The organism is Enterobacter cloacae complex sp. BZL2005, assembly GCF_049238885.1.
Classification (GTDB): Bacteria; Pseudomonadota; Gammaproteobacteria; order Enterobacterales; family Enterobacteriaceae; genus Enterobacter; species Enterobacter roggenkampii.
Genome location: NZ_JBMKGI010000001.1, coordinates 1 through 111,443 on the forward strand (window position 1 = coordinate 1; position 111,443 = coordinate 111,443).

111 protein-coding genes, 1 other RNA gene and 1 other annotated feature are annotated in these 111,443 nt (G+C 56.9%); of the genes, 51 read left to right on the plus strand and 61 right to left on the minus strand.

Annotated features, from left to right (window positions below):
- Positions 1-161 precede the first annotated feature (161 nt).
- On the plus strand, positions 162-302 hold the full coding sequence (locus ACOTXI_RS00005) for a hypothetical protein (protein ID WP_008500607.1): 141 nt from the start codon (positions 162-164) through the stop codon (positions 300-302).
- Between the two features lie 45 nt (positions 303-347).
- Here the strand turns inward: ACOTXI_RS00005 and ACOTXI_RS00010 are convergent, their stop codons facing one another.
- Together ACOTXI_RS00010 and ACOTXI_RS00015 are read right to left on the minus strand one after the other, a co-directional pair.
- Positions 348-1,754: a DUF1996 domain-containing protein gene (locus ACOTXI_RS00010; RefSeq protein ID WP_046091742.1), complete on the minus strand. Its 1,407-nt coding sequence runs from the start codon at positions 1,752-1,754 to the stop codon at positions 348-350.
- 144 nt (positions 1,755-1,898) lie between these two features.
- Positions 1,899-2,066, minus strand: coding sequence for a hypothetical protein (locus ACOTXI_RS00015; protein WP_008500610.1), 168 nt, complete (start codon positions 2,064-2,066; stop codon positions 1,899-1,901).
- A gap of 245 nt (positions 2,067-2,311) precedes the next feature.
- Here ACOTXI_RS00015 and ACOTXI_RS00020 point away from each other — a divergent pair, with 245 nt between their 5' ends.
- The 4 genes from ACOTXI_RS00020 to ACOTXI_RS00035 are packed head-to-tail and all read left to right on the plus strand — an operon-like array spanning position 2,312 to position 5,405.
- Positions 2,312-3,142 carry an ABC transporter substrate-binding protein gene (locus ACOTXI_RS00020; protein WP_021241119.1) on the plus strand — a complete coding sequence of 277 codons (831 nt, stop codon included), beginning with the start codon at positions 2,312-2,314 and terminating at the stop codon, positions 3,140-3,142.
- Position 3,143: 1 nt separating this feature from the next.
- Positions 3,144-3,959, plus strand: coding sequence for an amino acid ABC transporter ATP-binding protein (locus tag ACOTXI_RS00025; RefSeq protein WP_058654083.1), 816 nt, complete (start codon positions 3,144-3,146; stop codon positions 3,957-3,959).
- Positions 3,959-4,735, plus strand: coding sequence for an amino acid ABC transporter permease (locus ACOTXI_RS00030; RefSeq protein WP_058654084.1), 777 nt, complete (start codon positions 3,959-3,961; stop codon positions 4,733-4,735). The genes ACOTXI_RS00025 and ACOTXI_RS00030 overlap by 1 nt, the downstream gene beginning before the upstream one ends.
- Entirely contained in the window at positions 4,719-5,405 is a 687-nt protein-coding gene (locus ACOTXI_RS00035; RefSeq protein WP_058654085.1) for an amino acid ABC transporter permease, read from the plus strand. The genes ACOTXI_RS00030 and ACOTXI_RS00035 overlap by 17 nt, the downstream gene beginning before the upstream one ends.
- Here the strand turns inward: ACOTXI_RS00035 and fumD are convergent.
- From fumD to ACOTXI_RS00055, 4 genes are all read right to left on the minus strand, one after another.
- Entirely contained in the window at positions 5,386-5,595 is a 210-nt protein-coding gene (fumD, locus tag ACOTXI_RS00040) for a fumarate hydratase FumD (RefSeq protein ID WP_008500615.1), read from the minus strand. The two genes, ACOTXI_RS00035 and fumD, sit on opposite strands and share 20 nt — an antisense overlap.
- Positions 5,596-5,705: 110 nt before the next feature.
- Positions 5,706-6,518, minus strand: a complete 813-nt coding sequence (locus ACOTXI_RS00045) for a MetQ/NlpA family ABC transporter substrate-binding protein (RefSeq protein WP_008500616.1) — start codon at positions 6,516-6,518, stop codon at positions 5,706-5,708.
- A 148-nt stretch (positions 6,519-6,666) separates the two neighbouring features.
- Entirely contained in the window at positions 6,667-7,335 is a 669-nt protein-coding gene (locus ACOTXI_RS00050; protein ID WP_028017271.1) for a methionine ABC transporter permease, read from the minus strand.
- Positions 7,328-8,350, minus strand: coding sequence for a methionine ABC transporter ATP-binding protein (locus ACOTXI_RS00055; RefSeq protein WP_049121389.1), 1,023 nt, complete (start codon positions 8,348-8,350; stop codon positions 7,328-7,330). Before ACOTXI_RS00055 ends, ACOTXI_RS00050 begins: the two co-directional genes overlap by 8 nt.
- Before the next feature lie 400 nt (positions 8,351-8,750).
- Between ACOTXI_RS00055 and ACOTXI_RS00060 the strand changes: the two genes are divergently transcribed.
- The 5 genes from ACOTXI_RS00060 (at position 8,751) to lpp (ending at position 13,614) form a co-directional block, all read left to right on the plus strand.
- On the plus strand, positions 8,751-10,121 hold the full coding sequence (locus ACOTXI_RS00060) for a pyridoxal-phosphate dependent enzyme (RefSeq protein ID WP_032651589.1): 1,371 nt from the start codon (positions 8,751-8,753) through the stop codon (positions 10,119-10,121).
- Between the two features lie 11 nt (positions 10,122-10,132).
- Positions 10,133-11,278: a trans-sulfuration enzyme family protein gene (locus tag ACOTXI_RS00065; protein WP_021241113.1), complete on the plus strand. Its 1,146-nt coding sequence runs from the start codon at positions 10,133-10,135 to the stop codon at positions 11,276-11,278.
- Between the two features lie 73 nt (positions 11,279-11,351).
- Complete coding sequence (locus ACOTXI_RS00070) at positions 11,352-11,648, plus strand: hypothetical protein (RefSeq protein ID WP_418251755.1); 297 nt, start codon at positions 11,352-11,354, stop codon at positions 11,646-11,648.
- A 7-nt stretch (positions 11,649-11,655) separates the two neighbouring features.
- On the plus strand, positions 11,656-13,068 hold the full coding sequence (pykF, locus tag ACOTXI_RS00075; RefSeq protein WP_045284943.1) for a pyruvate kinase PykF: 1,413 nt from the start codon (positions 11,656-11,658) through the stop codon (positions 13,066-13,068).
- A 309-nt stretch (positions 13,069-13,377) separates the two neighbouring features.
- On the plus strand, positions 13,378-13,614 hold the full coding sequence (lpp, locus tag ACOTXI_RS00080) for a murein lipoprotein Lpp (RefSeq protein ID WP_001082307.1): 237 nt from the start codon (positions 13,378-13,380) through the stop codon (positions 13,612-13,614).
- Between the two features lie 60 nt (positions 13,615-13,674).
- On the opposite strand, the gene ldtE is transcribed toward lpp, so the two are convergent.
- The 9 genes from ldtE to ACOTXI_RS00125 all read right to left on the minus strand — a co-directional run bounded on the left by ldtE (position 13,675) and on the right by ACOTXI_RS00125 (position 22,754).
- A complete protein-coding gene (gene ldtE / locus ACOTXI_RS00085) occupies positions 13,675-14,688 on the minus strand; it encodes a L,D-transpeptidase LdtE (protein WP_021241112.1) in 1,014 nt (337 codons plus the stop codon).
- A 97-nt stretch (positions 14,689-14,785) separates the two neighbouring features.
- Entirely contained in the window at positions 14,786-15,202 is a 417-nt protein-coding gene (sufE, locus tag ACOTXI_RS00090) for a cysteine desulfuration protein SufE (protein ID WP_008500626.1), read from the minus strand.
- 14 nt (positions 15,203-15,216) lie between these two features.
- Complete coding sequence (gene sufS / locus ACOTXI_RS00095; RefSeq protein WP_058654086.1) at positions 15,217-16,437, minus strand: cysteine desulfurase SufS; 1,221 nt, start codon at positions 16,435-16,437, stop codon at positions 15,217-15,219.
- Complete coding sequence (sufD, locus tag ACOTXI_RS00100) at positions 16,434-17,705, minus strand: Fe-S cluster assembly protein SufD (protein ID WP_058654087.1); 1,272 nt, start codon at positions 17,703-17,705, stop codon at positions 16,434-16,436. The genes sufS and sufD overlap by 4 nt, the downstream gene beginning before the upstream one ends.
- Entirely contained in the window at positions 17,680-18,426 is a 747-nt protein-coding gene (gene sufC / locus ACOTXI_RS00105; RefSeq protein ID WP_008500629.1) for a Fe-S cluster assembly ATPase SufC, read from the minus strand. Before sufC ends, sufD begins: the two co-directional genes overlap by 26 nt.
- 9 nt (positions 18,427-18,435) lie before the next feature.
- A complete protein-coding gene (gene sufB / locus ACOTXI_RS00110; RefSeq protein WP_008500630.1) occupies positions 18,436-19,926 on the minus strand; it encodes a Fe-S cluster assembly protein SufB in 1,491 nt (496 codons plus the stop codon).
- 8 nt (positions 19,927-19,934) lie between these two features.
- Positions 19,935-20,303 carry a Fe-S cluster assembly scaffold SufA gene (gene sufA, locus ACOTXI_RS00115; protein ID WP_008500631.1) on the minus strand — a complete coding sequence of 123 codons (369 nt, stop codon included), beginning with the start codon at positions 20,301-20,303 and terminating at the stop codon, positions 19,935-19,937.
- A gap of 313 nt (positions 20,304-20,616) precedes the next feature.
- Positions 20,617-21,345, minus strand: coding sequence for a MerR family transcriptional regulator (locus ACOTXI_RS00120; protein ID WP_008500632.1), 729 nt, complete (start codon positions 21,343-21,345; stop codon positions 20,617-20,619).
- Between the two features lie 188 nt (positions 21,346-21,533).
- Positions 21,534-22,754, minus strand: coding sequence for a diguanylate phosphodiesterase (locus tag ACOTXI_RS00125; RefSeq protein WP_025911631.1), 1,221 nt, complete (start codon positions 22,752-22,754; stop codon positions 21,534-21,536).
- A gap of 340 nt (positions 22,755-23,094) precedes the next feature.
- Between ACOTXI_RS00125 and ycgZ the strand changes: the two genes are divergently transcribed.
- From ycgZ to ACOTXI_RS00150, 5 genes are all read left to right on the plus strand, one after another.
- Positions 23,095-23,334 carry a regulatory protein YcgZ gene (gene ycgZ, locus ACOTXI_RS00130; RefSeq protein ID WP_008500634.1) on the plus strand — a complete coding sequence of 80 codons (240 nt, stop codon included), beginning with the start codon at positions 23,095-23,097 and terminating at the stop codon, positions 23,332-23,334.
- Between the two features lie 4 nt (positions 23,335-23,338).
- Positions 23,339-23,659, plus strand: a complete 321-nt coding sequence (locus ACOTXI_RS00135) for a hypothetical protein (RefSeq protein WP_049121378.1) — start codon at positions 23,339-23,341, stop codon at positions 23,657-23,659.
- 29 nt (positions 23,660-23,688) lie between these two features.
- Positions 23,689-23,967 carry a biofilm/acid-resistance regulator YmgB/AriR gene (locus ACOTXI_RS00140; protein ID WP_008500635.1) on the plus strand — a complete coding sequence of 93 codons (279 nt, stop codon included), beginning with the start codon at positions 23,689-23,691 and terminating at the stop codon, positions 23,965-23,967.
- Between the two features lie 190 nt (positions 23,968-24,157).
- Positions 24,158-26,308 (plus strand): formate dehydrogenase subunit alpha, encoded by a 2,151-nt coding sequence (gene fdhF, locus ACOTXI_RS00145; protein WP_008500636.1) that lies wholly within the window; start codon positions 24,158-24,160, stop codon positions 26,306-26,308.
- A gap of 131 nt (positions 26,309-26,439) precedes the next feature.
- Complete coding sequence (locus ACOTXI_RS00150) at positions 26,440-27,069, plus strand: helix-turn-helix domain-containing protein (protein ID WP_025911639.1); 630 nt, start codon at positions 26,440-26,442, stop codon at positions 27,067-27,069.
- A 50-nt stretch (positions 27,070-27,119) separates the two neighbouring features.
- On the opposite strand, the gene ACOTXI_RS00155 is transcribed toward ACOTXI_RS00150, so the two are convergent.
- The 3 genes from ACOTXI_RS00155 to ydiJ form a co-directional block, all read right to left on the minus strand.
- Complete coding sequence (locus tag ACOTXI_RS00155; RefSeq protein WP_003857766.1) at positions 27,120-27,314, minus strand: YdiH family protein; 195 nt, start codon at positions 27,312-27,314, stop codon at positions 27,120-27,122.
- Between the two features lie 85 nt (positions 27,315-27,399).
- Positions 27,400-27,810 carry a 1,4-dihydroxy-2-naphthoyl-CoA hydrolase gene (menI, locus tag ACOTXI_RS00160; RefSeq protein ID WP_008500638.1) on the minus strand — a complete coding sequence of 137 codons (411 nt, stop codon included), beginning with the start codon at positions 27,808-27,810 and terminating at the stop codon, positions 27,400-27,402.
- Positions 27,807-30,863, minus strand: a complete 3,057-nt coding sequence (gene ydiJ / locus ACOTXI_RS00165) for a D-2-hydroxyglutarate dehydrogenase YdiJ (RefSeq protein WP_058654089.1) — start codon at positions 30,861-30,863, stop codon at positions 27,807-27,809. Before ydiJ ends, menI begins: the two co-directional genes overlap by 4 nt.
- Before the next feature lie 200 nt (positions 30,864-31,063).
- Between ydiJ and ydiK the strand changes: the two genes are divergently transcribed.
- Together ydiK and rprA are read left to right on the plus strand one after the other, a co-directional pair.
- Complete coding sequence (ydiK, locus tag ACOTXI_RS00170) at positions 31,064-32,179, plus strand: AI-2E family transporter YdiK (protein WP_021241100.1); 1,116 nt, start codon at positions 31,064-31,066, stop codon at positions 32,177-32,179.
- Positions 32,180-32,386: 207 nt separating this feature from the next.
- An RNA gene (gene rprA, locus ACOTXI_RS00175) (antisense sRNA RprA) lies at positions 32,387-32,494 on the plus strand.
- A gap of 5 nt (positions 32,495-32,499) precedes the next feature.
- Here the strand turns inward: rprA and ACOTXI_RS00180 are convergent.
- The 3 genes from ACOTXI_RS00180 to ppsA all read right to left on the minus strand — a co-directional run bounded on the left by ACOTXI_RS00180 (position 32,500) and on the right by ppsA (position 38,892).
- On the minus strand, positions 32,500-34,875 hold the full coding sequence (locus tag ACOTXI_RS00180; protein ID WP_058654090.1) for a glycoside hydrolase family 3 N-terminal domain-containing protein: 2,376 nt from the start codon (positions 34,873-34,875) through the stop codon (positions 32,500-32,502).
- A 3-nt stretch (positions 34,876-34,878) separates the two neighbouring features.
- Positions 34,879-36,279, minus strand: coding sequence for an MFS transporter (locus ACOTXI_RS00185; protein WP_058654091.1), 1,401 nt, complete (start codon positions 36,277-36,279; stop codon positions 34,879-34,881).
- A gap of 234 nt (positions 36,280-36,513) precedes the next feature.
- On the minus strand, positions 36,514-38,892 hold the full coding sequence (gene ppsA, locus ACOTXI_RS00190) for a phosphoenolpyruvate synthase (RefSeq protein ID WP_103786831.1): 2,379 nt from the start codon (positions 38,890-38,892) through the stop codon (positions 36,514-36,516).
- A gap of 336 nt (positions 38,893-39,228) precedes the next feature.
- Here ppsA and ppsR point away from each other — a divergent pair, with 336 nt between their 5' ends.
- The 8 genes from ppsR to ACOTXI_RS00230 all read left to right on the plus strand — a co-directional run bounded on the left by ppsR (position 39,229) and on the right by ACOTXI_RS00230 (position 47,343).
- A complete protein-coding gene (gene ppsR, locus ACOTXI_RS00195) occupies positions 39,229-40,062 on the plus strand; it encodes a posphoenolpyruvate synthetase regulatory kinase/phosphorylase PpsR (RefSeq protein ID WP_008500644.1) in 834 nt (277 codons plus the stop codon).
- Between the two features lie 152 nt (positions 40,063-40,214).
- Positions 40,215-41,261, plus strand: a complete 1,047-nt coding sequence (gene aroH, locus ACOTXI_RS00200; protein WP_008500645.1) for a 3-deoxy-7-phosphoheptulonate synthase AroH — start codon at positions 40,215-40,217, stop codon at positions 41,259-41,261.
- A gap of 198 nt (positions 41,262-41,459) precedes the next feature.
- Complete coding sequence (gene hemP, locus ACOTXI_RS00205; protein WP_023327179.1) at positions 41,460-41,642, plus strand: hemin uptake protein HemP; 183 nt, start codon at positions 41,460-41,462, stop codon at positions 41,640-41,642.
- 72 nt (positions 41,643-41,714) lie between these two features.
- Positions 41,715-43,697, plus strand: coding sequence for a TonB-dependent hemoglobin/transferrin/lactoferrin family receptor (locus ACOTXI_RS00210; RefSeq protein ID WP_058654092.1), 1,983 nt, complete (start codon positions 41,715-41,717; stop codon positions 43,695-43,697).
- Between the two features lie 35 nt (positions 43,698-43,732).
- Positions 43,733-44,761 carry a hemin-degrading factor gene (locus tag ACOTXI_RS00215; protein ID WP_058654093.1) on the plus strand — a complete coding sequence of 343 codons (1,029 nt, stop codon included), beginning with the start codon at positions 43,733-43,735 and terminating at the stop codon, positions 44,759-44,761.
- Complete coding sequence (locus tag ACOTXI_RS00220) at positions 44,758-45,579, plus strand: heme/hemin ABC transporter substrate-binding protein (protein ID WP_058654094.1); 822 nt, start codon at positions 44,758-44,760, stop codon at positions 45,577-45,579. Before ACOTXI_RS00215 ends, ACOTXI_RS00220 begins: the two co-directional genes overlap by 4 nt.
- Positions 45,579-46,571 carry a FecCD family ABC transporter permease gene (locus ACOTXI_RS00225; protein WP_058654095.1) on the plus strand — a complete coding sequence of 331 codons (993 nt, stop codon included), beginning with the start codon at positions 45,579-45,581 and terminating at the stop codon, positions 46,569-46,571. The genes ACOTXI_RS00220 and ACOTXI_RS00225 overlap by 1 nt, the downstream gene beginning before the upstream one ends.
- Positions 46,564-47,343 carry a heme ABC transporter ATP-binding protein gene (locus ACOTXI_RS00230; protein WP_023343942.1) on the plus strand — a complete coding sequence of 260 codons (780 nt, stop codon included), beginning with the start codon at positions 46,564-46,566 and terminating at the stop codon, positions 47,341-47,343. Before ACOTXI_RS00225 ends, ACOTXI_RS00230 begins: the two co-directional genes overlap by 8 nt.
- 38 nt (positions 47,344-47,381) lie before the next feature.
- Here the strand turns inward: ACOTXI_RS00230 and selO are convergent, their stop codons facing one another.
- From selO to thrS, 14 genes are all read right to left on the minus strand, one after another.
- Positions 47,382-48,824, minus strand: a complete 1,443-nt coding sequence (gene selO, locus ACOTXI_RS00235) for a protein adenylyltransferase SelO (protein ID WP_058654096.1) — start codon at positions 48,822-48,824, stop codon at positions 47,382-47,384.
- 61 nt (positions 48,825-48,885) lie between these two features.
- Positions 48,886-49,602 carry an EAL domain-containing protein gene (locus ACOTXI_RS00240; protein ID WP_008500649.1) on the minus strand — a complete coding sequence of 239 codons (717 nt, stop codon included), beginning with the start codon at positions 49,600-49,602 and terminating at the stop codon, positions 48,886-48,888.
- Between the two features lie 293 nt (positions 49,603-49,895).
- The gene (locus ACOTXI_RS00245; RefSeq protein ID WP_008500650.1) at positions 49,896-50,360 is read right to left on the minus strand and encodes an NlpC/P60 family protein; all 465 of its coding nucleotides are present in this window, start codon (positions 50,358-50,360) and stop codon (positions 49,896-49,898) included.
- 74 nt (positions 50,361-50,434) lie between these two features.
- Positions 50,435-51,190, minus strand: coding sequence for a vitamin B12 ABC transporter ATP-binding protein BtuD (btuD, locus tag ACOTXI_RS00250; RefSeq protein ID WP_008500651.1), 756 nt, complete (start codon positions 51,188-51,190; stop codon positions 50,435-50,437).
- Positions 51,190-51,741: a glutathione peroxidase gene (locus ACOTXI_RS00255; protein ID WP_058654097.1), complete on the minus strand. Its 552-nt coding sequence runs from the start codon at positions 51,739-51,741 to the stop codon at positions 51,190-51,192. The genes btuD and ACOTXI_RS00255 overlap by 1 nt, the downstream gene beginning before the upstream one ends.
- Positions 51,742-51,763: 22 nt before the next feature.
- On the minus strand, positions 51,764-52,744 hold the full coding sequence (gene btuC, locus ACOTXI_RS00260; protein ID WP_058654098.1) for a vitamin B12 ABC transporter permease BtuC: 981 nt from the start codon (positions 52,742-52,744) through the stop codon (positions 51,764-51,766).
- A gap of 103 nt (positions 52,745-52,847) precedes the next feature.
- Positions 52,848-53,147, minus strand: coding sequence for an integration host factor subunit alpha (ihfA, locus tag ACOTXI_RS00265; protein ID WP_003857805.1), 300 nt, complete (start codon positions 53,145-53,147; stop codon positions 52,848-52,850).
- A gap of 4 nt (positions 53,148-53,151) precedes the next feature.
- Positions 53,152-55,539: a phenylalanine--tRNA ligase subunit beta gene (gene pheT, locus ACOTXI_RS00270; protein ID WP_008500654.1), complete on the minus strand. Its 2,388-nt coding sequence runs from the start codon at positions 55,537-55,539 to the stop codon at positions 53,152-53,154.
- 15 nt (positions 55,540-55,554) lie between these two features.
- Positions 55,555-56,538, minus strand: a complete 984-nt coding sequence (gene pheS / locus ACOTXI_RS00275; protein WP_021241084.1) for a phenylalanine--tRNA ligase subunit alpha — start codon at positions 56,536-56,538, stop codon at positions 55,555-55,557.
- Between the two features lie 62 nt (positions 56,539-56,600).
- Positions 56,601-56,725 (minus strand) — a sequence feature (Phe leader region).
- Positions 56,676-56,720: a pheST operon leader peptide PheM gene (pheM, locus tag ACOTXI_RS00280; protein WP_001386830.1), complete on the minus strand. Its 45-nt coding sequence runs from the start codon at positions 56,718-56,720 to the stop codon at positions 56,676-56,678. Its footprint overlaps the feature before it by 45 nt.
- A 117-nt stretch (positions 56,726-56,842) precedes the next feature.
- Positions 56,843-57,199 (minus strand): 50S ribosomal protein L20, encoded by a 357-nt coding sequence (gene rplT / locus ACOTXI_RS00285; protein WP_000124850.1) that lies wholly within the window; start codon positions 57,197-57,199, stop codon positions 56,843-56,845.
- Between the two features lie 49 nt (positions 57,200-57,248).
- The gene (gene rpmI / locus ACOTXI_RS00290; RefSeq protein ID WP_001124225.1) at positions 57,249-57,446 is read right to left on the minus strand and encodes a 50S ribosomal protein L35; all 198 of its coding nucleotides are present in this window, start codon (positions 57,444-57,446) and stop codon (positions 57,249-57,251) included.
- 97 nt (positions 57,447-57,543) lie between these two features.
- Positions 57,544-58,086 (minus strand): translation initiation factor IF-3, encoded by a 543-nt coding sequence (infC, locus tag ACOTXI_RS00295; protein ID WP_023616141.1) that lies wholly within the window; start codon positions 58,084-58,086, stop codon positions 57,544-57,546.
- Between the two features lie 3 nt (positions 58,087-58,089).
- Entirely contained in the window at positions 58,090-60,018 is a 1,929-nt protein-coding gene (gene thrS, locus ACOTXI_RS00300; protein WP_008500657.1) for a threonine--tRNA ligase, read from the minus strand.
- Between the two features lie 324 nt (positions 60,019-60,342).
- On the opposite strand from thrS, the gene yncL reads away from it, so the two are divergent.
- Together yncL and yniD are read left to right on the plus strand one after the other, a co-directional pair.
- The gene (yncL, locus tag ACOTXI_RS00305; RefSeq protein ID WP_021241082.1) at positions 60,343-60,435 is read left to right on the plus strand and encodes a stress response membrane protein YncL; all 93 of its coding nucleotides are present in this window, start codon (positions 60,343-60,345) and stop codon (positions 60,433-60,435) included.
- A gap of 98 nt (positions 60,436-60,533) precedes the next feature.
- Positions 60,534-60,641 carry a small membrane protein YniD gene (yniD, locus tag ACOTXI_RS00310; protein ID WP_008500658.1) on the plus strand — a complete coding sequence of 36 codons (108 nt, stop codon included), beginning with the start codon at positions 60,534-60,536 and terminating at the stop codon, positions 60,639-60,641.
- 80 nt (positions 60,642-60,721) lie between these two features.
- On the opposite strand, the gene ACOTXI_RS00315 is transcribed toward yniD, so the two are convergent.
- A complete protein-coding gene (locus ACOTXI_RS00315) occupies positions 60,722-61,480 on the minus strand; it encodes a DUF481 domain-containing protein (protein WP_021241081.1) in 759 nt (252 codons plus the stop codon).
- 295 nt (positions 61,481-61,775) lie between these two features.
- Between ACOTXI_RS00315 and pfkB the strand changes: the two genes are divergently transcribed.
- The 3 genes from pfkB to ACOTXI_RS00330 all read left to right on the plus strand — a co-directional run bounded on the left by pfkB (position 61,776) and on the right by ACOTXI_RS00330 (position 64,071).
- Positions 61,776-62,708 carry a 6-phosphofructokinase II gene (gene pfkB, locus ACOTXI_RS00320; protein WP_058654099.1) on the plus strand — a complete coding sequence of 311 codons (933 nt, stop codon included), beginning with the start codon at positions 61,776-61,778 and terminating at the stop codon, positions 62,706-62,708.
- Positions 62,709-62,814: 106 nt separating this feature from the next.
- On the plus strand, positions 62,815-63,105 hold the full coding sequence (gene ghoS / locus ACOTXI_RS00325) for a type V toxin-antitoxin system endoribonuclease antitoxin GhoS (protein ID WP_008500661.1): 291 nt from the start codon (positions 62,815-62,817) through the stop codon (positions 63,103-63,105).
- A 105-nt stretch (positions 63,106-63,210) separates the two neighbouring features.
- Positions 63,211-64,071: a fructosamine kinase family protein gene (locus ACOTXI_RS00330; RefSeq protein ID WP_008500662.1), complete on the plus strand. Its 861-nt coding sequence runs from the start codon at positions 63,211-63,213 to the stop codon at positions 64,069-64,071.
- 36 nt (positions 64,072-64,107) lie between these two features.
- Here the strand turns inward: ACOTXI_RS00330 and ACOTXI_RS00335 are convergent, their stop codons facing one another.
- Positions 64,108-64,644 carry a YniB family protein gene (locus ACOTXI_RS00335; protein WP_058654100.1) on the minus strand — a complete coding sequence of 179 codons (537 nt, stop codon included), beginning with the start codon at positions 64,642-64,644 and terminating at the stop codon, positions 64,108-64,110.
- A 148-nt stretch (positions 64,645-64,792) separates the two neighbouring features.
- Here ACOTXI_RS00335 and hxpB point away from each other — a divergent pair, with 148 nt between their 5' ends.
- The 3 genes from hxpB to tcyP all read left to right on the plus strand — a co-directional run bounded on the left by hxpB (position 64,793) and on the right by tcyP (position 67,675).
- Positions 64,793-65,464 carry a hexitol phosphatase HxpB gene (gene hxpB, locus ACOTXI_RS00340; protein ID WP_058654101.1) on the plus strand — a complete coding sequence of 224 codons (672 nt, stop codon included), beginning with the start codon at positions 64,793-64,795 and terminating at the stop codon, positions 65,462-65,464.
- A 101-nt stretch (positions 65,465-65,565) separates the two neighbouring features.
- On the plus strand, positions 65,566-66,156 hold the full coding sequence (locus tag ACOTXI_RS00345) for a metal-dependent hydrolase (RefSeq protein WP_058654104.1): 591 nt from the start codon (positions 65,566-65,568) through the stop codon (positions 66,154-66,156).
- 127 nt (positions 66,157-66,283) lie between these two features.
- Positions 66,284-67,675 carry a cystine/sulfocysteine:cation symporter gene (gene tcyP, locus ACOTXI_RS00350; protein ID WP_008500667.1) on the plus strand — a complete coding sequence of 464 codons (1,392 nt, stop codon included), beginning with the start codon at positions 66,284-66,286 and terminating at the stop codon, positions 67,673-67,675.
- 48 nt (positions 67,676-67,723) lie between these two features.
- On the opposite strand, the gene cedA is transcribed toward tcyP, so the two are convergent.
- A complete protein-coding gene (gene cedA / locus ACOTXI_RS00355) occupies positions 67,724-67,999 on the minus strand; it encodes a cell division activator CedA (RefSeq protein WP_227009861.1) in 276 nt (91 codons plus the stop codon).
- Positions 68,000-68,166: 167 nt separating this feature from the next.
- Here cedA and katE point away from each other — a divergent pair, with 167 nt between their 5' ends.
- Positions 68,167-70,416, plus strand: a complete 2,250-nt coding sequence (katE, locus tag ACOTXI_RS00360) for a catalase HPII (protein WP_058654102.1) — start codon at positions 68,167-68,169, stop codon at positions 70,414-70,416.
- Between the two features lie 94 nt (positions 70,417-70,510).
- On the opposite strand, the gene chbG is transcribed toward katE, so the two are convergent.
- The 7 genes from chbG to osmE all read right to left on the minus strand — a co-directional run bounded on the left by chbG (position 70,511) and on the right by osmE (position 76,360).
- On the minus strand, positions 70,511-71,260 hold the full coding sequence (chbG, locus tag ACOTXI_RS00365) for a chitin disaccharide deacetylase (protein ID WP_058654560.1): 750 nt from the start codon (positions 71,258-71,260) through the stop codon (positions 70,511-70,513).
- Between the two features lie 11 nt (positions 71,261-71,271).
- A complete protein-coding gene (locus tag ACOTXI_RS00370; RefSeq protein WP_023292678.1) occupies positions 71,272-72,627 on the minus strand; it encodes a 6-phospho-beta-glucosidase in 1,356 nt (451 codons plus the stop codon).
- Positions 72,628-72,736: 109 nt separating this feature from the next.
- Positions 72,737-73,555 (minus strand): transcriptional regulator ChbR, encoded by an 819-nt coding sequence (chbR, locus tag ACOTXI_RS00375; protein ID WP_058654561.1) that lies wholly within the window; start codon positions 73,553-73,555, stop codon positions 72,737-72,739.
- A gap of 29 nt (positions 73,556-73,584) precedes the next feature.
- Entirely contained in the window at positions 73,585-73,932 is a 348-nt protein-coding gene (gene chbA, locus ACOTXI_RS00380) for a PTS N,N'-diacetylchitobiose transporter subunit IIA (protein ID WP_021241072.1), read from the minus strand.
- Between the two features lie 46 nt (positions 73,933-73,978).
- Positions 73,979-75,337, minus strand: coding sequence for a PTS N,N'-diacetylchitobiose transporter subunit IIC (gene chbC / locus ACOTXI_RS00385; protein ID WP_008500675.1), 1,359 nt, complete (start codon positions 75,335-75,337; stop codon positions 73,979-73,981).
- 79 nt (positions 75,338-75,416) lie between these two features.
- A complete protein-coding gene (chbB, locus tag ACOTXI_RS00390; protein ID WP_008500676.1) occupies positions 75,417-75,734 on the minus strand; it encodes a PTS N,N'-diacetylchitobiose transporter subunit IIB in 318 nt (105 codons plus the stop codon).
- A gap of 284 nt (positions 75,735-76,018) precedes the next feature.
- Positions 76,019-76,360 carry an osmotically-inducible lipoprotein OsmE gene (gene osmE, locus ACOTXI_RS00395; RefSeq protein WP_008500677.1) on the minus strand — a complete coding sequence of 114 codons (342 nt, stop codon included), beginning with the start codon at positions 76,358-76,360 and terminating at the stop codon, positions 76,019-76,021.
- 221 nt (positions 76,361-76,581) lie between these two features.
- Between osmE and nadE the strand changes: the two genes are divergently transcribed.
- On the plus strand, positions 76,582-77,406 hold the full coding sequence (nadE, locus tag ACOTXI_RS00400) for an ammonia-dependent NAD(+) synthetase (RefSeq protein ID WP_008500678.1): 825 nt from the start codon (positions 76,582-76,584) through the stop codon (positions 77,404-77,406).
- A 103-nt stretch (positions 77,407-77,509) separates the two neighbouring features.
- Positions 77,510-78,400: an excinuclease Cho gene (cho, locus tag ACOTXI_RS00405; protein ID WP_227009862.1), complete on the plus strand. Its 891-nt coding sequence runs from the start codon at positions 77,510-77,512 to the stop codon at positions 78,398-78,400.
- Here the strand turns inward: cho and ves are convergent.
- The 7 genes from ves to astC form a co-directional block, all read right to left on the minus strand.
- Positions 78,378-78,935 (minus strand): environmental stress-induced protein Ves, encoded by a 558-nt coding sequence (gene ves / locus ACOTXI_RS00410; protein WP_058654563.1) that lies wholly within the window; start codon positions 78,933-78,935, stop codon positions 78,378-78,380. The two genes, cho and ves, sit on opposite strands and share 23 nt — an antisense overlap.
- 296 nt (positions 78,936-79,231) lie before the next feature.
- Positions 79,232-79,726 carry an ATP-independent periplasmic protein-refolding chaperone Spy gene (gene spy, locus ACOTXI_RS00415; protein ID WP_058654564.1) on the minus strand — a complete coding sequence of 165 codons (495 nt, stop codon included), beginning with the start codon at positions 79,724-79,726 and terminating at the stop codon, positions 79,232-79,234.
- A gap of 338 nt (positions 79,727-80,064) precedes the next feature.
- Entirely contained in the window at positions 80,065-81,030 is a 966-nt protein-coding gene (gene astE, locus ACOTXI_RS00420) for a succinylglutamate desuccinylase (protein ID WP_032674585.1), read from the minus strand.
- A 10-nt stretch (positions 81,031-81,040) separates the two neighbouring features.
- Positions 81,041-82,366: an N-succinylarginine dihydrolase gene (gene astB, locus ACOTXI_RS00425; protein ID WP_058654565.1), complete on the minus strand. Its 1,326-nt coding sequence runs from the start codon at positions 82,364-82,366 to the stop codon at positions 81,041-81,043.
- The gene (gene astD, locus ACOTXI_RS00430; protein WP_023292685.1) at positions 82,353-83,840 is read right to left on the minus strand and encodes a succinylglutamate-semialdehyde dehydrogenase; all 1,488 of its coding nucleotides are present in this window, start codon (positions 83,838-83,840) and stop codon (positions 82,353-82,355) included. The genes astB and astD overlap by 14 nt, the downstream gene beginning before the upstream one ends.
- On the minus strand, positions 83,837-84,871 hold the full coding sequence (gene astA, locus ACOTXI_RS00435) for an arginine N-succinyltransferase (protein ID WP_008500686.1): 1,035 nt from the start codon (positions 84,869-84,871) through the stop codon (positions 83,837-83,839). The genes astD and astA overlap by 4 nt, the downstream gene beginning before the upstream one ends.
- Complete coding sequence (astC, locus tag ACOTXI_RS00440; protein WP_023327160.1) at positions 84,868-86,088, minus strand: succinylornithine/acetylornithine transaminase; 1,221 nt, start codon at positions 86,086-86,088, stop codon at positions 84,868-84,870. Before astC ends, astA begins: the two co-directional genes overlap by 4 nt.
- A gap of 433 nt (positions 86,089-86,521) precedes the next feature.
- Between astC and xthA the strand changes: the two genes are divergently transcribed.
- The 6 genes from xthA to ACOTXI_RS00470 all read left to right on the plus strand — a co-directional run bounded on the left by xthA (position 86,522) and on the right by ACOTXI_RS00470 (position 92,697).
- Positions 86,522-87,328, plus strand: coding sequence for an exodeoxyribonuclease III (gene xthA, locus ACOTXI_RS00445; protein ID WP_008500688.1), 807 nt, complete (start codon positions 86,522-86,524; stop codon positions 87,326-87,328).
- Between the two features lie 69 nt (positions 87,329-87,397).
- Entirely contained in the window at positions 87,398-88,018 is a 621-nt protein-coding gene (locus ACOTXI_RS00450; protein WP_227009863.1) for a TVP38/TMEM64 family protein, read from the plus strand.
- Positions 88,019-88,033: 15 nt separating this feature from the next.
- On the plus strand, positions 88,034-89,194 hold the full coding sequence (locus ACOTXI_RS00455) for an ABC transporter substrate-binding protein (protein ID WP_058654743.1): 1,161 nt from the start codon (positions 88,034-88,036) through the stop codon (positions 89,192-89,194).
- Positions 89,167-90,696 (plus strand): hypothetical protein, encoded by a 1,530-nt coding sequence (locus ACOTXI_RS00460; protein WP_058654567.1) that lies wholly within the window; start codon positions 89,167-89,169, stop codon positions 90,694-90,696. Before ACOTXI_RS00455 ends, ACOTXI_RS00460 begins: the two co-directional genes overlap by 28 nt.
- The gene (locus ACOTXI_RS00465; protein ID WP_021241061.1) at positions 90,696-91,316 is read left to right on the plus strand and encodes an ATP-binding cassette domain-containing protein; all 621 of its coding nucleotides are present in this window, start codon (positions 90,696-90,698) and stop codon (positions 91,314-91,316) included. Before ACOTXI_RS00460 ends, ACOTXI_RS00465 begins: the two co-directional genes overlap by 1 nt.
- Positions 91,317-91,389: 73 nt before the next feature.
- Positions 91,390-92,697, plus strand: a complete 1,308-nt coding sequence (locus ACOTXI_RS00470) for a sulfurtransferase (protein ID WP_058654568.1) — start codon at positions 91,390-91,392, stop codon at positions 92,695-92,697.
- Here ACOTXI_RS00470 and ACOTXI_RS00475 read toward each other — a convergent pair.
- Both ACOTXI_RS00475 and ACOTXI_RS00480 read right to left on the minus strand, forming a co-directional pair.
- Positions 92,694-93,311, minus strand: a complete 618-nt coding sequence (locus tag ACOTXI_RS00475) for a CDP-alcohol phosphatidyltransferase family protein (RefSeq protein WP_046091713.1) — start codon at positions 93,309-93,311, stop codon at positions 92,694-92,696. The two genes, ACOTXI_RS00470 and ACOTXI_RS00475, sit on opposite strands and share 4 nt — an antisense overlap.
- Entirely contained in the window at positions 93,304-93,873 is a 570-nt protein-coding gene (locus tag ACOTXI_RS00480; protein ID WP_058654569.1) for a carboxymuconolactone decarboxylase family protein, read from the minus strand. Before ACOTXI_RS00480 ends, ACOTXI_RS00475 begins: the two co-directional genes overlap by 8 nt.
- A 75-nt stretch (positions 93,874-93,948) precedes the next feature.
- Here ACOTXI_RS00480 and ACOTXI_RS00485 point away from each other — a divergent pair, with 75 nt between their 5' ends.
- Positions 93,949-94,365 (plus strand): pyrimidine (deoxy)nucleoside triphosphate diphosphatase, encoded by a 417-nt coding sequence (locus ACOTXI_RS00485; RefSeq protein ID WP_058654570.1) that lies wholly within the window; start codon positions 93,949-93,951, stop codon positions 94,363-94,365.
- Here the strand turns inward: ACOTXI_RS00485 and ACOTXI_RS00490 are convergent.
- Positions 94,325-94,603, minus strand: a complete 279-nt coding sequence (locus ACOTXI_RS00490) for a DUF1496 domain-containing protein (RefSeq protein ID WP_047071384.1) — start codon at positions 94,601-94,603, stop codon at positions 94,325-94,327. The genes ACOTXI_RS00485 and ACOTXI_RS00490 overlap by 41 nt on opposite strands.
- Before the next feature lie 229 nt (positions 94,604-94,832).
- Here ACOTXI_RS00490 and gdhA point away from each other — a divergent pair, with 229 nt between their 5' ends.
- Positions 94,833-96,176: an NADP-specific glutamate dehydrogenase gene (gene gdhA / locus ACOTXI_RS00495; protein ID WP_008500700.1), complete on the plus strand. Its 1,344-nt coding sequence runs from the start codon at positions 94,833-94,835 to the stop codon at positions 96,174-96,176.
- Between the two features lie 116 nt (positions 96,177-96,292).
- On the opposite strand, the gene ACOTXI_RS00500 is transcribed toward gdhA, so the two are convergent.
- The 3 genes from ACOTXI_RS00500 to ACOTXI_RS00510 all read right to left on the minus strand — a co-directional run bounded on the left by ACOTXI_RS00500 (position 96,293) and on the right by ACOTXI_RS00510 (position 99,922).
- Complete coding sequence (locus tag ACOTXI_RS00500) at positions 96,293-98,206, minus strand: DNA topoisomerase III (protein ID WP_058654571.1); 1,914 nt, start codon at positions 98,204-98,206, stop codon at positions 96,293-96,295.
- Between the two features lie 4 nt (positions 98,207-98,210).
- Positions 98,211-99,254, minus strand: a complete 1,044-nt coding sequence (gene selD, locus ACOTXI_RS00505) for a selenide, water dikinase SelD (RefSeq protein WP_023292697.1) — start codon at positions 99,252-99,254, stop codon at positions 98,211-98,213.
- 116 nt (positions 99,255-99,370) lie between these two features.
- The gene (locus tag ACOTXI_RS00510) at positions 99,371-99,922 is read right to left on the minus strand and encodes an NAD(P)H nitroreductase (RefSeq protein ID WP_045353688.1); all 552 of its coding nucleotides are present in this window, start codon (positions 99,920-99,922) and stop codon (positions 99,371-99,373) included.
- A 167-nt stretch (positions 99,923-100,089) separates the two neighbouring features.
- On the opposite strand from ACOTXI_RS00510, the gene sppA reads away from it, so the two are divergent.
- The 4 genes from sppA to ACOTXI_RS00530 all read left to right on the plus strand — a co-directional run bounded on the left by sppA (position 100,090) and on the right by ACOTXI_RS00530 (position 105,152).
- Positions 100,090-101,946 (plus strand): signal peptide peptidase SppA, encoded by a 1,857-nt coding sequence (gene sppA / locus ACOTXI_RS00515; protein ID WP_058654572.1) that lies wholly within the window; start codon positions 100,090-100,092, stop codon positions 101,944-101,946.
- A gap of 63 nt (positions 101,947-102,009) precedes the next feature.
- Positions 102,010-103,026 (plus strand): asparaginase, encoded by a 1,017-nt coding sequence (ansA, locus tag ACOTXI_RS00520; protein ID WP_008500705.1) that lies wholly within the window; start codon positions 102,010-102,012, stop codon positions 103,024-103,026.
- A 9-nt stretch (positions 103,027-103,035) separates the two neighbouring features.
- Positions 103,036-103,677, plus strand: coding sequence for a bifunctional nicotinamidase/pyrazinamidase (gene pncA / locus ACOTXI_RS00525; RefSeq protein ID WP_058654573.1), 642 nt, complete (start codon positions 103,036-103,038; stop codon positions 103,675-103,677).
- Between the two features lie 221 nt (positions 103,678-103,898).
- Complete coding sequence (locus tag ACOTXI_RS00530; protein ID WP_058654574.1) at positions 103,899-105,152, plus strand: glycoside hydrolase family 18 protein; 1,254 nt, start codon at positions 103,899-103,901, stop codon at positions 105,150-105,152.
- A 50-nt stretch (positions 105,153-105,202) separates the two neighbouring features.
- Here the strand turns inward: ACOTXI_RS00530 and ACOTXI_RS00535 are convergent, their stop codons facing one another.
- Both ACOTXI_RS00535 and msrB read right to left on the minus strand, forming a co-directional pair.
- Entirely contained in the window at positions 105,203-105,475 is a 273-nt protein-coding gene (locus ACOTXI_RS00535; protein WP_021241050.1) for a YeaC family protein, read from the minus strand.
- Positions 105,476-105,516: 41 nt separating this feature from the next.
- Complete coding sequence (msrB, locus tag ACOTXI_RS00540; RefSeq protein WP_008500710.1) at positions 105,517-105,930, minus strand: peptide-methionine (R)-S-oxide reductase MsrB; 414 nt, start codon at positions 105,928-105,930, stop codon at positions 105,517-105,519.
- A 341-nt stretch (positions 105,931-106,271) separates the two neighbouring features.
- Here msrB and gapA point away from each other — a divergent pair, with 341 nt between their 5' ends.
- Together gapA and ACOTXI_RS00550 are read left to right on the plus strand one after the other, a co-directional pair.
- Entirely contained in the window at positions 106,272-107,267 is a 996-nt protein-coding gene (gene gapA / locus ACOTXI_RS00545; RefSeq protein WP_006809136.1) for a glyceraldehyde-3-phosphate dehydrogenase, read from the plus strand.
- A 72-nt stretch (positions 107,268-107,339) separates the two neighbouring features.
- A complete protein-coding gene (locus ACOTXI_RS00550) occupies positions 107,340-108,224 on the plus strand; it encodes a D-hexose-6-phosphate mutarotase (RefSeq protein ID WP_058654575.1) in 885 nt (294 codons plus the stop codon).
- A 78-nt stretch (positions 108,225-108,302) separates the two neighbouring features.
- Here ACOTXI_RS00550 and ACOTXI_RS00555 read toward each other — a convergent pair whose 3' ends face one another.
- A complete protein-coding gene (locus ACOTXI_RS00555) occupies positions 108,303-109,049 on the minus strand; it encodes a MipA/OmpV family protein (protein ID WP_021241048.1) in 747 nt (248 codons plus the stop codon).
- A gap of 430 nt (positions 109,050-109,479) precedes the next feature.
- On the opposite strand from ACOTXI_RS00555, the gene yeaG reads away from it, so the two are divergent.
- Complete coding sequence (gene yeaG / locus ACOTXI_RS00560; RefSeq protein ID WP_008500713.1) at positions 109,480-111,414, plus strand: protein kinase YeaG; 1,935 nt, start codon at positions 109,480-109,482, stop codon at positions 111,412-111,414.
- Positions 111,415-111,443: the final 29 nt, after the last annotated feature.

Genomic DNA, 111,443 nt, shown 5'->3' on the forward strand with positions numbered 1-111,443 from the left:
TCAGACACCGTCTGAATTTGCAGCGGGCTGGAGAAAGGGTCATTCTGAGAATGAAGATTCCGACGTTACTAACTGAGTGTTGTATCTAATCGTGGGGGCAGGTCAGGCGTTTTTTACCCTATACTGTGCCAGTATCAAAAACCGAACAGAGCAGGTGCAACATGGAAATTGATCTCGATAACTTAGTTTTTAACGGTCTGGATGAAGCGGAAGAGCGTAACGCAGAACGTCTGGACGATGCGGATAAAAAAGCGCAGGCGATTATTGCCGACGACGACTGCGGCGACGCCTGCAAGATCTGACAAAAAAGCACCGGAAAACCGGTGCTTTTTTCATTGCGGGGAAGATTACAGCTCAGGCGTCTTTTTAAACCCCGTTAGCATCAGAACCAGGCTTTCTGATGAAGACGCCGGTTCGAACTGGTAATGATTCCCCTGGCGGTCACCGCCGATATACCACGAGATTTCGGTTTTTCCTTCCGCCAGCGCCTTGCGCACGGCTTTGTCCACGTTCACCATCCGGTATTCACGAGAATGGTTCAGATAGAGCACTGCGTCGGAGCGATAGTTACAGGCCGGACGCGAGGCCCATCTTACGGTAGCAGGATCCCAGTCATTGCTGGCCGGATAGAAGAAGATCTGATCGGCACCGTTAGTTTCCACTTTGCCGCCATAAATCCGCACGCGGTATGTAAACTGCGAAGGATCCTGCCCGGCAGGCAGAGGGGGAATGTGGAACTTCACCAGCGACAGCGTTTCGCTGTTTTTCGTGCGCCCCCCGTTCTGCCAGTTATCCTGCACCAGTAAAACCTGCGGTTCGGGCTGGGAGAGGTCTGGCTCCAGGCTGCTGAGCCAGACGTTGGCCTTCGCTCTGGAATAACCATACGGGACGGTGGTGCCACAATCTAACCCGCGGTTCATGCACAGGTCCGTCATAAAGCGCGCGGCGTCTTCCGTCCAGCCGTTCATAAAATCTGCATGCGCCGTATACAGGCTACCCCACCGCTCTTCTCGCTCATCGCCGTGCATGATGGGGTCCATGGAGAGCTGCACTTTGCTGGTATCAAGCGAGCTAATCGTCGGGAGTACGTAAGCAATGTTCATGTTCACGGTGGGAATTTTCACCGGGAAGGTGGACGGGCACTGCCCCTTGACGTCGTAGGTGGCGTTAATCAGACCATGGGCAGGCTTCAGGTTCACTCCATCCCAGCAGTTAGGAAACTGAATGCCGATATTAAACTGCACGGCATCGTTCGCCTTGCGCAAGCCGCAAACCTCACCGGTTTTGGTGGTGTAACCCTTGCCGTTGGCACATAAAAAGGTGATATGTGGATTCGGCGCACTACCGTGATGGTCGCCCGCCAGCAGCGACAGCCCCGCCGGGAAAGGGTGTAGCGGCCAGGCGTCCACGTTCGATGCCTGATAATAGGTTTTTTGATACGCCGGTTTGACGACCGTGCCGTCAGGCAGGCGAAGCGAAGGTGCCCAGTAGGCAGAGCTGTCGGCTTTGTTATCGCAGGTGGTCTTTTCATCCCGGCGCAGGGATTCACGGCTGGAGTCAGCATCCGTTTGCACGTTGCCGAAGAAGTCGTGCAGCATGGCCTCGTTGGGCATGCCGTACATCATAATGGCGTCATCGCCAAGGGTATGGGAATAGCCGCAAACAACATGCGCCTGCGGTGCGGCGTGTGCCGCATGAACTGTGAAAAGTAGCGCAGGGACAGAAAGCGCGCGTGTTAACGTGGTCCGTTTCATCATTTTCTCCATGACTGAAAGGACACATTGGTAACAAAAGCGGGCTAATTAACCGAATGATTCAGAGCGTACTTTTCCGTCTTTTGAGGCTTTACAGACGTCACGCACACCTCATTCCAGTACGTTTCGCGCGTGCGGCGCAGTTCAGCGTGGCGTTTTATCATGGAACCACTCCGGGTCAATGTTGGCAACGTCTACGCCATACAGGCTGGCGACAGGCAGTATCGACTCAAGAACACGTTGCGCGCTGTTCTCCGCATTCGCTGGTCGGGTCGCAAAAAACCTCCGTAACGTGCTGATCCATTTTTTCATCGTCTTACCCTCTCTCGCCGTATCTGCCTTCAGTTAAGCACCCCACTCCCGTGCAGGGGAAATACCAAAATCCACTGTCGATGTGCAGGATCTGCAAATAGCGCCCCGTCCTTTTCACGCTTCATTAACACCTTGTTCACTAATGCTTTTTTGCTCATAGCAAAGAACGATTTCTTATTTGGCGATAGCTTTCCCTTATGGGAGCGTAACGGGGTAAAACAAAAACAACGGGATGGCGTATGACTATGGCAGCAAAAATGAAAGGGTTTAAAAAACGGACGCTGGTTCTGGGCGTAGTGGCAGCCTGGGGCCTGTTTTCAGCGCAGGCGCAGGCCGATCAGCTGGCGGATATCAAGGCAGCAGGGGTGGTGAAAGTCGCCACGTTTGATGCCAACCCGCCGTTTGGCTCGATTGATGCCAAAACGCATGAGATCGTGGGTTACGACGTGGACTTCGCCAAAGCGCTGGCAACATCGCTCGGCGTGAAGCTTGAACTGGTTGCCACCAATCCGGCCAACCGCATTCCGCTGCTGCAGTCCGGCAAAGCCGACCTGATCGTGGCGGATATTACTATCACCCCAGAACGCGCACAGGTCATTGATTTCTCGACGCCTTACTTCGTTACCGGCCAGCAGTTCCTCGTTCCGGCGAAATCTCCGGACAAGCTCGATGACTACAGCCGGGCGCGCATTGGCGCGGTCAAAGGCACGACGGGCGAGCAGGCGCTGCACCAGCGCTTCCCGCAGTCCCGCGTCCTCTCTTATGACGATATTCCGCTGGCGCTGACCGCGCTGCGCAACGGCAACGTACAGGCCATCACTCAGGACAGCACCATTCTGGCCGGTCTGCTGGCGCAGGCGCCGGATAAAGCCAACTTCAAAATCCTGCCCGACCTGCTCAGTAAAGAAGAGATTGGCGTGGGGGTGAAGAAAGGTGAAACGGCGCTGCTGAAAGCCGTCAACGATGAGCTGGTCAATCTCGAGAAGAACGGCCAGGCGGCAAAAATCTACGACGTCTGGTTTGGTCCAGGCACCCCAGCCCCACAGCCTCGCGCCTTTAAAATAGAAGCTAAGTAATATGCTCTCAGGTTTATTTTCACACTCCGCGGCCGGTGCCGCGGATTTTTCACATCTGGAACAGGCCAGCGTCGAGTTTCGCCACGTGGACAAACGCTACGGTGACCATCAGATTTTAAACGACATTAACCTCACCATCACGCCCGGTGAAGTGGTTGCCATCCTCGGCCCGTCGGGTTCCGGTAAATCCACCCTGATTCGTCTTATCAACCAGCTTGAACCCCTGAGCGGCGGGGAGATCCTGGTCGACAACAAGCCTACCGGCAGGCTCTCCGGTAGCGGGCTGCGCCAGCTGCGAAGCCGCGTGGGGTTTGTGTTTCAGCAGTTCAATCTTTATGCCCACCTCACCGCCAGCCAGAACATCACCCTGGCGCTTGAGCACGTCCACGGCTGGAAGCCGCTGCCCGCTCAGGCGCGCGCGCTGGCCCTGCTGGAGAAAGTCGGGATGCTGGAAAAAGCCCACCATTACCCGGCTGAGCTTTCCGGTGGACAGCAGCAGCGGGTGGCGATTGCCCGCGCCCTGGCCTCGTCACCGCAAATCATTCTCTTTGACGAGCCGACGTCGGCACTCGATCCCGAGATGATTGGTGAGGTGCTGTTTGTGATGAAAGCCCTCGCCCACAGCGGGATCACGATGATCGTGGTGACCCATGAGATGCAGTTTGCCCGGGAAATTGCCGACCGGATTGTCTTTATCGACGGCGGGCAAATTCTGGAAACCGCGCCGCCGGCGCAGTTTTTCAGCCAGCCAGCGCATCCGCGCGCGCAGCGGTTCCTGCAAAAGGTGCTGGACCCGCTGCATCAGGAGCATCTGTAATGCCCGCGCTCGACTGGCAGGGAGTACTGACCGGACAGCCTCTGCAGTGGATACTTTCCGGATTTCTCACCACCCTGTGGGTGACGCTGGCGGGGATCGCGCTGGTCAGCCTGCTCGCACTGCTCTTTATGCTCCTGCGCCTGTCCGGTGGACGCGTCGGGAAAGCGATCGTCAGCGGCTGGGTATCGCTGTTTCGCAATACGCCGCTGCTGGTGCAGCTGCTGTTCTGGTATTTTGCCGCCTGGAACGGGCTGCCGCAGGCGTTTCGCGACGCGGTCAACGCCGATCACATCTGGTCCATTCTGCCCGGCGACGTCTGGTGGTTTACGCCCGAATTTTTATGTTCTGCCTGGGGGCTGGGCGTATTTACCTCGGCGTTTTTAATCGAAGAAGTGGAATCAGGCTTGCGGTCTGTGTCAGCCGGGCAACGGGAGGCGGCGCTCGCCCAGGGTTTCTCTACGTGGCGCGTGTTTCGCTACATCCTGCTGCCGCAGGGGCTGGCTAACGCCTGGCAGCCGGTTGTGGGACAGTATCTCAACCTGATGAAGCTCTCCTCGCTCGCCAGCGGGATTGGCTTCGCCGAGCTCACCTATCAGGTCAGGCAGATCGAAAGCTATAACGCGCACGCGCTGGAGGCATTTACCCTCGGTACCGCACTCTATCTCCTGACCGGTCTGGTCATGGGAATGGTGCTGGTTCGCCTTGGGCCGCAGGCGAAACGTAAACGTCCGATCGTCGTCACCGCAGGGAGTGAAAAACATGATTGCCGGACTTAATGTCATCACCGATAACCTCGATTATCTGCTGTGGGGACGCGCGGCAGCCGGTGAACCGGGGGGCGTGTTGCTCTCGCTGATGATGGCGACTGGAGCAGCCGTTATCGCCCTGCCCGCGGGGATTGCGCTCGCGTGCCTGGCCTGGCGCTTTACCGGGCTCGTGCGCAAAGCCCTCTTTTTATGGGCAGAGCTGATTCGCGGGATCCCGCTCATCTTCGTGATTTTCTGGATGTGGTATCTCCTGCCGCTCATCACCGGGGGCGATCTGCCGGGAGCGCTGACCGTCACGCTGGCGCTGGCCTGGTTTACGGCGGCCACCGTGATGCACTCGGTCCTGGCCGGGCTGAGCGCGCTGCCGACCGGGCAGTACGAAGCCGCGCTGTCACAGGGATTCAGCACGCAGCAAACCCTGAGGCGCGTGCTGCTGCCGCAGGCGCTGGGGAATATTTTGCCGTCTCTGGTGGGGATTTTTATCAGCCTGCTGAAGGATACGTCGCTGGCGTTTATCGTGAACGTCCCGGAGCTGACCACGGTGGCGGGACAGGTCAACAACCGGGTGCAAATCTACCCGGCGGCCATTTTTATCTTTACGGGCGTGGTCAATTACCTGCTCTGCTGCTCGCTTGAGCAGCTTGCGAAGCGCTGGCACCTTACCCGGCCAGCGCTTTAACCACCGTTTCCATCGCTTCGGTTGTCAATTCACTGCGTTTCACGCGCTGGTTCGCCAGCGCGGTACGCAGAACACCGGCAATGACAATATGCTTTGGCTCCTGCCCTAAATCACGCATCTCAAGCACCACCTTTCCGACCACCCGGCACATCTCCTGGTACAGCGCTTCATCTTTGGTCACGTTACCCATCGTCATCACTCCATTGCCTGTTAAACGTTGAGCTTAAATGATTCTCCTGCCGGATACAAAAAAGAAGCCCGGCGAGAGACTCGCCGGGCTTCATCTGTAAAATCAGTCAATTAGTTGTTTACTGGAATGACCGCGCCTTTGTACTTGGTGCGGATCCAGTCCTGAATCTCTTTCGAGTGCAGCACGTTCACCAGCGCGACGATGTCTTTCTTCTTCTCGTCACCGCGATGCACGGTAATGATGTTAGCGTACGGGTTGTTTTCACCGCTCTCTACCGCAATCGGGTCATGAACCGGATCCAGACCGGCGTCAATCGCGTAGTTGGCGTTAATCACCACCGCGTCGCCTTCGTTATTGTTGTACATCTGCGGCAGCAGAGACGCTTCCACGTTAGGCGTAAACTTCAGTTTTTTCGGGTTCTCGACGATGTCGCTGATGCGCGCGGTGACTTTATCGATGCCCGGCTTCAGCTTGATCACGCCCTCTTTCTCGAAGATGGAAAGAATACGGCCCTCTTCAGAAACCGCGTCACGCATGATGATCTTGCCACCTTCCGGCAGGTCTTTCAGCGACTTGTATTTTTTGGAGTAGATGCCGATTGGCTCAATGTGAATCGCGCCCGCACTGACAAAATCGTAGTCCTTATCGCCCGCATGATCTTTTAGCACGCTGTTCAGGTAAGGAATGTGCTGGAAATAGTTCGCGTCGATGTCATGACCCGCCAGCGCGGTGTTCGGCAGAATGTAGTCCTGGAACGGTTTAATCTCCAGGTCGATCCCCTGCTTCGCCAGAATCGGCTTTGCCTGCTCCAGAATTTCCGCATGCGGCGTGTTGGACGCGCCCACGGTCAGGGTGTCGGCCCAGGAGGCAAAGCTCAGGGCGCTCAGGGTTGCAGCGGCGATCAGTGTCAGTGTCTTTTTCATGATGTGGTTCCTGTGTGTTGTTGTTACCCTAAATAGTTCGAGTCACAGGAAGGCGGCAAGTGAGTGAATCCCCAGGAGCTTACATACAGTAAGTGACTGGGGTGAACGAATGCAGCCAACGCGCCTGAGGCTCGAAATATGACGGGTATTAGCGTTTATCTAACAGTGAAGTAATGACATCGCCGCAGAACTGGATAATGAAAACGATGATCAGAATGGTCACCGTTGCCACCAGCGTGACGTCACCATGGTTGCGCTGGAATCCTTCCAGATAAGCCAGATTTCCCAAACCACCGGCGCCAATCACCCCCGCCATCGCGCTGTAGCTCACCAGCGCAATCAGCGTCACCGTAATACCCGAGACCAGTGCGGGTGATGATTCCGGCAGCAAAACCCGAAACACGAGCGTGCTCAGTCGTGCGCCCATCGAGCGTGTGGCTTCGATGACGCCTTTATCCACTTCACGCAGGGCGATCTCCACCAGGCGTGCGTAGAACGGTGCGGCACCCACAATCAGGGCCGGCAGCGCCGCGTTGGCGCCAAGAATGGTGCCGACAATGGTCTTGGTGAACGGGATCAGCAGCACAATCAAAATGATGAACGGAATCGAGCGGAACACGTTCACCACAATCGAAATGACGCTATATACCGTGCGGTTGTGGAACAATCCACCGCGCGCGGTTAAAAACAGCGCCAGACCCAGCACGATGCCCAGGACGAAAGTTGCCACGCCGGACAGCGCAGTCATGTACAGCGTCTCCAGCGTCGCCGCCCAGAGCTGATCCCACTTGAGATGCGGAAAGAGATTCTCAGCCATGTTTAATCACCTCGCCTTCAATATCGCTGTGCTGCAGGTCGGCGAGGATATTGTTCAGTTGTTCATCAGATGCCACGACGTGCACCCAGAGCTGACCAAACACGCCGTGAGCGGTTTGGGTCATTTTTCCGTGCAGGATGTTAAACGGCAGGCCGTAGCGCAGCGTCAGTTCGCCCACAATCGGTTTATGCGTGCTGTGCCCGGTAAAGGTCAGCCTGATGACCGTCCCTTCCAGTTCGTTTGCCAGTTCGGTATTGAACGTTTCTTCTTCAGCGTACTGGCTCACCTGACGGACAAACTGCTGCGTAATCGGCTGCTGCGGATGGGTAAAGACGCTCAGCACGTCTCCCTCTTCCACCACTTTACCGTTCTCCATCACCGCCACGCGGTCGCAGATTTTGCGCACCACGTGCATCTCGTGCGTGATCAGCACGATGGTCAGCCTGAAACGACGGTTAATATCCAGCAGCAGATCGAGGATCTGATCGGTGGTCTGCGGGTCAAGCGCGGAGGTAGCTTCATCGCAGAGCAGCACATCCGGGCGATTAGCCAGCGCACGCGCAATGCCCACGCGCTGCTTTTGCCCACCGCTCAGCTGTGACGGATAAGCATGCTCGCGACCTTTCAGGCCAACGAGTTCAATAAGCTCGGCCACGCGGGCCTTAATGTCGGCTTTCGGTACGCCGGCAATTTGCATCGAGAACGCAATATTCTCGCTGACCGTGCGCGACCACAGCAGGTTGAAGTGCTGAAACACCATGCTGATCTTCAGACGCGCCTGGCGCAGGGCTTCACCTTTTGCGGCAGAAATGTTCTGCCCGTTGATGGTTACGCTGCCGCTGCTCGGTTTTTCCAGACCATTCAGCAAGCGAATAAGCGTACTTTTACCTGCGCCGCTGTAACCGATGATCCCGTATATCTGTCCCTGTGCTATCGTCAAATTGACATTATCAACGGCCGTGAGCGCCACCTTTCCGTTGTCAAAAACCTTCGAAATATTGCTGAGAACTATCATTCTTATTCGTTATCCGTGCCGCCCGCGGCGGTTTAGCAGTATGGATGTCCAAACGATAGTAAACAGGCGTTATCAGCTTTTAAATGAACAAAAAAGAATGTGTTATAACTTTGGGGAATAAATAGCGGATTTACCGGGTGGGAAGCATTTAGATGAATTTCAGCAATGATTATCTGCCTGATGTATATCTGCTGGCTGACACCCTGCAAAAACGCTCATTTTTGCAGCATTTTATGCGGGTATAGCCATCCTCACATCCAGACAACTTTACGTCTTGCTGTCCTGACATCCAAAAACATCATTTATATTCCTTTCTGTTCTAAAAAGCAGTGAATGGTTCTTTATTGAGAAAATTTCACCGCCCTATCATCCCGTCATGACATCCAGAAAGGAAAACATCATGACGATTTATCACTCCGTCACCGAACTGATTGGTCGTACCCCGCTGATCCAGCTGCATAAGCTTGATACCGGTCCCTGCTCGCTCTTTCTGAAGCTGGAAAACCAGAATCCGGGCGGGTCCATTAAGGATCGCGTTGCGCTGTCGATGATTAACGAAGCGGAACGTACCGGTAAGCTGCAGCCTGGCGGCACGATAATTGAAGCCACGGCGGGCAATACCGGTCTCGGCCTGGCCCTGATCGCCGCCCAGAAAGGCTACTCGCTGATCCTGGTGGTGCCGGACAAAATGAGCCGCGAGAAGATTTTCCACCTGCGCGCGCTGGGTGCCCAGGTGGTGCTGACCCGCTCCGACGTCAACAAAGGCCATCCTGCCTATTACCAGGATTATGCCCAGCGTCTGGCTAACGAACTGCCGGGCGCGTTTTACATCGACCAGTTCAACAACGAAGCCAACCCGCTGGCGCACCGCACCACCACGGCGCCTGAGCTGTATGAACAGCTTGACGGCAGGATCGACGCCATCGTCGTGGGCGTCGGCTCAGGCGGCACGCTGGGCGGCCTGCAGGCGTGGTTCGCCGAGCACTCTCCGCACACGGAATTTGTCCTTGCTGACCCGGCCGGATCCGTTCTCGCCGACCAGGTGGAAACCGGACGCTACCACGACGCGGGCTCCTGGCTGGTTGAGGGAATTGGCGAAGACTTTATTCCTCCGCTGGCCCACATTGAAGGGGTGAATCGCGCCTGGCGCATCACCGACCGCGAAGCGTTCACCACCGCGCGCGAGCTGCTGAAAACGGAAGGCATTCTGGCGGGCTCCTCCAGCGGCACGCTGCTGGCGGCCGCGCTGAAGTATTGCCAGGCGCAGGCCACGCCGAAGCGCGTGGTGACCTTCGCCTGCGACAGCGGCAATAAATATCTCTCGAAGATGTTCAACGACGACTGGATGCGACAGCAGGGGCTCATCACGCGTCCTCAGGCCGGCGATCTCTCCGACTACATCGCCCTGCGCCACGACGAAGGTGCCACCGTCACCGCGGCCCCGGACGACACGCTTTCCACCGTCCTGGCGCGCATGCGTCTGTATGACATATCCCAGCTGCCGGTGCTGGAGAACGGCAAGGTGGTGGGCATTATCGACGAGTGGGATCTCCTGCGGCATATCGGCGGCGACGGCGATCGCTTCGCGCTGCCGGTGACGGCAGCCATGACGCGTCAGGTCGAGTTCCTTGACAAGCACGCGCCGGAAAGCGCCCTGCACGCCATCTTCGACCGCGGCCTGGTGGCCGTCATTAATGACAACGACCGTTTTCTCGGTCTGATTACGCGCAGCGACGTTCTGACCGCCTGGCGCAACCGTCTACAGCAATAAAGGAATCAATGATGAAAAATTTGGCCACCCTCAGCGTCCACAGCGGCGAATTCAACGACCAGCACGGGGCCGTCATGCCGCCGATTTATGCCACCTCGACGTTTGCGCAACCCGCGCCCGGGGAGCATACCGGCTACGAGTACTCCCGCAGCGGCAACCCCACCCGCCATGCGCTGGAAACGGCGATTGCCGAACTGGAGGGCGGCACGCGCGGCTACGCTTTTGCCTCCGGTCTGGCGGCCATCTCCACAGTGCTCGAACTGCTGGATAAAGACAGCCACATCGTCGCCATTGATGACGTTTACGGTGGGACGTACCGTCTGATTGAAAACGTGCGCAAGCGCAGCACCGGGCTGCAGGTCAGCTGGGTCAAACCGGACGACCTGGCCGGGCTCGAGGCCGCCATTCGCCCGGAAACGCGTATGGTCTGGGTCGAAACGCCAACCAACCCGCTGCTGAAGCTGGCGGATCTGGCGGCGATTGCGGCGATCGCCCGTCGTCATAACGTCATCAGCGTGGCGGATAACACGTTCGCGTCGCCGGTGATCCACCGTCCGCTGGAGTCCGGGTTCGATATCGTGGTGCACTCCGCCACTAAATACCTTAACGGCCACTCTGACGTCGTCGCCGGGCTGGCGGTGGTGGGTGACAACAAGGCGCTGGCGGACAAGCTCGGCTATCTGCAGAACGCGGTGGGCGGTGTTCTGGATCCGTTCAGCAGCTTCCTGACGCTGCGCGGTATTCGCACGCTCGCGCTGAGGGTCGAAAAGCACAGCACCAACGCGCTGGCCATTGCGCAATGGCTGGAGCAGCATCCGCTGGTCGAAAACGTGTACTATCCAGGACTGGAATCGCATCCGCAGTACCAGCTTGCCCGCACGCAGATGGCGCTGCCCGGTGGCATGATTTCCGTCGTGGTTAAAGGCGATGCGCAACGCGCCACCGAGGTGATTCGCAACCTGAAGTTGTTCACCCTTGCGGAAAGCCTGGGCGGCGTGGAAAGTCTGGTGAGCCAGCCTTACAGCATGACCCACGCCTCAATTCCGCTTGAGCAACGCCTCGCAAACGGCATTGTGCCGCAACTGATCCGCCTGTCGGTGGGGATTGAAGATCCTAAAGACCTGATTGCCGACCTCAGCCAGGCGCTGCAAAAATAAGCAAAGTGCGGCAGGTCCCTCACCTGCCGCGATAAGTTGTCATCATGGCTTAACGCCTTGATAACAATATTATGTGAAACAGCACAGATTATTTCTGAAACACCGTTTCCATTTTCCTTTTATCTTAAAATCAGCGTATAATGCGCGCCTAATCCCTGGTGAATGGTTTCAGCGCTTGGAATACAAAAAACAACGTACAACTTCTCCTCTCCTTCGTTGGGCTGTCACTCAGGCACACTTTCTTCTGCACGCTCATTTGATGTCTCCTATCCTTAGTGCGTGTCATATACTCTTTTGCAACACAGGTTTGACTCCGCGGCGGTGCGCCCCCGGAGCGAGATTTCCATATCCTTCCCAACTTAAAGACTAAGACTGTCATGAAAAAGACGAAAATTGTTTGTACTATCGGCCCGAAAACCGAATCTGAAGAGATGCTGAGCAAAATGCTGGACGCCGGCATGAACGTGATGCGTCTGAACTTCTCCCACGGTGACTACGCAGAGCACGGCCAGCGCATCCAGAACTTGCGCAACGTGATGAGCAAGACCGGTAAAAAAGCGGCCATCCTGCTGGATACCAAAGGTCCAGAAATCCGTACCATCAAGCTGGAAGGCGGTAACGACGTCTCTCTGAAAGCGGGCCAGACCTTCACCTTCACCACCGACAAATCCGTCGTCGGCAACAGCGAAATCGTTGCAGTGACCTACGAAGGCTTCACCAGCGATCTGTCCGTCGGTAACACCGTGCTGGTCGACGATGGCCTGATCGGTATGGAAGTCACCGCTATCGAAGGCAACAAAGTTATCTGTAAAGTGCTGAACAACGGCGACCTGGGCGAAAACAAAGGCGTTAACCTGCCGGGCGTCTCCATCGCGCTGCCAGCCCTGGCTGAAAAAGACAAACAGGACCTGATCTTCGGCTGCGAGCAAGGCGTTGACTTCGTCGCGGCCTCCTTCATCCGTAAGCGTTCCGACGTGGTTGAAATCCGTGAGCACCTGAAAGCACACGGCGGCGAGAAGATCCAGATCATCTCCAAAATCGAAAACCAGGAAGGCCTGAACAACTTCGACGAAATCCTCGAAGCGTCTGACGGCATCATGGTTGCACGTGGTGACCTGGGCGTTGAAATCCCGGTTGAAGAAGTGATCTTCGCGCAGAAGATGATGATCGAGAAGTGTGTGCGCGCGCGTAAAGTGGTTATCACCGCCACGCAGATGCTGGACTCCATGATCAAAAACCCACGCCCAACCCGCGCTGAAGCAGGTGACGTGGCGAACGCCATCCTCGACGGTACCGATGCAGTGATGCTGTCCGGTGAATCCGCGAAAGGGAAATACCCTCTGGAAGCGGTCGGCATCATGGCAACCATCTGCGAACGTACTGACCGCGTGATGACAAGCCGTCTGGACTTCAACAACGACAGCCGCAAGCTGCGCATCACCGAAGCAGTATGCCGCGGTGCAGTAGAAACCGCTGAGAAACTGGAAGCGCCACTGATTGTGGTTGCTACTCAGGGCGGTAAATCTGCGCGCGCCGTGCGTAAATACTTCCCGGATGCGACCATCCTGGCCCTGACCACCAACGAAACCACCGCTCGTCAGCTGGTGCTGAGCAAAGGCGTCGTTGCGCACCTGGTTAAAGAGATCGCCTCTACTGACGATTTCTACATTCAGGGTAAAGCACTGGCTCTGGAAAGCGGTCTGGCACAGAAAGGCGACGTTGTGGTCATGGTTTCTGGCGCCCTGGTACCAAGCGGCACCACCAATACCGCATCTGTTCACGTGCTGTAATAATTCCCGAACGAATTAATTTGGATAAAAAGCGCCCATTGGGCGCTTTTTTTATTCCCGGCATTAGCCAAACGCATTCAAAATGCAAATCGGGTTTTTCTATTTAATTGCGAATTATCTAAGATGAATCCGATGATAAATGCCTTTTTTTCCTTAGATTTTTGCCCGAAAAGGGCTGATTCGGTGCTTCTTTGAGCGAACGATCAAAAATAGGTGTATTCCCATCAAAAAAATATTCTCAACCCAAAAAACTTTGTGTAATACTTGTAACGCTACATGGAGATTAACTCAATCTAGAGGGTATTAATAATGAATCGTACTAAACTGGTACTGGGCGCGGTAATCCTGGGTTCTACTCTGCTGGCTGGTTGCTCCAGCAACGCTAAAATCGATCAGCTGTCTTCTGACGTTCAGACTCTGAACGCTAAAGTTGACCAGCTGAGCAACGACGTGAACGCAATGCGTTCCGACGTTCAGGCTGCTAAAGACGACGCAGCTCGCGCTAACCAGCGTCTGGACAACCAGGCTACTAAATACCGTAAGTAATAGTACCTGTTAATAAAATGGCGCACATTGTGCGCCATTTTTTTTGCCTGCGTCAAACGCCTACTGCGTCACCCTCTCCCCTTCATCTTCCGCCACCGCAGCAGACACCCGGCTGTTCTGCACCGACAACACGCTATTGCTGGCTGACGGGCCGCTACCGGACGACACGATAACCGGGATCCCGGCACGACGTGACAGCGCTTTATCAATCAGCGCCTTATCGCTTCCTGCCTGAGAAACAAAGGCCGCAAAGTCGGCAGAATGGGTAATGGGCGAGACCTGCGGATTTTCCCCTTCTACCTGCGCCAGCGGACGGTGGACCTCAATATAGCGTTTACCATCCGGCTCCACGGAAAACTTCACGGGTTCATTAATAATCTGCACCCGCGTGCCCACCCGCACCTGTTCGAACAGCGCCTTAATGTCCGGGGCGTTCATCCGCATACAGCCAGAGCTGACCCGCAGGCCAACGCTGTCCGGCGCGCTGGTACCGTGGATAAGATATTCCCCATTCCCCACGCCTAAACGCAGCGCGAAGCGTCCTAGCGGGTTATTTGGCCCGGCAGGGACCACCGGAGGCAGTTTAATGCCCTGCTCCAGAGAGCGTGCTCTGATGCCCGGCGTGGGCGTCCAGGTAGGATTCGGGATCTTCTGGCTCACCCGCGTGGTCGTCACCGGCGTTTCCAGCCCCAGCTGACCAATGCCCAGAGGATAAACCTGAACAATATTTTGCCCCGGCGGGAAGTAGTAGAGCCGAAGCTCAGCAAGATTCACCACAATCCCCTCGCGGGGCGTATCCGGCAACAGCATTTGCGACGGAATGGTTATCACGGTGCCCGGCGCAGGGTTTACCGGCGCAATGGTATTGTTGGTTTCCAGGATCACCTGCGCCGCCGTATTAAACCGGCGGGCGATGGTCTGCAGCTTATTATCCCCTTCCTGTATCGTGTAGGTTTGATTTTGCCCAATCAGACGACTGCCTGCGGGCGGCAACGGATAGTCCATCGCGCGGGCCGAATGAAGGGCGCCGAGCGAACTGAGGAGTAATAGAGTAATGAGAGACGCGCGCTTCATGCTGAGATTCCTTATTCACTGACAGAACGCCAGAAAGCTGAAAAACCAGCGAGGCGGGAACCACCTCGCGAAACAGAATGAATGCTGTTCTGTAAGTCTAGCTAAGGATTGCAGCTTTGGCGCGGATGGCGCGAATCATCGCTTCCAGTCCCTGAGAGCGGGACGGGGTGAGGTGTTGGGTTAAGGCCATTTTTTCAAACCACGGACGAACATCGAACGCGACAATGTCCTGCGCCGACATCTGCTGGTAAAGGCTAAAGACGACCGCAATAAGCCCTTTTACAATCGCGGCGTCGCTGTCGCCGCGCAATTCGATCGTGCCATCATCCGACTGCGCCATCACAATCCACACCTGGCTCTGGCAGCCCTGAATACTGTTCTCAGGGCTGTGCGCCTCTTCACCGAGCGGCGGCAAACGCTGTCCCAGCTCGATGATATAGAGATACTTCTCTTCCCAGTTTGCGCAACGCGAGAAGTTGCGCAGTAATTTATCTTTGTCCGGCAGCTCTGCCATCTTTCGCCTCTCCGTTAGCCCAGCAGCTGATGAATGCGCTTCAGCCCCGCCACCAGCCTGTCGACCTCTTCCGTCGTGTTGTACATCACCAGCGATGCGCGGCACATTGCCGGTACCTGGTAAAACGCCATCAGCGGCATGGCGCAGTGGTGCCCGGTGCGGACCGCCACGCCGTAGTTATCGAGGAAACTGCCCACGTCATAGGCATGGTGTTTCCCAAGATTAAACGCGATTACCCCTTGCCGATCGGCAGGCCCGTAGAGGGTCAAATCCGGCACGCTGGCAAGCTCTGCAAGCGCGTAGTGCATCAGCAGCTGTTCATACTCCTGAATGGCATCAAGACCGATGGCAGAGACGTAAGAGACCGCCGCCCCCAGCCCGATAATGCCCCCGGTGTTGGGCGTGCCCGCCTCAAAACGCCACGGGGCGCGCGCGTAGGTTGTGCCTTCCGTCAGGCTAACGGTGGCGATCATCGACCCGCCCCCTTCCCACGGCGGCATCGCCTGCAGGATCTCTTCTTTCACATACAGCACGCCAATCCCGGTCGGCCCGTAGAGCTTGTGGCCTGAAAAGACGTAGAAATCACACTCCAGCGCCTGGACGTCAACCGCGTGGTGCATTACCGCCTGAGCGCCGTCAATCAGGACCTTTGCGCCCGCCTGATGGGCCTTCTCGACGATCACTGCCACCGGGTTTTCTGTCCCCAGCACGTTGGAGACCTGGGTAACCGCCACCAGCCGCGTGCGGTCGTCCAGCAAGAGGTCAAGCTGCTCAAGCTGAAGCGTCCCGTCAGCGTTTAGCGGGATCACCCGCAGCTGGGCGCCCACGCGCTCGCAGAGCATCTGCCACGGCACGATATTGGCGTGGTGCTCCATCTGGGTGATGATGATGTTATCCCCCGCGTGGACCTGCGCGTTGCCCCAGCTGTTAGCGACAAGGTTGATCCCTTCGGTGGTCCCGCGAACAAAGACCAGTTCTTCCGGCGAGCGGGCGTTAAGGAAGGCAGCAAGCTGCGTGCGCACGTTTTCCATCCGCTGGGTCGCCTCGGCGCTCAGGGTATGGATACCACGATGCACGGCGGCATAGCCGTGGCGATAGAACTCGGCTTCGGCATCCACCACCTGATTCGGCTTCTGCGCGCTGGCCGCGCTGTCCAGGTAGGCCAGCGGCAGACCGTTTACTTCGCGGGTCAGAACCGGGAAATCTGCCCGTACTTTTTCGACGGGAAAACTCATGCTTCGCCTCCAGGCAGGCGCTGACCGATCCGATCCAGCACCTGCAGTTTTAACTGACCATCGTGCAGCGCTTCCGTCAGTTCGGCGGCAAACGCGAAGATAATCATTTTCTGCGCCGCCTGCTGGTCGATGCCGCGCGAGCGCAGGTAGAACATCTGCTCGTCGTCGATTCGCCCGACCGTCGCACCGTGGCTGCATTTCACGTCGTCGGCGTAGATCTCCAGCTGCGGCTTGGTGTCCACCTCCGCCAGGCGGCCTAACAGCAGATTATTGTTGGTCATCTGCCCGTCGGTTTTGATGGCGTGCTGCGCCACGTTAATCAGGCCGTTAAACACCGCGCGCCCTTTATCACTGACGATGGTTTTGTGCAGCTGGCGGCTGTTGCAGTAGCCTTTGTTGTGCTCCAGCCACGTGCGCGTGTCACACACTTCCGATTTAACCGGCATCGCCAGGCTGTTGATGCGCAGCGTGGTGTTTTCACCGTTAAGCTGCGTGCTGGTGTTGTGGCGCAGCACCGCCCCGCCGAGCAGGAAGCTGTGGCTGTACGCGGCGGCATCCTGTCCCAGGACAATATCGTTATGGGCAAAGTGGTGGCTCTGCGCATTCTCAAACGCCAGCTTGATGTGGTGTAGCTGGGCATTCGCCGCCACGTTCATCGTCAGTCGCGACCCGGTAAAGTGACGTGTCTCATTGAGGCTGACGTAGTGCTCGATTACCGTGGCCTCCGCCCCCTCCGCCAGCTCAAGATGGTGGCGATAGTGCGCGGTATTGATTTCGTCACCGTCCAGACCCTGAGTGATGTGCATCAGCAGCAGCGGTTTGGCCGGACGCTGGTTACGCTTCACGCCGATATGCGTCACGCTGCGGGCCAGGCTTTCGGTCAGGTGCAGAAAGACCTCAGGCTGAACCGGGGCGCTCAGGCGCTGGCGATCGTCGTTTATCTCAATCTCAAAGCCGCTCTCCTGGAGCGTGTCGCTCAGCTCAGGGCGGAACTGACCGTCGACAAACACCAGGCGCACGGCATCCACGCCCACTGCCAGCGCGTCACGCTGTGCAGGCGTGAGATCCGCCAGGCGGGTCACAAACTCGGCGTTCAGCAAGCCATCAAGCGGGGTGTACTTCCAGTTCTCATGCTTACGCGTCGGCAGGCCAAGACGCAGCATCTGCTGCAGATGCTGTTGCGCCTGCTCGGAGCGCGTGCCGCCCTGGGCCTCAAACAGCCGGTGCCACTGCTGGAGCGCATTACTGCTGTTCGGTAAGCCAGCCATAACCCTGCTCCTCCAGTTGTTTAACCAGCGTGAAATCACCGGATTTCACAATGCGTCCCTGGTAAAGCACGTGGACGTAATCCGGCTTGATGTAGTCCAGAATGCGCTGGTAGTGGGTGACGATAATAAACGAGCGCTTGCCGTCGCGCAGGGCGTTCACCCCGTCGGCGACAATCTTCAGGGCGTCGATATCCAGACCGGAGTCGGTCTCATCCAGAATGCACAGCTCGGGCTCCAGCACCGCCATCTGCAAAATGTCGTTACGCTTTTTCTCACCGCCGGAAAAACCGACGTTCACCGAGCGGGTGAGCAAATCTTCCGGCATTTTCAGCAGCTTGATTTTCTCTTCCATTAAATCCTGGAAGTCGAAGCGGTCGAGCGCCTCCAGCCCACGGTATTTCCGCACCGCGTTGAGCGCGGTTTGCAGGAAGAACTGGTTGCTGACGCCGGGGATTTCTACCGGATACTGGAAGGCCATAAAGATGCCCTCGCCCGCGCGGTCTTCCGGCGACATCTCCAGCAGATCTTTGCCGTTAAATTCGACCGAGCCGTGGGTCACCTCATAATCTTCGCGTCCCGCCAGCGTCGCAGAAAGCGTACTTTTCCCGGAACCGTTCGGCCCCATGATGGCGTGGACTTCGCCCGGCTTGACGTCAAAATTGAGGCCACGCAGGATGGCTTTATCTTCTACGCTGACCTGTAAATCTTTAATGCTTAACATGTGCTTTCCTTAACCGACGCTGTGTTCAAGACTGATGGCGAGGAGTTTCTGGGCTTCAACGGCAAATTCCAGCGGCAGTTCAGAGAACACGTCCTTACAGAAGCCGTTTACGATCATCGAGATGGCATCCTCTTCGCTGATCCCGCGCTGCAGGCAGTAGAAGAGCTGATCTTCCCCAATCCGTGACGTGGTCGCCTCGTGCTCCAGCTGGGCCGTGTTATTACGGCATTCGACGTATGGGAAGGTATGCGCCCCGCAGTCTGCGCCAATCAGCATCGAGTCACACTGGGTGAAGTTTCGCGCATTGGTCGCCGTCGGCATGATTTTCACCAGCCCGCGATAGCTGTTCTGGCTGTGTCCGGCGGAGATACCTTTCGAGATAATGGTCGACCTGGTGTTTTTACCAATGTGGATCATCTTGGTGCCGGTGTCCGCCTGCTGATGGCCGCTGGTAAGCGCCACCGAGTAAAACTCGCCGATGGAGTTATCCCCGCGCAGGATGCAGCTCGGGTATTTCCAGGTGATGGCCGAGCCGGTTTCGGACTGGGTCCACGACATCTTGCTGTTTTCGCCTTCGCACAGCGCACGCTTGGTCACGAAGTTCAGGATGCCGCCGGTATTGCCGTCGCCCGGGAACCAGTTTTGCACCGTCGAGTATTTCACCTCGGCGTCTTTATGGATGATGACCTCCACCACCGCCGCGTGCAGCTGATAGCTGTCGCGCACAGGTGCGGAACACCCTTCGATATAGCTGACGTAGCTGCCTTCATCCGCGACCAGAATGGTACGTTCGAACTGGCCGGTTTTTTCGGCATTAATACGGAAATAGGTGGAAAGCTCCATTGGACAGCGCACGCCTTTCGGCACGTAAATAAAGGTACCGTCCGAGGCCACCGCCGCGTTAAGCGCCGCAAAGAAGTTATCGTTAGAGGGAACCACGGTTCCGATGTACTTTTTCACCAGTTCAGGATGATCGTGAATCGCTTCGCCGAAGGAGCAGAAAATGATCCCCTGCTCTGCCAGCTTCTCGCGGTAGGTGGTAGCCACCGAGACCGAGTCAAAGATAGCGTCCACCGCCACCTCTTTCCCTTCGCGCACCGGTACGCCCAGCTGGTTAAACGCCTCTTCTACCTCTTTGCTGAGGAAACTGTTCTCCGCGCCGGTTTGCTGCACCGCGCCGGGCTGCGAGGCGCAGGTATCATCGCAGCTGCCGCAGGAGGGCGCGGAGTAGTAGCTGTAATCCTGATAATTAAGCTTATCGTAGTGGGCTTTCAGCCAGTGCGGCTCTTCCATCTCCAGCCAGGCGCGGTAGGCGCTCAGGCGAAACTCCAGCATCCACTCGGGCTCGTTACGTTTCGCCGAGATCGCCCGCACGACATCTTCATTGATGCCTTTTGCCAGCTCATCGGTCTGCAGCTGGGTGAAGAACCCCTCTTTATAGTTGAGGTGCCCGCCGCTCCAGGTATTTACTTCACTCGTTGCTTCAGTATTACGAGACATAGTTCCGCCTATACCCCAAAGCTTTCGCCGCAGCCGCATTCGTTCTGGGCTTTCGGGTTATGAAATTTGAATAACTGGTTTAAGCCTTCGCGGACGTAGTCCACTTCGGTGCCGTCGATAAAGGGCATGGCCTGCAGCGCGACGTACAGTTTTGCGCCGTCGGTCTCGAACACCAGGTCATCTTTCTCGGGTTCGGTGACGGTATCAAGCACGTAACCGAAACCTGCGCAGCCGGTCTGTTTGACACCTAAACGCACGCCGAGGATCTCGGGCTTTTTCGCCACCAGCTCGTGAATATGTGCCGCCGCCGCTGGCGTGAGCGTTAACCCGCGCCAGGCGAAATCGGCAGGATTAAAGGTTTCTGAATGCAGTTCCATAGGTCCACCTCATCTGATAAGCCATCAGGGCATAACACCATGTTAGTGATAACGATTATCACTTCAACCCTCTGTCAGCAGGGGCATTCGGCTAAACCGCCCTTTTTGCCTACTTTTATTAAGCATAGACCCTATGGCAGGATGCAGGCAGGATGGATTTAATTGTTCAATGCATTGATTAATAATGCATTTCGTTGTGGCATTTGGGCAGGAGAGGAGAAACGTAAAATATGCATTGGAAATGCCTATTTTTGAGATAGCTTTTGCGTGGAAAGTGACAAAAATAAAAAAAGGCCCTCAAGGCCTCTTACACTTAATGATGAAATGAGACAGCAAACCCCTGTTCACGCCAGTGGTCGAGCTGTTCCTGCTGTCGAGGCGTTGGCGATTTCCCCGTCCAGACGAAGATTTTTTGCCCCGGGAACAGTTCAGGACGCGGCGAATCAATCGGTTCTGCCAGGACGTCGATGTGCCAGCCCTTCTGCGCTAAGCGCGCGGCTTCGAGCCACAGATGGGTGCGGTCATCGCACTCCCAGCCGATCAGGAGAGCGTCTTTACCGGCTTTCTTACGGGACTCCGCCAGGCTTGCAATCGCGAATTCAATCAGGACTCCGTCTAACAGGCTCGCCATGTGTCGCACGGTATTTTGGTCCTGGTTCATCCGCTGCCGGACGGGAGAAATGATATTGTCAATCAGGGAATCTATCGGGTGATCGCGGCGGAACTCACCAATTTTGGCGCGCAGCTTTGCCGGGCTGGCGTAGCGCAGAACGGTCATCATCTCTTCCTGGAACGAGACCCAGTTGCCCTGAGTCAACACTTCCTTGTTTTCCAGCAAGGCTTTTACTTTCCCGACCGAAACGCCGCTCTTCATCAGGCGTTTGATCTCTTCTATACGCAGGATATCTTCATCGTCAAACTGACGATGGCCCCCTTCGCTGCGCTGCGGCTTCAACAATCCATAACGGCGCTGCCAGGCACGCAGCGTAACGGGGTTGATACCGCATCGTTCGGCCACTTCGCCGATACTGTAATAGGCCATTAACTCCCTCACGCTCAGAACTTCCATACCTAACTGCACCAACCTTATCAGATTGTACAAACCATTTGTATAACTAAGACCGCATTTTGAACGGGTGAATGGCTTACCACCCCATCCACCTGTTAATACATTGTTGTATAAAATTTACCGTTCGTACAGTAACGTCTGCCAGATTGTGTACAGCTTTATCACAATTCGAACTTTTTCTCCGGCCAGGCAATGGCTGGAATCCCGCCGTGCCGGGGGCTGGCAAAAAGATGCCCCTGGAACTGGGAAATTCCCGCAGATTCCAGCCACATCCACTCTTCTGCCTTCTCTACCCCCACCGCGCAGAACTGGATTTCAAGCGAGGAACAGCATTTGATGATCGCCTGAATGATGGCCTGTCGGGGGCCACTTTTATGCACGTTCGCGACCAGATCGCGATTAATCTTAATTCTGTCAGGCTGGAAGTGGGCCAGCAGCTGCAGCCCGGCAAAACCGGCACCAAAGTGATCGATCGTCACGCTGATACCCGCGCTTTTTAACTGCCTGACCGAATCCGTGAATTCATCAAAACGGGAAATGGCTTCGCTCTCGGTGAACTCCACCACGATTTGCTCAGGTACAAACCCGTTTGCTTCAATCGCGGTGAGCAGAAAATCCACGGCGTTGGGAATGTTAACCAGCGTCATAGGCAGCAGGTTCAGGGATAACGTCTGGTCCTGTAACCCCAGCGCGCTGGCCATAGACAGAGCCACCTGCTTGCTCTGCAAATCAGAGGTGTACACTTCCTCCTGCGGAAGGCTGGCGAAATAGGCCCCCGGCGAGTCGCCGGACGGGGTGCGGAGAAGCGCCTCCCAGGAGACAACCTGCTGCATAAACGGATCGACTATCGGCTGGAACGCGAAGCTGCAATCCGCCCCTTTCGCGACCACCTCAGGCTGTGCGGACAAACGCGTCTCTTCGCGTACGAAATCCCATGTATCCGCAGGCGGCAGTTCAAAATAGTTCGCTTTTTCCGTGGCCTCGACAAAGGTGCGGAAAAACTGCAGAGGGCGATCGTTATAGGCCAGCTGGTAGCGTGTCGTCCCCTTATTAAGTATCTGCTGCAGCACCTCGTCCCGGTCGAAGTGGCGCAAATCAAAAAGCTCCATACCCACGTTGCCAAAACGCCGGACAGGGCCGTGATCGCGCATTAACTCGACCACGTTATGGTGGCGCGGGTCGTTGCAGATCTGCTCATAGATAGCCGAAACGTGCTCAACCGGCCCTTCCAGCAGTTGAAAAAAATGTGTGCCGTTAAACAGCAGGATCCCCGTGACATTGGATTGCCGATTTTTACGATTTGCAGCAGCGACCATTGCTTCCAGCGCTTTCACTGGAACGTCCTCGCAGATATGACTGCGGTAAATGATGGTTGTGAGCATGCTATTCCTGGGGGGTTAGGGTTTTGGCCACAAAAGACGTGGGGAATGTTTATTTATAGCACATTAATTGCCTGACAAATAATTTACATCTCAACCATTTACGGCAGTTAATGAGACCGTTTGACTCGGCTGTACAACTTACCAGCACCTGCGCTTTTTGTACAATATATCCTGCACTCACCCCCCATCACAACGCCAACCCAACGTAATGAAAAATAAATGATTTATAAAATATATCGTAAAAAATCTAAAAATCTGTACATTTTAGATGTACAGATTTGGAAATTGTGTATACCTTAAATGTAACGTTACTGATTACAAAATTTTACAGGAGCGAAACATGCAGCAGAAAGGTTACGTCGCAGATTCCGCAGCAGCAATCGCACAGTACTTCGAAAAAGCCGCGCTTCCGACCCAACAGGAAACGCTGGGCCAGGTGGTTGTTGAAATTCTCAGCGACGGGCGAAACCTTAATCGCAAATCGCTTTGTACAAAATTGCTCAGCCGCCTCGAAAAGGCCGATGGGCCGGAAGAGGAAGAGCATTACCACATGCTGCTTGGTCTGCTCTTCGAACGGTAAGGATATGAATCGCAGTAACGCAGACCGACTGATAGACCAGCTTATCGGTGAAGCCGTTCTCTGTCTTCTGAAAGAGCGGGGGCCGGTGACAACAGAAGGCTTGCTACAGCGTCTGCGGGTCATGAAAGAACATGAAAAGGATCCCCAGCGGCGGGAGACACTTGCGATGGTGATTGCCGAGATCGGCTCAAACAGCATCGCCTTTACACGTCGCAGAACCGCGCAAGGACGATCAAAAAGAGAGGGATCTCTCAACGATAACCGAGACAATGTAGTGCCGTTATTTGGAAGTGGAAAACCGTCCGATCCCAAAAAAATACATTGACTGCAATTTAACAGCTACGGTGAGAACAAATGAGACAAAATATTCAGCTTCAACCCGAATATCACTCTGCTTTTTTAGACAGTGCGCTGGCGGAGTATTTCCGCCATGCAGGCGATCGTTTTGCTGAAGAGTCCGCTATTTTTTCTACTGCAGTACGCTGTGTTCTGGCCTCCGAAGGTCATCTTTCCAATAAAGCGATCATCCTCTGGCTCATTCAGACGCTGGAATCCACCAACGACGTGGTTCAGGCGGATGTGATTCGTAAGACGCTGGAAATCGTGGTGGGTTACACCATGGACGATCTCTGAATTCCTGCTCGCCGCGCCCCCTAACGTGTCATCGTCAAAACTGACGATCGGCCTGACGATGACACGCGCCCTCCCCCATAACACCCTGTAATTCACGCAAAGCCAACCTGGCACGCTTTCTGCTTATCTCCGCATACGGGACTGGTTTTTCCAGTCAACTTTGCTTCATTTCTTAACAGGTCTGTTATTGATGAAAAAGATCGCCAGCGTCTGCCCGTACTGCGGTGCAGGCTGTAAATTGAACCTTGTCGTTGAAAATAACCGTATCATCCGTGCCGAAGCGGCAGAGGGGGTCACAAACCAGGGCACCTTATGTCTGAAAGGGTTTTACGGCTGGGACTTCCTCAACGACACCCGTCTTCTCACCCCCCGCCTTACCCAGCCCATGATCCGCTACCGCAAAGGCGAAGCCTTCACCCCCGTTACCTGGGAAGAGGCGATCCGCTACACCGCCCACAGGCTCAGCAGCATTAAAGCGCAGCACGGGCCGCGGTCGATCATGACCACCGGCTCCTCTCGCGGCACCGGCAATGAAACCAACTACGTGATGCAAAAGTTTGCCCGCGCGGTGCTGAACACCAACAACGTGGACTGCTGTGCGCGCGTCTGTCATGGCCCGTCCGTCGCCGGTTTACAGGAAACGCTCGGTAACGGCGCGATGAGCAACTCCATTAACGATATTGAAAACTCAAAATGCCTGCTGGTCTTTGGCTATAACTGCGCGGACTCCCACCCTATCGTTGCCCGCCGCGTGCTGAAAGCGCGTGAAAACGGCGCAAAAATTATTGTCTGCGATCCGCGCCGTATTGAAACGGCGCGTATTGCCGACCAACATCTTCAGCTGAAAAACGGCAGCAACATGGCGCTGGTGAACGCCTTTGGCTATGTGCTGCTGGAAGAGGAGCTGTACGACAAAAGCTACGTGGCGCGTTTTACGGAGGGGCTTGAGGCCTACCGGCAAACGGTAAAAGACTATGCGCCCGAGAAGGTCGAACATCTTACCGGCATCCCCGCCCGTGATGTTCGCCAGGCGATGCGCACCTTTGCGGCGGCTCCTTCCGCTACCGTGATGTGGGGAATGGGTGTGACCCAGTTTGGTCAGGCCGTTGATGTGGTCAAAGGGCTTTCCAGCCTGGCGCTGCTGACCGGGAATCTCGGTCGCCCCGCCGTCGGCGTCGGGCCGGTGCGCGGTCAGAACAACGTCCAGGGTGCCTGCGATATGGGCGTCCTGCCGAATATGTTCCCCGGCTATCAGGATGTGACCGACCCGGCGGTCCGGCAGAAGTTCGCCGATGCCTGGGGAATTGATGTCAATAAAATGGACGATCGCGTCGGGACGCGCATTACCGAAGTGCCGCATCTTGCGCTGGAAGGCAAGGTCAAAGCCTATTACATCATGGGAGAAGATCCGCTCCAGACGGAAGCCGATCTCGGCCTGGTGCGCAGCGGTTTTGAAGCGCTCGATTTTGTCGTGGTTCAGGACATCTTTATGACCAAAACGGCAGAGGTGGCGGACGTTCTGCTTCCGGCTACCTCATGGGGTGAACATGGCGGCGTCTTTACCTGTGCCGATCGCGGCTTCCAGCGTTTTGGCAAAGCCATTGAAGCCAGCGGCAACGTGAAGCGCGACTGGGAGATCATCAGCCTGCTCGCCACCGAGATGGGCTACCCGATGCATTATGACTCCAACCAGCAGATCTGGGACGAGATGCGCGAGCTGTGCCCGCTCTTCTACGGCGTGACGTATGAAAAAATGGGCGAGATGGGTCACGTTCAATGGCCGTGCCCGACGCTGGATCATCCCGGTACGCCGTACCTGTACAAAGATAATCAGTTCGATACCCCGAGCGGTAAAGGGCAGCTCTTTGCCGCACCGTGGCGCGCGCCGGCGGAAACTCCGGATGCGGATTTCCCGCTGGTGCTCTGTACGGTCCGCGAGGTGGGCCACTACTCCTGCCGCTCCATGACCGGGAACTGTGCCGCGCTGCAAAGCCTGGCCGACGAGCCGGGTCGGGTGCAAATGAACCCTGCCGATGCGGACAAGCTGGGCATTACCGACGGACAGCTGGTCTGGGTGCGCTCCCGCCGGGGGAAAGTAATTTCCCGCGCAAGCATCAGCGAGCGCATCAACGCCGGGGCCGTTTATATGACCTATCAGTGGTGGATTGGCGCCTGCAACGAGCTAACCCAGGATAACCTCGATCCCATCTCCAAAACCCCGGAAACGAAGTACTGCGCGGTGCAGCTGGAGGCGATTGAGGACCAGCGCTGGGCGGAGGACTATGCCGCATCGGCGTATCAGTCCATGAAGTCGCGGCTGATAAGTGCGGCGAACGTCTGAGGAAAATGCCGGGTGCCGTAACCGCCACCCGGCAATCGCGTACGGTATCATGCAATAACAAGCAACTCGCTTACCCGTCCCAATGAGAAGCGCTATAATTAGCCAGGTTTTTTTTAAGGCTGTCGGCAACCATGTCCCTTCCAGAAAAGTCTCAGCGGGGTTCTCCCCACGCGCAAGCGCTTATTTCACACCTGTTACCTGATTGCACAACGCGACATACCGCCCGCGGCGAGCGGCTGGACCTGCAGGTCAATGGTCAGGGCATGTGCTATTTAATTCTTGAAGGAACCATCGCCGTCTACAGAAGAAGCGATAACATGATGCTGTCTACGGCCCGTAGCCCTGCTGTTTTCGGCCTCGCTAACCTCACTGATATCTATTTTAGTGATTATCTTAAGACCGTCAGCCCGTGCCTGATCGGGACGATCACCACAGAAAGGGTGAATGCCATTATTAAAGAGAAGGCGCTTTGGGGACTGCTCTCTCAACAGCTCATGTATGTGTATAGCCGTCTCTATAACAACGTGATGCCGCAGGGCGCGCCAACGGCGTATGAGATGATTCGCCAGCAGTTGATGAAGCTGACGGAGGAAGAGGAGGGTTATCGGCTCAGCGTGACGGCGGAGAAGTATATCAGGGAGAAAACCCACCTCTCCCGCAGCGGCGTGATGCGCATTCTGGCGGATTTGAAAACCGGCGGATTTATCGAAATGGAAGAAGGCAGGCTTATCAAAATCAACAAGCTCCCCGCTAAATACTGAATCTCAGGCACAAAAAAGGCCGCAGTTGCGGCCTTTTCAACATGACTCTCTCAATGGACGTGAACGCCCAACCGCCAGGCAAAGTAGATCTCTTCTTTCAGCTCATTCGAAGAGAGCGCCAGCAAATCTGTAAATTCCAGCTCAAGCTGTTTCAGCTTTTTCAGGTACTGCGCCGGGGACAGATTGCTCTTATCGCGACGTAAATATTCAATTGCCAGCTGTGTTGGGGTTATTTCAGTATCCATGATGTCCTCGCTTATGTACAAAACCTGACCAGTATATCACAACCCTCTGGCTAGTTTTTGACCAAAGGCAAAACATCTGAAAACTTTACACAACCGCTGTCGTCAACCTTGAAGAGCAGCACAGGCGATCCTGCTCGTCGAGAATGTCAATCTGCCACACCTGGTGGCGACTGCCGGCGTGCAGCGCGCGGCACACGCCGCGCACGCGCCCGCTGCGTACCGAGCGGATATGATTAGCATTCACCTCGAGTCCGACCACCTTCTGCTCCCCTTCGGTACAGAGATACCCCGCCACCGAGCCCAGGGTTTCGGCCAGCACGACGGACGCCCCGCCGTGCAATAAACCAAACGGCTGATGGGTGCGATGATCGACAGGCATGGTGGCCTCAATGTCATCGTCGCCAATGCGGGTGAACTGGATATCCAGCAGCCCCACCATATTCCCCTCGCCCATGGCGTTCAGCGCCTGCAGCGTCACGGCACGTTTCCAGATCATCCAATTATCTCCAGTAAAGCCTGCAATGGGTGGCGTACACCGTTACCCTCTACCCGTTTCACCTGGCTGCGGCAGGAGTATCCCGTCGCCAGACAGCGGTTTCGCGGCAAGCGCTGCATCGCCTGATGCCAGGACAGCTCATAAATGCCGAGCGAGTTGGCGTGGTTTTTCACTTCGTGTCCGTACGTGCCGGCCATACCGCAGCAGCCCACGCTAACGCTCTCCAGCTTCGCGCCGAAGCGGGCAAAGACGGACGCCCACTGCGCGGGGGCGCCAGGCAGCGCGGTGACTTCCGTGCAGTGTCCGAACAGATACCACGGCTCACCGCTGACGTCCTGAACCGCTTTGTCTTCCAGGGCCGTCGGCAGCCACTCGTGCACCAGCATGACGTGGAAATCACCGCGCTTATCGCCCAGCGTCTGCCTGTATTCATCGCGGTAGCACAGCACCAGCGCCGGGTCGACGCCGACCATCGGTATCCCGAGTTGCGCCACGCGGTTTAAGAAGTCAGATGTTTTCTGCGCGGTCTTCGCAAAGCGCGTCAGGAAGCCTTTAATGTGCTGCGCCTTGCCGTTGGGCGAGAACGGCAGCACAACTGGCTGATAGCCCAGCTTTTCCGACAGGCGGATGAAGTCCGCAACCACCTGGGCATCGTAGTAGCTGGTAAACGGATCCTGCACCACCAGCACCACCTTCGCTTTTTGCTCGGGCGTGAGCGCCTCCAGCTGCTCCAGGGTCATGTTCGCCGAACGATGCCCGACGAGCTGGCGCTGCAGAGACGGCACCGACAGCAGCGGCAGATCGACCATGCCGATATGCTTTTCGGAAAGCTTGCGCACCAGCGGCTGGTTGATAAAGAAGTTGAAGGTCTTCGGCGCGCGCGCCATCAACGGCGCATAGCTCTCTACCGTCGCCACCAGATGGTCGCGCACCGGACGCAGATAGCGCGTGTGGTAAAGCTGCAGGAAGCGCGAGCGGAATTCCGGGACGTCGATTTTAATCGGGCACTGGGTCGAGCAGGCTTTACAGGCCAGACAGCCGGACATCGCCTCTTTCACCTCATGGGAGAAATCATACTCGCCCTTGTTGGCATGCCAGCTGTTGCGGGTGCGCTCAATCAGCGAGCGCAGGCTGGCCCGTTTATCGGGCAGCTCCTGCTCAAGCCTGAGAGGATCGACGCCACGGTCCGCCAGCAGACGCAGCCACTCGCGCACCAGCGTCGCCCGCCCCTTCGGCGAATGAATACGGTTGCTGGTGATTTTCATCGACGGGCACATCGGGCTTTTCACGTCAAAGTTAAAGCACAGGCCGTTGCCGTTGCACTCCATCGCGCCGCGCCAGGAGGAGCGCACCGCAATCGGGATCTGTCTGTCGTAGGTGCCGCGCTTGACGGCATCCACCTGCAGCATGGGGGCGTCCACGCCTTCTGGCGGGCAGATTTTACCCGGGTTGAGGCGGTTATGCGGGTCGAAAGCCGCTTTCACCTTGCGCAGCTCCGCATAGAGCTGTTCGCCGAAGAACGCCGGGCTGTATTCTGCGCGGAACCCTTTCCCGTGCTCGCCCCACAGCAGACCGCCGTATTTAGCGGTTAAGGCCACCACGTCGTCGGAGATCTGCTTCATCAGGATCTCCTGCTGAGGGTCGCACATATCCAGCGCCGGACGCACGTGCAGCACCCCGGCATCGACGTGGCCAAACATGCCGTAGCTCAGGCCGTGGCTGTCCAGCAGGGCGCGAAACTCGACGATATAATCCGCCAGATGCTCAGGCGGCACGCAGGTATCTTCGGCAAAAGGAATGGGCTTCGCGGCCCCTTTCGCATTGCCGAGCAGACCCACGGCTTTTTTACGCATCGCATAGATACGCTCAATCCCGGCCAGATCGTTACAGAGTTGCCAGCCGATCACGCCGCCTTCGCCCTGCGCAATCCGTTCATCCAGTCGCTGGCAGAGCGTGGTGACCTGACGCTCAATCAGCGCCGCGTCGTCGCCAGCAAATTCCACGATGTTAAGACCGAGCATCTCTTTGTCCGGCACGTCGGTAATGAGATCGCTGACGGAGTGCCAGACAATATCTTCCCGGGCCAGGTTGAGCACTTTGGAGTCGACCGTCTCAACCGACAGCGCTTTCGCCTCCACCATAAACGGCGCATTGCGCAGGGCGGAGTCGAAAGAGTCATATTTGACGTTCACCAGACGACGCACCTTCGGCAGGCGGGTGATATCCAGCCGCGCCTCGGTGATAAACGCCAGCGTCCCTTCGGAACCGGTGAGCACGCGGGTTAAATCGAACTGGGTCAGGTCGTCGTTAAAGACGTGGCGCAGGTCGTAGCCCGTTAAGAAGCGGTTCAGTTTGGGGAATTTGTCGAGAATAAGCTGGCGGTTGTCGCGGCAGCGCTCCAGCACGGTACGGTAGATGCGTCCGCTGGCGGTGTTATCTTTCCCCAGCGTTTCCGCCAGTTCGACCGGCATCGGCTGCGTATCGAGAATATCGCCGCCCAGCAGAACGGCCCGCACGCCCAGCACATGATCGGAGGTTTTGCCGTAGACCAGCGAGCCCTGACCGGAGGCATCCGTGTTGATCATCCCGCCGAGGGTCGCGCGGTTACTGGTGGAAAGTTCCGGGGCAAAAAAGTAGCCGTAAGGCTTGAGGTACTGGTTAAGCTGATCTTTGATAACGCCCGCTTCGACCCGCACCCACCCCTCTTCCGGGTTGATCTCAATGATGCGGTTCATATAGCGCGACATATCAACAATAATGCCCTGGTTCAGCGCCTGACCGTTGGTCCCGGTGCCGCCGCCGCGCGGCGTAAAGACCAGCGAGGCAAAGCGCTCCTGCGTGGCGAGCCGGGCAATCAGCGCCACGTCGGCCGTAGAACGAGGGAAAACGACGGCATCGGGAAGAAGCTGGTAAATACTGTTATCGGTTGCCATCGTCAGCCTGTCGGCATAGTTCGTGGCGGTATCACCTGTAAAACCCTGTTGCTCCAGTGCCTGCAAAAAATTAAGCACCAGCTGAACGACGCCGGGTGCCTGGGAAATCTGTGGGATCATGACTGTCGACCCTAATTAGAGTAATGTGAAATCGTTTGCGTTGTGTCCGGAAAGTTTTATCACATTTTTTTCTTATGTGCTTCGTAGAATTACGGGCAAAATCCGCCTGTCAAAAACCGCTGAGATCATTAATGATTAAAGAGATGCGGTTTTCCGTTCCCGCCAGCCGCGCTGGCGTTCTTTTAAGGAAAGTTTCATTTATGGTCAATCTTCGCCAGCCCAGGGATGTTGCGCAAATTTTGCTGTCGGTGCTGTTCCTGGCCCTCATGATCATTGCGTGTCTGTGGATTGTTCAACCCTTTATTCTTGGCTTCGCCTGGGCCGCGACCGTTGTCGTTGCCACGTGGCCTCTGCTGCTGCGCTTGCAGAAGCTGCTGTTCGGCCGCCGCGGGTTAGCGGTGCTGGTCATGACGCTGCTGCTGTTCCTGCTGTTTATTATTCCCATTGCGCTGCTGGTAAACAGTCTCGTCGACTCCAGCGGCCCGGTGATTCGCGCCGTGACCAGCGGCGATCTCACGCTGCCGGATCTCGCCTGGCTGAACAGCATTCCGGTCGTGGGCGCCAAGCTCTACAGCGGCTGGCACAGCCTGCTGGAGATGGGCGGCAGCGCGCTGATGGCAAAAGTGCGCCCGTATATTGGCACCACCACCACCTGGTTTGTGGGTCAGGCGGCGCATATTGGCCGCTTTATGATGCACTGTACCCTGATGCTGCTCTTCAGCGCCCTGCTTTACTGGCGCGGTGAGCAGGTGGCTTTGGGCGTTCGTCACTTTGCCACCCGCCTGGCGGGCAAACGTGGTGACGCTGCGGTACTGCTGGCGGCGCAGGCCGTACGCGCGGTAGCGCTGGGCGTGGTGGTCACCGCGCTGGTGCAGGCGGTGCTGGGCGGTATTGGTCTGGCGATTTCCGGCGTACCGTATGCCACGATATTCACCGTTGTCATGCTGATGACCTGTCTTGCACAACTGGGGCCGCTGCTGGTGCTGGTGCCCTGCATTATCTGGCTCTACTGGACGGGAGATACCACGTGGGGAACGGTGCTGCTGGTCTGGAGCTGCGTGGTCGGCACCATGGATAACGTCATTCGCCCGATTCTCATCCGCATGGGCGCAGACCTGCCGCTGATCCTGATCCTCTCCGGGGTGATTGGCGGCTTGATTGCCTTCGGCATGATTGGCCTGTTTATCGGCCCGGTGCTGCTCGCCGTTACCTGGCGTCTGTTCTCCGCCTGGGTGCATGAAATTCCGCCGCCGGGAACCGACCCGGACGTGATTTTGAGCGAACTGGAAGAGCTGGAAGAGAAGAACACGCATTAAGTTTTTGCCGGGTGGCGCTAACGCTTACCCGGCCTACATTCCCCCACCCAATACTTTAACGCTGCTAAAGTATTTATTCGTTGCACACTGGTCAGACCCGCAATTTCTGCACTCAATTTGCTCATAACCTCAAGAAATCTTTATATCTCTTTAACTATTGAGACGAATCCGATCGACGCTAAAAGCGTACATGCCTACTATTAGCACACGGTTATAAATCAACACCTTGATTTATAAGCATGGAAATCCCCTGAGTGAAACAACGAATTGCTGTGTGTAGTCTTTGCCCATCTCCCACGATGGGCTTTTTTTTATCCTGACTACGCGCGCGTAACCTCACAGGTACTGAGCATCCGCCACTCGGCAGGCAGCACCCGCGTTTCCCCGGTCACATTGACCGTCACCACCTGGCGGATATCCGCCGACGATGCGCCAACCTGCAGTTCAAACTCGCCCGGCTCAACGATGCGTTTCCCGTCGCGACGGGTGAAGTTGAACATCTCCACCGGCAGCGTAAAGCTGAGCGTGGCGGTTTCGCCCGGCGAGAGCGTGACGCGCTGGAAGGCCTTCAGCTCCTGGAGCGGCCGAACCTGGGTGGCGACCTTATCCCTGACGTAAACCTGCACCACCTCGCTGCCGCTGCGCTCTCCGGTATTGGTGATATCCACGCTCAGCGTCACCTCGCCGTCGACCGGCACGCTGCTTGCAGCGACGCGGGCAGCATTCCAGCGAAACGTCGTCCAGCCGAGGCCGAAGCCAAACGGATAACGTGAACCGAAGTGGAACGCAAACGGCGTGCCCCCGCTCTTGAGCTTGTGATTGTAGTAATACGGCATGGCCCCGGCGCTTTTCGGCACGCTCACCACCAGACGGCCCTGCGGCTCTGCCCGTCCCGTTAACACGTCCGCGATCGCCCAGCCCCCCTCCTGCCCTGGCGCCCACGCCACGATCAGCGCGGCCACCTTGTCCTCCAGGCCCTGAAGAGTGTAAGGACGCCCGCCGGTCATCACGACAATCACCGGCTTGCCCGTCGCCACCATCGCCTCCAGCAGCTGCTGCTGAACACCCGGCAGATTCAGGGAATCGGTGTCGGAACCTTCCCCCACGGTACCGCTCTGGAACAGCCCGGCGAGATCGCCCACGCAGGCCACCACCACGTCACTCTCCTGCGCGGCATTGACCGCCTCGGGGATAAGGGCGGTGCTTTGCGACACGGGAGACTGCTGCATCGGTTTACCGCCGCTGTCGCCCGGGAAGACCGGCGCACCCGCCATACGTTTCTCAATGATGTGACACCCTTTGGCGTAGCGCACGTTCGATGCACCCAGGTACTGCTCCAGCACCGCGCGCGGGGTCGTTACCTGCGAGGTCTCTTCAACCATATCGCTGATGATCAGATGCACCGGGAAGCTGTAGCCGCTGAGCAACGCCAGCGGATCGTCTGCCGTCGGCCCCACCACCGCCACGCGGGGCTTACCGCCGAGCGGTAAAATACCGTTGTTTTCCAGCAGCGTGACCGATTTCGTCGCCACCTCCCGCGCGACCTGGCGGGTCGTCTCATTTTGCAGAACGATACCGTTTTCATCCGCATACGGCTGTTCAAACAGACCGAGACGGAATTTTTCGGTCAGCACACGGCCCACAATCTCATCCACTTTGGCCATAGAGATCAGCCCGCGCTCAACGGCGTCTGCCAGATGCCGCGCGCAGTCATCTTTCGGCAGCTCGACGTCCAGCCCGGCGTTGAACGCCAGCGCGGCGGATTCGGCCGCATCGTGGGAAATGCCGTGATGCTGGTGCAGCAGGCTGACGCCGCCGTAATCCGCGACAATAATGCCGTCGAAGCCCCACTGTTCGCGCAGGACGGTGGTCAGCAGGAAGCTGTCGCTGTGCCCCGGCTGGTTATCGATGTCGTGGTAGGCGGGCATGACCGAACCGGCGTTTGCCAGCTTCACTGCCATTTCAAACGGCAGCAGGAAGGTGTCGTTCAGCTCACTAAAGCCCAGATGTACCGGCGCATGGTTGCGCGCCCCTTCGCTGAACGAGTGGCCCACGTAGTGCTTGAGCGTCGCCAGCAGGTCGCGCTTATCGCCCTGCAAGCCCTTCACGTAGGCGGTCGCCATCACCCCCACCAGCCACGGATCTTCCCCGAAGGTCTCTTCGGTTCGCCCCCAGCGCACGTCGCGGGAAACGTCCAGCACCGGCGCCAGCCCCTGCTGGCAGCCGACGGATCGCGCCTCTTTGCCAATCTGCTGTGCCGCGCGCTGCACCAGCTCCGGATCCCAGGTCGAACCGTAGTTCAGCGACGACGGGAACAGCGTGGCGTCTTTGCACAGCAGCCCCACCAGGCACTCTTCATGGAACAGGGCCGGAATGCCGAGGCGCGTCTCCTCCATCATCATGCGCTGCAGGCGGTTAGCGGCGCGCACGCCAGTTTTCGCGTCAACGATATGGGTACCCAGCGGACGGGTGATCTGCCCGACGCCCAGCTTCAGCCGTTCGCTCAGTGCAGCCTGCTCGCTCACGCCAGCGAATTCGTCGCTCAGATCGCTGCGCTCGCGGTGGTTGCCGTTTTCATCGAGGATCAGCCAGTACGCATGCATCTGGGCGAACTTCTCTTCCGGGGTCATACGCGCCAGTAAATCGGCGACGCGCTCGTGCACGGGACGTCCCGCGTCCTTATAGATAGCTGTCATGTTTTACTCCTGTAGTGCGGAAGGGGTTGCCGGGCTGAGCTGCCCCGCGTCGGGTCTCACCTCACGCTTGCTGGCCAGCTCCCGGGCGATGGAATCCACCAGCCGACTGTTAAGCTTGTAGATTGAAAGCAGCGCGACCATGCAGAGGAACAGCGCGCAAGGGATAAGGGTGAACAGGGCGTTGATCGTAGAGAGCACGTGCGGCGCCTGGGCTGCCTGTCCCGGGGCGTAATCCACCATGCCAAGCACCCAGCCGACGACCGCCCCACCCAGCGCCAGCCCAAATTTGATGGCAAACAGCGCGGTAGAGAAAACCAGCCCGTCCAGGCGGCGGCCGCTGCGATGCTCTTCGTAATCGACCACATCGGAGAACATGGTCCACTGCAGCGGCGTGGTGAGGTTTTGCACAAAGCTAAAGACAATGTTGAGGCCAAAAATCAGCCACACCTGCGAAGGCGGCAGGAAGAAAATCAGCGCCCCGAAAATGACGAAGGAAATAATGGTCCACTGGTAGGCGCGCACGCGGTCAAATTTCCCCAGCAGCCGTTCAGATAATAATGCGCCGCTTAAGGAGGCGACCATTCCGGAAACAATAAAGGCAAAAACCAGCTCCGGGCGCAACAGCACATAGTTCACGTAATACATGGTGGCGGAACCGCGCGTTACCACCGCCGTTAACAGCAAAATATTAAACAGGAAAACAATGCGCCACTGGCTGTTTCCGGCCAGCAGTTTTAAATCGGTGAGCATCGAGCCGGAAGTATCACTGCGCGGAGAATAACGCTCGCGGGTCATCAGGAAGCAGCAGAAAAACAGCACAATGCCCAGCAGCCCCATCAGGCTCATGGCGTAGAAATAGCCTTTCTGCACGTTGCCCTGGCCTAACAGTGAGACCAGCGGCAGGGCAATCACCGTCACAATCAACCCGCCGATAAACGACAGGCCAAAGCGCCACGACTGCAGGGAGTGACGCTCGCGGGGATCCAGCGTCAGCGCACCGGGCATGGCGCAGTAAGGCACGTTAATCGCGGAGTAAATCAGGCTTAAGATCGCGTAGGTCAGGCAGGCATAAACGATTTTCGCCGTCGGCCCTACGTCCGGTACATAGAAAGTAATGAGGCAGCTCACGCCAAACGGAATGGCGAACCACAGCAGCCAGGGACGGAAACGGCCGTGGCGCGTTTGAGTGCGATCCACCAGCGCGCCAATGCACGGGTCGACAAACGCATCGACCACGCGCACCACTAAAAACATGGTGCCCATGATTGCGGCGGGCAGCCCAAAAACGTCCGTATAGAAATAGGCGAGAAATAACGTTGCCGTTTGCCAGACCAGCGCGCTGGCCATATCACCTAAGCCATAACCTATTTTATCTTTGGTACGCAATACAGAGGAGAGTGTCATTGTTATTTGCCTTTTTATCAGGTTAAAACGTATTTCAACCAGTTGCGCATCATCTGAAGGGAAATGCGCATGTAAGGCTCAAGTATTAGCAACGGTTTGCGCGCTAACAATTGTCTAAATTGACAGGCAAATTATGATATTTAGTTTTTTACTTTATTTGTGATGGGGAGCATATTCGGGCGGAAATAAAAAAGGCGAGGAATAATATCCTCGCCTTTTCGGGTCAGCGTGGCGTTACTTGTTCAGTTCCGCCAGGCTCAGCCAGGTTTGCACCACGGTGTCCGGGTTCAGGGACAGGCTATCGATCCCCTCCTCCATGAGCCAGGCGGCAAAGTCTTCATGGTCGGATGGCCCCTGACCACAAATCCCGACGTATTTGCCCTGCTTCTTCGCCGCGCGGATGGACAGGGAGAGCAATGCTTTTACCGCCTCGTTGCGCTCATCGAACAGCTCGGAGACCACGCCGGAGTCGCGGTCAAGACCCAGCGTCAGCTGCGTCATGTCGTTCGAACCGATAGAGAAGCCGTCGAAGTGCTCCAGGAACTGCTCGGCCAGCAGGGCGTTGGACGGGATTTCGCACATCATGATGATCTTCAGCCCGTTCTCGCCGCGCTTCAGACCCTGACGCGCCAGCTCGTCAACAACCGCTTTCGCCTGATCGACGGTACGCACGAACGGGATCATGATTTCGACGTTGGTCAGCCCCATGTCGTTGCGCACGCGCTTCACCGCCTCACACTCCAGCGCGAAGCAGTCGCGGAAGCTGTCGGACACGTAGCGTCCGGCCCCGCGGAAGCCCAGCATCGGGTTCTCTTCTTCCGGCTCGTAGCGCTCGCCGCCGACCAGGTTGGCGTATTCGTTAGACTTAAAATCAGACAGACGCACAATCACGCGTTTCGGATAGAAAGCGGCACCCAGCGTCGCGATCCCTTCGGTCAGACGGCCGACGTAGAACTCTTTCGGCGAGTCGTAGCCTTTCATCATCTCGCGGATTTCGTTCTGCAGCTTCGGCTCCTGGTCGTCAAACTCCAGCAGCGCACGCGGGTGAACGCCGATCATACGGTTGATGATAAATTCCAGACGCGCCAGGCCTACGCCTTCGTTCGGCAGGCAGGCGAAGTCGAACGCACGGTCCGGGTTACCGACGTTCATCATGATCTTCAGCGGCAGATCCGGCATGGTATCCACGCTGGAGCTCTTCACGCTGAAGTCGAGAATATCGGCATACACGTAGCCGGTATCACCTTCGGCACAGGAGACGGTCACGTTCTGCCCGTCCTTCATGCGCTCGGTGGCGTCACCGCAGCCGACAACCGCCGGAATCCCCAGCTCGCGGGCAATGATCGCCGCATGACAGGTACGCCCGCCGCGGTTGGTGACGATAGCCGCCGCTTTCTTCATGATCGGTTCCCAGTCCGGGTCGGTCATGTCGGTCACCAGCACGTCGCCTGGCTCAATGCGGTTCATCTCGCTGATGTCGTGGATCACTTTGACCGGACCGGCACCGATGCGGTGACCGATGGCACGGCCTTCCGCCACGATTTTGCCCTGGGCGTGCAGCGTATAACGCTCCATTACCTGACCGCGTGAGCGGACGGTTTCCGGACGCGCCTGCACGATAAACAGCTTGCCGGTATTCCCGTCTTTCGCCCATTCGATATCCATCGGACGGCCGTAGTGTTTTTCGATCTGCACCGCCTGCTTCGCCAGCTCCTGCACTTCGGCGTTGGTCAGGGAGAAGCGGTCGCGCTGCTCCTGCGGTACATCTTCAATTTTGACCTGCTTGCCATGCTCCTGGGTCGGGGCATAGATCATGCGGATTTTTTTCGAGCCCATGGTGCGGCGCACCACCGCCGGGCGGCCAGCGGCCAGCGTAGGCTTGTGAACGTAGAATTCGTCAGGGTTTACCGCACCCTGCACGACCATCTCACCCAGCCCCCACGCGGAGGTGATGAACACCACCTGGTCGAAGCCGGATTCGGTATCAATGGAGAACATCACGCCGGATGAGCCCACGTCCGAGCGCACCATGCGCTGCACGCCAGCGGAGAGCGCCACGCCGCGATGGTCGTAGCCCTGATGCACGCGATAGGAGATGGCGCGGTCGTTGAACAGGGAAGCAAACACGTGCTTCACCGCCACCAGCACCGCATCGTAACCCTGGACGTTCAGGAAGGTTTCCTGCTGCCCGGCAAACGAGGCGTCCGGCATGTCTTCTGCGGTGGCGGAGGAGCGCACGGCAAACGAGGCCTGCGCATCGTCAGCGGAGAGCTGGTTGTACGCGTCGTGAATGGCTTTTTCCAGTTCCGGCTGGAAAGGTGTGTCGATGATCCACTGGCGGATCTGCGCCCCGGCTTTGGCAAGCTCGGTCACGTCATCAATATCCGTTTTATCCAGCAGGTCGTAAATGCGCTGGTTAACACCGCTCTGGTCTAAAAACAGGTTAAAGGCATCGGCGGTGGTGGCAAACCCGTTCGGTACGGAGACACCCATACCCGACAGGTTTGTAATCATTTCACCCAGGGAGGCATTTTTGCCCCCAACTCTGTCTACATCATTCATGCCGAGTTGGTTATACCAAAGCACCAGCGGTGACGAGCCATTGTTGGACATCGAAACAATCCTTTTGTGATATTTGATCGGAGTAAGAAACACCTGACTACGTATTTATACTGGCATAATTATTTCCGCTAAAAAAACGGTGAATCGTGTAAGCAATTTAAATTTTCAACTTTTCGGATACTTTCCCATCAACGATTAACCCGATGATTCCTCTATATTCAGCCAGAAACCCCAAAAATAAAGTCGCTATTTGAAAAATGAAATCCACTTTTCAGGAAAATCAAAAACAGCGTTTCATTCATAATTAGGATAAGTTCTTTGCTGTGTAAATTACATTTTTTAATTTATGCTTTCAGACAATTACGTCTGATATTCAGGGTGGGTAAAATGGATAGTGCTGTCGATCGTCACGTTTTTTATATTTCTGATGGTACGGCGATCACCGCCGAGGTGCTGGGCCACGCGGTGATGTCGCAGTTTCCCGTATCGATCAACAGCATTACGCTGCCGTTTGTCGAAAATGAGAGCCGCGCCAAAGCGGTGAAGGACCAGATCGACGCCATTTACCAGCAGACCGGCGTCCGCCCGCTGGTGTTCTACTCCATTGTGATCCCCGAGATTCGCGCCATCATTCTGCAGAGTGAAGGCTTCTGCCAGGATATCGTGCAGGCGCTGGTGGCTCCGCTGCAAAGCGAGCTGAAGCTCGACCCAACGCCTATCGCCCACCGTACCCACGGGCTGAACCCCGGCAACCTGACCAAGTATGATGCCCGTATCGCCGCCATTGACTATACCCTCGCGCACGACGACGGCATCTCGCTGCGTAATCTCGACCAGGCGCAGGTGATCCTGCTTGGCGTGTCGCGCTGCGGCAAAACGCCGACCAGCCTCTACCTGGCGATGCAGTTCGGCATTCGCGCCGCCAACTACCCGTTCATCGCTGACGATATGGATAACCTGGTGCTGCCCGCCGCCCTGAAGCCGCTGCAGCACAAGCTGTTCGGGCTGACCATTAATCCGGAGCGCCTTGCCGCCATCCGCGAAGAGCGCCGCGAGAACAGCCGCTACGCCTCCATGCGCCAGTGCCGGATGGAGGTCTCCGAAGTGGAAGCCCTTTACCGCAAAAATCAGATCCCGTGGCTGAACAGCACCAACTACTCTGTGGAAGAAATTGCCACCAAAATTCTCGACATCATGGGGCTTAATCGCCGCATGTACTAATATGCTAGTACATTAGCTCAGATTCAGGTATCATCATCGGCAACCACGGGGCGGTATCGCCCCGAACTTGAAATCAGCAGGGATTGGTTTAAGGTGATGCCCATCACTTCCCGGTAGTCTGCCGATGAAGCAAAAATTTTCTGAGACATTCCATGAATAAAACCGATGAACTCCGCACTGCGCGCATTGACAGCCTGGTCACGCCGGCTGAACTGGCCCAGCGGCATCCTGTTTCCGCTGCCGTTGCGGAACACGTGACGGCCTCCCGCCGCCGCATTGAAAAAATCCTCAATGGTGAAGACAAGCGTCTTCTGGTGGTGATTGGTCCCTGCTCCATCCACGATCTGGATGCCGCGATGGATTATGCAAAACGGCTTCAGGGCCTGCGGGATAAGTACCAGCACCGCCTTGAGATTGTGATGCGAACCTACTTTGAAAAACCGCGTACCGTGGTGGGCTGGAAAGGACTGATTTCCGACCCTGACCTCAACGGCAGCTATCGCGTGAACCACGGCATCGAGCTGGCGCGGAAGCTGCTTTTGCAGGTCAACGAGCTGGGCGTGCCGACCGCCACCGAGTTCCTTGATATGGTGACCGGGCAGTTTATCGCCGATCTGATCAGCTGGGGCGCGATTGGCGCACGCACCACCGAGAGCCAAATCCACCGCGAGATGGCCTCCGCCCTCTCCTGTCCGGTCGGCTTTAAAAACGGGACCGATGGCAATACCCGTATTGCGGTTGATGCCATCCGCGCGGCCCGTGCCAGCCACATGTTCCTGTCGCCGGACAAGAGCGGTCACATGACCATCTACCAGACCAGCGGTAACCCGTACGGGCATATCATTATGCGCGGCGGGAAGAAGCCCAATTATCATGCACAAGATATTGCGGCGGCCTGTGAAACGCTGGCGGAATTCGACCTGCCGGAACATCTGGTGGTGGACTTTAGCCACGGCAACTGCCAGAAGCAGCATCGCCGCCAGCTGGACGTCTGCGATGAGATCTGCCAGCAGATCCGCAGCGGTTCAACCGCCGTTGCAGGGATTATGGCGGAGAGCTTTATCAAAGAAGGCACGCAGAAAATCGTTGCTGGCCAGCAGATGGTGTACGGCCAGTCGATCACCGACCCGTGCCTGAGCTGGGAAGACAGCGAGCTGCTGCTGGAGAAGCTGGCTGCAGCCGTGGACACGCGCTTTTAACTTCCTGCCGGGGGGCGGCTTCGCCTTAGCCGGCCTACGATTCTTGCCGTTGTAGGCCCGGTAAGGCGAAGCCGCCACCGGGCTTTTCATTGCACAATATTGATCCTCTCACCCTTTTTTCACAAAAACGCTTGCCGTAAATTTGCAGTTTATTGATAATGATTATCATTGTTACATTGATTGTTATTTATAAACATTATGTCACGTACGGATAACAGCGCGGCAACGCCAGCAAAAACTGACACAGCACCAACCCCTACCGAGCGTCGGATTGACAGCAAAACCCTGCTCGGCGATGCGGGGAGGGTCATTATCGAGCATGACGGCCAGCGCTATCTGCTGCGCCAGACCCATGCCGGAAAACTGATCCTCACAAAATAAACCAAAAACTTCGCCAGCCACCCAGGTGATCCCCAGGCAGCCAGCGCTTTCGATTCTTTATGGAGAGTTGCTATGCCACACCTGCCTTCCGCGTCTTTACGCCCGTCACTTCTGGCGCTGGCGATTGTCAGCACCCTGCCGGGCGTCGCGTTTGCTGCCGCAGATGAAATGACCGTCACCGCCACGGGCAACGCCCGCAGCGCCTTTGAAGCCCCCATGATGGTGAGCGTGATTGATGCCACCGCCCCGGAGAAACAAACCGCCAGCTCGGCGGCCGACCTGCTGCGTAACGTTCCCGGCCTGATGCTGGACGGCACCGGGCGCACCAACGGGCAGGACGTGAACCTGCGCGGCTACGATCGTCGCGGCGTGCTGGTGCTGGTTGACGGCGTGCGTCAGGGCACCGACACCGGCCACCTGAACAGCACGTTCCTCGATCCGGCGCTGATTAAACGTATCGAAGTGGTTCGCGGCCCGTCGGCCCTGCTGTACGGCAGCGGCGCGCTGGGCGGCGTGATTTCCTATGACACCGTCGATGCAAAAGACCTGCTGGAAACGGGTAAAAACAGCGGTTATCGTGTGTTTGGTACGGGGGAGACAGGCGATCACAGTCTTGGCATGGGGGCCAGCGCCTATGGCCGCACCGACACGCTGGACGGTCTGGTGGCCTGGTCCAGCCGGGATCGCGGTGATATCCGCCAGAGCGACGGAGCAACCGCCCCTAACGACGAGTCCATCAATAACATGATGGCGAAAGGCAGCTGGAAAATCGACCCGGCCCAGACCCTGAGCGGCGCCCTGCGCTACTACAACAACGATGCTCAGGAACCAAAAAACCCGCAAACAACTGGGGCGGACAGCAGTAACCCGATGACCGATCGCTCCACCATCCAGCGTGACGCGCAGGTGGGCTACCGCATCGCCCCGGAAGGTAACGACTGGCTGAACGCCGACGCGAAGGTCTACTGGTCCGAAGCGCGCATTAATGCCCAGAATATCGACAACAGCGGTGAGTTCCGCAAGCAAACCACCAAAGGCGGCAAGGTGGAAAACCGCACCCGCCTGTTCAGCGACACTTTAGCAGCACATCTGCTGACCTACGGTGGGGAATACTACCGTCAGGAGCAGCACCCTGGCGGCGCGACCACCGGCTTCCCGGAGGCGAAAATCGACTTCAGCTCCGGCTGGCTGCAGGATGAGATCACCCTGCGCGATCTGCCGGTCACCCTCCTGGGCGGTACGCGCTATGACAACTACCGCGGCAGCAGCAATGGCTACGACGACGTGGATGCTGATAAATGGTCCTCCCGCGCCGCGTTGACCGTCAGCCCGACCGACTGGCTGATGCTGTTTGGCTCATACGCGCAGGCGTTCCGCGCGCCCACCATGGGCGAGATGTACAACGACGCCAAACACTTCTCTATTGGCCGCTTCTATACCAACTACTGGGTGCCAAACCCGAACCTGCGCCCGGAAACCAACGAAACGCAAGAGTTTGGGTTCGGTCTGCGCTTTGACGATCTGCTGCTTGCCAACGATGCGCTGGAGTTTAAAGCCAGCTATTTCGATACCAAAGCCAAAGACTATATCTCCACCACCGTCAATTTTGCCGCCGCGACCACCATGTCTTATAACGTTCCGAACGCCAAAATCTGGGGCTGGGACATGATGGCAAAATACTCTGCCGACCTCTTCAACCTCGACCTGGCCTATAACCGCACGCGCGGGAAAGACACCGATACGGGCGAGTACATCTCCAGCATCAACCCGGATACCGTCACCAGCAAGCTGGACATTCCGGTGGCGCAGAGCGGTTTTTCCGTCGGCTGGATTGGCACCTTTGTCGATCGCTCAACGCATATCAGCAGCAGCTACAGCAAGCAGCCGGGCTACGCGGTCAATGACTTCTTCGTCAGCTATAAGGGCCAGGAGCAGCTCAAAGGCGTGACCACGACGCTGGTGCTCGGCAACGCCTTTGACAAAGAATACTGGTCACCTCAGGGCATTCCGCAGGACGGCCGTAACGGCAAGATTTTCGTAAGCTATCAGTGGTAATTCCCGTCGGGGCAACTCTTCAGAAGGATAAGAAAATGAATCACTACACGCGCTGGCTTGAGCTGAAAGAAGACAATCCGGGTAAGTACGCGCGCGACATCGCAGGGTTAATGAATATCAGCGAAGCAGAGCTGACCTTTGCCCGCGTGGGTCACGACGCCTGGCGACTGCGCGGTGAGATCCGCGAGATCCTGGGCGCGCTGGAGGCGGTGGGCGAAACCAGGTGCATCTGCCGCAACGACTACGCCGTTCACGAGCAGGTCGGAAGCTTCACCAACCAGCACCTGAACGGCCATGCCGGGCTGGTGCTGAACCCGCGCGCGCTGGATCTGCGCCTGTTTCTCAACCAGTGGGCAAGCGCGTTTCACATCAGTGAAGCCACCGCCCGCGGCGAGCGGCAGAGCATTCAGTTCTTCGACCACCAGGGCGATGCCCTGCTGAAGGTCTACGCCACGGATAACACCGACGTTTCCGCCTGGGGCGACGTGCTGACTCGCTTTATCATTGCCGATAATCCATCGCTGGCGTTGAAGAAGCCCGATATGCCTGCTCACACGGAAAATGCGCAAGCTGCGCTCGTGGACAACGAGTGGCGCGCCATGACCGACGTGCACCAGTTCTTCAGCCTCCTCAAACGCCATAACCTCAGCCGCCAGCAGGCGTTTCGCCTGGTCGGGGACGATCTGGCCTGTCGGGTAGAAAACAGCGCGCTGGCGCAACTGCTGGAGACGGCGCGTCGTGACGGCAATGAAATCATGGTCTTCGTCGGCAACCGCGGCTGCGTACAGATTTTCACCGGCGTGGTGGAAAAGCTGGCGCCGATGAAAGGCTGGCTGAACATCTTCAACTCAACCTTTACCCTGCACCTGCTTGAAGACGCCATTGCGGAGACGTGGGTCACGCGCAAACCAACCGCTGACGGGCACGTCACCAGCCTGGAGCTGTTTGCCGCCGACGGGACGCAAATCGCCCAGCTGTACGGCCAGCGCACCGAAGGCGAGCCGGAGCAAAGCCAGTGGCGCAGCCAGATTGACGCCTTAACGGCGAAAGGGCTGGCCGCATGAAACGGTGGCTTGCCCTGATCAGCGCCCTCCCCCTGCTGGCGTTTGCTGCGCCGCAGGAGAAAATTATCACGCTCGGCGGCGACGTCACCGAGATCGTCTACGCCCTCGGCGCGGCCTCTTCCCTCGTGGCCCGCGACAGCACCAGCCAGTGGCCGCAGGCGGCAACCGCACTGCCGGACGTGGGCTATCTGCGCCAGCTCAACGCGGAAGGGATCTTATCCATGCGCCCTACGCTGGTGCTGGCCAGCGCCCAGGCGCAGCCGTCTCTGGCGCTCACGCAGGTTGAGCAAAGCCACGTCCGGGTTATCGCGGTTCCAGCCGCTAACGATCTGAGCGTCCTTGACGAAAAGGTACGGATCGTCGCTGAAGCGACGCACCGCGAGGCCGAGGGGGAAGCCTTGCGCAAGACGCTGCGTCAGGCGCTGTCGACGCTTCCCGCGTCGCCGCTCAATAAGCGGGTGCTGTTTATTCTCAACCACGGCGGGATGACCGCCATGGCTGCCGGACAACAGACCGGCGCGGACGCGGCCATTCGTGCGGCGGGGCTGCAGAACGCGATGCAGGGGTTCACCCGCTATCAGCCGCTGTCTCAGGAAGGCACGATTGCCAGCCGACCCGATCTGGTGGTGATTTCGCAGGACGGCATCAACGCCCTGGGTGGGGAGGCGAATCTGTGGACGCTTCCCGGCCTGGCGCAAACCCCGGCAGGACGGAACAGGCAGGTGCTGGCGATTGATGACATGGCGCTGCTGGGCTTCAGCGTGCGAACGCCGGAAGCCATCCGGGAGTTGCGTGCCAAAGCGGAGCAACTGCCCTGATGTCCCGGCGAGCCGCCCTGTCATTATGGATGCTGGCCGCGCTGCTGGTCGTCACGACGCTGACGGCCAGTGGCATTGGCGCGCTGCGCCTGCCGGTCAGACTGCTGTGGAACGGCACCGACGAGGCCCTGCGCCAAATATGGCTGACGATCCGCTTGCCTCGCGTGCTGCTGGCGCTGACGATCGGCGGTTCGCTGGCGCTGGCTGGGTGCGTAATGCAGGGGCTGTTTCGCAACCCGCTGGCGGACCCGGGCCTGCTCGGCATCAGCAGCGGCGCGGCGCTTGCCGTCGCCCTGTGGGTGGTGCTTCCGCTCTCGCTGCCAGCGCTGGTGATGCTGTATGCCCCGATGCTGGCGGCGTTTCTCGGCGCGCTGGCCGCCACCGTCGTGATTTTCCTGCTCAGCCGACAGCGTGACGCTTCCCTGTCGCGCCTGCTGCTGGTAGGGATTGCCATCAACGCCCTGTGCGGCGCCGCCGTCGGCGTGCTGTCATGGCTCAGCAATGATGCCCAGCTTCGCCAGCTTTCACTCTGGGGAATGGGCAGCCTTGGCCAGGCGCAGTGGTCGACGCTGCTGGCCGTCGCGTCGCTGATGATCCCCACCGTGCTGATTATCTGGCGCCTGGCAGGGCCCCTCAACCTGCTGCAGCTGGGCGATGAAGAGGCGCACTATCTCGGCGTGGAGGTGGCCGCCGTGCAGCGGATCCTGCTGCTGTGCAGCGCCCTGCTGGTGGCTGCCGCCGTTGCGATCAGCGGCGTGATCGGTTTTGTTGGCCTGGTGGTGCCCCACCTGGTGCGCATGTGGCTGGGAGCCGACCATCGGGCCACGCTCCCCGGCTCGGTGCTGGCCGGTGCGCTGCTCCTGCTGGTGGCCGACACGCTGGCGCGCAGCGTGGTCGCTCCGGCGGAAATGCCGGTTGGCTTATTGACCAGCCTTCTCGGCGCGCCGTGGTTCCTGTGGCTGATCTTTCGTCGTGGAGGTGCGCATGGCTGAACGCTATTGTGCAGAAAACCTTGTTTTTCGCGCCGGGCAACGCACGCTGATTAACGACGTGTCGCTGACCTTATCTCAGGGCGAGCTGGTGGCGTTGATTGGCCCCAACGGCGCCGGGAAATCGACGCTGTTGCGACTGCTTACCGGCTATCTTAAACCTGCTGGGGGACGGTGCAGCCTGGCGGGCACACCGCTTGCGGCCTGGCAACCGGAAAGGCTCTCCCGCTACCGGGCGGTGATGCGCCAGAGCACGCAGCTCGGATTTGACTGGCCGGTTGAGGCGGTGGTCGGTATGGGGCGTGCGCCCTGGACCCGCACGCCAGAAGCGTCGGTGATCGAGGAGGTGATGGCCATCACCGGCTGTTTACCGCTGGCGGGAAGGCAGTTTGCCGCGCTCTCCGGCGGCGAGCAGCAGCGCGTTCAGCTCGCCCGCGCGCTGGCTCAGCTCTGGTGCGACGGTGCGCCGCGCGGCTGGCTGTTTCTTGATGAACCGACGTCCGCGCTGGATCTCTATCACCAGCAGCATCTGCTGCGCCTGCTGAAATCCCTGACCAGCCGGGGACATCTGCACGTGTGCGCGGTGCTGCACGACCTCAACCTGGCAGCGCTGTGGGCGGATCGCATCCTGCTCCTGCACAGCGGCAGGATCGTGTCCCAGGGAGAGCCGGAAACCGTGTTGCAGGCCGATGCGCTGGCGCGCTGGTACGGCGCACAGGTTCACGTCGGCAGGCATCCGGCTCACGCCGTGCCGCAGGTGTTTCTCGCCCCCTGACCGGTCCGGATTCTGATGACGCCGACTCCGGCCAGACACTAGCTTGAGCAACTGACCTCCAGCCGCTTGCCCCACTCAGGCGGGCGGCTGACGTAATCATCATCCCGGTCGGCAAACGGCGTGCGCAACGCCACGTGCAGACGGTGTAACTCGTCGTACTCGCCCTGCTCGGCCTGCTCAATCGCCCGCTGCGCCAGCCAGTTGCGCAACACCATCGCCGGGTTCGTAGCGTTCATCTGCGCCTGGCGGGTCACATCATCCACCTGCTCCTGCTGCAGCCGCGTGCGGTACGATGCAAACCAGTCGTCAAACGCCTGTCTGTCAATAAACTCATCGCGCAGCGGAGAGGCGGCACTGTGCTGCTCCGTCTGGCCCAGCATCCGGAAGGTGCGCGTGTAATCGCTGCCCTCGCGCGCCATCAGGGCAAACAGGCCATTGAGGATGTCGTTATCGCCCTTCTCCTGCGTGACTAGCCCCAGCTTGTTGCGCATCAGCGAGCCATACTCTCGCAGTAAGATCGCCTGATAGCTGTCGAGCGCATCATTCAGGGCATCAACGTCGATGAACGGCGACAGGGTTTGCGCAAGCCGCTGCAGGTTCCACAGGCCCACCGCGGGCTGATTGTCAAAACTGTAGCGCCCCTGATAGTCGGAGTGGTTACAGATGTACCCTGGCTGATAATCATCCAGGAAACCAAACGGGCCGTAGTCAAAGGTCAACCCGAGAAGCGACATGTTGTCCGTATTCATGACGCCATGGGCAAAACCTACCGTTTGCCAGCGGGCAATCAGGGCTGCGGTACGGGCCACCACATCCCTGAACCAGAGAACGTATTTATCCGCGTCGTCCTGCAAATGCGCCCAGTGGTGACGAATGGCAAAGTCAGCCAGCTGGCGCACCTTGTCCGGCTCGCGGCGATAGTAAAAGTGCTCAAAATGACCGAAGCGCAGATGGCTTTGCGCAATGCGCATCAGCATTGCGCCCTTTTCCACGGTTTCGCGCGCAACCGGCGTGTCGCTGGTCACGATCGACAGCGCACGGGTGGTGGGGATACCCAGGGCATGCATCGCTTCGGAGCCCAGGCATTCGCGAATCGTTGAACGCAGAACCGCACGCCCGTCGCCCATCCGCGAATAGGGCGTCAGGCCCGCACCTTTCAGGTGCCAGTCAACCGTCTCCCCGTTGGGAAGCTGTTGTTCACCGAGCAGGATCCCCCTGCCGTCGCCCAGTTGCCCAGCCCAGACGCCAAACTGATGCCCGCTATAGACCTGAGCAAGGGGTTGCATACCGGCGAGAAGCGTTTCGCCTCCCCAGACGCCAGCGCTTCCTGAACGCTGAAGCAGCTCAGGCGGAATGGCCAGCTCTTCTGCCAGCCGATCGTTATGCCAGATAAGGCGTGAATTTTGTAACGGTGTGGGTTTGAGTGCGGTATAAAATCCCGGCAACTCGTCATGCCAGTGAGCAGTAAAAGACAGGGTCATAAGTCCTCCTGCTTTTAGTGTAGAGGGTTTACCCGGACTTAAACACGGGCGAAAGCAAGGGTTATCGCTGCTGAACCAGCGTAGTGACGTGTTCCGCCGAGACGGCAGGCCAGAGTGTTCCCTGCATGGCGCCAAAATTAAAGGACAACACGCGCTGCAACAGACCGTGGTCGTCAATGCCCGAGACAATCACAGACTGGCAGTGCGGCGTGATTTGCCAGAGGATGGCGCGCATAAATGGCTCAAAAGAGAGCTCTGAAGCACGCTGCTGAATGAAGCCTTTATCGAGAATAACCCGTTTAAATAATCCATCATACACCGCTTTGAGCGATGCAGCGCCTGCACCAAAGTTTGCCAGCACCAATGGGAAATGGATTGCCATTCTCGCCAGCTGAAGATCGTCCTTTCCGTTATTTAAACCTGGATAATTCTCATTAACAGTAAACTCAAGAAACGGATAACGCTCAAGAATTGAAACAGCGTTTCCATTACTTAATAAAAATTCAACTATTGCAGGTGTAATATTGATCCATGCAATTAACTGATGCTGAATAAAAAACAGTTTGCAGGTATCAAGCAATTGCAGTTTTTCGTTAAACAGCGCTAACTCTTCAGCCGCTGAAAGTCGTGGGATAACAAGCTCAGTGGGGATCCGCACATCGCTGTCGACGCCAGTAAAGTTAACCAGAATTTCTAAACCTTTAAGCTCCCCTGCGCTATTACGGGCAGGCAAAAGCAGCAGTTCAGACTGGTAAGCATTATCTAGCGTAATTATCATTGCACTCGCCCCGCATTAAAGATGAGAGAGGACATCCTGGAGCAATTGCCGACACAATTCCACTGTCTTGATTTTAATAAGATTAATTTCATTAGTTCCGTATTAATTTTCATATTTTTCCCTGAATCTAAAATAATCTTATCCTGGTTGCAAAATAATAGCCAGTTTTAGATAAAACAGATACATGAGGGATTCGCTAATTTTAGGTAAATTTAACTTTAATCATCTTATTTGAGAAAAAACGGCATGTTTATTCGCTACCATGCCGTCATAAGAGAGGTATACGACGAAGATTATATACGTCGTGCCTGCCAGAAATTTTTACGCCAGTAAACATTATCAAGAGAAGAGCGCATCACGCCGCGGCTCGTCGAGGCGTGAATGAACTGGTTGTCAGTATCATAAATGCCCACATGAAGTCCGCTTTCCCCCGATCCGGTTTTGAAGAAAACCAGGTCCCCGGGCAGGAGGTCGTCTTTATCAATTTCCGTGCCGATTTCTGCCTGTTTACGCGTTTCACGCGGCAGCTGTAAATCAAACTTGTCGCGAAACGTCATCAGAACGAAGCCGGAGCAATCTACACCGCCACGGCTCATGCCGCCGTAGCGATAAGGCGTGCCGCGCCAGTTGCTCAGCTGATCGTTGAGGCTGGCAATGACGGTGATCGAATCTGAAAGCCGTGGGTTAGGCGGCGGTGCACGATGGCTACTGCATCCCGCAAGAAAAAGTGCGGCCATCAGGAGAAACCAGAATCGCATTTTCAGACGAATCCTCTGCTTTTTTTGTTCTTTTCGTAATTTAGCGTGCAATTGCGCTCACAGGCAAGAAACGCTTACTCCTGCCCGGTCGAAATCAGCATCTTATGGCCCTCAATATCCAGCCTGCGGAACGACATGTTGTACGCGCGGGCAAGATTGGGCGGCGTAAGAACCTGATCCCGCGTACCGCTGGCGATCATCTTCCCCTGCGACAGCAGCCACACCCGGTGGGCATGACGCAAGGTGTGGTTGAGGTCATGACTGCTCATCACCACGGCGATGCCTTTTCGGCTGAGCGCACTTAGCAGGGTATCCAGGGCCGCCTGCTGCGCCACATCCAGCCCGCTCATCGGTTCATCGAGAAGCAGCATCCGCCCATGAGGATTACCGGCCGGGTGGATCTGAACAATGACAGCCGCCAGACGCACCCGCTGCCATTCGCCGCCGGATAGCTGGCTGACATGCCGGGAGAGTTTATCCTCCAGCCCCAGCGCCGCGGCCACGTCCGTCAGCAGTGCCGTAGAATGTTTGTCGTGCAAATGCAGCATCAGATAGTGCCAGACCGGCATCGCAAAGGGGGGTACCTGCTGCTGCACGAGATAGCTGCGCCGATGCGCCAGCGAGACCGGCGACCACTCGGCCAGCGTATGCTCCAGCAACATTATCTGCCCTTCTCCGGCAGTCATGCCTGCCATCCGTGCCAGCAGCGTGCTCTTTCCTGCGCCGTTTGGCCCGACAAGATGCAGGATTTCTCCCGCATTGACGGCGCCGGTTATCGGCTCCAGACGTCCCTTCTCGGCAACGTCCGTGAGCTGCATCAGCAGCGACATTATTTCGCCAGCGCCAGCTTGATCGATTCCATAACGATCGGATCTTCAGGTGGCATATCCGGTGAAAAACGCTGTACGACCTGGCCGTCGCGACCTATCAGGAATTTTTCAAAGTTCCACAGAATATCGTCCGGATAAAGCGACGCGCGGCCTTTGCTGGCCATGCGTTCATAAAAACCGCTGCCTTCCGGCGCGACGGCTTTCGGTGCGGCAGCGATCAGCTTCGCATACAGCGGGTGGCGGTCTTCACCGTTGACATCGATTTTGCTGAACAGCGGGAACGTTACGCCGTAGGTAGTGCTGCAGAAGGTTTTAATCTCCTCTTCGCTGCCCGGCTCCTGCCCCAGGAACTGGTTGCAGGGGAAGCCCAGCACGGTAAAACCGTCTTTCTCCCAGGCCTTCTGAATGTTTTCCAGCTGCTCGTACTGCGGCGTCAGGCCGCATTTGGATGCCACGTTGACGATCAGCAACACATTGCCTTTGTAGCCTTCCAGCGTGGTTTTATCGCCATCAATGGTGGTCACTTCAGTATTCAGGATATCTGACTGCATAGCATTTCCTCAGGTTGTCGATTTAACGTCCAGCTTTTAATAGTAGCCAGATAAAGACCGGCGCGCCCAGCGTGGCGGTCACCACGCCAATGGGCAGCTCTGCGGCCGTCAGGGCAAGCCTGGCGATGATGTCGGCCACCAGCAGCGTGACGGCCCCGGCAACCGCCGAGGCCGGAAGCAAGGTTCGATGGTCCGTGATTCCGCACAGTCGGAGCATATGCGGAATCACCAGACCGATAAAGCCAATCGCGCCCGCCAGAGCCACGCTGACGCCGACCAGCCAGCCAATGGCGATGACAAGCACATTACGCCAGAACCCAATCGGCATGCCCAGCTGGCGGGCTGAGGTTTCACCCAGCGCGAGCATATTCAACGGCTGCGCCTGCAGGGCAGCCCACACGATGACCGGCACCAGCAGCGCCATCAGCCAGCCCTGCTGCCAGTCGACGCCGCCAAAGCCGCCCATCATCCAGTACATGAGCTGCCGAAGGTCAAAAGAGGTCGAGAAGTAGACCGCCCAAGTCATCAACGCACTACAGATGATCCCCAGCGCCACGCCGGCAAGCAGCAGACGGCTGGTCGATAAGTGCCGTCTGGCAAAACGAAGAAGGATGAGCGTTATCAGTAATGCGCCAAGGATCGCGCTCAGGCTAATGCTCCAGCCGGAGAGTTCTCCTCCGCCCAGCATCACCGCTGCAATCAGCCCCACGCCCGCACCGTTAGACACGCCGAGCAGCCCGGGCTCCGCCAGAGGATTCTCAAACAACGCCTGCATAATGGTGCCGCACAGCGCCAGCGCGGCCCCCACCAGCATCACCGCGACGGTACGCGGCAGACGAATTTGCCAGACGAAGAGCTGTCCGTCAGGTCCCCACCAGCTTTCGGGCCCTATCCACCGGTCACCGGCGCAGAGGCTAACGCCTGCGGCGACAATGAGCAGCAGCACCAGAATAAACAGGTGACGCCGATCGGAACGGTGCTGGAGATGGACATAATCAAGCATGTTTACGGTTTTCGTAGCGAGAGATGTAATTGATTTTACGGCGGGTTTGCCTGAGAGCGCAAAGAAAAAAGGCCGCGTGGGCGGCCTTTTTAGTTAGTTCATATTACTCTGCTTTGGGCGTTGCGTTTTCGACACGGCTTTTTAACTTCTGGCCGGGTCTGAAGGTCACCACGCGGCGGGCTGTAATGGGAATATCTTCCCCCGTCTTCGGGTTGCGGCCCGGACGTTGGTTTTTATCTCGCAAATCAAAATTGCCAAAGCCGGAGAGTTTTACCTGCTCACCATTTTCCAGAGCACGACGGATCTCTTCGAAAAACAGCTCTACCAGCTCTTTGGCATCCCGTTTGCTAAGCCCAAGCTTATCAAACAGATATTCTGACATTTCAGCTTTTGTAAGCGCCATAGGTTCAATCCCTCAATGATGCCTGGAATCGCTCTTTTAATGCCTCTACACATTTGGCGACGGTAGCGGCAATCTCCTCTTCTTCGAGTGTACGGCTGGTATCCTGAAGGATCAGGCTGATAGCCAGGCTCTTAAAGCCCTCTGCTACGCCCTTGCCGCGGTACACGTCAAATAAGTTTACGCCAACTACCTGATTTACGCCAACTTTCTTACATTCGGCCAAAATATCTGCTGCGGGCACATTTTCCGCGACCACAACCGCGATATCACGGCGGTTTGCCGGGAAGCGGGAGACGTCCTGAGCCTGAGGAATCACGCGGTCTGCCACCAGGTTCCATTCCAGCTCGAACACGATGGTACGGCCATTCAGGTCCAGTTTACGCTCCAGCTCAGGGTGAACAACCCCAATAAAACCAATGCGTTTGCCGTCTAAATAGAGGGCGGCGCTCTGGCCTGGATGCAGGGCCGGAATGGCTTCTGCGCGGAATTCAATTTCAGATAATTTACCGGTCAGATCCAGAATCGCTTCCAGATCGCCCTTCATATCGTAGAAATCAACCGTGCCTTTTGCCAGGTCCCAGTGCTCTTCATAACGGTTACCGCTGATGGCGCCAGCCAGCATGAGATCCTGACGGATGCCTAAATTTGCCTGATTATCCGGTACAAAGCGCAAACCGCTTTCGAAAATTCGCACGCGGTTTTGCTGGCGATTCTGGTTGTAAACGATAGTGCCCAGCAGGCCCGTCCACAGGGACAGACGCATCGCGGACATTTCGCTGGAAATTGGGCTTGGCAGGATCAGCGCTTCCTGACCCGGGTGGATCAGCTGCTGCAGCTTTGGATCAACAAAGCTGTAGGTGATCACTTCCTGATAGCCTTTGTCGTTCAGCATGGTTTTTACACGCTTCAGGGACAGGTCGGCTTCACGGTGGGTGCCCATCACCAGACCTGCCTGCACAGGCTCGTCAGGGATGTTGTTGTAGCCATAAACACGGGCCACTTCTTCCACCAGATCTTCTTCAATTTCCATGTCGAAACGCCATGACGGCGCAACGGCTTTCCACTCGTCCTGGCCTTCGGTTACGTCGCAACCCAGACGCTTCAGAATATCGGTCACCTGCGCGTCGGCAACGTGGTGCCCAATCAGGCGATCCAGCTTACTGCGACGCAGGGTGATGGTCGCACGCTTCGGCAGCGTGGCTTCGTTGGTGACGTCGATAACCGGGCCCGCTTCGCCGCCGCAGATGTCGATCAGCAGGCGAGTCGCACGCTCCATCGCTTTGTATTGCAGCGCAGGATCCACGCCGCGCTCGTAGCGGTGGGACGCATCGGTGTGCAGTCCGTGACGGCGTGCGCGACCAGTGATGGAAAGCGGGCTGAAGAACGCGCACTCCAGCAGGACGTTTTGCGTTTCGTCGTTGACGCCTGAATGCTCGCCTCCGAAGATACCGCCCATTGCCAGCGCTTTGCTGTGGTCAGCAATCACCAGGGTGTCGGCGTTCAGTTTCGCTTCGGTGCCGTCCAGAAGAACCAGGGTTTCGCCCTCTTTCGCCATGCGCACCACAATACCGCCTTCGATACGATCTTTATCGAAGGCGTGCATTGGCTGGCCCAGTTCCAGCAGAACGTAGTTAGTCACGTCAACCACGGCGTCGATAGAGCGGATACCGCAGCGGCGCAGCTTCTCTTTCATCCACAGCGGGGTTGGCGCTTTCACGTTGATGCCTTTCACCACGCGACCGAGGTAGCGCGGGCAGGCATCCGCAGCGTCAACCTGGATAGGCAGCACGTCACTGATGGTCGCTTCAACCGGGGCGATCTCCGGCGCGTTCAGCTCGGTCTGGTTCAGCACGGCAACGTCGCGCGCCACGCCGATGATCCCTAAGCAGTCAGCACGGTTTGGCGTGACGCTGATTTCGATGGTGTTGTCATCAAGCTTCAGGTATTCGCGGATGTCGGTGCCGATTGGCGCATCCAGCGGCAGCTCAATGATGCCGTTGTGATCGTCGGAAATACCCAGCTCGGAGAAGGAACACAGCATGCCTTCAGACGGCTCGCCGCGCAGCTTAGCCGCTTTGATTTTGAAATCGCCCGGCAGTACCGCACCGACGGTCGCCACGGCCACTTTCAGCCCCTGGCGGCAGTTTGGCGCACCGCAGACGATATCCAGCAGACGGTCGCCGCCTACGTTTACTTTTGTTACGCGCAGTTTGTCCGCGTTAGGGTGCTGGCCGCACTCTACCACTTCGCCGACGACCACGCCGTTGAAGGCACCGGAAACCGGCTCAACGCCGTCCACTTCCAGACCTGCCATGGTGATCTGGTTAGAAAGCGCGTCGCTATCCAGCGTGGTGTTCACCCACTCGCGTAACCACAGTTCACTGAATTTCATTGTTCTGTCCTGCCCTTATTTAAACTGTTTGAGGAAACGCAGATCGTTTTCGAAGAATGCACGTAAGTCGGTGACGCCATAGCGCAGCATGGTCAGACGCTCCATGCCCATGCCGAAGGCGAAGCCGGAGTAAACTTCCGGATCGATACCCACGTTGCGCAGGACGTTTGGATGCACCATGCCGCAACCCAGCACTTCCAGCCATTTGCCGTTTTTGCCCATCACGTCAACTTCCGCAGACGGTTCGGTGAACGGGAAGTAGGACGGACGGAAACGAACCTGCAGATCTTCCTCAAAGAAGTTGTTCAGGAAATCGTGCAGCGTGCCTTTCAGGTTGGTGAAGCTGATGTTTTTATCAACAATCAGACCTTCCATCTGGTGGAACATTGGGGTGTGGGTCTGATCGTAGTCGTTACGATAGACGCGGCCCGGCGCGATAATACGGATTGGCGGTGCCTGATCCTTCATGGTACGGATCTGAACGCCGGAGGTCTGGGTACGCAGCAGACGCGTCGCGTCGAACCAGAAAGTGTCGTGGTCAGCGCGTGCCGGATGATGGCCAGGAATGTTCAGAGCATCGAAGTTGTGGTAATCATCTTCGATTTCCGGGCCAGTCGCCACGGTAAAGCCGAGCTCACCGAAGAAACTTTCAATGCGATCGATGGTGCGGGTAACCGGGTGCAGACCGCCGTTCTCGATGCGGCGACCCGGCAGAGAAACGTCGATCGTCTCTGCGGCCAGACGCGCATTCAGCACCGCGCTTTCCAGCTCGGCTTTGCGTGCGTTCAGCGCCTGCTGTACCTGCTCTTTGGCTTCGTTAATCACCGCCCCCGCTGCCGGGCGCTCTTCTGGCGGCAGCTCACGCAGGGTTGTCATTTGAAGGGTCAGGTGCCCTTTCTTCCCAAGATATTCGACGCGGACATTGTCTAACGCGGCAACATCTGAGGCCTGATTAATGGCGGCTGTTGCACTGGCAACCAGCTCTGCGAGATGTGACATGATTTTCCTCATTATGTCGGTGCAGACACCGATTTGGTGGAGTTATTCTCTCAAATTCAGGCACAAAAAAAGCCTCCATCGGGAGGCTTATCTGGCGCTGTTTTTCGTTTCATCTTTCACGCGCTAGCCTCCTGAAGTCAGGTGCTAAAGTAAAAGAAGAAGCGGAAAATAGCAGCATTCATGCTTGCGTTACCTTGTTGGGTAAAAACCGTTGAGACCTTATTGAAAAGCCTGCACGGGTAAATGTCAATCTTCTTACAGGGTTATATGAAAAGAGGGAGCCAGGCCCCCTCTCTCAACTGGCTTATGCCAGTGCTGCTTTCGCTTTTTCGACCAGAGCGGTGAACGCTACTTTGTCGAATACTGCGATGTCAGCCAGGATCTTACGGTCGATTTCAACAGAGGCTTTTTTCAGGCCGTTGATGAATTTGCTGTAAGAAATACCGTTCTGACGTGCTGCTGCGTTGATACGCGCAATCCACAGTTGACGGAACTGACGCTTACGCTGACGACGGTCACGGTAAGCGTACTGACCTGCTTTGATAACAGCCTGGAAGGCAACGCGGTATACGCGTGAACGCGCACCGTAGTAGCCTTTAGCTTGTTTCAAAATTTTCTTGTGACGTGCACGTGCAATTACACCACGTTTTACGCGAGCCATGTGTGCTCTCCTGTATCTATTCTAAGTTAAAAAAGTTAAACGAAACGACTTATGCGTACGGCAGGCACGCGATGACCAGGCCCAGATCGCCTTTAGAAACCATGGCTTTTGGACGCAGGTGACGTTTACGCTTGGTAGCTTTCTTAGTCAGAATGTGACGCAGGTTAGCGTGCTTGTGCTTAAAACCACCTTTACCGGTTTTTTTGAAGCGCTTAGCAGCACCGCGTACGGTCTTAATTTTTGGCATTTTAATAACTTCCACTTCGCATTGTTAAATAAACGAAACATAGGCGAACAAAACCTATGAAACCCGAAGGCTCCACAGATTTTGCTGCTTGAAGGCCTTACTGTTTCTTCTTAGGAGCGAGCACCATGATCATCTGGCGGCCTTCGATCTTCGTAGGGAAGGATTCGACTACTGCCAGTTCACTCAGATCGTCACGGACGCGGTTAAGCACTTCCATACCAATCTGTTGGTGGGCCATCTCACGACCGCGGAAACGCAGTGTGATCTTGGCCTTATCGCCATCTTCCAGAAAGCGAATCAGGCTGCGGAGTTTTACCTGATAATCGCCATCGTCGGTACCAGGACGGAATTTGATTTCCTTAACCTGGATAACTTTTTGCTTCTTCTTCTGTTCCTTAGAAGACTTACTCTTTTCATAAAGGAACTTGCCGTAGTCCATGATACGACAAACTGGCGGTTCGGCGTTAGGGCTGATTTCAACTAAATCTACTCCAGCTTCTTCAGCCTTTTCGATTGCTTCTCTCAGACTCACAATCCCCAGCTGCTCGCCTTCCAGACCTGTTAAGCGAACTTCCTGGGCGCGAATCTCGCCATTGATACGATTCGGACGTGCCGTTTGAACTCGTTTTCCGCCTTTAATACCTTATTCCTCCAGTTGTTGAAGACTGCGGCTGCGAATCTCTTGTTGCAGCTTCTCAATCACTTCACTTACGTCCAGGCTGCCCAGGTCTTTACCACGGCGGGTGCGAACGGCAACTTTGCCTGCTTCCACCTCTTTATCACCACAGACCAACATATACGGGACACGACGTAAAGTGTGCTCGCGGATTTTAAAGCCAATCTTCTCATTTCTCAAGTCTGCTTTTACGCGAATGCCCGCATTTTGTAGTTTCTGCGTCAATTCTTTAACGTAATCTGCCTGAGAATCGGTAATGTTCATCACCACCACCTGCACCGGCGCAAGCCAGGTTGGGAAGAAGCCGGCGAACTCTTCGGTCAGGATGCCGATGAAGCGCTCCAGAGAACCGAGAATGGCGCGGTGAATCATTACCGGCACCTGACGCTCGTTGTCTTCGCCAACATAAGAGGCGCTTAAACGCTGCGGCAGGGAGAAGTCCAGCTGTACAGTACCGCACTGCCATGCGCGATCGAGGCAGTCATACAGGGTAAATTCAATTTTCGGACCGTAGAATGCGCCCTCGCCCAGCTGGTATTCGAACGGAATGCCGTTCTCTTCCAGCGCCACGGCGAGATCCGCTTCTGCGCGATCCCAGGTCTCATCGCTACCGATACGTTTTTCCGGACGCGTTGAGAGTTTGACCACGATCTTCTCGAAGCCAAAGGTGCTGTACATATCGTAGACCATACGAATACAGGCGTTAACTTCATCACGGACCTGATCTTCGGTACAGAAGATATGCGCATCATCCTGCGTAAAGCCACGCACGCGCATCAGACCGTGCAGCGCACCTGATGGCTCGTTACGGTGGCAGCTACCGAACTCCGCCATACGCAGCGGCAGGTCGCGGTAGGATTTCAGACCCTGATTGAAGATCTGAACGTGGCCCGGGCAGTTCATTGGCTTGATGCAGTATTCACGGTTCTCAGACGAGGTGGTGAACATCGCATCCTTGTAGTTGTCCCAGTGGCCGGTTTTTTCCCACAGCACACGGTCCATCATGAACGGTCCTTTCACTTCCTGATACTGGTACTCTTTCAGCTTGGAGCGTACGAAGGTTTCCAGTTCACGGAAGATGGTCCAGCCGTCGTTATGCCAGAACACCATACCCGGCGCTTCTTCCTGCATGTGGTACAGGTCAAGCTGCTTGCCGATTTTACGGTGGTCACGCTTCGCCGCCTCTTCCAGGCGCAGCAGGTACGCGTTCAGGGCTTTTTTATCGGCCCATGCGGTACCATAGATACGCTGCAACATCTTGTTGTTGCTGTCGCCGCGCCAGTAGGCGCCTGCGATCTTCATCAGCTTAAAGTGATGACAGAAGCGCATGTTCGGCACGTGCGGTCCACGGCACATGTCGACGTATTCTTCGTGATGGTACAAGCCAGGCTTGTCATCATGCGAAATGTTTTCGTCAAGAATCGAGACTTTATAGCTCTCGCCGCGCTTCACGAAGGTTTCACGCGCTTCGTGCCAGCTGACTTTCTTCTTGATGACGTCATAGTTCGTTTCGGCGAGCTCGTGCATACGTTTTTCGAGCGCGTCGATATCTTCCTGAGTCAGGGTATGGTCAAGGTCAACGTCGTAGTAGAAACCATTATCGATAACCGGACCGATCGCCATTTTGGTGTTTGGCCACAGCTGTTTGATGGCATGGCCCAACAGGTGCGCGCAGGAGTGACGAATGATCTCCAGACCTTCTTCATCTTTTGCGGTGATGATGGCCAGTGTCGCATCGTTTTCGATCAGATCGGAGGCATCCACCAGCTCACCGTTGACACGGCCGGCGATGGTCGCTTTCGCGAGACCAGGACCGATGTCCAGGGCAACATCCATTGGGCTAACAGCGCGGTCGAAATGGCGTTGGCTGCCATCAGGAAGAGTAATTACAGGCATTTTATATCCTTATTTGCAGTGATGCCCCACACATAAGAGCATATACAAAGAAAATAATCGTGATTTGACAATAGATTACGACACCATCTGACCAACAATCGTCAAATTGGTTCGTCATCATTCACCTGCCGGAAAATCAGACAACGCCGGATATACGGCAAGCCTTGCAATGTTAACACTAACAAAAGGGAGATTGCACCCTCTGCTGGCAGATTGATGTGCTGGCACTTTCGCATGAATTTGCAGGTTGCATATTCCCGGCGCTCGCAATTTAGAAATGCAGAGCTACTCTTGAACAGGTCTTTAAACCCAAAGGTGCATACCATGAACGTATCCAGTAGAACGGTTGTGATATTGAACATCCTTTCCGCCACAGGTTTATTGTTGATTCTCGCCGAACGATTCCACTGGTTCTGAACCGCCCCCTACGCTGGCATAACCCAATCGTTCCTGCGAAGGGGCATATTCAGGCCCTGTTTGGTAGACTGTGGATATCAACGAACAAGGATTAGGTTATGCCAACAAAACGATTTGCCGTAAAACACTGGAAAATGGTGCTGGTGCTGATTGCCATATGCGGCGCAATGCTGTTACTCCGTTGGGCAGCGATGATTTGGGGTTAGGGGCGAGTAGAGCTCATCAGAAGGGACGTCACAAGATCAGAGAGAATAAACGGGCCGACATTATCATCGGCCCGTCTCTATTACATTCTATAACCCAGTGAAACCGTGGTTCTGCGGTCGGTATGATCCGGTGCAGACTCTGGTGGTGAAGAGTTCCAGGTCACGTTGTAGGCGACTTTCAGACCAAAGTGTTCGTTGATGGCCACGTTGAGCGCCGTCTCAGAGTTCAGCGTCGTGTCGTCGGCACCAAATACAGAAACACCCTGTGTAAATTTGGTGTTATCAGTCATCTGCCAGGCATAGGTACCAGAAGCGTAACCGAGCGGTTGGGTTTTGGTATCGCCATTGGTGTACTCGTCATAACGCACACCGGGACCGAATTCAAAACGGAGGCTGTGTACCGGACCGTTCAGGAACTGACGACCATAACCCGCCGTGAACACGTCACGCTGGCGATAACCGTTGTAACGGTCGGTTAACCAGCTTGCCTGACCAAACAGGTAGTCATAGTCGGTCATGTTGTAACGGCTACGTCCGCCTACCGCATATTTCTCGGAAGAGCGTTCGTCATTAGCGGACGTATTGCTGGCATTACCCCACAGAGACCAGGCGGTGGTATTACCGTACCAGGTAAGCGTACTGTCCGCCGTCAGAGAAGAGCTTTTGGTGTTACCGGATTGTGCCAGGTACCCCGCGTTCAGGTTACCTTCAAACGGTTTTTTCGCGGTGGAGGGATCGTCCATGACAGTAAAAACGGAATCATCGGCGGTCGCGTTCATAGCCGCAAACACGCCACCCGCCAGCATCAGTGCAGCGGGCACTGTCTTTAAAAGCTTCATTTTATTAAGGAGTCCGTACAACAAAAAAAGAGACCACACGGTCCCGGAATCTTTCTTGAGGATCAATGACAAGGCGTCCAGAGAAAGGTAACAAATTATAAAAAGCCGCAAATAACATAGCAATGTTTTCTTATTTCATTTTTTGAATAAGAACGATCCCAAAAAGCGTTTTATTTTATATGTCTCCGGCCTCACTTTTATTCACTATTCATATTTAAAATCATACTGTTATTTACATTGCCTTCCTGACAAATGGTGCCAGACTAAAAGGAACCCATGCTAAAAGGAGGTAATGATGGTTCCTATCTACACCCTGACGCTCTCCCCTTCCCTTGATTCCGCCACCCTGACGCCGCAGATTTATCCGGAAGGTAAATTGCGCTGTAGCGCCCCGGTCTTTGAGCCCGGCGGTGGCGGTATCAACGTGGCGCGCGCCATTACCCACCTCGGCGGCAAAGCCACGGCCATTTTCCCCGCAGGCGGTGCTACCGGTGAACACCTGGTCTCCCTGCTTGCAGATGAACAGGTGGCCGTAGAGACCGTCGAGGCGAAAGACTGGACGCGGCATAACCTGCATGTCCACGTGGAATCCAGCGGCGAGCAGTACCGGTTTGTCATGCCGGGCGCGAAACTCACCGATGACGAGTTTCGTCAGCTTGAAGAGAAAGTGCTGACGATAGAAAGCGGCGCGCTGCTGGTGGTCAGCGGCAGCCTGCCGCCCGGCGTCAGTACGGAAAAATTAACCGCGCTGATTCAGGCGGCGCAGCAACGCGGTATCCGCTGCATCGTCGACAGCAGCGGCGAGGCCCTGCAGGCGGCCTTAGTGCCGGGCAATCTTGAGCTGGTCAAACCCAACCAGAAAGAGCTAAGCGCGCTGGTCAACCGCGAACTGACGCAGCCTGACGATGTGCGCACCGCCGCGCAGGAGCTGGTACGCAGCGGAAAAGCGCGACGCGTGGTGGTTTCCCTCGGTCCGCAGGGAGCGCTGGCCGTCGATGAAACGTCGTCCGTTCAGGTTGTTCCACCGCCGATGAAGAGCCAGAGCACGGTTGGCGCGGGTGACAGCATGGTGGGCGCGATGACGCTTAAGCTTGCGCAGGGCTCGTCACTGCTGGAGATGACGCGCTACGGCGTGGCGGCGGGTAGCGCCGCCACCATCAACCAGGGCACGCGCCTCTGTTCGCTGGCCGATACGCAAAAAATCGTCGATTACCTGTCCCGAAATTAACGTCTGTTCCCCTTCATCTGCATGGAGGGGAACGTCATCCCCGAGTCGCCAAACACAAACTATCGACTATGCTAAGAAAACTTCCATGATAACAATGAGGTGAATTATGAGCAGTGGTGACATCACTCGTTATGTCGTAACCGTCAACCTTCATGAAGCATCGCTTACCGAGTTAAATGAGCTCAACAATGCCTTCACCCGGGCTAATTTTCTCCTCACCCTGACGGATGACGAAGGCAATATTCATGATTTAGGCACCCTGGCATTTGGTCTGATCGGTGCCCTGAATAAAGAAGAGGTCCATGCGCTGGCCGCCAGCCTGGTGGAAAGTGTGACCGACAAGCCAGCCGAAATTGACGTCGACACCTGGGAAAGCTGGCAGAAAAAAGAACAATAAGTGCCCTGTATGAAATTAAACCGCTCAGGTGTGCGTTAGTTCGTATTTTTTTACCGCAATAATGCGCTAACTTTATGATCTGGCAGACAACATGGGAGAGTCAACATGTGGCAGGCTATCAGTCATCTTTTAAGTGAGCAGCTGGGTGAAGGTGAAATTGAACTGCGTAACGAACTGCCAGGCGGAGAGATCCACGCCGCGTGGCATTTACGCTACGCAGGGCGCGATCTCTTCGTAAAATGCGATGAACGCGAGCTGCTTCCGATATTTACCGCCGAAGCCGATCAGCTGGAGCTGCTGTCGCGCAGTAAAACGGTGACGGTCCCGCAGGTTCTGGCCGTCGGTAGCGACCGCGATTACAGTTTTCTGGTCATGGAATATCTCCCCGCCCGTCCGCTGGATGCCCATAACGCTTTCATTCTTGGCCAGCAGCTAGCGCGCCTCCATCAGTGGAGCGACCAGCCGCAGTTTGGCCTTGATTTTGACAACGATCTTTCCACCACGCCGCAGCCCAATGCCTGGCAGCGTCGCTGGTCGACGTTTTTTGCCGAGCAGCGCATTGGCTGGCAGCTAGAGCTTGCCGCCGAAAAAGGGCTGGAATTTGGCAATATTGATGCCATCGTCGAACACGTGCAGCAGCGTCTGGCCTCTCACCAGCCTCAGGCGTCTCTGCTCCACGGTGATTTGTGGTCCGATAACTGCGCGCTGGGGCCCAACGGCCCCTATATCTTCGACCCGGCCTGCTACTGGGGTGACCGAGAGTGCGACCTTGCCATGCTGCCGCTGCACCCAGAACAACCGCCGCAGATATACGACGGGTATCAGTCGGTTTCTCCCCTGCCGCCCGGCTTCCTCGATCGTCAACCGGTGTATCAGCTTTATACGCTGATGAACCGCGCCATACTTTTTGGTGGGGAACACCTGGTTAACGCCCAGCGGGCGCTTGAGCGCATGCTTGCCGCCTGAGACGCGAACGGGTGGCTTTGCCGCCACCCGTATCGGTTACAGAAAACCGAGCAGTGAGAAGAAGAAGTATCCTGCCACAATGATAATCACGGGAAGGATATAGAGCGGAAAAATTTGCAGGAAAATGGTGTGACGCGGCACAACAATGCGGGATTCAATCTGCTCCCGGCTCATGCCTTCCGAGCCTTTGGCCTGCTCCAGAATGAGCTGGTCCTCGACGCCCTCGCGTAAGAAGCGCGTCTGACGGCTCATTCGCGCGCCAGAGGCCTGCAGCGCCAGCGCAACAAAGATCAGGGCGTAGATCACCCAAAAGCCGATATTCAGCTGATGCTGAAAATCCGGGGTCGGTGAGTTAAACCAGAAGACATTCAAGAATGGCGTATTAAAACGCATCATCTCAATCATCACATGCGCAAAATCAAGCATAACCGCATTGATACCCGGCTGTTTTTCGCTGTGATCGTACATAAATTTGAGTACAGAAATCAGCGTAGAAATGACGGCAGGAATAAAAATCACCCAGCCAGCAATACGTTTTAAGACCGCAATGCGTCCAGCTTGTTGATACGTCATCAGTTCCTCTTCATAAAGACGCGTTATTTGTGCCTAAGTCTACCTGCTGGTCATCAATTTCGCCCGCTCTTTAAAAGCAATATGCTAAATTGCAGAGTGTGCTTAGCACTTATCGTCTGTCGAACACCCTGGATAAGGAGACGTTGTGATGTCGACACCGCGCCAAATTCTTGCCGCAATTTTTGACATGGATGGATTACTGATCGATTCCGAACCGTTGTGGGATCGCGCCGAACTGGAGGTCATGGCCAGCCTGGGCGTGGATATCAGCCGCCGTAATGAACTTCCCGATACGCTGGGCCTGCGCATCGATATGGTGGTTGACCTGTGGTTTGCCCAACAGCCGTGGGCTGGACCGGGTCGTGATGAAGTGACCGCGCGCATTATCAGCCGCGCCATTTCGCTGGTAGAAGAGAGCAAGCCGCTGCTGCCCGGCGTATGTGAGGCCGTCGCGCTGTGTAAAGCCCAGGGACTCAAGGTCGGCCTGGCCTCGGCGTCACCGCTGCATATGCTGGAAAAAGTGCTCATCATGTTTGAACTGCGCGACAGTTTCGACGCGCTGGCGTCCGCTGAGAAATTGCCCTACAGCAAGCCGCACCCGCAGGTCTATCTGGACTGTGCCGCTAAGCTCGGCGTGGATCCCCTCAACTGCGTTGCGCTGGAAGATTCCGTTAACGGCATGATAGCGTCTAAAGCCGCGCGGATGCGCTCCATTGTGGTGCCTGCGGAAGAAGGCCGCCACGATCCCCGGTTTGCCCTTGCCGATGTGAAGCTGATTTCACTGGCAGAACTCACGGCGCATCACCTGCGGGGCGGTTAAGACCCTCCTGCAGTTTGTGACAAACAGTTACACCGTCACCTCTTCCGCCTACTGTATAAAAACCCTATACTGTATGAATTGACAGTTTTATGGGTTTTATCATGACGGCGGAAGGCCACCTGCTTTTTTCTATCGCGTGCGCAGTATTTGCCAAAAACGCTGAACTCACCCCCGTGCTGGCGCAGGGGGACTGGTGGCATATCGTCCCTTCCGCCGTTTTGACCTGTCTGCTGCCCGATATTGACCATCCCAAGTCCTTCCTCGGTCAGCGCCTGAAGTGGGTGTCAAAACCCATCGCCCGCGCGTTCGGCCACCGGGGGTTTACGCACAGCCTGCTGGCCGTGTTTTGCCTGCTGACGCTTTTCTATTTAAAAGTGCCCGAAAGCTGGATCGTCCCCGCCGATGCCATTCAGGGGATGGTGCTGGGCTATCTGAGCCATATTCTGGCCGATATGCTGACGCCTGCGGGCGTACCGCTGCTGTGGCCCTGCCGCTGGCGCTTCCGTTTTCCTATCCTGGCACCGCAGAAAGGGAACCAGCTGGAGCGCGTCTTGTGCATGGCGCTGTTTGCTTACGCCGTCTGGATGCCGCAAACGTTGCCCGAAAACAGTGCAGTCCGCTGGTCTTCCCAGATGATTAATTCGCTGCAATTTCAGTTCAATCGCTTTATTCACCACCAGATTGAACAGTAAACCAACAAAACCATCCCATTTGTCATAACCCATTCCATTTGGATATAAGCGCGACATCACACTTCTGCTAACCTTCCGCCAACAGGATCGGTAAAAACCGACCCGATAATAAATCAGGAGAACGGGGATGAATTTTCCACTCATCGCGAACGTCGTTGTGTTCGTTGTATTGCTATTGCTTCTCGCGCAGGCGCGCCATAAACAGTGGAGCCTGGCGAAAAAGGTGCTGGTTGGTCTGGCCATGGGTGTCGTATTTGGTCTGGCATTACAGGCTATTTATGGCTCCGATAATCCAGTACTGAAAGATTCCATTCAGTGGTTCAACATTGTCGGTAACGGCTATGTTCAGCTGCTGCAGATGATCGTTATGCCGCTGGTGTTCGCCTCTATTCTGAGCGCCGTTGCCCGCCTGCATAACGCGACCCAGTTGGGAAAAATCAGTTTCCTGACCATTGGTACGCTACTGTTCACCACGCTGATTGCCGCGCTGGTGGGTGTGCTGGTCACTAACCTGTTTGGCCTGACCGCAGAGGGTCTGGTTCAGGGTACCGCTGAAACGGCGCGTCTGACCGCAATTCAGACCAACTACGTCGGTAAAGTGGCTGACCTGACCGTGCCGCAGATGGTGCTCTCCTTCATTCCGAAGAACCCGTTTGCTGACCTGACCGGTGCGAGCCCAACCTCCATCATCAGCGTGGTTATTTTCGCCGCGTTCCTGGGCGTGGCGGCGCTGAAGCTGCTGAAAGACGATGCGCCAAAAGGCGAACGCGTGCTGACCGCGATTGATACCCTGCAAAGCTGGGTGATGAAGCTGGTTCGTCTGGTCATGCAGCTCACCCCTTACGGCGTGCTGGCGCTGATGACCAAAGTGGTTGCCGGCTCTAACCTGCAGGACATCATTAAGCTGGGCAGCTTCGTTGTCGCCTCTTACCTGGGCCTTGGCATTATGTTCGTGGTGCACGGCATCCTGCTGGGCGTGAACGGCGTCAGCCCGCTGAAATACTTCCGTAAGGTCTGGCCGGTACTGACCTTTGCCTTCACCAGCCGTTCCAGCGCCGCGTCTATTCCGCTGAACGTTGAAGCACAGACTCGTCGTCTGGGCGTGCCTGAATCCATCGCCAGCTTCTCTGCCTCCTTTGGTGCCACCATTGGTCAGAACGGCTGTGCGGGTCTGTACCCGGCGATGCTGGCGGTAATGGTTGCTCCTACAGTCGGCATCAACCCGCTGGATCCGGTCTGGATCGCCACGCTGGTCGGGATTGTTACCGTAAGCTCCGCAGGCGTTGCGGGCGTTGGCGGCGGTGCAACCTTCGCCGCGCTGATTGTGCTGCCTGCGCTGGGCCTGCCCGTGACGCTGGTTGCCCTGCTGATCTCCGTTGAGCCGCTGATCGACATGGGCCGTACCGCGCTGAACGTCAGCGGCTCCATGACCGCCGGTACGCTGACCAGCCAGTGGCTGAAGCAGACCGACAAAGCGATTCTGGAAAGTGAAGACGACGCCGAACTGGCGCATCGTTAATCGCTGTAGATATAAAAAAACCGCCAACAGGCGGTTTTTTTATGGCTGTTATTCTTCAACCTCTTCATCCTGGCGGATCTGCATCGCCCACCGCTGTGCGGACTCCGGCACCGTAAAGGTGGGAGAGCGACGGAAATGTTCGCCGATCAGCACAAAGGCCACGAATTTCCCCCGTAACTGCCACACATCGCGAAAACCCTCCACTTTCAGGGCATGGTCTGGCGGCGCGGGCTCAACGCGGGGCACATAGCTAATAACCTGGCGGTTTTGTTGACGAAGAGGTTTCATAAGCGACGGATTCACTAAAGCAAATTCTTGAAGCAGGAAAATTCTATGATAGCCGATCCTGCTGCCTTCCGTCGCGCTCCGAGTGGGTGAGATGGCTCCTTTCGTTAATGATGGCATGTGAAAACTCTTAGTTCGCGAGCCATCTCACGACATTGTTCTATCCTTAATAGGGTTTTTAGCAATGGATAAAGGAGAAGCGTGCAATGTCGAACAAAGATAAAACACATCAATCACCGATTCATGGCACTGAAGAATCTCAACCGGGCATGGACTCTCTCGCCCCTTCTGACGGCTCTCACCGCCCCTCCCCGGGCCCTTCCGCACCGGGCGAACAGCCTACCGCACCGGGAAGCATGAAATCCCCGGATACGGGAAACGAGAAGCTGAAATCGCTTGAGCCACACCGTAAAGGCGGCGAAGGTTTTGCGCTCACCACCAATCAGGGCGTGCGCATCGCTGACGATCAGAACTCACTTCGCGCAGGCTCGCGCGGGCCAACCCTGCTGGAAGACTTCATTCTGCGGGAAAAAATCACCCATTTTGACCACGAGCGGATACCGGAACGCATCGTCCACGCACGCGGTTCCGCTGCGCACGGCTACTTTCAGCCCTACAAGAGCCTGAAGGCGATCACCAAAGCGGACTTCCTCTCCGACCCGGATAAAATTACCCCGGTATTTGTGCGTTTCTCCACCGTACAGGGCGGCGCAGGTTCGGCAGACACCGTCCGGGATATCCGCGGCTTTGCCACCAAGTTTTATACCGAAGAGGGGATTTTCGATCTGGTCGGCAATAACACGCCGGTGTTTTTCATTCAGGACGCGCATAAATTTCCTGACTTTGTCCATGCGGTAAAACCGGAGCCCCACTGGGCCATACCGCAGGGACAAAGTGCGCACGACACCTTCTGGGACTATGTCTCCCTGCAGCCTGAAACCTTACACAACGTGATGTGGGCGATGTCAGACCGCGGGATTCCCCGCAGCTACCGCACCATGGAGGGGTTTGGCATCCATACCTTCCGAATGATCAACGCCGAGGGGAAAGCCACGTTTGTCCGTTTCCACTGGAAGCCGGTGGCGGGTAAAGCCTCGCTGGTGTGGGACGAGGCGCAGAAGCTGACCGGGCGCGATCCGGACTTCCATCGCCGCGAGCTCTGGGAATCCATTGAAGCGGGCGACTTCCCGGAATACGAGCTCGGCCTGCAGCTCATCCCGGAAGAGGACGAATTTAAGTTCGATTTCGACCTTCTGGACCCGACGAAGCTGATCCCGGAAGAGCTGGTACCGGTGCAGCTGGTGGGTAAAATGGTGCTCAACCGCAACCCGGATAACTTCTTTGCCGAAAACGAGCAGGCCGCGTTCCACCCGGGGCATATCGTGCCGGGGCTGGACTTCACCAACGATCCGCTCCTGCAGGGACGCCTGTTCTCCTATACCGATACGCAGATCAGCCGTCTTGGCGGGCCGAACTTCCACGAAATTCCGATTAACCGCCCAACCTGCCCGTACCACAACTTCCAGCGCGACGGGATGCACCGTCAGGATATTGATACCAACCCGGCGAACTATGAGCCGAACTCCATCAACGATAACTGGCCGCGTGAAACGCCTCCCGGACCGAAACGCGGTGGATTTGAATCCTATCAGGAGCGTATCGATGGCAATAAAATTCGCGAGCGCAGCCCCTCGTTCGGCGAGTATTACGCCCACCCTCGCCTGTTCTGGAACAGCCAGACGCCGATTGAGCAACAGCACATCATCGGCGGCTTCAGCTTTGAGCTGAGTAAAGTGGTGCGCACCTACATCCGCGAGCGCGTGGTCGATCAGCTGGCGCATATTGATGTTCAGCTTGCCCAGAGCGTCGCGGACAACCTGGGCATTACGCTGACCGACGAGCAGCGTAACCTCGCTCCGCCGAAAGAGGTTAACGGCGTGAAGAAAGATCCGTCGCTGAGCCTGTATGCGTTGCCGGGCGGCTCGATTAAAGGCCGCGTGGTTGCCATTCTGCTGAACGACAAAACCCGCGCCAGCGACGTGCTGGGGATCATGCAGGCGCTAAAAACCCAGGGCGTGCATGCCAAACTGCTCTATTCCCGCATGGGTGAAGTGACGGCCGACGATGGTTCTGTGCTGCCGGTCGCGGCGACCTTTGCCGGTGCGCCATCGCTCACCGTCGATGCGGTGATTGTGCCGGGCGGAGATCTTGCCAGTCTGCTGACCAACGGCGACGCCGTCTATTATCTGCTGGAAGCCTATAAGCACCTGAAACCGATCGCGCTGTCCGGCGACGCGCGACAGTTTAAAGCGCAGCTGAAGGTGGCCGATCAGGGTGAGGACGGCATTGTCGAGGGCGATAACGTTGACGATGCCTTCATGACGAAGCTGTTTGATTTGCTCGCCGCGCACCGCGTCTGGTCACGCAGCTGTAAGATCGATCAGATTCCGGCGTAAAAAAAAGCCCGGTGGCGGCTTCGCCTTACCGGGCCTACAAGAGTTAGCAGGTCGTTCGTAGGCCGGGTAAGGCGAAGCCGCCACCCGGCAACTCTTACAGCTCCCTGAACGTCCCCAACCGATACCCGCGTTCGGCAATCGCGTATTTCAGCGAGGCCGACGTCAGCACGTCCAGCTCCGCCAGCCGCGGCCAGCAGTAGGCACTTTTACGCACGGTGTTATCGACAAAGGCAGGATGCGCCATCACTTCCACCGAGGTTTCACCGCGGGCAGCGGAATCATCCAGCACCTTCAGGAACAGCGCTTCGCTGATCTCTTCTCCGTAAAACGCGCTACTGAACCCCTCAGTGGATGTAACAGCGCAGTCCGGCAATTCGTGCACCTCGCGATCCACGCGCATCGCCACGCCTTTGCGCTGCGCAAACCCGGCGACAACAGGGAAAATTGCCGGGATCATATGCACGTGGTGATGGCTGTCGATATGCGTCGGCGCCTGACCAAACACATCAACGAAGCGGTTGAACTGGCACTCCAGCTCGCGGGCAATCTCTTCAAGCGGCAGAGCACCCTGCTCCGCCCGTTCCCAAATCCATTTACCCAGCTGGCCGTCGCGCGTCAGGCCCGGCATTGGCGAAAGCGGCATCCCGAGCGTCAGCACAAAATGCATGCCGACGCCCAGCTCTGGCACCTCGCGGCTCAGCTGCGCCGCGTGTTCAACCGCCTCAGCGTTAACCAGGGCCGTTGTAGAGGTCACAACCCCCCGGCGACAGGCTTCAATAATGCCGTAGTTCTGACCTTTCGAGAGACCAAAATCATCAGCATTAACGATCAGCAGGTTTTCCATTGTACGTCCTCTTATTGCTGTTTGAACTTCAGCTTCTCGATCGTGGCGGCAAAGTTCGGCAGCCATTTTTCATGCGCCAGGATCATCTCGCTGGCCAGCTGCTCCGCGTCACGGTCAGAATGCACCAGCGGGCTGAGGTTCAGGGCCAGCAGCACGTCATTGAGCTCCCCGCTCAGCGCCGCGTTGCTTGCTGCCACTTCAAAGCCTTTGATGGTATGAATCAGCCCCATGACCTTGTCATCGAAGTGGGTGATACGGGGATGCGGTTTAGCCCCCTCGCGCCCCAGGATGCAGGTCATTTCAACGGCCCAGTCAGCCGGAATATTGTCGACATGGCCGTGATGCGGGACGTTGACATAGTGCTCAGCCTGCTTGTCGTTGTAGATGGCGTTGATCACTTCACACGCCGCATCGGAGTAGTAGGCCCCGCCGCGCTGCTCCAGCTCTTTCGGTTTGACGTTCAGGTTCGGGTCTTTATACAAATCGAACAGCTGCTTTTCGACCTTCTGAACGATCTGCGCACGCGCGCCGCCCTTATAATACTCGCCCATTTCAATGGCCAGCATCTCTTTCTGCTTGAAGTAGTAAAGCAGGTACGAGCAAGGCAGCAGATTCAGCGAGCGGATCAGCCCTTCGCTGAACGGCAGGTCAAAGATGTTTTTCACCGATGCCGCCGTCAGACGACCGGAGGCCACGCCGTCGAGAAGCTCGGCAAAGCGCGATTCTCCGTTCACGATGACATCTTTAATAAACACCATGTGGTTCAGGCCGAACAGATCGATGGAGAGATCGTCGTTGTCGGTCAGCGCCAGCACGTCGCGGATGAACATCTTCATGCCGATCGGAATATTACAGACGCCGATAAAGCGCTTGAAGTTCGTATGACGATAGACCGCCTCGGTCACCATACCGGCCGGGTTGGTGAAGTTAATGACCCACGCGTTCGGGCAGATCTCCTGCACGTCTTTGACGATGTCGAAAATCACCGGGATGGTGCGCAGGCCTTTAAACAGGCCGCCCGCGCCGTTGGTCTCCTGCCCCAGATACCCGTGGCTCAGGGGAATACGCTCGTCCAGCTCACGCGCCTTCAGCTGGCCGACGCGCAGCTGGGTGGTGACGAAATCCGCATCTTTCAGCGCCAGACGACGATCGAGGGTTTTATGCACGGTCAGAGGCACGCCCGCTTTTTCCACCATGCGCTTGCACAGGTCGAAAATAATATTCAGCTTCTCCTGACCTTCCTCAACGTCTACCAGCCATAATTCGCTGACCGGTAATTCATGATAACGTTTCAGGAAACCTTCGAGTAATTCCGGGGTATAGCTGCTGCCGCCACCAATGGTTACGACTTTTAATTTCTTCTGCATAATATCTCCCTTAGCGTATCAGGTTAATCGCCTGCAAGGTATAGCGTGCTCTTCCCGCTATTTGGGCAAGCCATTAAAGCAATATTCGTGGCGGGTAATCCGCCGACAGTTAATTAATTACCGTCAAATTTTTCCGGTAACTGTTCGGTGTGAATGACGTCAATTTCTTAAAGGTTTTAATAAACAGGCTGGGGCTGCTGTATCCTGACTCGTATGCAATATCGGTGACAGAATAGTTGGTAATTTCCAGCTGTTTTTTAGCAAAATTAATGCGGATTTCATTAATAATTTGCACGGGCGTTTTACGGTAATAACGCTGCGTCGCGCGGGTCAGATATTCCTGGGATTTGCCCGACAGGGAGACCATATTTTCCAGCGCATTTTCGCTGAACTGGATTTTATCGTGCATCAGCTCAACGGTGCTGCGCAGCCATTGCGGAATATCATCCGTCACCTGCTGCTCTTCACGATGATGGCGCAGTCGGTTCATCACGTAGAAGGTCACCGTTTCAATAAATTCATCAAATTCATTGTCGCGGAAGTTAAGCGAGGCGATAACCGTTTCAATCCAGGTCATGAACTCGTTTTTGACGCGATAAACCTGGGAGGCCACAAAACAGAACGGCACCAGCGGCAGATAATGCTTCTCGAAGAAACGTCTGCTGACGCCCACATTCAGAATACGGGTGGCACCAAATTCGTAAAAGCTCTGGTGATAAGATCCCATCGGCAGGAAGACAAAATCCCCTCGTTCAAGCAGAACGCGCTTACCGTTGATCTCCTGGTAGTAGCGGCCGGTCAGAACAATCGTGAACTCGTAGTAGTCATGCTGATGCAGACCACTGGCGCTCTCCGTTTTGTTGTAGATAACCACGTGAAAATTTTTGCCATTAAACAGCTGCTGTTCAAGTGCGGTTTTAATTTCCATCGTGCTGACCTCCTGCTACTCAGTCTGACTTACTGCATCTTCTCGTGAAGCTCAATGAGCTCCGCCACCAGCTCGCGTGCCAGCATCGAGGTCATCAGGTGATCCTGCGCGTGGACCAGCACCAGGCTGACCTTCATCTTCCCTTCGCCCTGATCGCTTTCAATCAGCTTCGTCTGCACCAGGTGCGCTTCGTTCAGCGCCGTGCGCGACTGTTCCATCATGGTTTTCGCCGCGGCAAAATCCCCCTGCTTGGCCTGCTTCAGCGCGGCGTAGGCCAGGCTGCGGGCCTGCCCGGAGTTGATGATAAGCCCCATCACCACTTCTTCGAGATCGTTCTCGACGGCTTCGTCTGCGACAATATTATCCAAATCTAACATTTTTAAGCTCCTTGTGGCTGGCGCGGGTTTCCCCGCGCCGTCAATCTTAGAATTTCAGTGAGAGGGCGATATCCTCTTCGCTCTCTTCTTCATCAATGATGGTGGCGGCTTTGTTCGCAATCGCCACGAACGGCATGTACAGCAGGGTGGCAATCCCGAGGTTAAATATCGCCAGCAGGAAGGCTGCAACGCTGCCGTTGGTGTTGAAGAAGGCGCCCAGACCCGCTGGCATGGTCCACGGTGCAATGTTGGTGACCGGAGGAATGATGCCCATGTAATACGCCGTCAGGGTGATAGCGGCCAGCAGCGGCTGAACCAGGATGAACGGAATGAACATGACCGGGTTCATGATGATTGGCAGACCGAACAGAATCGGTTCGTTAATCTGGAAGATGCCTGATGGCAGCGCCAGCTTCGCGACCTGACGGTAGTCTGCGCGACGAGAGACAATAAAGACCGCGATGATCAGACCCAAGGTTGCCCCGGTACCGCCCAGGAAGATATAGGAGTCAAGCATCGGCTTCGCCCACACATGGAAAGTTTTACCCGCTGCCAGCGCCGCGTCAACGGAGCCGTACTGCTGATAAAGTGCAACGTTTTCCAGTGCCCACGGGGTCATAATTCCGCTGTCCAGCGCGGCCAGTGCCAGTGAACCATGCACGCCAAAGAACCACAGCAGAGAGGTGAAAATCACGTACGCCCAACCGACCACGCCACCCATAGACGCCAGCGGCGTAGAGATAGAGTCCATGATGATCTGGTGGAAGTTTGTGCCCCAGTGGGAGAGCGCCCAGGCGATAATCCCCATAATAGAGAGAATAATGAAGCCTGGAATCAACGCGGAAAATGAACGGGAAACGGAGGCCGGTACGCTATCCGGCAGGCGGATCACCCAGTTGCGACGGATAATAAAGGTGAACATCTCTGCCACCACCAGGCCGATAACAATACCGGAGATGATGTTAGCCCCACCCAACCAGTTGGCGCCCACAGCATAGGCTTCACCGACGCTGTACGGGGTCACTGTCATAAAGGCGGCGACGGATAATAACCCGGCGGCCAGCGGGTCCACCTTACGCTCTTCTGCCAGCGCCATCCCAATAAAGAAAGGCGCCATCAGCGACATAATCCCCAACGTACCGTTATAGACGTTGCCGCCGATGGCTTTAAAACCATTAAGGGTTTCAATTGTGGAAGCGTCTAACCGAATTCCTAATGAATAAAAGAAGGAACCTTCACCAAAGCTCAGAAAAACGTTGTTAATTAAAACGAACATGGCCCCGGCCAGCGTCAACGGCATTAATTTAATAAAGCCGTTTTTGATGGCATTAACGTGAGGCTGCTTTCCTATTTTAACAGCAAAAGGAAGGAGTACCTTTTCAAGTGAAGCGATGACTTTACTCATAGGAAAATACCCTTAAATGCCGTAACGCATGTTACGGCGTATTGTGTGTGAAATAACTCTTTGACGGGAAAAATAAAAATTAATTAGCAGCTTTTTTAATCGCTGCCACAGCAGCTTTAAGAACACCTAAACCATCAATCTTGCCGTACAGCCCCGAGTCGATCACTTCGACCGGTTTATTGGGTAACAGTCGTTGAATTTCGGGCAACATATAGGCAATTTGCGGTCCCAGTAAAACAACATCGGCTGTCTGACCTTTTTCGCCCGCCAGCGTTTCAGGGAACGCTTCGATCACCACAGGGACTTCATACTTTTCAGCCTGCGCACGCATCTTTGACACCAGAAGCGAGGTTGACATGCCCGCTGAGCAGAACAGGTAGATATGTTTCTTTTCCATCGTAATTTCCCTCTTGTATGACTACCTGCCGTCGCGTTCTCACTCGACTCGCTGTCCCGGCAGACAGGTAGTTTGCGTACTGTTGTTTATCGTTGGAGTGAGTATACGCAATGGTACAGACAGGGGATAATTCTGAACAGACTCAAATTGTCTCTCATTGACCTGGCTTGTTGACTACCCTCACATTTCGGGCAAATAATTCGCGAAAAGAAATAAGATTTTCCGATGCATAAAAAAACCGGCCTCAGGGCCGGTTTGTTAACATCCTCAGGCAAGCAGGGTGACTACGCCTTAGGTGCCTGCGGGTCAGTGTCGTATTCAGCACAGGTCTGATAGCCGGAGTTGATCACATGACCGGTATCATCCAGGGCGACAAAGTAGGTTTCTGCCTTACCATCACGTTGACCCAGGATGTAGGTCTGGCAGGTCCCTTTCGCATGAATCATGGTAACTTCGGAAGAAGGTTTACCGGCAATCGCAGCGACCTGCGAACGGGTCATCCCTTTTTTGACATCTTTTACTACGGGCTGCGTAAACTGATCCTTGGTGCGATCGTAAGCCGTACACCCTGCCAGCATAGTCAGTACCGCCGCTGCGCTAAGAATTCCTGCTACGTTCTTGTTCATATTCCGTCCTCTTGTTTATCAGCGTGTTATCTAAGCATGGGATAAAAAGTACTATTGTTCAACTTTGTGCGTTACGCCAGACGAATTTCGGAAAATTCTAATAAAACAACGATAACCTGCTAAAACGGCGCAAATTAGCGCACTCGAAACTGTGATCCTTGTCGTTTTACGTCCAAAGGGTTAGTTTTAACAGTTAACACATTCTGTTTATGGAGAGCGTGATGACTCTGCAACAAGAGATTATCCAGGCGCTGGGCGCGAAGCCTGCGGTAGATGCAAATGAAGAGATCCGCCGCAGCGTGGATTTTTTAAAAGCGTATTTAAAGAAGAACTCTTTCCTGAAATCTCTGGTGCTGGGCATCAGCGGCGGCCAGGATTCAACGCTGACCGGTAAGCTCTGCCAGATGGCAATTTCAGAGCTCCGCGAAGAGACGGGCGATGAGACGCTGCAGTTTATCGCTGTGCGCCTTCCTTACGGCGTACAGGCAGACGAGCAGGATTGCCAGGATGCAATCGCCTTCATTCAGCCTGACCGCGTGCTGACCGTGAATATTAAAGGCTCGGTGCTGGCAAGCGAGCAGGCGTTACGCGAAGCGGGCATTGAGCTGAGCGATTTCGTTCGCGGCAATGAAAAGGCACGCGAGCGCATGAAAGCGCAGTACAGCATCGCCGGGATGACCAAAGGCGTCGTGGTCGGCACCGACCATGCGGCGGAAGCGATCACCGGTTTCTTCACCAAATATGGCGACGGCGGCACCGACATCAACCCGATCTTCCGCCTGAACAAGCGTCAGGGTAAGCAGCTGCTGGCCGCGCTGGGCTGCCCTGAGCATCTGTATAAGAAAGCGCCGACAGCGGACCTTGAAGACGATCGCCCTTCCCTGCCGGATGAAGCGGCTCTTGGCGTCACCTACGACAACATTGATGATTATCTGGAAGGCAAAAAGCTGGATGAAGGCACCGCAAAGATCATCGAAGGCTGGTATCTGAAAACCGAGCACAAGCGCCACACGCCAATTACGGTGTTTGACGACTTCTGGAAATAAACGCAAAACGGTAACCCCGTTTTGTAGGCCGGGTAAGGCGTCGCCGCCACCCGGCTCTTTTTTAACCAAACCCTCTCTGCTACACTGTATGCCTGAACAGTATATGGAGCAGTATGTGAGCAGGCGTCAATCCGCCCCGCGTCTTGAGTTTGAAGCGGCGGCTATCTACGAATACCCCGAGCACCTTCGCCCCTGGCTTGAGGCACTGCCTAAACAGCCGGGCGTGTACATCTTTCACGGTGAAAGCGACACGCTGCCGCTTTACATCGGCAAGAGCGTTAACATTCGCAGTCGGGTGTTATCCCATCTGCGTACCCCGGACGAGGCCGCCATGCTGCGCCAGTCGCGACGCATTACCTGGTTCCAGACGGCGGGAGAAATGGGCGCGCTGTTGCTGGAGGCGCGGTTGATAAAAGAACAACAGCCGCTGTTCAACAAGCGCCTGCGCCGCAACCGTCAGCTCTGCTCCCTGCAGATCAACGAGGGCAAGCCGCAGGTCGTCTACGCGCGCGACGTCGATTTTTCTCATGCCCCGAATCTCTATGGACTGTTCGCCAATAAACGTGCGGCACTTCAGGCGCTGCAGACGCTGGCGGACGAACTCCAGCTTTGCTACAGCCTTTTGGGCCTTGAGGCGACCACGCGCGGACGCGCCTGTTTCCGATCCGCGCTGAAGCGCTGTGCCGGTGCCTGCTGTGGGAAAGAGAGCGTTGAGGCGCACCACGCCCGGCTCCTCGCCGGTCTGGCGGCCATCAGCGTGAAGTGCTGGCCCTGGGAAAGCGCCGTTGCGCTCAAAGAAGTGGGTGACGCGATGACCCAATATCACATCGTCAATAACTGGTTCTGGCTGGGCGCTGTCGACGATATCAACGACGCGGCAACCCTGCTGCGCACGCCCGCCGGATTTGACCACGATGGCTACAAAATTCTCTGTAAACCTGTCCTGGCCGGTAAGTTTGAAATCATTGAGCTCAATGGCCTGGCAGCCACGTGATTTCGCTGAACAATAAGGTACCCTGAGCCTCCAGCAGACGCAGCGTATGGGTACCCTCCTCCCAGCTGGCGCCCTGATCGGCCGTCAGCAATTTATCACCCAGCTGCCACGCCCCGCTTAACACAAACACCACGCCCCCGCGTGTGCCAAAGGTGGTAAAGGTACGGTCAGCCACGCGCACCTTCGCCCGACAGCATTCGCGACGGGTCATAATGTTAAAGTCCATCACCATCCGCCCATCGGACAGCAGCGCTTTCACCGGCAGGTCGCCGGCAAAGCTGTAGGGCTGATGGTGCTTCAGGGTATGGAAGAACGCCTGGCCCGCATCCAGCGTCACCTCCCCGCCTTCCAGCAAGGTAATTACCCGATCGACGCCGGGAAAAGAGGAAAATTCGCCATTGCTGGCGATAGTCGCGATACTGGCGCGCCAGTGAAAATCGCGCGTTGCGGGAGGGAAACAACAAATCTCACGCGTTTCACCCGCACCATTGCGCCAGAGGCTGACCGGCATCTTACGGATATCAAAGAACTCCATCACCACTCCTGAATGGCACAACCCGTGCCAGGGCAAGGATATTGCTATCGTTGCTGTCTTGTTTGTTATCGTTAGGTATTCACAACACAGTATCGGCAGCAGAGCGGGCAGGCCTTAGCGGAACGTTAATAAAAATTCTAACGCCATGACTCTACAAACATTCTCTGATGCGACTACAGGAGCATACCGCGCTGGCGGCGGCAGACAAGAGGGCAGGAAAGAAAAACCGCCGGTCCTGTCCACAGCGTTTGCGCTTTTGTGGACAGGATCCCGGCGGTCTTAAGAGAGTGAACCGATTATTCGGTCGGTGCTGGCATTTTACCTTCCATCGCCGGACGTTCTGTCAGACGCTTCTCAAAATTCGCATTAAATTGTTTTTTCTGGTCCGGGGTCAGAATGTTGTAGATTTTGTTCTGGGTTTCCAGGTGAGCCAGCATGCGGGCTTTGTGCTGCTCGGCCATTTTGTCGATCTGCGCTTCGGCTTTCGCCTTGTCGAAGCTGTCGCTGGCGATGATGTCATGCATGGCACGACGCTCTTCCAGCGGCGGACGCTTCATCTGCTCACGTTCGCTCTTCCGGATATCGCGGATCTGCTGTTTCTGCGCATCCGTCAGGTTGAGATCCTTAAACATCATCATCTCGTTGTGCATACCCGGGCCTTTATGATGCATCATCATTTTGCCTTCAGCAGGCGCGGCAGCGGTAGTGGTCGCAGTATCTGCGGCGAACGCCATGCTGGTAGCGCCCAGAGCCAGGGTAGAAGCAACAAACAGTGCAGTAAACTTACGCATAATTTATTTCCTTTCTTTCAGTTATTCTTCGGCGCTATGCCGTGTTGACGAGATTAACTTTACGGGGTTTATCGTCAATTAGTCAGAGCAACGGTAAAACAATGAAAGTGTAAAAAACAAATTTTCGCCAAATGTGGAGGAAATAAGGATAAAGCGTGGAGAGTTGCAACCAAAAATATTCAATGCGATGATTTTAAAGCGATTTAGCAGAAGTATAACGGAGTGAAGGTGAATAATAAAGCAATTCACCAGGAATATTCTGCAAAACACGTTCACGCGCTTTAATTGCTAAGAAACGGTATTTAACTTCCCCTCCCGGATGATGAGAGGGGAAAGGTTCAGGATATTTTTTCCAGCATCAGCCCGGCACGCAGGCCAAACGCGACGGTTGGGTTAGGGAATAAAACATACTCGGTGGTTTTCTGCACCTCGTAACGTTCCTCACCGTCCTCAGCCAGCAGCGCCCCTTTGCGGAACGGGGTGAAGTTGAGGGTATGTGCGGCCATGTGGAGCAGGAAGGCGTCGCTGCGGCGCGTGATCTGCTGTACGACCCGGTAACGCTCAACGGTCTGGTGCGTAGGCTCGGGAGCCGACCCGCCCAGCAGCGCCCGCAGGGCGAGATGCGTTGGCGCAAAGCGGGTGAGATCGTTTTCCCCAAACGGCAGCGCTTTCCCCAGCTCCAGCGTACAGGACAACGCACCAAAGTGCTCACAGGTGAAGTGCGTAAAGGTTCCGCCCGGCGACTGGTGAAACACCAGCGCCTCCAGCCCGGCATCTCCCAGCCAGCTCAGGAAATCTTCCTCCCACGGCTGATTGCGCTGCGGCAGAACGCCGAAGCGGACATGGTAGGACGCGCGGATGGCCGTATGCAGATCCAGATGCCAGCGCACGGGACCCGCAGCGGCAAAGAACGCGGTCACCACGTTCTCCAGCCACGCTGCCCGCGCCGTTTCGTCACTCTGCGGAAACTGCGACCAGCGCCCGCCGAACATGCGGTTAATGTCGCTCACCAGATACCGTTTATTTTGCGCCAGCGCAGGGGGATTGCCGAGCACCACCAGCACGCGGCACTTCAGGGCAATTTCATTGCGATACAGCGCGCGCAGCAGCAGATCGACAATCTCAACGGGCGCCGTTTCATTCCCGTGAATGCCCGTTGAAAGCAGCAGCGAGAGATCGCTCTTTGCGGTCGGCGTCAGCTCAAGCACCCCGCGCCCCAGCCACCGCCAGCGAAATGAGGGGCCATCCCCCTCTTTCTGTTCCGGCGTTTCATCGGCCAGGGTCAGCGCCAGTAAATTTTCCATACCCACTCCTTTAGCGCTGGAACGGATAAACCGATCCCAGCTGCAGGATTGTCGACAACGCGTCCAGCGCCTCGCGACCTTCGCGCAGAAGCTGCGGGTCAACCAGATCGGCCTGCGTTAGACGGTCGCGATAGTAGCGATCGACCCAGTCATTCAGGCGCGTAAAGAGCGTATCGTTCATCATGACCGCCGGATTAACCGCCTGCATTTCGTCCTGAGTCAAGACCACGCGCAGACGTAAACAGGCTGGACCACCGCCGTTGGCCATGCTTTCACGCAGGTCAAACACGCGCAGTTCGTCAATCGGGTTATCCGCCTTCACCAGCTCGGTCAGGTAGCGCCATACGCCCTGATGATCCCGGGACTCCTGCGGCAGGACCAGCATCATGCTGCCGTCATCGCGGCTGAGCAGCTGGCTATTGAACAGATACGTTTCAACCGCGTCCTGCACGCTCACCGCCTCCGTTGGCACCTGGACAGGCGTGAAGCCGCGCACGCGCTCATGCAGCGTGGCGAGCAGCTTTTCCTGATGGGCAAACGCCTGCTCGTGGCAGAACAGCACCTGGCGGTTAGAAACGGCAATCACGTCGTTGTGGAACACGCCCTGGTCGATCACATGCGGGTTCTGCTGGGCAAAAATCACCTGGGAAGGATTCACCTGGTTCAGGCGGGCAACCGCCTGGCTGGCCGCCAGCGTCTGACGGGCAGGATAACGGGTTGGCGCGACGTGGCCCCCCTCTTCTCGCCCGTAAATAAACAGCTGCACACCCGGCTCGCCATAATCGCCCCCCAGGCGGTTATGGTTGGCCGCGCCTTCGTCGCCAAACATCGCCACCTGCGGCAGGGCCTGATGCACCGCGAAATGGGCGTCCTGGTTGAAAATGGCGCGCAGCACGCGCTCGGTGGTTTCCGCTTCGGTGGCGCGGTGAAACTTGTTATTCAGGTTCGCCACCGTCAGGTGGACTTTGCCATCCAGCGTATCGGCTGACGGCGCGACGGTGGCCGCGTTGGCGACCCACATCGAAGAGGCGGAGCTTGCCGCCGAGAGCAGATGCGGCGTCTGCGTCCTCGCTTTTTCGACCACCTGCTCATCGGTACCGCTAAAGCCGAGCTGACGCAGTACCGCCACGTTCGGACGCTCCTGCGGCGGGATCACCGCCTGCGGGAAACCGGCATCCGCCAGCGCTTTCATCTTAAGCAGCCCCTGCTTCGCCGCCAGCTTCGGGTTGGAAACCTGAGAACGGTGCTTCGTGGAGGCTTCATTTCCAAAAGAGAGACCGGCGTAGTGGTGCGTCAGCCCCACCAGCCCGTCAAAGTTGACTTCACGCGCTTTCATGACGGTCCCCTCCGGTAAAGTCCAGCCCCGGATTAAGCGTCTCCGGCAGCGTCAGCGCCGGGGTTTCCAGGCTCGCCATCGGCCAGGCACAGTAATCGGCGGCATACCACGCGCTGGCGCGATGGTTCCCCGACGCGCCCACGCCGCCGAACGGCGCGGTGCTCGCGGCCCCGGTCAGCGGTTTATTCCAGTTCACAATCCCGGCGCGCGCTTCCAGCAGCAGTTGGTCAAACTTCTCGCGATGCGGCGAAATCAGCCCGCTCGACAGACCGTAGCGGGTGTTATTGGCCATTGCGATGGCGTCGTCAAAATCGTCATAGCGCCAGACGCACAGCAGCGGACCAAAGACCTCTTCATCCGGCACGTTGCTCGCGCCGCTCATCTCAACGATGCCCGGCGTCAGCAGCGAGGCACCCGGCTGAACCTGCTTCGGCTCGAGCAGGGTTTTCGCGCCGCGCGCGACGTGGTCCTGCCAGGCCTTCAGCACGTTCAGCGCGGCCTGCTCGGAAATCAGCCCGCCGATAAACGGCTGCGGATCGGCATCCCACGCGGCTGGCACCAGACGCGCGCTCACCTCAACCAGACGTTTGAGGAACGCATCCCCCTGCGCGCTCCGTTTCACCAGCAGGCGGCGGGCGCAGGTGCAGCGCTGTCCGGCGGTAATAAAGGCGGACTGAATCGTCAGGTGCACCGCGGCGTCGATATCGTCAGGGTCTTCCACAATCAGCGGGTTGTTGCCGCCCATCTCGAGAGCAAGGATTTTTTCCGGCTGCCCCGCCAGCTGGCGATGCAGCTGATAGCCCGTCCCGGCGCTGCCGGTAAACAGCAGGCCGTCGATATCGCTCAGCGCGCTCAGCGCCTGGCCGGTTTCGCGTCCGCCCTGCACCAGGTTCAGCACGCCCGGCGGCAGGCCAGCCTGTTCCCACAGCTTAACCACCGCCTCGCCGGTTAATGGGGTGAGCTCGCTCGGCTTGAAAATCACGGTATTGCCCGCCAGCAGCGCGGGCACAATGTGGCCATTCGGCAGATGCCCCGGGAAGTTGTACGGACCAAACACCGCCAGCACGCCGTGCGGACGGTGGCGCAGCGTGGCCGCGCCGTCCGGCATCTCGGTGTGCTGTTCGCCGGTGCGGGTGTGGTACGCCTTCACCGAAATGGCGACTTTGTTGATCATCGCTGTCACTTCGGTTGCCGCTTCCCAGCGCGGTTTACTGGTTTCAGACGCGATGATGCGCGTCAGTTCGGCCTTATTTGCCTCCAGCAGCCCGGCAAACTTTTCAACAAGCGCCTGGCGCACGGCGAAAGGCTGTTTTGCCCACGCCGGGAACGCGCGGCGAGCGGCATGGCAGGCTTGTTCCACCTGCGCGGCGCTGGCGTCGTTCCCCTTCCAGAGCACCTCTTTTCCTACCGGATTGGTCTTTACGCGCTGTTCGCCTTCGCCCGTGACCCAGTCACCGTTAATCCATAATGTCATGCTGTTTTCTCCTCAGGGCAGAGACGCACCAGGCGAACCTTATCGCCGGCGTTACATTTCAGGGCATCCAGTTCTGCAGCCGTCAGCACCAGACGTTCACATTTCGGGTTGGTCCGCACCAGCATCGCACGGAAGTTGGCGTAATTTTCGTTCGCCACCAGGCATGCGGGCCAGTCGCCCGGCGCGGGCTGGCCTTCAGAGACCTCAACCAGCCGGCTCTTACGGATCGCGCGTACGCGGTCGATATCGCACTCAAGCGTGGGCCCGCCGTCAAAGATGTCGACATAGTTACGGTAGCGGAAGCCCTCTTTCTCCAGCACCGCGCGGGCAGGCGCGGTTTGCGGATGCACTTCGCCGATCACCGCCTGCGCTTCCGGGCTGAGGAAATGGGTATAGATAGGATGCTTCGGCATCAGTTCGGCAATAAAGGCTTTCTGACCCGTGCCGCAGAGATAGTCCGCCCGGCTGAACTCCATCGAGAAGAAGCGCTCGCCCAGGCTCTCCCAGAACGGTGAATAGCCGGTGTCGTCGATCACGCCGCGCATCTCCGCAACCACCTTTTCGTTAAAGCGATCGCGGAAGGCGGCCATAAACATAAAGCGCGATTTGGAGAGCAGATAGCCGTTGCCCTCCTTGCGCCACGCCGGGTCGAGGAACAGCGTGCAAAGCTCGCTGGCGCCCGTGTGGTCATTGCAGAGGAACAGCGTCGGCAGCGCGTTATAGACGTTCAGCTCTTTCGAGGCATGAACCATGGTGCCGACGCGGTAGTTGTACCACGGGTCGTTAAGCCCGACGGCCACTTCAATGGCGCAGATCCCGGCCACGGTCCCCGTGTCGGTGTCTTCCAGCACGAACACATACCCCTGTTCGCTTTTTGGCAACGTCCCCTGCCAGGTTTGAAGGGCGCGCTCAATGCGCGCCGACAGCGTTTTTTCATCGGCAGGAAGCGAGGTCAGCCCGCCTCCCGTCTTACCGGCAAGCTGCATGAGCCCGGCGAGATCGCCGCGCTCAACGGGACGGATGACCATCATGATGACACCCCGGATTTCACCTTTTCACACGCCAGCGCAAAGCGGTCCAGACCGGTTTGCACCTCTTCCTCGCTGACAATCAGCGCGGGAGCAAAACGCACGACGTTGGCACCGGCAATCAGCACCATCACGCCCACTTTTGCCGCTTCCTGTGAAATAAGTTTAGCTTTTCCGGCAAACTCAGCGGTGAGCTCGCAGCCGATTAACAGCCCCAGGCCGCGAATTTCTTTAAACAGGCCAACCTTGCCGTTGATGGCATTCAGGCGCTCAACAAACCAGTCGTGGCGCTGCTTAACGCCCTTCAGCACCTCAGGGGTATTAATGATGTCGAGCACCTGTCCGGCAACGGCAGTGGCCAGCGGGTTGCCGCCGTAGGTGGTGCCGTGGGTACCGACGGTCATCACGCTGGCGAATTTCTCGGTGGTCAGCGTCGCGCCAATCGGGAAGCCGCCGCCCAGCGCTTTGGCGGTCGACAGCACGTCCGGCGTGACGCCGTAGTGCATATAGGCATACAGCTCGCCGGTGCGGCCCACGCCGGTCTGGACTTCGTCGAAAATCAGCACCGCGTTATGACGATCGCACAGCTCGCGCAGCCCCTGCAGGAATTCTTTTTTCGCCGGAAGCACGCCGCCCTCGCCCTGCATCGGCTCGACGATCACCGCACAGGTGGTGTCGTTAATCAGCTCGCTGGCAGACTGCAGATCGTTATAAATACCGTGACGGATATCCGGCGGCAGCGGTGCGAAATCCTGCGAGTAGGAAGGCTGGCCACCCGCGCTGACGGTAAAGAGCGTGCGTCCGTGGAAGGCATTTTTAAACGCCACGATACCGCTCTTGTGGGTACCAAACTTATCGTGCGCATATTTGCGCGCCAGCTTCAGCGCCGCTTCGTTGGCTTCCGCCCCCGAGTTACAGAAAAAGACTTTTTCGGCAAACGTCGCGTCGATCAGTTTTTTGGCCAGGCGCAGCGCAGGCTCGTTGGTAAAGCCGTTGCCGGTATGCCAGAACTTCGCCGCCTGGTCATTGAGCGCCTGACGCAGCGCCGGGTGCGCATGCCCCAGCGCGTTCACCGCAATCCCACCGGCAAAGTCGATATACTCTTTACCCTGCTGATCCCACAGGCGCGAGCCTTCCCCACGAACCGGAATAAAAGCCGCCGGAGCGTAAACCGGCATCATCCATTCATCGAAATTTTCACGCGTAATTGACAGAGACATAGCGACCTCATCCGGTAAATAAAAGGTTATTTGAATGTTAAATAATTGAGTGTTTGCACTGTGAATGTAGATTGCAGCCTTCGTGCCAGCCAGCGATAAAAATGCATAAACGGGTTGAGAGAACAGAATATCAATAAGTTACAACATGGAGTTATTCACTATTATTGCATAAAAAGTGAATATTTTTACGACAAGCGGCGCTTTGCCGCATGAAAATCAGAAAGAGTATGCACAGGCCAAATATAATTCTGGAATTGTGATCGCTCGCGAAATTTATCGGCCATTTACGCCCTCTTTGGGGGCGAAGCGCGTCAGAATGGTGCAAATATTGCACCACCGGCATTATCTGTTGCAGTTATTGGTCGAACCCGGTAACAGTTGACGCAAATTCTGCTACCATCCTTGCACTATTCACCTTGCACTGGCAGCGACTATGAAATTTGTCTCTTTTAATATCAACGGCCTGCGTGCCCGCCCTCATCAGCTTGAAGCTATCGTTGAGCAACATCAGCCAGATGTGATCGGCCTGCAGGAGACAAAGGTTCACGACGACATGTTCCCCCTCGAAGAGGTGGCGAAACTCGGCTACAACGTCTTTTATCACGGCCAGAAAGGTCACTATGGCGTCGCGCTGCTGACCAAAGCGCCACCGGTCTCCGTGCGTCGCGGCTTCCCGGGCGACGGTGAAGAAGCGCAGCGTCGCATTATCATGGCGGAAGTCCCTTCTGCGATCGGCAATATCACGGTCATCAACGGCTATTTCCCGCAGGGTGAGAGCCGTGACCATGAGACCAAATTCCCGGCGAAAGCGAAGTTTTATCAGGATCTGCAGGACTACCTGACCACCGAACTCAAAAAAGAGAATCCGGTGCTGATCATGGGCGACATGAATATCAGCCCGACGGATCTCGATATCGGTATTGGCGAAGAGAACCGCAAACGCTGGCTGCGCACCGGCAAATGCTCCTTCCTGCCGGAAGAGCGTGAGTGGATGGAGCGCCTGCTGGGCTGGGGCCTGGTGGATACGTTCCGCAATGCCAACCCGGAAACGCAGGATCGCTTCTCCTGGTTTGACTACCGCTCCAAAGGCTTTGACGACAACCGCGGCCTGCGTATCGATCTGCTGCTGGCCAGTTCCCCGCTGGCCGAGCGCTGCATCGAAACCGGGATCGACTACGACATCCGCAGCATGGAAAAACCGTCTGACCACGCGCCGGTGTGGGCTAAATTCAAGCTGTAATGACGCGTGAACCTTTCAAAAACACTCTTCCTGTGCGCCCTTCTGGGCGCCTTTATTCTGGTGTTTATCATGCTTCCGCCGGGAACCCTCTCCCTGGAAGGGATTAAAACGCACCAGCAGGCATTACTCTCCTATGTCGACCACTCGCCGCTGCGCAGCGCGCTGATCTTTTTTGCGGTCTATGTGGCGGTCTCCGCCCTCTCGATCCCCGGCGCGGCGATCCTGACCCTGCTGGGCGGGACGTTGTTTAGCCTGTGGGAAGGCACCGTGCTGGTCTCGTTTGCCTCCACGCTTGGGGCCACGCTGGCGATGCTCGCCAGCCGCTATCTTTTGCGCGACTGGGTGCAACGGCGGTTTGCCAGGCAGATGGGTACGGTGAATACCGGCATGGCGCGCGACGGCGCGGGCTATCTTTTTGCCCTGCGCCTGATGCCGCTGTTCCCGTTTTTCCTGGTGAATTTGCTGATGGGACTGACCCGCATGGGAGTATTTCGCTACTGGTGGGTCAGCCAGGTCGCCATGCTGCCCGCGACGGTGGTCTTTCTCAACGCCGGGCGCGAGCTGGGAAAAGTGACCTCGCTGCGCGATATTTTGTCGCCGGGCATGCTATTCGCCTTTACACTACTGGGGTTATTGCCGTTGGTCACCCGCCGGCTGTTTTCCCGTTATCTCCCGTCTGCTAAAAAGTGAGGCATTATGCGCCGTGTGCGTTTTTGCGCGTTTCTGACCGGGCTGCTGCTGGCGGCCCCTCTGTATGCCGCCGACGGCTGGCAGGCTATTCAGCAACAGGCCAAAGGCCAGACCGTCTGGTTTAACGCCTGGGGCGGCGATCCGGCGGTCAACCGCTATCTGGAGTGGGTCAGCGGCGAGATGCAAACGCACTATGCCATTACCCTTAAAATTGTCCCGCTGGCGGATGCTGCCGACGCGGTAAAACGTATTCAGACCGAAGCCGCCGCGGGACGTAAGACCAACGGCTCCGTTGACCTGCTGTGGGTTAACGGCGAGAACTTCCGCACGCTGAAAGAGGCAAACCTGCTGGAGACCGGATGGGCGCAGACGTTGCCCAACTGGCGCTATGTTGATAGCCGCAAACCGGTTACGGAGGATTTTGCTATCCCCACAGACGGCGCGGAATCGCCGTGGGGCGGCGCGCAGCTGACCTTTATCGCCCGTAAAGCCACCATGCCGACGCCGCCTGTGGATCCTCAGGCGCTGCTGGCTTACGCGCAGCAGCATCCGGGCAAGATCAGCTATCCTCGCCCGCCCGATTTTACCGGCACGGCATTTCTTGAGCAGCTGCTGATGACGCTAACCGCTCACCCGGAGGCGCTGCAAAAGGCCCCCGATAGCACCTTTGCCGAGGTCACGGCCCCGCTCTGGGATTATCTGGACACGCTCCACCCGCTGCTGTGGCGCGAAGGGAAAGATTTTCCCCCTTCTCCTGCTCGGATGGATGCCCTGCTTGCCCGCGGCAGCCTGAATCTGTCGCTGACCTTTAACCCGGCCCATGCGCAGCAGAAAGTGGCGAGCGGCGAACTGCCCGCCGACAGCTATAGCTTTGGTTTTCAGAGCGGGATGCTCGGCAACGTCCATTTTGTGGCGATTCCGGCCAACGCCAGCGCGAGCGCGGGAGCGAAAATAGTCGCCAATTTCCTGCTGTCGCCGCAGGCGCAGATCCGTAAAGCTGACCCGGCCATCTGGGGCGATCCGAGCGTGCTGGATGCGAAAACGCTGCCCGAAGAAGAAGCCAGACAGCTGCTGGCCCACACGCCTCAGGGGCTGCCGGAGGTGCTTGCCGAGCCGCAGTCCGCCTGGGTGAACGCGCTGGAGCAGGAATGGCTGCGTCGTTACGGCACCCGCTGAGCGGGCTCGTCTGGCTGGCGATGGCGGTGATTTATCTGCCGATCCTGCCCGCCGGCGCCATGCTGCTTGCCCCGGCGTTTTCGCTGACAAACTGGCAGCGGCTGCTGAACGATCCGCAGCTCCCGCAGGCGGCCGTCGCCACGCTGGTCTCAACGCTCATCGCCACGCTGGGGGCGTTGTTCATTGCCCTTCTCCTCGTCAGCCTTCTCTGGCCCGGTAAACGCTGGCGACGTCTCACAACCCGCCTGCCGTGGCTGCTGGCGATCCCCCATGTGGCGTTCGCCACCGGCGCGCTACTGCTGTTTGCCGAGGGCGGTCTGTTTTATCAGGTCTGCACCGTCTGTTCGCCGCCGTTTGACCACTACGGCATCGGGCTGGGGCTGACGCTCGCGGTCAAAGAGAGCGCGTTTGTCCTGTGGGCGATTTATGCCGTACTGCCGGAAAAACGGCTCGCGCAGCAGAAGATCGTCCTGCAGACGCTCGGCTACGGGCGTTTTCAGACGCTGAGCTGGCTGATTCTGCCAGCTCTCGCGCCCGTCCTCGGGGCAGTCATGCTGGCGGTGCTGGCATGGTCGCTGTCGGTCGTGGACGTGGCGATCGTTCTCGGGCCCGGCAACCCGCCTACCCTGGCCGTGCTGGCCTGGCAGTGGTTAAGCCAGGGCGACGCGCAGCAGCAGGCAAAAGGGACGCTGCTGTGCCTGCTTCTCCTTCTGCTGCTGGCCGCGCTTGCCGCTCTGGGATACGGACTCTGGAAGGCATGGGTTCGCACACTTGCGGACCTCACCGGAACGCGTCCCCGGTCGCAGCGCGTGCTGCCTGAGCGGGCACTGAGCGGGTTTCTGCCCGCCTGCGGCGTCCTGTGCGCCGCGGTACTGCTGATGCTGGCGCAACGGGATGACGTTGGCCCGGTGGGAACCAGCCTTTCCTTCGGTCTGCTTTCAGCCCTGATTGCCCTGGTCGTCGGGTTACTCTGGCTGGAGTGGGGCCCGCAGCGCGGCACGCTGTGGGTATGGTTACCGCTCGCCCTTCCGGCCCTCCCGCTCGTCACCGGCCAGTATGCCATTGCGTTGCACCTGGGCATCGACGGGCACTACGCCGCCGTGCTCTGGAGCCACCTTCTGTGGGTATTGCCGTGGATGCTGCTGGTGCTGCAACCCGCCTGGCGCCGGATCGATTCCCGGCTTATCCTCACCGCCAGAACGCTCGGCTGGCGGCGGACAAAAATCTTTTTACTGTTGAAATGCCCGCTGCTGGTGCGCCCTGCGCTACTGGCCTTTGCCACCGGCTTTTCCGTCAGCATGGCGCAATACATGCCGACGCTGTGGCTGGGCGCGGGGCGTTTCGCCACGCTGACCACCGAAACCGTCGCGCTCAGCAGCGGGGGCAGCATCCCGATTCTCGCTAACCGGGCGCTGGGATTACTGCTGGTCACGGGCACGGTATTTGGTCTTGCCGCCCTGCTATCCCGGCTCGTGGGCCGCTACCGACAAGGGTTACGTTAATGCTGAAGGTAAAAAATCTCACCATCGAACCGCTTTTCCGCGAGGTCAGTTTTTGCGTGCCCCGCGGGGAGATCGTCACTCTGATGGGGCCGTCCGGCAGCGGAAAGTCGACCCTTTTTGCCTGGATGGTCGGCGCGCTGTCAGACGATTTCCAGGCGCGGGGCGAACTGTGGCTCGACGCGCGTCGCTGCGACGCGCTTCCCGTGGAGTCCCGCGGGCTGGGTATTCTCTTTCAGGACGCGCTGCTGTTCGACCAGTTCAGCGTCGGGCAGAATTTGCTGCTGGCGCTGCCCGAGCGCATCGCCGGGCGCGCGCGTCGGGAGGCGGTCGCGCAGGCGCTGGATTCCGCCGGGCTGAGCGGCCATTACGCCAGCGATCCGGCCACCCTCTCCGGCGGGGAGCGTGCCCGGGTCAGCCTGCTGCGGGCCCTGCTCGCGGAGCCGCAGGCGCTGCTGCTGGATGAACCGTTCAGCCGCCTCGATAAAGCGTTACGGGCCACGTTTCGGGCATGGGTATTTGACACCGTCCGTGCGCGCAATATTCCGGCGGTGCTGGTCACGCACGATGAGGACGATATTCCACCCGGCGGCGAGCTGATTGAGATTTCTCGCTGGCAATAATGTGCTAACGCAATGTTTTCCGTTTCGGGAGAGACGACAATGCCCCCCTCTTTTACTGACGTCAGGTTATTCGATGAAACGTGTTTCTCAACTGACCGCGCTGGCCCTGCTCTGCGGCCTCGCTTCTTTTTCCTCGCTGGCGGCTGATATGCCCAACGCCATCACGCTGTCTCAGCTTCAGGCACAGCACGGCACGCCTGTAGACACACGCGCCAGCGCCTTCTATAACGGCTGGCCGCAGACGCTTGGCGGCCCCTCCGGGCATGAAACCGCCGCGCTCAACCTTGCTGCCGCCTGGCTCAGCGCCATGAGCGACGAGCAGATTGCGCTGTGGGCAAAACAGCATCAGCTTACCCCTGCGACGACCATCGCCCTGTACGGCGACGAGAACGATAACCAGGCGGTGAAAGCCCGCCTGGAGAAAGCCGGGTACCGCCACGTTTCGCTGCTCAGCGATGCTCTGCAGACGCCCGAGCGCCTTCAGCGTCTGCCTCACTTTGAACAGCTGGTTTACCCGCAGTGGATCCACCGGCTCCAGCAGGGTAAACCCGTGGCTGCCGCACCGGCGGGCGACTGGAAAGTGATTGAGGCCGCCTGGGGTGCACCGAAGTTTTACCTGCTGAACCACATTCCCGGCGCGGGCTATATCGACACCAACGAGGTGGAAAGCGAACCGCTGTGGAATAAAGTCTCCGACGACAAGCTGAAAGCGATGCTGGCGAAGCACGGGATCCGTCACGATACCACCGTCATTTTGTATGGCCGCGACGTCTACGCCGCCGCGCGCGTGGCGCAGATTATGCTGTATGCGGGCGTGAAGGATGTGCGTATTCTCGACGGCGGCTGGAAGGCGTGGTCAGATGCAGGCCTGCCGGTTGAGCGCGGTACGCCCGGTAAAGTGACGCCCGCCCCCGATTTCGGCGCGCCGATCCCCGGTCAGCCGCAGCTGATGGTGGATATGGAACAGGCGCGCGGCATGCTGCACCGTCAGGATGCCTCTCTGGTCAGCATACGCTCGTGGCCGGAGTTCATCGGCGAAACCAGCGGCTACAGCTACATCAAGCCAAAAGGTGAAATTGCCGGTGCCCGCTGGGGTCACGCGGGCAGCGATGCCACCCACATGGAGGATTTCCATAACCCGGATGGCACCATGCGCAGCGCTGACGACATCGCCGCCCAGTGGAAGCGCTGGAATATTCTGCCGGAACAGCACGTCGCGTTTTACTGCGGCACCGGCTGGCGGGCGTCTGAAACCTTTATGTACGCCCGGGCGATGGGCTGGAAGAATATCGCCGTCTATGACGGCGGCTGGTACGAATGGAGCAGTCATCCGCAGAACCCGGTGACGACCGGTGAGCGCGGGCCTGAAAGCGCGCGCTAAGGATTAAGTGACTTCAGCGTCACGTAGCCGCTCCAGATGCGCGTTGTGGTGGTCAGCCAGCACAGCGCGCCGAATACCCACGCGAAGAGCGTAAAGTGCGCAGGAAAAAGGCAGCACAGCACAAACAGCGCGATGGTCTCCGTCCCTTCCGTTAACCCGCCGATGTAATAAAACGACTTGTGCGCATAGCCGGGGTTGTCGATGTCGTGCTTCGCGGCCAGGGCCGCAAACGCCAGAAAACTGCTGCCGGTCCCGATAAACGCGAACAGCAGCCAGGCGGCTGCCAGCGCATTTTCCGTCGGTGCTGCCAGCGCAAAGCCAAACGGCACCAGGGCGTAGAACAGAAAGTCGAGCGCGATATCGAGAAATCCCCCCGCATCGGTCAGGCCTCTGCGGCGCGCCAGCGCCCCGTCCAGACCGTCCAGCAGGCGGTTAAGCACGATGGCGACCAGCGCCGCCGGATACCAGCCGAGGGCCAGAAACGGCAGCGCCAGCACGCCGATGGCAAACCCGGTCAGGGTCAATCCGTCTGGCGTGATGCCCGGCCTGTCCAGCACGGAGACCAGACGATTCAGAGCCGGTTTTATCCGCGGGTGAAAATGGCGATCAAGCATGGGGCGTCTCGTTAAAGGTGGCGCACAACCCCTGCGCCGGAATATCCAGCGCGGCGTTAAAGCGGGCAGAGAGATTCTGAAAGGCAATGAGCGCCGTCATCTCGGTGATGGCGTCATCCGTAAAGTGGCGCTTCAGCGCCGTTCTGATGGCCTCATCCGCCCGGGGCGGCGTGGCGGTCACCGCCTCGGCGTAGGCCAGCGCCGCGCGCTCCTGCTCCGTGAACAAGGCAGAACCCTGCCAGTCGCTCACGGCCTGCACCTTATCCAGCGCCCCGCAGCGCTCGGCCAGCCGCAGGCTGTTGGCATCAATACAGAAAGCGCAGTGGCAGAGCTGGGACACCCGCGTCATGAGCAGCGAACGCAGCACGGGTGACAGGCGCGCGCGACGACGCTCCAGAAAACCGACGAACAGCGCCACCAGCCAGAACAGACGCGGCATGCGCCCCCACCAGCGCGTGGGATTCAGCACGGCGCCAAAATGCTTTTTCTGCATCACGGCAATGGGTTTAAGGCTGGCGGGAAGGGATTCGATAGGGGCAACCCAGGCGGTGGTCTCTTTCACCTGATTCTCCTGATAGCTGGACTCTGAGAAAGGGCACGATAATATGTCTTTTTTCGCCATCAATTATTGACGACCATGCTGAAAACACTCGATGTCGTTGCCGCCATCATCGAAAAAGACGACAAAATTTTACTGGCGCAGCGCCCTGCCCACGCCGACCAGCCGGGCATGTGGGAATTTGCAGGCGGCAAAGTCGAGGCGGGTGAAACCCAGCCCGAGGCGCTTATCCGCGAGCTGCGCGAAGAGTTGGGTATTGAAGCGCTGCCCGCGCAATACGTGGCAAGCCACCAGCGTGTAGTCTCGCAGCGCTTAATCAACCTGCACGCCTGGCACGTTCCTGCGTTTAGCGGCGAGCTCACGGCGCACTACCACAGCGCGCTGGCGTGGTGTACGCCTGAAGAGGCGTTTGGCTACGCCTTAGCCCCCGCGGATATTCCCCTGCTGGAGGCGTTTATTGTTTTACGCGACGCCAGACCAGCGGGTTCGTGCTGATGGCGCGCTCGTCGCGCTGGCACTGCAACAGCACGCCCTCCGCTTTCACCACGGCCCCTTCCGAGTAGTTCTGATTCTGATAGATGCAGCACTGATTACAGGGTTGCACCGTTTGATTCTGGCCGCTGGAGGTAAACACTTCCGGCGGCACATTCACTTCCACATCCGGGCGAATGCGGTCAGCCTGCGCGCCTGCGGTAAAAATCGCACATAATGCGGTAAGTACATAACGGTTCATAGACACATCTTCCTGTTGTTCCCTTGATAATGACTATAACGGTAAACCCGCGCGGAACCTTTAATTTATCTCGTCATCGCTTTTGGTTATGACGCAGCACCTGTCATTAATTTCCCTTTCGTCCTGAATTTCTGCTTGCTACACAAAGCGGTACGGGTGGTATAGTCAAAAAAACAACACAAAACGCATAAGTCATATACAAACATTATTATAAGAGGTTCTTATATCTATGGATCAGACACGCTCTCTGGAAAGTTTCCTTGCCCATGTTCAGCAGCGCGACCCGCACCAAAGCGAGTTTGCCCAGGCCGTGCGTGAAGTGATGACCACCCTGTGGCCCTTCCTTGAACAAAACCCGCGCTATCGCCAGATGTCGTTGCTCGAACGCCTGGTCGAGCCAGAGCGCGTGATCCAGTTCCGCGTGACCTGGGTGGACGATCGCAATCAGGTGCAGGTTAACCGCGCGTGGCGCGTCCAGTTTAACTCCGCCATCGGCCCGTTTAAGGGCGGTATGCGCTTCCACCCTTCCGTGAATTTGTCGATTCTGAAATTCCTCGGCTTCGAGCAGACCTTTAAAAACGCACTGACCACGCTGCCCATGGGCGGCGGAAAAGGCGGCAGCGATTTCGACCCGAAAGGCAAAAGCGAAGGTGAAGTGATGCGTTTCTGCCAGGCGCTGATGACCGAACTCTACCGTCACCTCGGCCCGGACACCGACGTGCCTGCCGGTGATATCGGCGTGGGCGGACGTGAAGTGGGCTTTATGGCCGGGATGATGAAAAAGCTTTCCAACAACAGCGCCTGCGTCTTTACCGGCAAAGGGCTGTCGTTTGGCGGGAGCCTGATCCGCCCGGAAGCGACCGGGTACGGCCTGGTTTACTTCACAGAGGCCATGCTCAAGCGTCACGGCTTAGGCTTCGAAGGCATGCGCGTAGCCGTTTCCGGCTCCGGTAACGTGGCGCAGTACGCGATTGAAAAAGCGATGCAGTTTGGCGCTCGCGTGGTGACCGCCTCTGACTCCAGCGGAACGGTGGTGGATGAAGCGGGCTTCACGGCAGAGAAGCTGGCGCGCCTGTGTGAAATCAAAGCCAGCCGCGATGGACGCGTAGCGGATTACGCCCGGGAGTTTGGCCTGACCTACCTCGAAGGTAAACAGCCGTGGGGCGTGCCGGTGGATATCGCCCTGCCGTGCGCCACGCAGAACGAGCTTGATGCTGAAGCCGCGCGCACGTTAATTAGCAACGGTGTAAAAGCGGTCGCCGAAGGGGCAAACATGCCGACCACGATCGACGCGACGGACCTGTTCCTGGAGGCAGGCGTGCTGTTTGCACCGGGCAAGGCCGCCAACGCGGGCGGCGTGGCAACCTCCGGCCTCGAAATGGCGCAAAACGCCGCGCGTCTCGGCTGGAAGGCGGAGAAAGTGGATGCGCGCCTGCACCATATCATGCTGGATATTCACCACGCCTGCGTGGAGTACGGCGGTGAAGCATCGCAAACCAACTACGTGCGTGGGGCGAATATCGCCGGGTTCGTGAAGGTGGCGGATGCGATGATTGGGCAGGGTGTGATTTAAAGTTTCGCGGCATTCTCGCCCTGTAGGCCCGGTAAGGCGTAGCCGCCACCGGGCTTTTTTCAGGCCGCAGAGCGGCTTTTCGCCGGGTGGCGGCTTCGCCTGACCCGGCCTACGGGTTAAGAGGCGGCCGCGCTCTTTTTCTTTTTAAACGGTTTCTTCGCGCCACCACCGGGTGCAACCATCCCTCTGAACGTTTTCACGGGCGTGCTGCGCGCCTGATCGATCAGCTGGTAAAGCGTCCCCACCAGCGGCTGCATAAAGTCCTGATAGCGGCACTGCTTCTCGCTGATCTGCGTCAGCACCGATTCCCAGTGCGCGGTCATGTCCGGCCTGGCGGCCAGCTCCGGCAGGGAGTGAATCAGCGCGCGGCCCGGCTCGGTCGAATGGATATAGCGCCCCTTTTTCTCAAGAAAACCGCGCTTAAAGAGCAGCTCGATGATCCCCGCGCGGGTCGCCTCCGTACCCAGACCGTCGGTGGCGCGCAGGATCTTCTTCAGATCTTTATCCTGCACGAACCGGGCGATCCCGGTCATAGCCGACAGCAGCGTCGCATCGGTAAAATGGCGCGGCGGCTGGGTCTGGCGTTCCACCACTTCCCCTTTCTCGCACAGCAGCTCGTCGTCTTTGGCGACCACGGGCAGCGGCGTGCCGTCGTTCTCTTCGTCACGCTCTTTGTTGCCAAGCAGCGTGCGCCAGCCTGCTTCCGCGAGGAAACGGGCTTTGGCGATAAACTTCCCTTTTGCGATTTCCAGCTCGATCACGCATTTGCGGAACACCGCGTCCGGGCAGAACTGCATCAGGTACTGACGAGCGATCAGGTTGTAGACCTTCGCTTCGTTATCCGTCAGGTTGACGCTGCTGGCGCGCGCCGTCGGGATAATCGCGTGGTGGGCGTCCACCTTTTTGTCGTCCCAGCAGCGGTTATGGGTGTCCGGGTTCACCACCGGCTGCGGCAGCAGATCCGGCGCGTGCACGCTAATGGCGTTCATCACCGAATGACGACCGGCAAAATGCTCTTCCGGCAGGTAGCGGCTATCCGAACGCGGATAGGTGATCAGCTTGTGGGTTTCATAGAGCTTCTGGCAGATGTCCAGCACGTTCTGCGCGCTGAGGCCAAAGCGCTTCGCGGCCTCAATCTGCAGGGCCGACAGCGAGAACGGCAGCGGCGCGGGTTCTGATTCCCGTTTATCGTTATAGCTGGTGACGATAGCGGGCTGTCCGGTAATGCGGTTAACCACATGATCCGCCAGCGGACGGTGCAGCAAACGCCCCTCTTCATCCTGATATGACTCGCAGGCATCGCTCGGCTGCCAGACGGCGGTAAAGCGTTCGTCTTTAGGCGTGACGATATGCGCTTTCACTTCAAAGAAATCTTTGGCGACGAAGTTCTCAATCTCTTCATCACGACGCACGACCAGCCCCAGCACCGGCGTCTGCACGCGCCCCACGGAGAGCACGCCCTGATAGCCCGCGTTGCGCCCGAGGATGGTGTAGGCGCGGGTCATGTTGATGCCGTACAGCCAGTCCGCGCGCGCGCGGGCCAGCGCGGAGACGCACAGCGGGATAAATTCGCTATTGGCGCGCAGGCGCGAGATCGCACGCTCCACCGCCTGCGGGTTGAGGTCGTTGATCAGACAGCGCTGCACCTGCTGGCGCTTTTCCGGCGCCAGCTCCAGATAGTCCAGCACCTCATCCACCAGCAGCTGTCCTTCCCTGTCCGGGTCACCCGCGTGCACGATTTCTTCGGCTTCATGCAGGAAGCGCTTGATCACGTTGAGCTGTTTGGTCACCGAAGGTCGGGGCTGCAGGCGCCATTTTTCAGGCACGATGGGCAGATCGTTCAAATTCCAGCGGGCGTAGCGGCTGTCATAGACATCCGGCTGCGCCTGCTCAAGCAGGTGACCGATACACCAGGTAACCACCTGCCCGTTACCGCATTCGATAAAGCCGTCGCCTTTGCGATGCGGCTTGGGCAGCACATCGGCAATGGCACGGGCCAGGCTCGGCTTTTCGGCAATAAACAACCGCATCGAATTAACGGATCTCAATCATCGGTCGGCCACCGCGCGCGGTCACCAGCTCGCCGATCGCCGTCAGGGTAATGCCGAACTCGGCGGCCGTGGCCTGAACCTCGGCTTCGGATTCCGGCGTGACCGCCAGCAGCAGGCCGCCGGAGGTTTGCGGATCGCACAGCAGGTTGCGCCATTCTTCTGGCATTTCGCCCATCAGGTGACCATAGCTGGCGAAGTTACGCTGGGTACCGCCCGGGACCGCGCCCTGAGCAATATACTCTTCCACGCCCGGTAGCTTCGGCACGTCCTGATACCAGACCTGCGCCTGCACGCCCGCGCCCTGACACACTTCGGAGAGGTGCCCCAGCAGACCAAAACCGGTCACGTCGGTCATCGCCTTCACGCCGTCGATATTGGCGAACGCCGCACCCGCGAGGTTCATCTGGCACATGACTTCGGTTGCCAGCCCTATGTGCTCAGGCTTCAGCAGGGATTTTTTCTCGGCGGTGGTCAGCACACCAATGCCCAGCGGCTTGGTGAGGAACAGCTTGCAGCCCGCCTGCGCGGTGCTGTTGCGCTTCACGCGCTCGGTCGGGACCACGCCGGTAACGGCCAGGCCGAAGATAGGCTCCGGCGCATCGATAGAGTGACCACCGGCCAGCGCAATCCCCGCCTGCTGGCAGGCGAAACGGCCGCCATCAATCACTTCACGGGCTACTTCCGGCGGGATGGTGTTGATCGGCCAGCCCAGAATAGCGATCGCCATAATCGGTTTGCCGCCCATGGCGAAGATATCGCTGATGGCGTTAGTGGCCGCAATACGCCCGAAATCGAACGGGTTGTCGACAATCGGCATAAAGAAGTCGGTGGTGCTGATAATGCTGGTGCCGTTACCCAGGTCATAAACCGCTGCATCGTCACGCGTTTCGTTACCGACAAGCAGGTTCGGGTCGACAAACTTCGCCTGTTCGCTGTGCAGGATGGTCTCCAGCACTTTCGGGGAAATTTTACAACCGCAACCGGCTCCGTGGCTGTACTGCGTTAAACGAATGGTTTGCTCGCTCATGGACGTCTCCTGTCATCTCAATCGCGCTATGGTAGCGCTCATTCCATAAAGAGGTAAGTATGACTGTCTGAATTCTGCGGCAGATGCTCAGAATCCAGACAGTTTAGCGCGCGCTATCAGAAACGGCTGACGAAAGGCGTGGTGTCCGGCACGCTGATGGTGCTGGAGGCTTTAAGCTGCGGAGTACCGAGATAGAGGAAACCGACAATTTTGTCATGCTCACCGCAGCCAAAACCGTCCCGGACCGCCGGGCTTTCGGTCAGCGCACCGGTGCGCCAGATGCCGTTGAAGCCTTGCGCGACGGCGGCCATCTGCATCGCCATCACCGCACAGCCCGCAGACATTTCCTGTTCCCAGACCGGGACTTTATGATCCGCCTGGCATTTTGCCACGACAGCAATGATCATCGGGGCGCGGAACGGGGCATTACGCGCCTTATCGATTCCTTTCTCATCCTGCCCTGCGGCCACCGCCCCCTGCTCCAGCAGTTTACTGAAACGATCGCGGCCTTCGCCTTCAATCACAAAGAAGTGCCACGGCTGCAGCGTGCCATGATCGGGGGCACGCATGCCGGCACGCAGAATGTTCTCCAGCTGCTCGCCTGCCGGGGCAGGTTCGGCCAGACGGGAAGCGCTACGGCGGTTAACAAGCAGTTCGAGTGCGTCCATTGGTTAACTCCTTTCTTGAAATTTACTCACAAAATTAACACGACGGCAGATTTTGTTACAGCCTGGCAGGCGATTCCTGCTGACAAGTGGCGGTTGGGTCATTACGATAACCCAACATTACCGTCCAGTGGCGACGGAAACAGTCATTTTCTGGTTAGGGAGAATACATGCGAACCCTTTGGCGAATTATTGCCGGTTTCTTTAAATGGACGTGGCGACTGCTCAACTTCGTCCGCAACCTGGTGATGAACATCTTCTTCATCTTCCTGGTTCTGGTTTGCGCGGGCATCTGGATGCACATCAGCAACGCAAATCAGGCGCAGCATTCGACTCGCGGGGCCCTGTTACTCGATATCACCGGCGTCATCGTTGATAAACCGTCAGCCAGCAACCGTCTGGGTGTGATCAGCCGTCAGCTGTTTGGCGCCACGTCTGACCGCCTGCAGGAAAACTCCCTGTTCGATATCGTCGATGCCATCCGTCAGGCCAAAGATGACCGCAACATCACCGGCATCGTGCTGGATCTGAAAGATTTTGCCGGCGGCGATCAGCCGTCTATGCAGTACATCGGTAAAGCGCTGCGCGATTTCCGCGACAGCGGCAAGCCGGTCATTGCCGTGGGCGACAGCTACAGCCAGGGGCAATATTATCTGGCGAGCTTCGCCAATAAAATCTGGCTCTCCCCGCAGGGTACGGTCGATCTGCACGGCTTTGCCACCAACGGCCTGTACTATAAATCGCTGCTCGATAAGCTGAAGGTCACCACCCACGTCTTCCGCGTCGGCACGTATAAATCCGCCGTGGAGCCGTTTATTCGCGACGATATGTCACCTGCCGCCCGCGAAGCGGACAGCCGCTGGATTGGCGAGCTGTGGCAGAACTATCTCGGCACCGTTGCCGCGAACCGTCAGATTACGCCTGAGCAGGTGTTCCCTGGCGCGCAGGGCGTGTTCGAAGGCCTGCGTAAGGTTGACGGCGATACCGCGAAATACGCGCTCGATAACAAACTGGTTGATGCCCTGGGCACCAGCGCCGAGATTGAAAAATCCCTGAGCAAACAGTTTGGCTGGAGCAAAGAGGACAAAAATTACAGCGCCATCAGCATGTATGATTACTCGACGAAGAAACCTGATGAGAACGGGGACAGCGTCGCGGTGGTCTTTGCTAACGGTGCGATCATGGACGGTCAGGAGACCCCGGGGAACGTGGGCGGCGATACCACCGCGTCACAAATCCGCGATGCGCGCCTCGATCCGAAAGTGAAGGCGATTGTTCTGCGGGTCAACAGCCCTGGCGGTAGCGTCAGCGCCTCCGAAGTGATCCGCGCTGAACTGGCCGCGGCCCGCGCCGCCGGTAAGCCGGTCGTCGTCTCAATGGGCGGAATGGCCGCCTCCGGGGGGTACTGGATCTCCACGCCAGCCAACTACATCGTGGCGAACCCAAGCACGCTCACCGGCTCGATTGGCATCTTCGGGGTGATCAATACCGTAGAGAACAGCCTGGATTCTCTGGGCGTGCATACTGACGGCGTAGCGACTTCTCCGCTCGCGGATGTCGCGGTGACCAAATCCCTGCCGCCGGAAGTCTCTGAGATGATGCAGCTCAGCATTGAGAACGGCTATAAACGCTTTATCACCCTGGTCGCCGACTCGCGCAAAAAGACGCCTGAGCAGATCGACCAGATTGCGCAGGGCCACGTCTGGACCGGTCAGGATGCGAAGAGCAACGGACTGGTGGACAGCCTGGGCGACTTCGATGACGCGGTGAAGAAAGCCGCCGAACTGGCGAAGCTGAAGCAGTGGCATATCGAGTATTACCAGGACGAACCGTCGTTCTTCGATATGGTCATGGACAGCATGTCCGGCTCGGTACGCGCCATGCTGCCGGAGGCGCTGCAGGCTTACCTGCCTGCGCCGGTCGCCACGGCGGCAAAAGCGATGAAGGCAGAAAGCGATAAGCTTGCGGCCTTTAACGATCCACAGAGTCGTTACGCGTTTTGCCTGACCTGCGCGAACGTCCGTTAAAAACCGTCCCCTCTTCCTACGAAGAGGGGATTTTTTTCTTTTGAAGAACAAGAACTCACTACCATGCAGAAGAAATCGATTTATGTAGCCTACACTGGCGGTACCATCGGTATGCAGCGCTCTGAAAACGGCTATATCCCCGTCTCCGGCCACCTGCAGCGTCAGCTTGCGCTGATGCCCGAATTCCACCGTCCGGAAATGCCTGACTTCACCATCCACGAATACGAGCCGCTGATGGACTCCTCCGACATGACGCCGGAAGACTGGCAGCACATCGCGGATGATATTAAAGCCCATTACGACCAGTACGACGGCTTCGTGATCCTGCACGGTACCGACACCATGGCATTTACCGCCTCGGCGCTCTCCTTCATGCTGGAGAACCTGAGCAAGCCGGTTATCGTCACCGGATCGCAAATTCCGCTGGCGGAGCTGCGCTCTGACGGGCAGATCAACCTGCTGAACTCCCTGTACGTGGCGGCGAATTACCCGATTAACGAAGTGTCTTTGTTCTTTAACAACCGTCTTTATCGCGGTAACCGCACCACCAAAGCCCACGCCGACGGCTTTGACGCCTTTGCCTCACCCAACCTGCAGCCGCTGCTGGAGGCCGGGATTCATATCCGTCGTCTGGGAACCCCTCCTGCGCCGAACACCGCGGGCGAGCTGATTGTGCATCCGATTACTCCGCAACCGATTGGCGTGGTGACCATTTATCCGGGTATCTCTGCGGACGTGGTGCGTAACTTCCTGCGCCAGCCGGTGAAAGCGCTTATCCTGCGCTCCTATGGCGTGGGCAATGCGCCGCAAAACGGCGAGTTTCTGAAAGAGCTTCAGGAAGCCAGCGAACGTGGAATTGTGGTGGTGAACCTGACCCAGTGTATGTCCGGTAAAGTGAATATGGGCGGCTATGCCACCGGCAACGCGCTGGCGCATGCGGGCGTGATCAGCGGTTTCGATATGACCGTTGAGGCAACGCTGACTAAACTTCACTATTTACTGAGTCAGGATCTGGACATTCAGTCCATTCGCAGCGCGATGATGCAAAACCTGCGCGGCGAACTGACGCCTGACGAATAAGGAGGTCTCATGAAGCAACGCGCCCTGCTCCTGGTCGATTTGCAAAATGATTTCTGCGCGGGCGGTGCGCTGGCCATCGCCGAAGGTGACAGCACCGTTGACGTGGCCAACACGCTGATTGACTGGTGCAAAGCCCGTGGTGAAGCAGTTGTCGCAAGCCAGGACTGGCACCCGGCAAATCACGGCAGCTTTGCCAGCCAGCACAATGTCGAGCCCTTCACCCGGGGTGAACTCGACGGGCTGGCGCAAACTTTCTGGCCGGATCACTGCGTACAGCAAACGGAAGGCGCGGAGTTACATCCGCTCCTGAACCAGAAAGCCATCGACGCGGTGTTCCATAAAGGTGAAAACCCGGCTATCGACAGCTATAGCGCGTTTTTTGATAACGGGCATCGCCAGAAAACGGCGCTGGACGCCTGGTTACGTCACCATGAAATCACCGAGCTGATTGTACTGGGGCTGGCAACGGACTACTGCGTGAAGTTCACCGTGCTGGATGCGCTTCAGCTTGGCTACACCGTCAGCGTCATCACCGACGGCTGCCGCGGGGTGAACATTCATCCGCAGGACAGCGCTCAGGCGTTTATGGATATGGCTGCGGAAGGCGCGACGCTGTATACGCTCGAAGACTGGCTGGAAACGCAGGCGTAGTCTTTTAAGCCGGGTGGCGGCTGCGCCTTACCCGGCCGACTTCTTTGGTTTTGTAGGCCGGGTAAGCGTCAGCGCCACCCGGCAAAACTCCCCCTCCGATCCCCATAAAGTGAACTTCCTCGCAACCTCAGCGAAGCGGCAATGCTATTCTCTTCAGGCTGTTTTTTCGCCACGCCTTTTCCGTGGCGTGGTTAATTTTATTAAGTCAAAGAGGAACTTGTATGAAACGTTTGCCCTTGCTGGCAGCCTTACCCTTGCTTTGCGCGTCAGTTGCCTCCGCCAGTTCCCTGATGTCCGTGGGCTACTTTAACGGGGGTGGCGACGTCACCGCCGGACCGGGTGGCGATATCAATAAGCTGGACGTTCGCCAGATCACCCACCTGAACTACTCGTTTGGTCTGGTCTATAACGACGAAAAAGACGAAACCAACGCCGCGCTGAAAGATCCGGCGAAGCTGCATCAAATCTGGCTATCGCCAAAAGTGGCGTCCGACCTGGCCTTGATCCCCACCCTGCGTAAGCAAAACCCAAATCTTAAGGTCCTGCTCTCCGTCGGCGGCTGGGGCGCGCGTGGTTTCTCTGGCGCAGCGGCAACCCAAGAGAGCCGCGCGGTGTTCATCCGCTCCGCGCAGGAGATTGTTGAAAAATATGGTCTGGACGGGATCGACCTCGACTGGGAGTATCCGGTCAACGGTGCCTGGGGCCTGGTGGCAAGCCAGCCCGCCGACAGGGATAACTTTACCGCCCTGCTGAAGGAGATGCGCGACGCGTTCGGGCATAAAAAGCTGGTGACCATTGCGATAGGCGCGAATGCGGAAAGTCCGAAAAGCTGGGTGGATGTGAAAGCCATTGCGCCCCTGCTCGACTACATCAACCTGATGACCTACGACATGGCGTACGGCACGCAGTATTTCAACGCCAACCTGTACGACTCCAGCGCCTGGCCGACGGTGGCCGCCGCGGACAAATACAGCGTCGATTTTGTGGTGAACAACTATCTGGCCGCCGGGCTGAAGCCACAGCAGATGAATCTCGGGATTGGTTTCTATGGCCGCGTACCGAAACGCGCCGTGGAGCCGGGCATTGACTGGACGAAACCCGATGCGCAAAAAAATCCGGCCACTCAGCCCTACTTCGGGCCGCAGGAGATCGGGTTGTTCAAGTCGCTCGGCTATGACCTGACCAAAGATACCTACGTGAAGTACAACGATATCGTCAAAAAGCTGCTGAACGATCCGCAGAAACGCTTTACCGAGCACTGGGACGACCAGGCAAAGGTGCCGTGGCTCTCGGTGAAAGGTGCCGATGGCAACGCGCTGTTTGCGATTTCGTATGAGAACCCGCGATCCGTGGCGATCAAAGCGGACTACATCAAAGAGAAAGGTCTCGCCGGGGCGATGTTCTGGGAGTACGGCGCGGATGATGAAAACCAGTTAGCGAAGCAGCTGGCGGCGTCGCTCGGGATCCCGCACTAAAGTGTAGCGTGCCGGGTGGCGCTAGCGCTTACCCGGCCTACATGAGAGCATTATTTGAAAGTCGCAATCGGCTTCGGGGTGATACCGAAGTCCTCTTTCAGCTCACGCTTGCTCTTCATCACCATTTGACCATGGGTGTCGATCGTCATGTGCTGCGCGTCGGTGTTGTTGCGCGCCTGCCACAGCATCACCAGCTGCAGGCTGTTTTCTTTTTGCTCCGGGGTCAGCGCGACGCCATCGGGCCATTTTCCCAGCTCTACGGCGGTGACCAGACGCTGATAAATCTCCGGCGTCATACCGCTAATCATGTCTTCAATATTCACAATCCCGCCCTTTTAAAGGAATAATTTGCTGAATCGTTTTTTCAACCCTTGATCTGGTCGCCGTTTTCGTCGTCAGTGAAGCTCATTGAGGCTGAATTCACGCAGAAACGCTCGCCCGTTGGCTGAGGGCCATCCGGGAAGACGTGTCCAAGGTGCGCATCGCAGTTGCCGCAGCGAATTTCGGTGCGCACCATACCGTGCGACGAGTCGGTCAGATAGCGGATCGCCTCATCGCTCACCGGCTCGTAAAAGCTCGGCCAGCCGCAGCCCGAATCAAATTTCGTTTGGGAATTGAACAGCGGAGCATCACAGACCAGGCAGTGGTAGACGCCGTCTCGCTTGTTGTGCAGTAAACGCCCGGTGAACGGCGGTTCCGTCCCGTGGTTTTGCGTCACGTAAAACTGCATTTCTGTGAGGTTTTTTTTCAAATCGTCGGGGTTACGTTGGTTCGACATATGCTTACATCTCGCTGTAGAAACAGACATCTTTTACCCCGCATTCTAACAAAACATTAACACCCTTGCGTGCACTTTTGATCTAAACTTATGTGTCGCGAAAAGGTGGTCAGGCAATTGTGATCATATTCACATTTTTATCCTGCGAGGACTTTAAAATTCCGGGCGCAGCCCCCATGTGGTTGCAAGCTCAAAGGGAAAGTGAGGCGAGTCAGTCGCACAAACGTTAGTCACAGGATTGATTTGTCGCAATGATTGACACGATTCCGCTTGACGCTGCGTAAGGTTTTTGTAATTTTACAGGCAACCTTTTATTCACTAACAAATAGCTGGTGGAATATATGACTATCAAAGTAGGTATCAACGGTTTTGGCCGTATCGGCCGTATTGTTTTCCGTGCTGCTCAGAAACGTTCTGACATCGAAATCGTTGGTATCAACGATCTCCTGGACGCTGAATACATGGCGTACATGCTGAAGTACGACTCAACTCACGGTCGTTTCGACGGCACCGTTGAAGTGAAAGACGGCCACCTGGTTGTAAATGGCAAAACCATCCGCGTTACTGCTGAGAAAGACCCAGCTAACCTGAAATGGAACGAAATTGGTGTTGACGTTGTTGCTGAAGCAACCGGTATCTTCCTGACCGACGAAACTGCACGTAAACACATCACTGCGGGTGCGAAGAAAGTTGTTCTGACGGGTCCTTCCAAAGACAACACCCCAATGTTCGTTCGTGGTGCAAACTTCGAAACTTACGCTGGCCAGGACATCGTTTCCAACGCATCCTGCACCACCAACTGCCTGGCACCGCTGGCTAAAGTTATCAACGACAACTTCGGCATCATCGAAGGTCTGATGACCACCGTTCACGCAACCACCGCTACTCAGAAAACCGTTGATGGCCCGTCTCACAAAGACTGGCGCGGCGGCCGTGGCGCGGCTCAGAACATCATCCCATCCTCTACCGGTGCGGCTAAAGCTGTAGGTAAAGTACTGCCAGAACTGAATGGCAAACTGACTGGTATGGCGTTCCGCGTTCCAACTCCTAACGTATCCGTTGTTGACCTGACCGTTCGTCTGGAAAAAGCTGCTTCTTATGAAGAAATTAAGAAAGCAATCAAAGCTGCTTCCGAAGGCCCAATGAAAGGCGTTCTGGGTTACACCGAAGACGACGTTGTATCTACCGATTTCAACGGCGAAGTGTGCACTTCTGTGTTCGATGCTAAAGCAGGTATCGCACTGAACGACAACTTCGTTAAACTGGTATCCTGGTACGACAACGAAACCGGCTACTCTAACAAAGTACTGGACCTGATCGCTCACATCTCCAAATAAGTTGAGATGAGTGTTTGATCCAAAAAGGCGACTTCGGTCGCCTTTTTTATTTATAAGACAGAGGATTGCTTAATGATTAATAAAATTTTTGCACTTCCGGTAGTCGAACAACTTACCCCTGTGCTCTCCCGCCGCCAGATTGACGGTGCTGACGTTATCGTCGTTGACCATCCACGCGTTAAGGCCTCAGTGGCGCTGAACGGCGCCCACCTGCTCTCCTGGAGACCCGAAGGTGAAGCAGAGGGATTGTGGCTGAGCGATGCGACCTCTTTCAAAAAAGGGGCGGCGATTCGCGGCGGCGTACCGATCTGCTGGCCGTGGTTCGGCCCGTCCGCACAGCCGGGTTTGCCTTCTCACGGTTTTGCCCGTAACCAGCAGTGGACCCTGAAAGCGCATAACGAAGACGACAGCGGCGCCGTGCTGACCTTTGAGCTGCAGGCTAATGACGAAACCCGCGCCCTGTGGCCGCACGATTTCACCCTGTACGCCCGCTTTAAGCTGGGTAAAACCTGTGAAATCGAACTGGAAGCCCACGGCGAGTTCGAAACCACCTCCGCCCTGCACACCTATTTCAACGTGGGTGACATCAGCGCTGTGAAGGTGAGCGGCCTTGGCGATACCTTTATCGATAAAGTCGACAACGCGAAAGAAGGCAAACTCAGCGACGGCGTTCAGGCGTTTCCTGACCGTACCGACCGCGTCTATCTGCATCCGGAAGCATGCAGCATGATCCACGACGGTGCCCTGAACCGCGGCATTGAGGTAGTACATCACCATCACAGCAACGTGGTGGGCTGGAACCCGGGCCCTGCACTGTCTGTCAGCATGGCCGACGTGCCTGACGACGGTTATAAAACGTTTGTCTGCGTGGAAACGGCCTGCGTGACTGCCCCGCAGAAAGCGAGTGAAGAAAAGCCATCTCGTTTAGGTCAGACGATCCGCATTATTAAGCGATAATCTCGCTGCACCACACTAAAGCAAACGGGGCGCAAGCGCCCCGTTTTGATGCATCAATTGCACACTATGAGTGCACAATCAGAACTTGTAGGTCACACCGACAGAGAAGATGCCTGCCCAGGACTTATCGACCATCGGGCTGTCTTTCACTTCATCGCTCAGACGCTCATAACGGCCAGTACCGTACACGCTCCAGTCGCCAAGGAAGTTATAGCTCGCGGTCAGCTCCAGGTACGGATCCCAGCCGTCATCTGCGCTGTAGCTCTTCAGACCGCTACGACGGGACTCGTTTTTAGAGACGCCATAATAGTAGTCATTGTAGTTCTCGCTGTTGTACTGCACACCAATACCCGGCGTCAGGGTCAGACCACCGTTGGTGTAACGGTACAGCCACGCCAGATCCCAGATAAAGCCGTTGCTGTTATCCAGCGTATCGCCTGCCAGGGCCGTACGCAGGAAGCCATACTGGGTGTTATGCACATAAGAGAGGCCGGCCATCATCGAGCTTTTACGCTTGTCGAGCTGGCGAAGCGCGTGGCTGTCGCTGTCACCCGGCTTGAAGTGCGTAGGATCGTAGTACGCCATGATGGAAAGCTTATCGGCCGTATCGTTCCACAGATAGTAGCCGCCGCCGAGCCCACGGAACCAGACGTTATCGCCTTCATAGGTGATAACCGGCACAGGGTAAACATCACGGTCATACTGTTTGTACGGGCTGTTAATGACGCCAACACCCGCGCCAACCGTCCACTGACTTTCCGCCTGTGCGGTGCTTACTGCGGTCGCGGCAAGGATGCCTAATGCCAGAAGTTTGAGTTTGGTCACAATCCATTCTTTCCTGTAGTCAAATAATCAGCGGGTGAAGTGTAACCGCCATTCCCGTACATCCCAAAATTTTTTGCCTGCTAATCAGTCTGATTAACCCATTATTTTTAACTTATCAGATGACAACCGGCTTTCATTTACATGACCGCTGAATGAAAAATGTGCTTTTGCCTTATTACCAGAGTGGAAATTTTGGATGAGTTATTGATATGTCATTGAAAGTAGATTTTATGGGCATGCAAGTTTTGCAAATGCCATCTACGCTTTAATTTAAGAAGAGTTTTCCTGAACACCCTGCGGTTCTTAGCGTCTGACCTGGCACACAGGTTGCTGCTCTGGCAGTGAGGTGCGAGAGATTCTCTTCCGGGAGCCTCCACTACTCATACGAACGGCTCTTATCCTGTGCTAAAAAACGAAAGGACGGCATGCCATGAATATATTCGATCACTATCGCCAGCGCTATGAAGCTGCCAAGGACGAAGAGTTCACACTGCAGGAGTTTCTTACCATCTGTCGGCAAGATCGCAGTGCCTATGCCAATGCGGCAGAACGGCTATTGATGGCTATTGGTGAGCCAAACATGGTTGACACTGCCCTGGAACCCCGGCTTTCCCGTCTCTTTTCGAATCGGGTGGTCGCCCGATACCCGGCGTTTGAAGAGTTCTATGGCATGGAAGATGCCATAGAGCAGATTGTCTCCTACCTGAAGCATGCCGCTCAGGGTCTGGAAGAGAAGAAACAGATCCTCTATTTACTCGGCCCCGTGGGCGGCGGTAAATCCTCGCTGGCGGAACGCCTGAAATCGCTGATGCAGCGCGTGCCTATCTATGTCCTGAGCGCCAACGGCGAGCGCAGCCCGGTGAACGACCATCCGCTGTGCTTGTTCAATCCGCAGGAAGATGCGCAGATTCTGGATAAAGAGTACGGCATCCCGCGTCGCTACCTCGGCACCATCATGTCGCCGTGGGCGGCAAAACGCCTGCATGAGTTTGGTGGCGACATCACCAAATTCCGCGTGGTGAAAGTCTGGCCGTCGATCCTGGAACAGATCGCCATCGCCAAAACGGAACCCGGTGATGAGAACAACCAGGATATTTCGGCGCTGGTCGGTAAGGTCGACATCCGCAAGCTGGAAAACTTCGCGCAAAACGACCCGGATGCCTACGGTTACTCCGGCGCGCTGTGCCGGGCTAACCAGGGGATTATGGAATTCGTCGAGATGTTTAAAGCGCCCATTAAGGTGCTGCATCCGCTGCTGACGGCCACTCAGGAAGGAAACTACAACGGGACGGAAGGTATCTCCGCCCTGCCGTTTAACGGGATCATTCTTGCCCACTCGAACGAATCTGAATGGGTGACCTTCCGTAACAACAAAAACAATGAGGCTTTCCTTGACCGCGTGTACATCGTTAAGGTGCCTTACTGCCTGCGGATCTCCGAAGAGATCAAAATTTACGAGAAACTGCTTAACCACAGTGAGCTGGTGCATGCGCCGTGCGCGCCTGGCACGCTGGAAACGCTGTCTCGCTTCTCCATCCTGTCGCGCCTGAAAGAGCCGGAAAACTCCAGCATCTACTCGAAAATGCGCGTCTATGACGGTGAGAGCCTGAAGGATACCGATCCGAAAGCGAAGTCGTATCAGGAGTATCGCGACTACGCCGGGGTTGATGAAGGGATGAACGGTCTGTCCACGCGCTTCGCGTTTAAGATCCTCTCCCGCGTCTTTAACTTCGACCATGCGGAAGTGGCGGCCAACCCGGTGCATCTGTTCTACGTGCTGGAGCAGCAAATCGAGCGCGAGCAGTTCCCGCAGGAGCAGGCTGAACGCTACCTTGAGTTCCTGAAAGGTTATCTGATCCCGAAATACGCCGAGTTCATTGGCAAAGAGATCCAGACGGCCTACCTGGAATCCTATTCAGAATACGGGCAGAACATTTTTGACCGTTATGTCACCTACGCTGACTTCTGGATCCAGGATCAGGAATACCGCGACCCGGATACCGGCCAGCTGTTTGACCGTGAATCCCTGAACGCTGAGCTGGAAAAAATCGAGAAGCCTGCCGGGATCAGCAACCCGAAAGACTTCCGTAATGAGATTGTGAACTTCGTCCTGCGCGCCAGAGCGCATAACAACGGGCGCAACCCGAACTGGACCAGCTACGAGAAGCTGCGCACGGTCATTGAGAAGAAAATGTTCTCCAATACCGAAGAGCTGCTGCCGGTGATCTCGTTTAACGCCAAAACCTCAACCGATGAACAGAAAAAGCACGACGATTTTGTCGACCGTATGATGGAAAAAGGCTACACCCGCAAACAGGTCCGCCTGCTCTGCGAATGGTACCTGCGCGTGCGTAAATCGTCTTAAAACAAGTGCCCGGCGGCGGTTAGCGCCTG

Excerpts from the sequence above, each read along its gene's own strand:
- ACOTXI_RS00005 (WP_008500607.1), top strand. The coding sequence starts at position 162 with ATGGAAATTGATCTCGATAACTTAGTTTTTAACGGTCTGGATGAAGCG.
- ACOTXI_RS00010 (WP_046091742.1), bottom strand. The coding sequence starts at position 1,754 with ATGAAACGGACCACGTTAACACGCGCGCTTTCTGTCCCTGCGCTACTT.
- ACOTXI_RS00015 (WP_008500610.1), bottom strand. The coding sequence starts at position 2,066 with ATGAAAAAATGGATCAGCACGTTACGGAGGTTTTTTGCGACCCGACCA.
- ACOTXI_RS00020 (WP_021241119.1), top strand. The coding sequence starts at position 2,312 with ATGGCAGCAAAAATGAAAGGGTTTAAAAAACGGACGCTGGTTCTGGGC.
- ACOTXI_RS00025 (WP_058654083.1), top strand. The coding sequence starts at position 3,144 with ATGCTCTCAGGTTTATTTTCACACTCCGCGGCCGGTGCCGCGGATTTT.
- ACOTXI_RS00030 (WP_058654084.1), top strand. The coding sequence starts at position 3,959 with ATGCCCGCGCTCGACTGGCAGGGAGTACTGACCGGACAGCCTCTGCAG.
- ACOTXI_RS00035 (WP_058654085.1), top strand. The coding sequence starts at position 4,719 with ATGATTGCCGGACTTAATGTCATCACCGATAACCTCGATTATCTGCTG.
- fumD (WP_008500615.1), bottom strand. The coding sequence starts at position 5,595 with ATGGGTAACGTGACCAAAGATGAAGCGCTGTACCAGGAGATGTGCCGG.
- ACOTXI_RS00045 (WP_008500616.1), bottom strand. The coding sequence starts at position 6,518 with ATGAAAAAGACACTGACACTGATCGCCGCTGCAACCCTGAGCGCCCTG.
- ACOTXI_RS00050 (WP_028017271.1), bottom strand. The coding sequence starts at position 7,335 with ATGGCTGAGAATCTCTTTCCGCATCTCAAGTGGGATCAGCTCTGGGCG.
- ACOTXI_RS00055 (WP_049121389.1), bottom strand. The coding sequence starts at position 8,350 with ATGATAGTTCTCAGCAATATTTCGAAGGTTTTTGACAACGGAAAGGTG.
- ACOTXI_RS00060 (WP_032651589.1), top strand. The coding sequence starts at position 8,751 with ATGACGATTTATCACTCCGTCACCGAACTGATTGGTCGTACCCCGCTG.
- ACOTXI_RS00065 (WP_021241113.1), top strand. The coding sequence starts at position 10,133 with ATGAAAAATTTGGCCACCCTCAGCGTCCACAGCGGCGAATTCAACGAC.
- pykF (WP_045284943.1), top strand. The coding sequence starts at position 11,656 with ATGAAAAAGACGAAAATTGTTTGTACTATCGGCCCGAAAACCGAATCT.
- lpp (WP_001082307.1), top strand. The coding sequence starts at position 13,378 with ATGAATCGTACTAAACTGGTACTGGGCGCGGTAATCCTGGGTTCTACT.
- ldtE (WP_021241112.1), bottom strand. The coding sequence starts at position 14,688 with ATGAAGCGCGCGTCTCTCATTACTCTATTACTCCTCAGTTCGCTCGGC.
- sufE (WP_008500626.1), bottom strand. The coding sequence starts at position 15,202 with ATGGCAGAGCTGCCGGACAAAGATAAATTACTGCGCAACTTCTCGCGT.
- sufS (WP_058654086.1), bottom strand. The coding sequence starts at position 16,437 with ATGAGTTTTCCCGTCGAAAAAGTACGGGCAGATTTCCCGGTTCTGACC.
- sufD (WP_058654087.1), bottom strand. The coding sequence starts at position 17,705 with ATGGCTGGCTTACCGAACAGCAGTAATGCGCTCCAGCAGTGGCACCGG.
- sufC (WP_008500629.1), bottom strand. The coding sequence starts at position 18,426 with ATGTTAAGCATTAAAGATTTACAGGTCAGCGTAGAAGATAAAGCCATC.
- sufB (WP_008500630.1), bottom strand. The coding sequence starts at position 19,926 with ATGTCTCGTAATACTGAAGCAACGAGTGAAGTAAATACCTGGAGCGGC.
- sufA (WP_008500631.1), bottom strand. The coding sequence starts at position 20,303 with ATGGAACTGCATTCAGAAACCTTTAATCCTGCCGATTTCGCCTGGCGC.
- ACOTXI_RS00120 (WP_008500632.1), bottom strand. The coding sequence starts at position 21,345 with ATGGCCTATTACAGTATCGGCGAAGTGGCCGAACGATGCGGTATCAAC.
- ACOTXI_RS00125 (WP_025911631.1), bottom strand. The coding sequence starts at position 22,754 with ATGCTCACAACCATCATTTACCGCAGTCATATCTGCGAGGACGTTCCA.
- ycgZ (WP_008500634.1), top strand. The coding sequence starts at position 23,095 with ATGCAGCAGAAAGGTTACGTCGCAGATTCCGCAGCAGCAATCGCACAG.
- ACOTXI_RS00135 (WP_049121378.1), top strand. The coding sequence starts at position 23,339 with ATGAATCGCAGTAACGCAGACCGACTGATAGACCAGCTTATCGGTGAA.
- ACOTXI_RS00140 (WP_008500635.1), top strand. The coding sequence starts at position 23,689 with ATGAGACAAAATATTCAGCTTCAACCCGAATATCACTCTGCTTTTTTA.
- fdhF (WP_008500636.1), top strand. The coding sequence starts at position 24,158 with ATGAAAAAGATCGCCAGCGTCTGCCCGTACTGCGGTGCAGGCTGTAAA.
- ACOTXI_RS00150 (WP_025911639.1), top strand. The coding sequence starts at position 26,440 with ATGTCCCTTCCAGAAAAGTCTCAGCGGGGTTCTCCCCACGCGCAAGCG.
- ACOTXI_RS00155 (WP_003857766.1), bottom strand. The coding sequence starts at position 27,314 with ATGGATACTGAAATAACCCCAACACAGCTGGCAATTGAATATTTACGT.
- menI (WP_008500638.1), bottom strand. The coding sequence starts at position 27,810 with ATGATCTGGAAACGTGCCGTGACGCTGCAGGCGCTGAACGCCATGGGC.
- ydiJ (WP_058654089.1), bottom strand. The coding sequence starts at position 30,863 with ATGATCCCACAGATTTCCCAGGCACCCGGCGTCGTTCAGCTGGTGCTT.
- ydiK (WP_021241100.1), top strand. The coding sequence starts at position 31,064 with ATGGTCAATCTTCGCCAGCCCAGGGATGTTGCGCAAATTTTGCTGTCG.
- ACOTXI_RS00180 (WP_058654090.1), bottom strand. The coding sequence starts at position 34,875 with ATGACAGCTATCTATAAGGACGCGGGACGTCCCGTGCACGAGCGCGTC.
- ACOTXI_RS00185 (WP_058654091.1), bottom strand. The coding sequence starts at position 36,279 with ATGACACTCTCCTCTGTATTGCGTACCAAAGATAAAATAGGTTATGGC.
- ppsA (WP_103786831.1), bottom strand. The coding sequence starts at position 38,892 with ATGTCCAACAATGGCTCGTCACCGCTGGTGCTTTGGTATAACCAACTC.
- ppsR (WP_008500644.1), top strand. The coding sequence starts at position 39,229 with ATGGATAGTGCTGTCGATCGTCACGTTTTTTATATTTCTGATGGTACG.
- aroH (WP_008500645.1), top strand. The coding sequence starts at position 40,215 with ATGAATAAAACCGATGAACTCCGCACTGCGCGCATTGACAGCCTGGTC.
- hemP (WP_023327179.1), top strand. The coding sequence starts at position 41,460 with ATGTCACGTACGGATAACAGCGCGGCAACGCCAGCAAAAACTGACACA.
- ACOTXI_RS00210 (WP_058654092.1), top strand. The coding sequence starts at position 41,715 with ATGCCACACCTGCCTTCCGCGTCTTTACGCCCGTCACTTCTGGCGCTG.
- ACOTXI_RS00215 (WP_058654093.1), top strand. The coding sequence starts at position 43,733 with ATGAATCACTACACGCGCTGGCTTGAGCTGAAAGAAGACAATCCGGGT.
- ACOTXI_RS00220 (WP_058654094.1), top strand. The coding sequence starts at position 44,758 with ATGAAACGGTGGCTTGCCCTGATCAGCGCCCTCCCCCTGCTGGCGTTT.
- ACOTXI_RS00225 (WP_058654095.1), top strand. The coding sequence starts at position 45,579 with ATGTCCCGGCGAGCCGCCCTGTCATTATGGATGCTGGCCGCGCTGCTG.
- ACOTXI_RS00230 (WP_023343942.1), top strand. The coding sequence starts at position 46,564 with ATGGCTGAACGCTATTGTGCAGAAAACCTTGTTTTTCGCGCCGGGCAA.
- selO (WP_058654096.1), bottom strand. The coding sequence starts at position 48,824 with ATGACCCTGTCTTTTACTGCTCACTGGCATGACGAGTTGCCGGGATTT.
- ACOTXI_RS00240 (WP_008500649.1), bottom strand. The coding sequence starts at position 49,602 with ATGATAATTACGCTAGATAATGCTTACCAGTCTGAACTGCTGCTTTTG.
- ACOTXI_RS00245 (WP_008500650.1), bottom strand. The coding sequence starts at position 50,360 with ATGCGATTCTGGTTTCTCCTGATGGCCGCACTTTTTCTTGCGGGATGC.
- btuD (WP_008500651.1), bottom strand. The coding sequence starts at position 51,190 with ATGTCGCTGCTGATGCAGCTCACGGACGTTGCCGAGAAGGGACGTCTG.
- ACOTXI_RS00255 (WP_058654097.1), bottom strand. The coding sequence starts at position 51,741 with ATGCAGTCAGATATCCTGAATACTGAAGTGACCACCATTGATGGCGAT.
- btuC (WP_058654098.1), bottom strand. The coding sequence starts at position 52,744 with ATGCTTGATTATGTCCATCTCCAGCACCGTTCCGATCGGCGTCACCTG.
- ihfA (WP_003857805.1), bottom strand. The coding sequence starts at position 53,147 with ATGGCGCTTACAAAAGCTGAAATGTCAGAATATCTGTTTGATAAGCTT.
- pheT (WP_008500654.1), bottom strand. The coding sequence starts at position 55,539 with ATGAAATTCAGTGAACTGTGGTTACGCGAGTGGGTGAACACCACGCTG.
- pheS (WP_021241084.1), bottom strand. The coding sequence starts at position 56,538 with ATGTCACATCTCGCAGAGCTGGTTGCCAGTGCAACAGCCGCCATTAAT.
- rplT (WP_000124850.1), bottom strand. The coding sequence starts at position 57,199 with ATGGCTCGCGTAAAACGTGGTGTAATTGCACGTGCACGTCACAAGAAA.
- rpmI (WP_001124225.1), bottom strand. The coding sequence starts at position 57,446 with ATGCCAAAAATTAAGACCGTACGCGGTGCTGCTAAGCGCTTCAAAAAA.
- thrS (WP_008500657.1), bottom strand. The coding sequence starts at position 60,018 with ATGCCTGTAATTACTCTTCCTGATGGCAGCCAACGCCATTTCGACCGC.
- yncL (WP_021241082.1), top strand. The coding sequence starts at position 60,343 with ATGAACGTATCCAGTAGAACGGTTGTGATATTGAACATCCTTTCCGCC.
- yniD (WP_008500658.1), top strand. The coding sequence starts at position 60,534 with ATGCCAACAAAACGATTTGCCGTAAAACACTGGAAAATGGTGCTGGTG.
- ACOTXI_RS00315 (WP_021241081.1), bottom strand. The coding sequence starts at position 61,480 with ATGAAGCTTTTAAAGACAGTGCCCGCTGCACTGATGCTGGCGGGTGGC.
- pfkB (WP_058654099.1), top strand. The coding sequence starts at position 61,776 with ATGGTTCCTATCTACACCCTGACGCTCTCCCCTTCCCTTGATTCCGCC.
- ghoS (WP_008500661.1), top strand. The coding sequence starts at position 62,815 with ATGAGCAGTGGTGACATCACTCGTTATGTCGTAACCGTCAACCTTCAT.
- ACOTXI_RS00330 (WP_008500662.1), top strand. The coding sequence starts at position 63,211 with ATGTGGCAGGCTATCAGTCATCTTTTAAGTGAGCAGCTGGGTGAAGGT.
- ACOTXI_RS00335 (WP_058654100.1), bottom strand. The coding sequence starts at position 64,644 with ATGACGTATCAACAAGCTGGACGCATTGCGGTCTTAAAACGTATTGCT.
- hxpB (WP_058654101.1), top strand. The coding sequence starts at position 64,793 with ATGTCGACACCGCGCCAAATTCTTGCCGCAATTTTTGACATGGATGGA.
- ACOTXI_RS00345 (WP_058654104.1), top strand. The coding sequence starts at position 65,566 with ATGACGGCGGAAGGCCACCTGCTTTTTTCTATCGCGTGCGCAGTATTT.
- tcyP (WP_008500667.1), top strand. The coding sequence starts at position 66,284 with ATGAATTTTCCACTCATCGCGAACGTCGTTGTGTTCGTTGTATTGCTA.
- katE (WP_058654102.1), top strand. The coding sequence starts at position 68,167 with ATGTCGAACAAAGATAAAACACATCAATCACCGATTCATGGCACTGAA.
- chbG (WP_058654560.1), bottom strand. The coding sequence starts at position 71,260 with ATGGAAAACCTGCTGATCGTTAATGCTGATGATTTTGGTCTCTCGAAA.
- ACOTXI_RS00370 (WP_023292678.1), bottom strand. The coding sequence starts at position 72,627 with ATGCAGAAGAAATTAAAAGTCGTAACCATTGGTGGCGGCAGCAGCTAT.
- chbR (WP_058654561.1), bottom strand. The coding sequence starts at position 73,555 with ATGGAAATTAAAACCGCACTTGAACAGCAGCTGTTTAATGGCAAAAAT.
- chbA (WP_021241072.1), bottom strand. The coding sequence starts at position 73,932 with ATGTTAGATTTGGATAATATTGTCGCAGACGAAGCCGTCGAGAACGAT.
- chbC (WP_008500675.1), bottom strand. The coding sequence starts at position 75,337 with ATGAGTAAAGTCATCGCTTCACTTGAAAAGGTACTCCTTCCTTTTGCT.
- chbB (WP_008500676.1), bottom strand. The coding sequence starts at position 75,734 with ATGGAAAAGAAACATATCTACCTGTTCTGCTCAGCGGGCATGTCAACC.
- osmE (WP_008500677.1), bottom strand. The coding sequence starts at position 76,360 with ATGAACAAGAACGTAGCAGGAATTCTTAGCGCAGCGGCGGTACTGACT.
- nadE (WP_008500678.1), top strand. The coding sequence starts at position 76,582 with ATGACTCTGCAACAAGAGATTATCCAGGCGCTGGGCGCGAAGCCTGCG.
- cho (WP_227009862.1), top strand. The coding sequence starts at position 77,510 with ATGGAGCAGTATGTGAGCAGGCGTCAATCCGCCCCGCGTCTTGAGTTT.
- ves (WP_058654563.1), bottom strand. The coding sequence starts at position 78,935 with ATGGAGTTCTTTGATATCCGTAAGATGCCGGTCAGCCTCTGGCGCAAT.
- spy (WP_058654564.1), bottom strand. The coding sequence starts at position 79,726 with ATGCGTAAGTTTACTGCACTGTTTGTTGCTTCTACCCTGGCTCTGGGC.
- astE (WP_032674585.1), bottom strand. The coding sequence starts at position 81,030 with ATGGAAAATTTACTGGCGCTGACCCTGGCCGATGAAACGCCGGAACAG.
- astB (WP_058654565.1), bottom strand. The coding sequence starts at position 82,366 with ATGAAAGCGCGTGAAGTCAACTTTGACGGGCTGGTGGGGCTGACGCAC.
- astD (WP_023292685.1), bottom strand. The coding sequence starts at position 83,840 with ATGACATTATGGATTAACGGTGACTGGGTCACGGGCGAAGGCGAACAG.
- astA (WP_008500686.1), bottom strand. The coding sequence starts at position 84,871 with ATGATGGTCATCCGTCCCGTTGAGCGCGGCGATCTCGCCGGGCTCATG.
- astC (WP_023327160.1), bottom strand. The coding sequence starts at position 86,088 with ATGTCTCTGTCAATTACGCGTGAAAATTTCGATGAATGGATGATGCCG.
- xthA (WP_008500688.1), top strand. The coding sequence starts at position 86,522 with ATGAAATTTGTCTCTTTTAATATCAACGGCCTGCGTGCCCGCCCTCAT.
- ACOTXI_RS00450 (WP_227009863.1), top strand. The coding sequence starts at position 87,398 with ATGCTTCCGCCGGGAACCCTCTCCCTGGAAGGGATTAAAACGCACCAG.
- ACOTXI_RS00460 (WP_058654567.1), top strand. The coding sequence starts at position 89,167 with ATGGCTGCGTCGTTACGGCACCCGCTGAGCGGGCTCGTCTGGCTGGCG.
- ACOTXI_RS00465 (WP_021241061.1), top strand. The coding sequence starts at position 90,696 with ATGCTGAAGGTAAAAAATCTCACCATCGAACCGCTTTTCCGCGAGGTC.
- ACOTXI_RS00470 (WP_058654568.1), top strand. The coding sequence starts at position 91,390 with ATGAAACGTGTTTCTCAACTGACCGCGCTGGCCCTGCTCTGCGGCCTC.
- ACOTXI_RS00475 (WP_046091713.1), bottom strand. The coding sequence starts at position 93,311 with ATGCTTGATCGCCATTTTCACCCGCGGATAAAACCGGCTCTGAATCGT.
- ACOTXI_RS00485 (WP_058654570.1), top strand. The coding sequence starts at position 93,949 with ATGCTGAAAACACTCGATGTCGTTGCCGCCATCATCGAAAAAGACGAC.
- ACOTXI_RS00490 (WP_047071384.1), bottom strand. The coding sequence starts at position 94,603 with ATGAACCGTTATGTACTTACCGCATTATGTGCGATTTTTACCGCAGGC.
- gdhA (WP_008500700.1), top strand. The coding sequence starts at position 94,833 with ATGGATCAGACACGCTCTCTGGAAAGTTTCCTTGCCCATGTTCAGCAG.
- ACOTXI_RS00500 (WP_058654571.1), bottom strand. The coding sequence starts at position 98,206 with ATGCGGTTGTTTATTGCCGAAAAGCCGAGCCTGGCCCGTGCCATTGCC.
- selD (WP_023292697.1), bottom strand. The coding sequence starts at position 99,254 with ATGAGCGAGCAAACCATTCGTTTAACGCAGTACAGCCACGGAGCCGGT.
- ACOTXI_RS00510 (WP_045353688.1), bottom strand. The coding sequence starts at position 99,922 with ATGGACGCACTCGAACTGCTTGTTAACCGCCGTAGCGCTTCCCGTCTG.
- sppA (WP_058654572.1), top strand. The coding sequence starts at position 100,090 with ATGCGAACCCTTTGGCGAATTATTGCCGGTTTCTTTAAATGGACGTGG.
- ansA (WP_008500705.1), top strand. The coding sequence starts at position 102,010 with ATGCAGAAGAAATCGATTTATGTAGCCTACACTGGCGGTACCATCGGT.
- pncA (WP_058654573.1), top strand. The coding sequence starts at position 103,036 with ATGAAGCAACGCGCCCTGCTCCTGGTCGATTTGCAAAATGATTTCTGC.
- ACOTXI_RS00530 (WP_058654574.1), top strand. The coding sequence starts at position 103,899 with ATGAAACGTTTGCCCTTGCTGGCAGCCTTACCCTTGCTTTGCGCGTCA.
- msrB (WP_008500710.1), bottom strand. The coding sequence starts at position 105,930 with ATGTCGAACCAACGTAACCCCGACGATTTGAAAAAAAACCTCACAGAA.
- gapA (WP_006809136.1), top strand. The coding sequence starts at position 106,272 with ATGACTATCAAAGTAGGTATCAACGGTTTTGGCCGTATCGGCCGTATT.
- ACOTXI_RS00550 (WP_058654575.1), top strand. The coding sequence starts at position 107,340 with ATGATTAATAAAATTTTTGCACTTCCGGTAGTCGAACAACTTACCCCT.
- yeaG (WP_008500713.1), top strand. The coding sequence starts at position 109,480 with ATGAATATATTCGATCACTATCGCCAGCGCTATGAAGCTGCCAAGGAC.